Genomic DNA, 115,343 nt, shown 5'->3' on the forward strand with positions numbered 1-115,343 from the left:
CGCCACGCTCAGCGGGTGGGATGTCGTTCATGCGGGTATCACCGATGAATAAATCACCGCTGGTGATCGTTTCCAGACCTGCAATCATGCGTAACAGAGTGGATTTACCGCAGCCTGACGGTCCAACAAAAACCACGAACTCACCTTCTTGAATGTCGAGGTTGATATCTTTCGATACCACCACGTCACCCCAGGCTTTCGTTACGTTCCGTAGCTGTACGCTTGCCATGTACTTCTCCCTTCATTCCGTCACTCTGCTAAACGGCAGGTGATTCAAGATGTGTCGGACTATGACGGATCGATACATTTCGTGAATCCTCCACCCTGCTGTTTTTAATGGGGGAGGAGGCGGGAGGATGAGAAGCGAGTTTCTGCAACCGGTTACAGTGGGCGCGACAGTTTTTCGTGATCTTCGTTTCAATTTTCCGTGGGGTTTTGTGTGCGCCAGAACACATAACTGTCAGTTATGTAATGGCGATCACAGATACCAGGGTGGGGGCGTAGGGCTAAGGAGGATGAGAAGCACTTGCCATCTGCGCAAACTGGCATCCGTAACGCCACTACCTTGACCTTGATGTATCCACGCGCATAGCAAACCACCATTCAAAGGATGGGAATAAATATGAAAATTAAAACTGGCGCCCGCATCCTCGCTCTGTCTGCCCTGACAACGATGATGTTTTCCGCCTCTGCACTGGCTAAAATAGAAGAAGGCAAACTGGTCATCTGGATTAATGGTGACAAAGGCTATAATGGCCTTGCTGAAGTTGGTAAGAAGTTTGAGAAAGATACCGGTATTAAAGTCACCATCGAACACCCGGACAAACTGGAAGAAAAATTCCCACAAGTTGCGGCAACTGGCGATGGCCCGGACATCATCTTCTGGGCACACGACCGTTTCGGTGGTTATGCACAATCTGGCCTGCTGGCCGAAATCACTCCAGACAAAGCTTTCCAGGACAAACTCTATCCGTTTACCTGGGACGCAGTTCGTTACAACGGCAAGATCATCGCTTACCCAGTTGCGGTTGAAGCACTCTCTCTGATTTACAACAAAGACCTGGTACCTAATCCGCCGAAAACCTGGGAAGAGATCCCAGCACTCGATAAGCAGCTGAAAGCGAAAGGTAAGAGTGCGTTGATGTTCAACCTGCAAGAACCGTACTTCACCTGGCCGCTTATCGCTGCTGACGGTGGTTATGCGTTCAAACTCGAAAACGGCAAATACGACGTGAAAGATGTTGGCGTCGATAGCGCAGGCGCGAAAGCTGGCCTGAGCTTCCTGGTCAACATGATTAAAAACAAAGAGATGAACGCGGATACCGACTACTCCATCGCAGAAGCGGCCTTTAACAAAGGCGAAACCGCGATGACCATCAACGGCCCGTGGGCATGGTCCAACATCGATAAGAGCAAAATCAATTACGGCGTAACGCTGCTGCCAACCTTCAAAGGTAAAGCATCTAAACCGTTCGTTGGTGTGCTCAGTGCCGGTATTAACGCCGCCAGCCCTAACAAAGAACTGGCGAAAGAGTTCCTGGAAAACTACCTGCTGACCGACCAGGGTCTGGCTGAAGTCAACAAAGACAAGCCATTGGGTGCAGTTGCACTTAAATCTTACCAGGATCAACTGGCGAAAGACCCACGTATCGCCGCCACCATGGATAACGCCCAGAAAGGCGAAATCATGCCAAACGTTCCGCAGATGTCTGCTTTCTGGTATGCCGTTCGTACCGCAGTCATCAACGCAGTTAGCGGTCGCCAGACTGTTGATGAAGCGTTGAAAGATGCTCAGGGACGTATCACTAAGTAAGTATCTGGTCAATTCCCTCTCTGAAAAGAGAGGGAAAATAATAATATGATTAGATACCCAAAATAATTCGAGTTGCATCGAGGCGGCAAGAGAATGAGTCCCAATGAGCTTAGTAAACTAAGTGATTTGGGCGAGTTCTCACAGCCAACAAAGAGGCAACTTGAAGTATGAAGGGTATAGAGGAAGACCCCATGGATGTAGTTAAAAAGAACCACTGGTGGCAAAGCGATGCACTGAAATGGTCAGTCATCGGCCTGATGGGACTGCTAGTTGGTTATCTTGTCGTATTGATGTACGCCCAGGGGGAGTACCTGTTCGCCATTATGACGCTGATTTTAAGCTCACTTGGCTTATACATTTATGCAAATCGTAAGGCTTACGCCTGGCGCTATGTTTACCCAGGCCTTGCTGGCATGGGGCTGTTTGTTCTGTTCCCACTGGTTTGTACCATCGCCATTGCTTTCACCAACTACAGCAGCACAAACCAACTGACTCAAGAACGCGCACAGCAGGTGCTGATGGACCGCCAGTATCAGGCGGGAAAAACCTTTAACTTTGGCCTTTACCCGGCGGGCGATGAGTGGCAACTCGCGCTGACTGACGGCGAGTCAGGCAAGAATTTTATCTCCGATACCTTTAAGTTTGGTGGTGCTCAACACCTGAAACTGAAAGACGCCGATGCTCTTCCTGCAGGTGAGAAAGCCAATCTGCGCGTGATTACGCAAAACCGTGCATCGCTGACGCAAATCACAGCTGAAATGCCTGATGAAAGCACCCTGACCATGAGCTCCCTGCGTCAGTTTTCCGGCACACGCCCGCTTTACACTGAAGGTGAAAAGGGTGAACTGACCAACAACCAAAGCGGCGTGAAGTACCGCCCGAATAACGGCACTGGTTTCTATCAGTCTGTAAATGCCGACGGTAACTGGGGCAACGAGCAGTTAAGCCCAGGCTACACGGTGACTATCGGCTGGAAGAACTTCCTGCGTGTATTCCACGATGAAGGCATCCAGAAACCGTTTATGGCGATTTTCGTCTGGACGGTGATCTTCTCAATCCTGACGGTGATTCTCACCGTGGCGGTTGGCATGATTCTGGCCTGCGTTGTGCAGTGGGAATCGCTGAAAGGCAAAGCGATTTATCGCGTGATGTTGATACTGCCATATGCAGTGCCATCGTTTATTTCTATCCTGATTTTCAAAGGCTTGTTCAACCAAAGCTTCGGTGAAATCAACATGATGTTGAGCTCACTGTTTGGTATCAAACCGGCCTGGTTTAGCGACCCGACCACCGCGCGTTCAATGATTATTATCGTGAATACGTGGTTGGGTTATCCGTACATGATGATTCTGTGCATGGGCTTGTTAAAAGCAATTCCAGATGACCTGTACGAAGCCTCGGCAATGGATGGCGCAGGCCCGTTCCAGAACTTCTTTAAGATTACGCTGCCGCTGCTGATTAAGCCGCTGACGCCACTGATGATCGCAAGTTTTGCCTTTAACTTTAACAACTTCGTGCTGATTCAACTGTTAACCAATGGTGGCCCGGACCGCCTGGGAACCACAACGCCTGCGGGTTATACGGACTTGCTGGTGAGCTACACCTACCGCATCGCCTTCGAAGGCGGCGGCGGTCAGGACTTTGGTTTAGCTGCGGCTATTGCAACGCTTATCTTCATTCTGGTTGGCGCATTAGCGATTGTTAACCTGAAAGCCACCCGTATGAAGTTTGATTAAGGAGCAACACACATGGCTATGGTTCAACCCAAATCTCAAAAGCTGCGTTTATTTACCACGCACCTTTTATTACTACTGTTTATCGCGGCAATTATGTTCCCGCTGCTGATGGTCATTGCGATTTCGCTGCGTCCGGGTAACTTCGCGACGGGCAGCCTGATCCCGGACCAAATCTCCTGGGAACACTGGAAATTAGCGCTCGGTTTCAGCGTGCAACATGCCGATGGCAGCGTCACGCCACCGCCGTTCCCGGTGCTGTTATGGTTGTGGAACTCGATCAAAATCGCGGTCATTACCGCGCTGGGTATCGTGACGCTTTCCACCACTTGTGCCTACGCTTTTGCCCGTATGCGCTTCCCGGGCAAAGCCACACTGCTGAAAGGGATGCTGATTTTCCAGATGTTCCCGGCGGTACTGTCACTGGTGGCGTTGTACGCCTTGTTTGACCGCCTCGGCCAGTACATTCCGTTTATCGGTTTGAATACACATGGTGGGGTGATCTTCGCCTATCTTGGCGGTATCGCGCTACATGTATGGACGATTAAGGGCTATTTCGAAACGATTGATAACTCACTGGAAGAAGCCGCAGCACTGGATGGCGCGACCCCATGGCAAGCCTTCCGCCTGGTGCTTTTACCGCTTTCCGTACCGATTCTGGCGGTGGTGTTTATTCTGTCGTTTATCGCCGCAATTACCGAAGTGCCAGTGGCCTCATTGTTGCTGCGCGATGTTAACAGCTACACCCTGGCGGTCGGTATGCAGCAATACCTCAACCCACAAAACTACCTGTGGGGCGACTTTGCCGCAGCCGCTGTACTTTCTGCAATCCCGATTACTGTCGTGTTCTTACTGGCGCAGCGCTGGCTGGTGAGCGGTCTGACGGCTGGCGGGGTGAAGGGTTAAGATTTCCTGTTAGTTATTGCTTCACATTACGTAATGCCACTGCAAAACCCTCATTTGACCTTGGATTTACTTATGGCGGCCCTTGGGCCGCCTTTTTTTATTCTCGTTTTAAACGGTTGCTGTTACACAGCCACAGCGTAATCACCAGCACCAGGATTGCACCGGAATAAATCAGCACATCGCGCGGATCTTTATGGTCGATGATGATAAGACGCACAATGGCGGTGATACCGATATAGATAAAGTAGCGCAGCGGGAAGTGATAACCCGACTGAAAGTATTTAACGATCAATGCGATAAATTCGAAGTACAGGAAGTAAACCACTAGCCCTTCTATCAGCTGGTACTTGCTGGCTTGATCGGTGGGTGCAAATAACGATGTGGCTAAATGCAGCGTCTCTTTACCCAGGAAGATGATGAGGATCAGGCCAAGCGCAAGCAACGCCAGATTGAGGACCATTTGCATAACTTTAGCGATGAGCTCAACGCCGGGGGTGGTTGTCATAGGAACGCCTCTTGTTCTGGTATAGAGGTGTTGTTATACGTTAAAAATGTGATGCGGTTCTCAATTATTTACTTATATAACCGTTGGGCTATTACGTATGGGCTGTACGGTGAAGGTTCCGTTCACCCGTAAGTTCTGCGTTCCTTGATAACTCTGCTAACGGTGAACGAAAAAATGCATTCTTACATACACATATAAACCTAATTATTGGAACCCCATCAGGTTCCAATAAACCCTCGTTACCTAAAATTAATATCCCGATCGCTCGTCATCCCATACAACTCAAACTTACGTCCCACCATCTGCCCACCGTCACGCGTCAACGGTGTCCAGCTCACTTGTGCACGGCTGCGGGTTGGTGACGACGAGAAGATATCCAGCGGCACATTCACGTAGAAACCTTTGGTGAAGTCCCCTTCCCCGTACTCTTCTTTCGACACGTTGGTGATGGTCGCATAAGTCCCGACAACCACGCCGCTGTCGAAGCGTTTGGAGATCTCCAGCGTACCGCCCTTATCTTTCGCCAGATACTGGCCGATGCTGAGTTTAATCAACACGTCATCGGCAAACGGTGGTGTCCAGTAGCCGGTGATATGGCCGGTTGGCGCGCTGTAATCGGTGAACTTCATCATGTCCTGCGCACTACGCCAGTCACGCTGTTTGACGTAGTTGGCATTCGCGCCAATGGCCCAATTGCTGTCGACGGGACGATACAAGACCTCGGCACCCACCCCGCCATACATAGTTTCGAGATAGCCACCGTACACCTGCCCATACCAGCTGTTGCCCAAATACTGGAAGTAGTTGGCTTGCAGGTTATTGACGTAAATATCGTTCTCAACGTAGTCACGCACATGGGTACGCACGCGCGGCAGCGTTGAGTCGTTAGGTGGATTGGTGTAGTTAAATTTGTCGTAGTTATTGGCAATATTGGCAAACAGGCTGCCGGTGGTCAGCAAGTGATCCGTCACCCACCAGTCAGCGGTTCCCATTACGCCAACCTGGTACATGTAGAAGCTCTCTGGCCCGCCAACAGACTGGTTCAACACCGGGTTAATCGAGAAGTTCACTTTCGATTTATCGATGAAATATCCCTGCTCGGTTTTCTCCGGAATGACCGGCTCAACACGTTTTTGCACCAGTTGTGTTTCATGCCCAAGCGGCTCGCCTTCCAGATGGTTTTGCAGGCTGGCGACATCCGTTTGGGTCGTCACCTGCGGCATATTCAGGCGGGTTTCCGTCACACGGATGGTGCGAATATTCTCCGGCAGGTCATTCATGATGATGCGGTTTGCGCGCTCAATCCCTTCACGGGAGTCGCGGTATTTCACCTGCTCACCCGTGACATATAGGGTATCGCCTTTCACCTGAATATTCGGGTTTGCCAGGCCAGCATTGTATTTAAGAAGCGTCAGCTGATTTGCGACAACCGTCGGTTGTAAAATTTCATCTTGCGGCTGCGGTTGGTATTGCGGGCGACGATTGTCGTTATATCCTGGTCGCAAATCGTTGAAGTTAGTTCGCAACGTCACCCCAAACATAAAGGTATTGCCACGTTCATAGCTGACGTTAACGTCGGCCCAATCGGTGACGCGATAGATAGCGCCGACGTTAAAGTTGCTGCGTTGCTCGAGTTTGCCAGCGAAATCCTGAGTGTAATTGTTACCTTCGTATTCCGCTTTCAGGCGCAGCGGCTGCCACGGAGTCTGGTATTCAATACCGCCAAACAGTGATGCCGGGCCATGGAACATGCCGCTAAAGTTGAACGAACCAGCCTGGTTATAACTGTTATCCCGATAGCAGAAGCCATCGCTCACTTCGCAAAACGGGTTTTTCACGTTGCCGCTGGTGCCCATGTAACCCCAGCCCATACCGAGCGTGAAATCGAACGGCCCCCAGGCTTTGCTCGCCACAACGTATTCACTGTCGAACAGGCCTGTACCGCCCAAGTCACGTACCCCCACCGCCACCTGCGGCAGGTAATAGCCTTCTTCCCAAAGACGCACTTTCATATCGAAGGCTTTATCTTTGTAAGTCTGGTTTCCCGAGAATGCTTCGACGCTGCTGTACTCTCTGGTGCGGACATCGGTGTAGCGCAATGTGGTTTCCAGCCATGGGAAAAGCTGCACTGAGGCTGAGTAAAAACGGTACTGATCGTTATCGCGATAGTTAAGGCTAAACTCGCCTTCTCGCGCCATGCGTGCAGTCGGTGTTTGCAGCAAACCCACACCGCCGAAATCCGATTGTGACGGCCCTACAGGGTCTGGAAAGGTTTCTGCCTGGCAGGCAGTAGATACGGCCAGCGCGAGCAGGCTGTAGAGATATTTTTTCTTCATCAATCCGGTCTCCGATGAGTCAGAGAGTTAAGGATTTGCTGATTCAAGTCGTTGAAATCAGAATTAAATAGTCGCTCTTTAAAGCCGACAAACAAGATGCTGCCTGGAGTGAGTTCGACATGGCGGTTATTCCAGTAGGCCACTGGCGCTTTTTGCGTTTTGCCGTCCGGATAAATCACCCATGCGAAACTGCGGTCGGCGCCACTGAGTTTGTCGATACCATCGAGATATTCGTCGGCGCTGCGCCCGGCAACGAAAGGTTTCACACCCGGTGAACTCACCAGCCCCATCAGCGTGATAGTGGAAGGCTGCGGCCCGGCCCACAGGCTGTAATCACCTTGCAGTGGAACATTGGCGCGAGGGTGAACACGCACCCAGTCCGGGTCGAGATCGACAAACTGCCGCCCGGTAACGTGAATGGCCTGCATTTGCTGGCGCACGCCATTGATTGCTGCTGCATCGTCACCGTCTTCTTCGGCAGCAAAGCCCGATAAAGCGGCTAACAATTTCTGGTGCTGTTGTTCTGCAACCGCCGTTGCCTGCCGTTCGCTAATTACCGCGCCTGGCCACCAGGCCCGCGCAAGTGAGGGCTGAGAGACTAAATCACCGAGGCGCTCTATGTTGGAGAGTTGCTGATTGCCAGGATAAATAGTCACGTTCCCGGCGGCATACGAATAAGCACTGAGTTGCAGGGTGGCCAGGCAAAGCGCCATCCACCCAGAGTTGGCGTTTATTTTCATTCTTTTGCCGCCTTCAACAGAGTCGTGGTGACAGGCCAATAATCCGGGCCAATATATTGTTTTGACTGGCGGACATGGCCTTCGCTATCGATCAAAAAGCGGTTATGCCAGGTTTTGCCGGAAGCGGTAACTTCTTCGTTCAGCACGCGAACGGGCGTGGTGCTTTCAGCAACTTTTAACGTGTCGGTGCCATCCCAGGTAAAGGTTGAATGCGCTGTTGCCATTCGCACCTGCTGGTGTTCGGTCCAGGCCATTTGCCGCGTCCAACTTGCGCCATCGGTTATCTGATTTGCATGTACCAGCGGGTCGTTTAGCGTATTAGTCACTTGCTGGAGGTTGTCGCCAAGACCGGTGGTTTTTACGATACGGCCTTGTTCGGTGACGATCATTGCCCGGTCTTGCGTTACCCATTTTTGCTGGCCGTTTTCGTCATATGCCAGAACGACAAATATTTGTGGGCCGTTATTAATGCTCATGTACTGGCTGGCGTAGCGCATATTCTGAATGTCGTCATTGGTCAGTTGTACGCCGTCACTACCGACAATGCTGTGCCAGAGCGATGAACCAAGGCCTTGCGTAGTGGCAGAACAAGCCTGAAGTACCAGGCAAGCAAGAATAATTACGAGTCGCTGCACGAGGTTTCCCCGGAGTCGAAATAACCACACCGAAGTGTGGTTAGAGTTAAATCACCCGGGAATTATCGGGTGCTGGTCGTTGTGGTGGTTGTGGTCCCAGTATTGGAACCATCACCGCCACCGGTTGCAGCAAGTGCTACACCCACTGCTGACCCGACAGTGCTGGCACTGGCCGCAGTAGAACTCCCTGCGGACTCATAAGTAGCTTGTGCACCAGCGGCTTCACCGACTGCTACCGGATCAGCACTCGCCGCACCAGCTGCTGCCAGCGTGAATATGGCTAAAACGCCATAAAGAACTTTCTTCATAACAATTTCCCTTCATTGAATGAATGGAGATTTGCCCAAAAGGAATTTCAGGCGTTTTCGAGTATACACAACAAGTAATAGCGTTAGGCCGCGAAGGGAAATATGAGAGGCGCTTTAAGATAAATGGAAATATAACAATAATAAGATTATAAAAATTACAGTTAAATCATTAAAAACAATTAGTTAAAATATATATCACTGTCAATTCAATCTAATTAATCCGAAAATAAACCTCCTGAATTATCAGGGTATAGGTATTTTTAGGATTAACCTCAGCGGAGATATATGGGGGAATTATGCAACAAGGGGAATTATCTTATAATTATGCAATACCCATAAATAAGCCGGCGCATAAGGCCGGCTTATATTTAAATCCAACGGCTAATTATGCCCGCCAGGATTTATAACGGTTAATAAGACCATTTGTCGAGCTATCGTGGCTGCCAACTTCTGAAGCATCACCCAGCTCAGGCAGAATACGGTTAGCCAGTTGCTTACCTAATTCCACGCCCCACTGATCGAAGGTGAAGATGTTCAGGATTGCACCCTGAGTAAAGATCTTGTGCTCATACAGCGCAATCAGTGCACCGAGGCTAAACGGAGTGATTTCACGCAGCAGGATGGAGTTGGTTGGGCGGTTGCCTTCGAACACTTTGAACGGCACAACGTGATCCAGGGTTTTAGGATCCAGACCCTGAGCTGCATATTCCTGCTCAACCACTTCGCGAGCTTTACCAAAGGCCAGTGCTTCTGTCTGAGCAAAGAAGTTAGACAGCAGCTTAGGATGGTGATCAGACAGCGGGTTGTGGCTGGTTGCTGGTGCGATGAAGTCACAAGGAACCATTTTGGTACCCTGGTGAATCAGCTGGTAGAACGCGTGCTGACCGTTAGTACCAGGCTCGCCCCAGATGATTGGGCCAGTCTGGTAATCCACAGCGTTGCCGTTACGGTCAACATACTTACCGTTGGATTCCATGTTGCCCTGCTGGAAGTAAGCAGCAAAGCGGTGCATGTACTGGTCGTATGGCAGAATTGCTTCGGTTTCAGCGCCGAAGAAATTGTTATACCAGATACCGATCAGCGCCAGCAGCACAGGCAGGTTCTGTTCTGCTGGAGTGTTTGCGAAATGCTGGTCCATGGCGTGTGCGCCAGACAGCAGTTCTACGAAGTTTTCGTAACCCACAGACAGGATGATGGACAGGCCAATTGCAGACCACAGGGAATAACGACCGCCAACCCAATCCCAGAACTCAAACATGTTGGCCGTGTCGATACCGAATTCGCCAACCGCTTTCGCGTTGGTAGACAGCGCTGCGAAGTGTTTCGCGACGTGTTTGTTATCGCCAGCAGTTGCCAGGAACCAGTCGCGCGCGCTGTGGGCGTTGGTCATGGTTTCTTGCGTGGTGAAGGTTTTAGACGCGACCAGGAACAGCGTGGTTTCCGGGTCAACATTCTTCAGCACTTCAGCAATGTGAGTCCCGTCAACGTTAGACACAAAGTGCATGTTGAGGTGGTTTTTGTAAGGACGCAGCGCTTCGGTCACCATGAATGGGCCGAGGTCTGAACCGCCGATACCGATGTTCACAATGTCAGTAATCGCTTTACCGGTATAGCCTTTCCAGTTACCGCTGATGATGCTCTCAGAGAAGGTTTTCATCTTCTCAAGCACCGCGTTAACTTCTGGCATCACATCTTTGCCATCAACAATGATTGGGGTGTTGCTGCGATTACGCAGTGCAACGTGCAGCACAGCACGGTCTTCAGTACGGTTAATCTTCTCGCCAGCGAACATGGATTTGATAGCGCCCTGCAAATCCGTCTCTTTTGCCAACGCTTGCAGCTTGGTCAGGGTTTCTTCGGTGATGCGGTTTTTGGAGTAATCCACCAGCATTAAGTCGTCGAAAGTGGCGGAGAATTTACCAAAGCGGTCGGCATCCTGAGCAAACAGCTCAGCGATTGTGACGTCTTTCATTTCGTCAAAATGCGCCTGTAAAGCCTGCCATGCAGCGGTCTGCGTTGGGTTGATATTTTTCATAGCGTTACCCTTTTGATTTGAGAACTGTGACTGCGGTCAATTGTATATCCACAAAACAGGATTTGTGATGATTTTTCTACCATTGCACCGGGAATACCGTTTCAGATTATGTGCCCGCTAAAAAGTTGCCGGGGTGGACTCAGCCCTCGATGACCCCGTCTACACTGAGAAAAACAGTATGGCTTCGTAAACCAGGTAAGGTAAAAATTTTATGGAACTGTCTGTACCCCTTTTGTTGGTGGTCATCACGATCAGTTCGCTGGCGGCGCAATGGCTGGCTTGGGCAATTCGGCTACCGGCCATTCTGCCTTTGCTGTTATTCGGTTTGATTCTTGGCCCGTTTACTCACGTGCTCAACCCTGATCAATTGTTTGGCGAACTGCTTTTTCCTATTGTCTCCTTATCGGTCGCCATTATTTTGTTCGAGGGTGCCCTTACCCTGCGTTTTGATGAGATTCGCGGATTAGGCGGCGTGGTGCGCAATCTGGTGAGCATCGGAATGCTGGCGACCTTTGGGGTGATTAGCGTCGCCTGTTGGTGGCTACTGGGCTTAGACCCTGCGTTGGCCGCACTGGTGGGCGCCGTTACGGTTGTTACCGGCCCGACAGTTATCGCACCGCTAATGCGCGTGGTGCGCCCCAATGCTGCAATTAATCAGGTGCTGCGCTGGGAAGGGATTGTTATCGACCCGGTCGGTGCAATCTTCACATTATTAGTTTTCGAATTTATTACGCTACGCCATGAGGCGGGCTCAAACCTGCACCTGGTGATTATCTTCGCGCAAACAGTGGTTGTAGGGTTAGCCTGCGGCGCGCTGTTTGGCTGGCTACTTGGCACGGCATTAAAGCGGGTGTGGCTCCCAGGTTATCTACAAAACTTTGCGGTACTGGCTGTGGTCTTGCTGACCTTTGGGCTATCAAATACGCTGGCCGATGAGTCAGGTTTACTGGCAGTCACGGTACTGGGAATCTGGCTTGCGAATATGCGTGATGTGGATGTCAGCGACATCGTCGCCTTCAAAGAAGAACTCTCAGCAATTCTTATCTCGGCGCTGTTTATTATTCTTGCCGCCCGCCTCGATATTCATGGCGTGCTGGCGATGGGTTGGCCGCTGGTTGCTTTGCTGCTGGTGATTCAGTTTGTCGCCCGCCCATTATGCATTGCAATTTCTACCCTCGGTTCGTCGTTAACCCTGCGCGAAAAGTTGCTGTTAAGTTGGATTTCTCCACGCGGAATTGTCGCGGCAGCAGTCAGTTCATTATTCGCGCTGACGCTACAAAAAAGCGGTTATGAAGGCGCGGATAAACTCGTGAGCGTGGTGTTCGCCATTATTATTGGCACCGTAGTTTTGCAAAGCCTGACCAGCGGACCGCTTGCCCGGTGGCTCAGCGTACAACAACGCAAACCTCGTGGCGTACTGATTATTGGGGCGAATACTGTCGCGCGAACGCTCGCCCACGCGCTGGTGAAGCAAAATATACCTGTCATTCTCACCGACAATAGTTGGGAATATTACCGTCTGGCTCGCATGGAAGGGTTACCAGCCTATTACGGCAACGCATGGTCAGAACATGCTGAAAACTTTCTCGATTTAAGCAATACCGCCCAGGTGTTGGCACTTTCGCCAAATCGGCATCAAAACGCGCTGGCGGTTTATCATTTCAGCCACCTTTTTGGTAACGATAAGGTATTCGCTATTCGTTCCGGCACGGTTCTAAAAGGTCGAGCCAGCAACGAAAGCGCGCGCTTTCGTCGCCATGAGAAACTTTTTCCTGAAGATGTCACCTGGAGTAGTTTGAGCAGTCTGTTAGCCAAAGGTGCGACCATAAAAGCGACACGTCTGAATGAAAGTTTTGGCTGGCTGGAATATCTGGAGAAAAATCGCGGCGTCGTGCCACTTTTTGCCCGTCTTGAAGAAGGAAAAACTATTGCGATAAATGGAAAAACTACCCCAACGCTTCCCTGCACGCTGATTGCACTAGTGCAGAATGAAAAATCCATATCTTCCAGAAGTTGACATCTGGCGCATAAAATTTTATTTCTATACGGCTACTTGCTCACTTGTGAGTAAGCCAGAAGAGGCGCGCCGCCCAGGTATCGTGTTTGAGGAGCCAATCCGCAGACGACACAGGAGGGGGAGCGGCGCCGAGGTAGTGTGCGTATGGCAGCGTGCATTATCGGCCACGGGGGCTGAATCCCTTGGGCTGTCACCAGGAGCATTTCATAATCGAATGCTCCAATATATTCTCCGAATTTATTGGCGTTGCAGCCGCGTTGTCTGCGGCGTCAAGAAATCGGGGAAACAAGGTGGGGCGCTTCTGGGTGTATCGTAGTTCAGAACTTCTATTCTACGTCTGCCCCGTATCCCGCTCTTCCCTTGTGCCAAGGCTAATTTATTTTTTTGCCATAACAATGGCTCCCTGACACGAGGCTGTAATGTCCTACCCACAAACCGTTATTGCCAAATTTGGCGGCACCAGCGTTGCAGATTACGACGCGATGAACCGCAGCGCCGACGTGGTGCTGGCTGATGAACACGTTCGCGTTGTCGTCCTTTCCGCATCGGCGGGTATCACCAATTTGCTAGTTGCGCTGGCAAACGGTCTGGAAGCTACAGAGCGTTTTGTTAAGCTCGATGCGATCCGCAAAATTCAATATGACATTGTCGAGCGTCTGGCAAATCCGCAAATCATCCGCGAAGAAGTTGAACGTCTGCTTGAAAACATCACCACGCTAGCTGAAGCGGCATCTCTTGCTACTTCTACCGCGTTAACTGACGAACTGGTTAGCCACGGTGAATTGATGTCTACGCTGCTGTTTGTGGAGATCCTGCGCGAGCGCAAAGTTGATGCCCAGTGGTTCGATATCCGCAAAATCATGCGCACCAATGACCGATTTGGCCGTGCTGAACCAGATGTCGCCACATTAGCAGAACTGGCAAATCAACAGCTTCAGCCTCGCCTGGCTCAATCTCTGGTCATCACTCAAGGTTTTATTGGTAGTGAAGCGAAAGGCCGCACCACCACGCTTGGACGTGGCGGTAGCGACTATACAGCGGCGCTGTTGGGTGAAGCACTACATGCCAGTCGCGTTGATATCTGGACTGACGTGCCGGGGATTTACACCACCGACCCACGTGTGGTGCCAGCGGCAAAACGCATCGACAAAATTGCTTTTGAAGAAGCTGCTGAAATGGCAACATTCGGCGCAAAAGTACTGCATCCGGCGACATTAATGCCAGCGGTGCGTAGCGATATTCCAGTGTTTGTCGGCTCCAGCAAAGACCCAAAAGCAGGTGGTACACTGGTTTGTAACAAAACAGAAAATCCACCGCTGTTCCGTGCTCTGGCATTACGTCGTAAACAAACCCTGGTGACGCTCAATAGCCTGAGCATGCTGCACTCCCATGGTTTCCTGGCGGAAGTGTTCAACATTCTGGCGCAGCATAATGTTTCTGTTGATTTGATTACCACGTCAGAAGTTAGCATTGCACTGACGCTCGATACCACGGGTTCAACTTCCAATAGTGATAGCCCGCTGACCACGTCGCTGCTGACCGAGCTTTCCTCACTGTGCCGCGTAGAAGTGGAAGAAAACCTCGCCCTGATTGCCATCATCGGTAACAAACTTTCCCAGGCCTGCGGCGTGGGCAAAGAGGTGTTTGGCGTTCTCGACCCCTTCAACATTCGCATGATTTGCTATGGCGCATCCAGCTACAACCTGTGCTTCCTGGTACCTGGCGACGACGCTGAAAAAGTGGTGCAGAAACTTCATCACAATCTGTTTGAATAAAACGATGTGGTAAACAAATGGCCCGGGAAACCGGGCTTTTGCTTTTAACCTACAGAAACACTGACTGGCTTGCCGATACGGCTGAGCATGTTAACTAATGCATCAATGGTAAATTTACTGGTTTTCTTGTTCACGACATCCGACACGCGAGGACGAGAAATATGCAACACCGCCGCCACTTCTGCCTGCTTGAGTTGATGCGCCTCGATCCACTGAGCTATCTCTTCCATCAGCTGCTCTTTAATGGCTTTGGCATTCGCAATTTCATTTGTTGAGTCAGCATACAGTTGTTCCGCCTCTTCGGAGGAAAAACCAAGGTCGAGAAAAATGTTCGTTCCCGCAGGCGTTATATGGCGAATATGAGTATCGATTTTTGCAGTCATTCAGGACCCCTTCGGTAGTGGCATACCGCTTTATATCGGGCGCTTGTAACTTCTTTATCGGGCCCGGTCATTTTCTGTGTTTTCTTCTTAAAACAATGTAATACGTATATGGCCTCGTCGAATTTTGCAACATACATGACGCGGAAAATACCGGTATCTTCGCGCAATCTTAGTTCGCATACCCCAGCCCCAAGCTCAGAAATTATCTTCCAGTTTTCGGGAGGTAAATCGTTTTGCACTCTGTGGAGCTGATAACCTGCATCTCTCTTTGCCGTAGCTGGAAACGTAAGAAAGTCTGAATAAGATGTTCCAATCCAAACGATCTCTTTTTCCTGAACGCCAGATTGCCTGACCATTTGACATTCCCTTGTATAAAATTTTATACCAAAGTCGAGATTAGGAAAACATAATCCTTACCTGCAGATAAGCTGCCTTTTTTAATTCAGGGAGTAAAAGAAGAAGTGTTTAACTACGAAGGAGGTTCGCAAAATATCCTGGGGCGGCTGCAAATTGCATGCAGAAAGCTGATTTTTACTGAGCCTGGGAGCAGTTTGCTTTACACTGGAGGCCACTTCTTAAGAGGCCGCAATAATGTCCACATCAAGACTGACACAACAAGACATGACCGAAGCCGAGCAGCGCGAATTGAAAACGCGGCTTGACCGCGCACGCATCGCCCATGGTCGCCCCCTGACAAACTCAGAAATCAACCACGTTAAAAAAACTTATATTGACCAACTGATAGCAGCGCGTGAACAGGAGGCCAAAAAAGTCCGCCAGATTAAAAAGCAAAAAGCGGCAAAACCAGATACATCTGCAACTTATTCCTGGTCTGCAAACAGCCATTCACGTGGGAAGCGCTAATTTAGCGCCCCTTCTTCTTGCGCCCTGGCTGAGCAAAACGTTTACGTGAAGCCAGCTCTGCCGGGGTTTTAGCAGCACTCTTTGGCCCACTAACGACAGGTTTTTTCACCGCAACCGCCTTCGGTTTAGCTTTTGCTTTGGCCGCCGGTTTCGCTTCAGAAGACGAATTCTCAATCAGCTTAAACAATTCAACTAACTCATCGTCGGTTAAATCACGCCACTCGCCCAACGGCAGACCTTTCATGCTGACATTCATGATGCGGGTACGCTCAAGCTTCGTCACGTCATAACCAAAGTGTTCGCACATACGGCGAATCTGGCGGTTGAGCCCTTGCACCAGCGTGATACGAAACACAAAGGGAGCTTCTTTCTTCACTTTGCATTTCTTGGTGACAGTTCCTAGCATCGGAACGCCTGCCCCCATACCGCGAATGAACTCATCAGTTACTGGTTTGTTTACCGTAACGACATATTCTTTTTCGTGGTCATTCCCGGCACGCAGGATTTTATTCACCAGATCGCCATGATTGGTGAGGAAAATCAGACCCTGAGAGTCTTTATCTAAGCGCCCAATCGGGAAAACGCGTTTGCTGTGGTTAACGAAATCGACAATGTTGTCTTTCTCACCATCTTCGGTGGTACTTACAATGCCCACTGGCTTATTGAGTGCGATAAGTACCAGATCGTCTTCGTCACGGGGTTCGATTAGCTGACCGTTGACCTTCACCACATCTCCGGCAAATACCTGATCGCCAATCGCGGCGCGTTTGCCGTTAATAAAAACATTTCCCTGTTCGATGTAACGGTCGGCGTCGCGGCGGGAGCAGATACCGCTCTCGCTAATGTATTTGTTCAGACGTATTGATGAGTTGGTCAGCATGGTTCCTCCGTAAAACCTGGAATATACCTTACATGAAGGGCGATGCGAACAGACTCGGGCAACAAACTCGAAGTTCATTGCCCGCAAAGGGGGTTATTTAGCAGGCATAGCCGCAATTACGGCTAACTTCTTCTGAATATCTTTATCCAGATTATTCACCCAATGATTGTACGAGCGGTGTATTTCGCCACCAGATGCCAGCAAATTCACACTGCTGATATAGTTAATCGAGTAGTTTCGTTCACTGTAGTTAATGCGAACAGTCACGCTGTGTTTACGGATATTTTGTGTCGCATTAATCACACCAGGTCCTGCCACCGACATTATCCAGTCACGCCCTTGCCCTGCATTGATGATTGCGTCTTTGACCTGCTCAGTTGTCACATGCTGAGTGATTATGGTCTGTGGTGTCCGAACGGGTTCCGTTCTTTCGAGTGCCTTACACCCTGCCAACGCCGATATACAGAGTGCCGCTATCATCAATTTTTTTATTTTCACTGTCGAATCCCTTTGGTTTTATGAAGTTAAGCGGCAGGATTATAAACGGTGTAAATATTAAGCAGAAGAAAAAACAGGCAACTTAGTAAAAGGCACCTTCATATCTGAAAGTGCCTTTTCAATTAGTACTCGTCCCTTTCGTCATCGTCAGGCTGTTCAAGTACGCTGTATGCGACCGCGCAGAACAGTGAGTTCAGACGCTTCATATCACCAAGCAAACCGAGGTGTAGTGAGCTGGTTTCAATGCTCTGCACGTTTTGCTGATGCAGGCGGTCAACGTGTGCATGTGAGAATCGGCGGTTAAGAATACGGAAGCGATGCTTATTACGGCGCAAACGGCGCGCGCTGTTCACATCGGCGGAGAAAAATACCGACAGGCTGAGCTTCAGGTTGCTGGTTAACTGTTGGAGCAGAATATCCAGTTCTTTCAGGCCATCTGGCGAGAATGCCCGACGAGTGGCCAGCGATTTATCCGCGACTTCACTCCCCATGCGCTCAAGAATATCTGCCGCCTGCTCCAGGTTTAGCGACATTTCAATAATCTCTGCCCAGCGACGGGATTCGACTTCTGCCAGTTCCTCTTTCTGCATTTGCGCCATATACAGTTTGATTGCGGTATAGAGCACATCGACATCATCGGCAAGCTTACGCAGTTCCTTCTCCTGGCGCGGCTCTCCGTGCATCACCTTGCTCCAGGTTTCCAGCATTTGCTCCAGCACATCACCCATACGCAAGGTTTCACGCGCTGCGTTGGATAGGCCTAGTGCTGGGGTATCCAGAGCCGTTACATCAAGATGTTTCGGCTTCATACGCGCATCAACTTCAGGAGTTTCACTAATCACGCTACGGCAAAAACGTGCCATTACGCCGGCAAATGGCACCATTGCCAGGCAGCGAATCAGGTTGTAGAACACGTGGAAGTAGATAACCAGTTCGGATTCCGGCTGCGGCAGCTTGTGCATCGTATCCGCCAGGATATGAACAAACGGCAGCACAATCACGCCGCCCACCAGCTTGAATAGCAAACTGCCGAGCGCTACACGGCGAGCCGCAGCATTGGCAGTGCTGTTGTTGATCATCGCCAACAAGCCAGAACCGAGGTTGGCACCAATCACCAGGCACAGCGCGACATCAAACGAAATAACCCCTGTTGAGGTCAGTGTGGCGGTCAGCAAAACGGCGGCAAGGCTGGAATAACTGATGATGGCAAACATTGCGCCAATCAGGGCATCAAGCATGATGTCGCCGGTCAACGAAGCGAAGATAACCTTCACGCCCGAGCCTTGCATCATCGGCGTGACCGCACTAACGATTAGCTCCAGTGCCAGCAAAATCAGCCCAAGGCCAATACCGACGCGCCCGAGTTGCCCGGCACGAGTCTGTTTACGGCTGAGGAAGAAAATAACGCCAAGGAAGATGAGTAACGGCGAAAGCCAGGACAAATCAAAGGTCAGTATTCGCGCCATCAACGCGGTACCCACATCAGCGCCCAGAACTATCACCAGCGCAGGGGTAAGCGCCACCAGGTCCTGTGCCACAAAAGAGGTGACCAACATTGTGGTGGCGTTGCTACTTTGCACCAGTGCGGTTACGCCAATACCTGCGCAAAAGGCGAATGGTTTTTTTTCAACACTGCGGCTAAGTACGCTACGGAGATTTGCACCGTAAACGCGCATGATGCCGGTACGCACAATGTGCGTGCCCCATACCAGTAGCGCCACCGCAGAAAGTAGATGCAGTAATGTCAGCACTCATTCTCCCAGTCAATTGACGTTAAGAAATTCCTTCTCTTTCCAGTATATAACGCCTGGCGAGATTTAAACGTTTCGGGATGTAAGAAGGGGAAAAGGAAGGAATTCATCGTCGATCGTCGGGGTCGCAGCCAGTTTGAACTCGGACAGCACACAACCCCGGAGCGTACACGTAGTACGTGACGGGGGCGAGCACTGCCCAGATTCAAAATGGCAAGTAAACCAAGTCGAAGCGGATTAGTCCGCGTCGTAACCGAGGTTAGGTGCTAACCAACGCTCCACATCCGTAACCGACATCCCTTTACGACGCGCATAATCTTGCACCTGGTCACGCTGAATCTGCGCCACGGCGTAATATTTGCTGTCAGGATGGCTGAAGTACCAGCCGGAAACTGATGCACCTGGCCACATGGCGTAGGATTCCGTGAGTTTCATCCCCACCACATTTTCGACGTCCAGCAGTTCCCAGATAGTCGCTTTTTCAGTGTGTTCCGGGCAGGCCGGGTAACCCGGTGCCGGGCGAATCCCTTGATAGTTTTCGCGGATAAGCTCTTCGTTGCTGAGGTTCTCTGTTGGCGCGTAGCCCCAGTAAACCTTGCGCACACGCTCATGCAAGTATTCCGCAAAAGCTTCAGCCAGACGGTCAGACAACGCTTTCACCATGATTTTATTATAATCATCATGTTGCGCTTCATAACCTTCCGCTAATGCGTCTTCTTCCATGCCACCCGTGACCGCAAACGCACCGATGTAATCCGCTTTGCCACTATGTTTTGGCGCAACAAAGTCGGCAAGGCAGTAGTTGGCAAAACCGACTTTCTCGGTTTGCTGACGCAAGTGATGAGCCACCGTTTGCACGCGAGTCCTGGACTCATCGCGATAGATTTCGATGTCGTCATCCACACGGTTGGCCGGGAACAGGCCGACCACGCCGCGTGGGGTCAGCAGTTTTTCGTTATGCAGTTTGTCGAGCATGTCGTTAGCATCTTTGAACAAGCGTTTGGCTTCTTCACCCACCACTTCATCTTCCAGGATGCGTGGGTATTTCCCGGCCAGCGACCAGGTCATAAAGAACGGCGTCCAGTCGATGTAGTTACGCAGCGTTTCGATGCTTGCCGTTACTTCCTGCACACCAGGGCGATGCGGAACTGGCGGCGTATAGCTTGCCCAATCAAATGCGAGATCGTTTTCACGCGCAGCAGCAAGGGTAACTGGCGGAGTACGAGGCTTTTTACGCGCGTGTTGGGTACGAACAGTGACATATTCTTTGCGTGTGCGTTCCACAAACTCGTCGTGCTGAGTCGGAGAGAGCAGTGCTGCCACGACACCTACGGTACGTGAGGCATTCTGCACATAAACGGTCGGGCCGCTGTAGTTCTGCTCGATCTTAACCGCTGTGTGCGCTTTAGAGGTGGTAGCACCGCCAATCAGCAGCGGCAACGTAAAGCCCTGGCGCTCCATCTCTTTGGCAACGTTCACCATCTCATCGAGCGACGGCGTAATCAGGCCAGACAGGCCGATAATATCAGCACCCACTTCACGTGCCGTTTTCAAAATCTTCTCGGTTGGCACCATGACGCCAAGGTCGATGATTTCGTAGTTGTTACATTGCAGCACCACACCCACGATGTTTTTGCCGATGTCATGAACGTCGCCTTTCACCGTGGCGAGCACGATTTTGCCGTTGGTCGAGCCTTTCTCTTTGCTGGCTTCAATGTAAGGTTCGAGATACGCCACCGCCTGTTTCATTACGCGAGCGGACTTCACCACCTGCGGCAGGAACATTTTCCCTTCGCCAAACAGGTCGCCAACCACGTTCATGCCATCCATCAGCGGGCCTTCAATGACCTGGATCGGGCGTTCCGACTGCTGGCGGGCTTCTTCTGTATCGAGTTCAATAAACTCAGTGATACCTTTCACCAGTGAGTATTCAAGACGCTTTTTTACGTCCCAGCTACGCCATTCGGCTTGCTGTGCGGCCGCACCATCGTCACTTTTACTACCGCGATATTTCTCGGCCAGATCCAGCAAACGTTCGGTGCTGTCGTCGCGGCGGTTTAGAATTACGTCTTCTACCGCATCGCGTAATTCCTGCGAGAGATCGTCGTAAATCGCCAGTTGCCCGGCGTTAACAATCCCCATATCCATGCCATTACGGATTGCGTAGTAGAGGAATACCGCGTGAATCGCTTCGCGCACCGGGTCGTTACCACGGAAGGAGAACGACACGTTCGATACGCCGCCTGAAATCATCGCATGAGGCAGTTCGCGCTTGATGTCGGCACACGCGCCGATAAAGTCCTGGGCGTAGTTATTGTGCTCTTCAATGCCGGTCGCAACCGCAAAGATGTTCGGGTCAAAAATAATGTCTTCCGGTGGGAAGCCGACTTCTTCGGTCAGAATTTTGTAGGCGCGGCGGCAAATTTCGATTTTGCGCTCGCGGGTATCCGCCTGGCCGACTTCATCAAACGCCATGACCACCATCGCGGCACCGTAACGGCGCACCAGTTTGGCGTGATGGATAAACGGCTCAACGCCCTCTTTCATGGAGATGGAGTTAACGATGCCTTTGCCCTGAATGCACTTCAGGCCTTTTTCGATGACGTCCCATTTCGAGGAGTCAATCATGATGGGCACACGGGCAATATCTGGCTCACCAGCAATCAGGTTGAGGAAACGCACCATCGCAGCTTCGGCGTCGAGCATCCCTTCATCCATGTTGATATCGATGATTTGCGCACCGCTTTCAACCTGCTGAAGCGCAACTTCCAGCGCTTCATTATATTTTTCTTCTTTGATCAGGCGCTTAAACTTGGCAGAGCCCGTGACGTTGGTACGCTCACCCACGTTGACAAACAGGCTATCGGCGCCAATGTTTAGCGGCTCAAGGCCCGCCAGACGGCATGCCACTGGCAGGTCGGGTATTTTACGTGGGGCAACACCTTCCACGGCTTTGCTCATTGCCGCAATGTGTGCAGGCGTGGTACCGCAGCAACCGCCGATAATGTTCAGGAAACCTGCCTGCGCCCATTCGCCAATCTGGCGCGCCATCTCAGCTGCATCGAGATCGTATTCACCGAAGGCATTTGGTAGGCCGGCATTCGGGTGCGCGGTAACGTAGCAATCAGCGATACGTGAAAGCTCAGCGACATACTGGCGCAGTTCGTCAGGCCCCAACGCACAGTTCAGGCCGAAAGTCAGCGCATCAGCATGACGCAACGAGTTATAGAAGGCCTCGGTAGTTTGGCCGGAAAGAGTACGGCCTGAAGCGTCGGTGATGGTGCCGGAAATCATGATTGGTAGATCAACGCCCAGCGCTTCAAATTCGGTTTTAACCGCAAAAATAGCGGCTTTGGCATTCAGAGTATCGAACACCGTCTCAATCATGATGAGGTCAGATCCACCTTCCACCAGCGCACGAGTAGATTCGCGGTAGGCTTCAACCAGCAGATCAAAGGTCACGTTACGGAATGCCGGATCGTTCACGTCAGGTGAAATAGACGCAGTACGGTTAGTTGGGCCTAACACACCTGCCACGTAGCGTGGTTTTTCTGGTGTGCGTGCTGTCCATTCATCGGCACAGGCCCGGGCGAGTTTAGCCGCCTCAAAGTTGATTTCTGCCGACAGGGATTCCATTTGGTAATCCGCCATCGCGATGGTCGTTGAGTTGAAGGTGTTGGTTTCGACAATGTCGGCACCCGCTTCAAAATAGGCGTAGTGAATAGCGGCAATGATTTCCGGCTTGCTCAGCACCAGCAAGTCGTTGTTCCCTTTCAGATCACAAGGCCAGTCCGCAAAGCGCTCTCCGCGGAAATCGCTCTCATCAAGACGGTAGCTCTGGATCATGGTTCCCATACCACCATCCAGTACCAAAATGCGTTGTTGCAACTGCTGATGCAGTTTTTCTAATTTATTGCTCACTCTAACTCCCACCTGTTTACCCAAGCCTGTCAGCCCACAAGGCATACTGTCATAACTTGTAATAGTCGCAAAGCAATGGAACATGAGACATGTTCACCTGACTGATCCGATGAGTGGGTTGCTGGTTGCATTATCGCCAAATAAAACGAAAATGATTTCCACGATACGAAAATTGGAGTCAGTTATGGTTGCTGCCGTTCCCGCCAAACGTGGAAAAAACCACGCGCTACCACAGTCGCTGCACCTCAGCCTACCGGGCAAGTTCAGTCACTGACTCGTGGTTTGAAACTGCTTGAATGGATTGCCGAATCGCACGGCAGTGTTGCTCTGACGGAGCTTGCACAACAGGCTGGCCTACCTAACTCCACCACGCATCGCCTGCTAACCACCATGCAGCAGCTGGGTTTTGTACGCCAGATTGGTGATTTAGGGCACTGGACGATTGGCGCACATGCATTTGTGGTTGGCAGTAGCTTCCTGCAAAGCCGTAATCTGCTGGCAATTGTTCACCCGATGCTGCGCAAGCTGATGGAAGATTCCGGTGAAACGGTGAATCTGGCGGTGCTCGACCATAGTGATCATCAGGCGATTATTATCGACCAGGTACAATGCGCGCAGTTGATGCGTATGTCAGCGCCGATTGGCGGCAAACTGCCCATGCATGCATCAGGCGCAGGGAAAGTGTTTCTCGCCAATCTGAGCGACGACCAGGTGGTCAATTTATTGCATCGCAACGGGCTGCATAGCTATACGCCGGCAACGCTCACTTCCCCGCTACACCTGAAAGAAGATTTGGCACAAACCCGTAAGCGTGGTTATTCATTTGATGATGAAGAGCATGCGCTGGGGCTGCGTTGTGTGGCGGCATGTATTTATGACGAGCACCATGAGCCCTTTGCCGCTATTTCGATTTCCGGACCGATTTCACGCGTGACGGATGACCGCGTAACCGAGCTGGGTGCGCTGGTGATTAAAGCGGCGAAGGAGATTACTCAGGCTTATGGCGGCGGGCGCTAACCCGCCTGCTTTAAATCGCCAAAACGAAGAATAAACCGCTGGCGTTTACGATAAGCAAAAACATCTTCTACGTGGCCATTGCGGATACGTTCCTGCAACGCACGCCAATAATCAGCGCGGAACAAGTCGCTGTGCATCTCATCAAATATCGAGCGAATACGCGGGTCGGCACATAAGTAATGGCGAAACTCTTCCGGGAACACATCCCCCGGCGCCACGCTGTACCAGGGCTCGGCTGAGAGTTCATCTTCGGGATAACGCGGCGGCGGTATAGCGCGGAAATTCACCTCAGTCATATAGCAAATTTCATCGTAATCGTAGAACACCACTCGCCCGTGGCGCGTCACGCCAAAGTTTTTAAACAGCATGTCTCCAGGGAAGATATTGGCGGCGGCAAGCTGGCGGATAGCGTTACCGTATTCTTCTACCGCATCACGTAATTGCAGCCCTTCCACCTGCTCAAGCCACAAATTCAGTGGCACCATTCTGCGTTCAATATAAAGATGGCTAATGGCGATGCGGTCGCCAAGGTCGGTTAATTTTTCAGGAACTTCCTGCTGTAACAGCTCGAGCAGCGGCTGGCTAACCTGGTGTTTGGACAACACAAAGTTTTCAAACTCTTGGGTATCGGCCATGCGCCCGACACGATCGTGTTCTTTGACCAGCTGATAGCATTCGCGCACGCGTTCAGCGGTCACCTCTTTTTGCGGCGCAAACTTGTCTTTAATCACTTTGAATACCCGGTCAAAACCGGGCAACGTAAACACCAACATCACCATGCCACGAATACCTGGCGCTTCAATAAATTGTTCGTCAGTGGCGGAGATGTATGTCAGATATTCGCGGTAACTTTCGGTTTTACCGTGTTTCTGGCAGCCAATTGCCATATACAGCTCGGCAGTAGTTTTACCAGGCAACAGCTCACGCAACCATTCCACCAAAGCCGCGGGCTGTGGTGCATAAACCATGAAATAGGAGCGGGCGAAACCGAAGACAATGCTCGCTTCGGCGGTGCTGGTTAAACAGGTATCAACGACCAGATGACCGTCATCGGTGCGATGAATCGGCAACAAAAAAGGCACTTTTCCGCCCGGCAAGACCAACTTACCCACAAGCCAGGCGGCTTTATTGCGATAAAACAGTTCGTTGGCGACTTCAAGGGAAGCCTGCTGCAAAGCATCAGTTCCGAAGGTTTCCGTCAGATGCGCAATGATGTAGCCCGCATCGCGCGCCAAATCTTGCCACGGCAAACGCAATGGCAAATCTCTTAGCAAAGATCGCAAAAGTGGCTGCCAGGCTACAGCAGGGTTAAAGGTTTTTGACAGCGGACGAGGGATCTCACGAAAGCGCTTTTCTTCCTGAGAACTAAAAATAAAAAGCCGCTCGGGAGATAACGAGCGGTGATCGAAGAGCCGACAATAAACAGAATTGAAAAAGCTTTCGGCGATTTCAAAACGAGGGTAATCGGGCAATAACTGGGTGTACTGCGCTTTGACCCGCAGTAAAAACTCATCATCAGTATTGTGGCTGCCAGTGATGCAACGCAGTTGCTCCACCACCAGACCAACGTGATGATCATAGAGATGGATACGGCTTTTCATCGCCCGCTGAACCGCATGCCAGTCCGCTTGCTCAAACCGCTGCTGCGCACCCGCGGTTATCTCAAGAAAGCGACCATACTGCGCGTCAAAGCCTTGCAGGATGGTATGGGCAATTAACAGTTCCAGCTGACGCGTCATGAGTTACTCCATGGTGGTTTTTTACCCTCACCCTCTCCTACAGGGTGAGGGGACTGGATTGGTTTTCTCCTTCTCCCTCTTAGGAGAGGGTCGGGATGAGGGTGGCTTTAGAATTGCTCTTCTTCCGTCGAACCCGTTAACGCAGTCACCGAAGATGCCCCGCCTTGAATAATCGTCGTCACACGGTCGAAATAACCGGTGCCCACTTCCTGCTGATGGGAAACGAAGGTGTAACCTTCAGGTGCTGCGGCAAATTCCGGCTGCTGCACTTTTTCCACGTAATGACGCATCCCTTCACCCTGTGCGTAAGCATGCGCCAGGTCGAACATGTTGAACCACATGCTGTGGATGCCTGCGAGCGTAATAAACTGGTATTTGTAGCCCATCGCGGAGAGCTCTTCCTGGAACGAGGCAATGGTTTTGTCGTCGAGGTTTTTCTTCCAGTTAAACGATGGCGAGCAGTTATAGGCCAGCAATTTGCCAGGGAAGCGTGCATGGATAGCTTCAGCAAAGCGGCGAGCCTGGTCGAGGTCTGGCTTCGAGGTTTCACACCACACCAGGTCAGCGTATGGCGCATAAGCAAGCCCACGACTGATAGCTTGTTCAATGCCTGCACGCGTGCGGTAGAACCCTTCTTGTGTACGCTCGCCAGTCACAAACTCCCGGTCGTATTCGTCACAATCGGAGGTGATAAGATCCGCCGCATCAGCATCAGTACGCGCAATCACAAGCGTTGGCACGCCCATGACATCTGCCGCCAGACGTGCAGCGACTAATTTCTGAATCGCTTCCTGAGTCGGAACCAGTACTTTGCCGCCCATATGGCCGCATTTCTTCACGGAGGCCAGTTGGTCCTCAAAGTGAACTGCTGCCGCACCGGCCTGAATCATCGACTTCATCAACTCGAATGCATTCAGTACGCCACCAAAACCGGCTTCCGCATCGGCCACGATCGGCAGGTAGTAATCGACATAACGCGGATCGCCCTTTTCAATATTTGATGCCCATTGGATCTGATCAGCGCGACGGAATGTGTTGTTGATCCGATCAACTACCGCAGGAACGGAGTTCGCCGGGTACAAAGATTGATCCGGGTACATGCTGGAAGCCAGGTTCGCATCAGCCGCCACCTGCCAGCCAGAAAGATAGATAGCTTCGATACCCGCTTTCGCCTGTTGCAATGCCTGCCCACCGGTTAACGCACCAAGGCTGTTGATGTAACCCTTTTTCGATTCACCATGCAGCAAACGCCACATTCTCGCCGCGCCATTTTGCGCCAGCGTGCATTCCGGGTTCACCGAACCGCGCAGTTTAACCACCTCTTCTGCGCTGTACGGACGCTTGATGCCTTCCCAGCGTGGCTGCGTCCACTCTTGTTGTAATTGTTGGATTTGTTGGGTGCGAGAGATTTTAGTCATGGCAGATGCTCCATATTATTATTGAGTAAGATTAAGCAAGTAAGCGGTAGCCCGGCAGCGTCAGGAAGTCGATAAGCGTATCGGAGGTGGTGATCTGCTCCATCAGGCGAGCCGCTTCATCAAAACGACCCTGGCTGAAACGTTTGTCACCCAACTCTTCCTGAATAACGAACATCTCCTCGGCCAGCATTTGGCGGAACAGCGCCTTAGTGACCGTTTCGCCGTTACTCAGCGTTTTTTCATGATGGATCCACTGCCAGATGGAGGTACGTGAGATTTCTGCTGTCGCGGCATCTTCCATCAGGCCGTAAATCGGTACGCAACCATTGCCGGAGATCCACGCTTCGATGTACTGCACAGCAACACGGATGTTGGCACGCATGCCCGCTTCAGTACGCTCGCCGGGGCACGGCTCCAGTAGCTGCGCTGCGGTAACAGGTGCATCTTCTTCACGTAAAACATGCAGCTGGTTTTTATCGTCGCCCAATGTTTTGCTAAAGACTTCCATCACCGTGTCGGCCAGACCCGGATGCGCAATCCATGTGCCGTCATGGCCGTTGGTCGCTTCCATCTGCTTATCCGCTTTGACTTTATTGAGCACCCAATCATTACGCTGGCTGTCTTTACTTGGAATAAATGCCGCCATGCCGCCCATAGCAAAAGCTCCACGGCGATGGCAGGTTTTGATAAGCAGACGGGAGTAAGCATTCAGGAAAGGCTTATCCATTGTGACGGACTGGCGATCGGGAAGAACGCGATCCGCATGGTTTTTCAGGGTTTTGATGTAGCTGAAGATGTAATCCCAACGGCCGCAGTTCAGGCCAACGATATGATCGCGCAGGGCATGCAGGATCTCATCCATCTGGAATACTGCTGGCAGTGTTTCAATCAGCAATGTCGCTTTGATGGTGCCACGCGGCAGGGAGAAATGATCTTCGGTGAAGCTGAAGACTTCGCTCCACCAGGCCGCTTCCTGCCAGGATTGGGTTTTCGGCAGGTAGAAATACGGGCCGCTTCCTTTTGCCAGCAGGGCATCTACGTTGTGGAAGAAGTAGAGTGCGAAATCAAACAGGCTGCCCGGAATGTGTTCGTCACGCCAGATGACGTGTTTTTCCGGTAAGTGCAGACCACGAACACGGCACACCAGTACCGCCGGGTCAGGCTTCAACTGGTAAATTTTTCCCGCTTCGTTTGTCCAGCTAATGGTGCCGCTGATGGCATCACGCAAGTTGATCTGACCATCGATAACTTTGCTCCAGCTCGGTGCCAGGGAGTCTTCAAAGTCGGCCATGAATACTTTGACGTTAGCGTTCAAAGCATTAATCACCATTTTGCGTTCAACCGGGCCAGTAATCTCGACACGCCTGTCCAGTAAATCTGCTGGGATCCCACGAACAGACCATTCAGATTCACGAATGGAACTTGTTTCCGAAATAAAGTCCGGAAGTTTACCGGCATCAATTTCCGCCTGCTGTACGGTGCGTGCCGCCAGCAACTTATTACGCTGTGGTGTAAAGCGGGTGACGAGTTCACTGAGAAACTCGACTGCATCAGGCGTCAGTATCTGTCGCTCTGGTTCACCAAACGGCTGGCTAAAGGCCAACTCTGCGCTAACTGTCTGTTGTGTCATTAGATCTCTCCCCTCATCTCATCCCGTCAATAACGTCAATTCTATCTGGTACGTCCAGTGTCTGGTTTTCACTCAACAGGGTTAAGACTACTTCATGATTTTCTAAAATCAAAAACAATTTCCATTTTTGAAATTAAAATCACTTATCATATTGATATTTATGAAATTAAAAATTATTCAGTGCGGGAAGTGATTTTTAGAAAACAAAAAAGGCACCCGAAGGTGCCTTGATCGTAGAGTAGACGGGATGCTGAAACGCTTAATCGAGAGTTGGGTTCATATGGCGTAGATCGAACGGTGTGATCTGGTAGACGTAGTAGTTCAGCCAGTTTGTGAACAGTAAATTCCCGTGGCTACGCCAGGTTGCATGTGGCTTTTTCTGCGGATCATTTCCAGGGAAATAGTTATAAGGCACATCAGGATTCAGACCTGCTTCTACATCGCGGAAATACTCACCTGAGAGCGTGTGCGAATCATATTCCGGATGGCCTGTCACAAACGCGATGCGCTTGTCTTTGCTACCGAAAAGATAAGCATCCCCTTCTTCTGACTCAGCCAGCACTTCAAGATCGGTGTAATCACGAATCAACGATGCAGGGAAGTCGGCATAACGTGAATGGGGAGCCAGGAAGGAGTCATCAAAACCACGAGTCAGCAGAGCATGCGGGTAAGTGAGGTTATGCTCATATACGCCAGACAGTTTCTCTTTGCGCGTTTGCTTAGGAATACCATAGAGAATATTAAGTGCCGCCTGCACGGCCCAACAGACAAACAGCGTTGAGGTGACGTGATCTTTAGCCCAGTGAATCACTTGTTCAATCTGCGGCCAGTAGGCTACATCGTTAAATTCCACCAGGCCTAATGGTGCACCCGTCACGATAAGCCCATCAAAGTTTTCATCCTGAATATCGTCGAAATTACAGTAGAAATTATTGAGGTGCTCAGTTGGTGTGTTGCGGGATTCACGCGAGTCAATGCGCAACAGCTGGACGTCAACCTGTAGAGGAGAGTTAGAAAGCAGACGTAAAAACTGGTTCTCCGTCTCAATCTTTTTTGGCATCAGATTAAGTATGAGCACCTTTAGCGGACGGATCTCCTGATTACTCGCACGCGATGTCGTCATAACAAAGACATTCTCATCACGCAGGAAATTGACAGCTGGTAACTCATCCAGTACCCGAATTGGCATAACCTTTTACCCTCACAACATACGTTTAAACGTTTAGACATCCAGATAGCTGAAGATAACCCGGTGCATGTCAAATGTCGAGTATTCATAAGATAGTTGAAAATGTTTCACTTAAGCACAGAGTTTACAGATAGGGGAATAGACTGGGTAATGGTTGGTTTCGCAGTGGATTATATGGAGGGTGTTGGCTTGCTCAGAGGCGGATATGAAAGGTGATCGCGTAAATTACAGACAGCAAAAAGCCCTGTACGTCAGTACAGGGCTTTTGCTTATTTGGAGCCTGGCAGTTCCCTACTCTCGCATGGGGAGACCCCACACTACCATCGGCGCTACGGCGTTTCACTTCTGAGTTCGGCATGGGGTCAGGTGGGACCACCGCGCTAGTGCCGCCAGGCATATTCTGTTTCATCAACCGTCATGCTTTCACATAACCATCGACTTAAAATCTCGGTTCAAGCTGAAAATCAAATGCTTAGTCTCTCAACCAAAACACCTTCGGTGTTGTAAGGTTAAGCCTCACGGATCATTAGTACTGGTTAGCTCAACGTATCGCTACGCTTACACACCCAGCCTATCAACGTCGTAGTCTTCAACGTTCCTTCAGGGGAATCAAGTTCCCAGGGAGAATTCATCTCGGGGCAAGTTTCGCGCTTAGATGCTTTCAGCGCTTATCTTTTCCGCATTTAGCTACCGGGCAATGCCATTGGCATGACAACCCGAACACCAGTGATGCGTCCACTCCGGTCCTCTCGTACTAGGAGCAGCCCCCTCAATTCTCCAGCGCCCACGGCAGATAGGGACCGAACTGTCTCACGACGTTCTAAACCCAGCTCGCGTACCACTTTAAATGGCGAACAGCCATACCCTTGGGACCTACTTCAGCCCCAGGATGTGATGAGCCGACATCGAGGTGCCAAACACCGCCGTCGATATGAACTCTTGGGCGGTATCAGCCTGTTATCCCCGGAGTACCTTTTATCCGTTGAGCGATGGCCCTTCCATTCAGAACCACCGGATCACTAAGACCTGCTTTCGCACCTGCTCGAGCCGTCACTCTCGCAGTCAAGCTAGCTTATGCCTTTGCACTAACCTCACGATGTCCGACCGTGATTAGCTAACCTTCGTGCTCCTCCGTTACGCTTTAGGAGGAGACCGCCCCAGTCAAACTACCCACCAGACACTGTCCGCAACCCGGATTACGGGTCTACGTTAGAACACCAGCCATTAAAGGGTGGTATTTCAAGGTTGGCTCCACAAGAACTGGCGTCCTCGCTTCAAAGCCTCCCACCTATCCTACACATCAAGGACCAGTGTTCAGTGTCAAGCTATAGTAAAGGTTCACGGGGTCTTTCCGTCTTGCCGCGGGTACACTGCATCTTCACAGCGATTTCAATTTCACTGAGTCTCGGGTGGAGACAGCCTGGCCATCATTACGCCATTCGTGCAGGTCGGAACTTACCCGACAAGGAATTTCGCTACCTTAGGACCGTTATAGTTACGGCCGCCGTTTACCGGGGCTTCGATCAAGAGCTTCAGCTTGCGCTTAACCCCATCAATTAACCTTCCGGCACCGGGCAGGCGTCACACCGTATACGTCCACTTTCGTGTTTGCACAGTGCTGTGTTTTTAATAAACAGTTGCAGCCAGCTGGTATCTTCGACTGCCTTCAGCTCCATCCGCGAGGGACTTCACCTACCGACAGCGTGCCTTCTCCCGAAGTTACGGCACCATTTTGCCTAGTTCCTTCACCCGAGTTCTCTCAAGCGCCTTGGTATTCTCTACCTGACCACCTGTGTCGGTTTGGGGTACGATTTGATGTGACCTGATGCTTAGAGGCTTTTCCTGGAAGTGCGGCATTTGTTACTTCAGTACCGTAGTACCTCGTCATCACACCTCAGCGTTAGATAAGAGTCCGGATTTACCTAAACTCTCCGCCTACATGCTTAAACCGGGACAACCGTCGCCCGGCTAACATAGCCCTCTCCGTCCCCCCTTCGCAGTCACACCGAGTACAGGAATATTAACCTGTTTCCCATCGACTACGCCTTTCGGCCTCGCCTTAGGGGTCGACTCACCCTGCCCCGATTAACGTTGGACAGGAACCCTTGGTCTTCCGGCGAGCGGGTTTTTCACCCGCTTTATCGTTACTTATGTCAGCATTCGCACTTCTGATACCTCCACCTACCCTCACAGGTAAGCTTCGACGGCTTACAGAACGCTCCCCTACCCAACAACGCATAAGCGTCGCTGCCGCAGCTTCGGTGCATGGTTTAGCCCCGTTACATCTTCCGCGCAGGCCGACTCGACCAGTGAGCTATTACGCTTTCTTTAAATGATGGCTGCTTCTAAGCCAACATCCTGGCTGTCTGTGCCTTCCCACATCGTTTCCCACTTAACCATGACTTTGGGACCTTAGCTGGCGGTCTGGGTTGTTTCCCTCTTCACGACGGACGTTAGCACCCGCCGTGTGTCTCCCGTGATAACATTCTTCGGTATTCGTAGTTTGCATCGGGTTGGTAAGCCGGGATGGCCCCCTAGCCGAAACAGTGCTCTACCCCCGAAGATGAGTTCACGAGGCGCTACCTAAATAGCTTTCGGGGAGAACCAGCTATCTCCCGGTTTGATTGGCCTTTCACCCCCAGCCACAAGTCATCCGCTAATTTTTCAACATTAGTCGGTTCGGTCCTCCAGTTAGTGTTACCCAACCTTCAACCTGCCCATGGCTAGATCACCGGGTTTCGGGTCTATACCCTGCAACTTAACGCCCAGTTAAGACTCGGTTTCCCTGCGGCTCCCCTATACGGTTAACCTTGCTACAGAATATAAGTCGCTGACCCATTATACAAAAGGTACGCAGTCACCCCATAAAAGAGGCTCCCACTGCTTGTACGTACACGGTTTCAGGTTCTGTTTCACTCCCCTCGCCGGGGTTCTTTTCGCCTTTCCCTCACGGTACTTGTTCGCTATCGGTCAGTCAGGAGTATTTAGCCTTGGAGGATGGTCCCCCCATATTCAGACAGGATACCACGTGTCCCGCCCTACTCTTCGAGTTCACAGCAAGTGCATTTTTGTGTACGGGAGTATCACCCTGTACCCTGCGACTTTCCAGACGCTTCCACTAATGCACAAACTGATTCAGACTCTGGGCTGTTCCCCGTTCGCTCGCCGCTACTGGGGGAATCTCGGTTGATTTCTTTTCCTCGAGGTACTTAGATGTTTCAGTTCCCTCGGTTCGCTTCGTTAAGCTATGTATTCACTTAACGATAGTGCAACGAATTGCACTGGGTTTCCCCATTCGGAAATCGTCGGTTATAACGGTTCATATCACCTTACCGACGCTTATCGCAGATTAGCACGTCCTTCATCGCCTCTGACTGCCAGGGCATCCACCGTGTACGCTTAGTCGCTTAACCTCACAACCCGAAGATGTCTCGTAAGACACACTCGTATGTTGTGAAAATTTGAGAGACTCGAACATATCGTATTCCCATTCCTTATTACGGAGGAATGAGACGACATGTCGTTTCAATTTTCAGCTTGTTCCGGATTTTTAAAGAGCAATATCTCAAACGTGACTCGAAAGTCAGTTTTGAGATATTCGGTGATAATGTCTTTCACACATTATCGGAGATGGCGTCCCCAAGGGGATTCGAACCCCTGTTACAGCCGTGAAAGGGCAGTGTCCTAGGCCTCTAGACGATGGGGACACGAATAATCCTGATAACAGGATATCGCTTGCTCATTTACTTCTATCAGACAATCTGTGTGAGCACTACGCAAGTTCGTATCTTTTAGGTAAGGAGGTGATCCAACCGCAGGTTCCCCTACGGTTACCTTGTTACGACTTCACCCCAGTCATGAATCACAAAGTGGTAAGCGCCCTCCCGAAGGTTAAGCTACCTACTTCTTTTGCAACCCACTCCCATGGTGTGACGGGCGGTGTGTACAAGGCCCGGGAACGTATTCACCGTAGCATTCTGATCTACGATTACTAGCGATTCCGACTTCACGGAGTCGAGTTGCAGACTCCGATCCGGACTACGACGCACTTTATGAGGTCCGCTTGCTCTCGCGAGGTCGCTTCTCTTTGTATGCGCCATTGTAGCACGTGTGTAGCCCTACTCGTAAGGGCCATGATGACTTGACGTCATCCCCACCTTCCTCCAGTTTATCACTGGCAGTCTCCTTTGAGTTCCCGGCCGAACCGCTGGCAACAAAGGATAAGGGTTGCGCTCGTTGCGGGACTTAACCCAACATTTCACAACACGAGCTGACGACAGCCATGCAGCACCTGTCTCACAGTTCCCGAAGGCACTAAGGCATCTCTGCCGAATTCTGTGGATGTCAAGAGTAGGTAAGGTTCTTCGCGTTGCATCGAATTAAACCACATGCTCCACCGCTTGTGCGGGCCCCCGTCAATTCATTTGAGTTTTAACCTTGCGGCCGTACTCCCCAGGCGGTCGACTTAACGCGTTAGCTCCGGAAGCCACTCCTCAAGGGAACAACCTCCAAGTCGACATCGTTTACGGCGTGGACTACCAGGGTATCTAATCCTGTTTGCTCCCCACGCTTTCGCACCTGAGCGTCAGTCTTTGTCCAGGGGGCCGCCTTCGCCACCGGTATTCCTCCAGATCTCTACGCATTTCACCGCTACACCTGGAATTCTACCCCCTCTACAAGACTCTAGCTTGCCAGTTTCGAATGCAGTTCCCAGGTTGAGCCCGGGGATTTCACATCCGACTTGACAAACCGCCTGCGTGCGCTTTACGCCCAGTAATTCCGATTAACGCTTGCACCCTCCGTATTACCGCGGCTGCTGGCACGGAGTTAGCCGGTGCTTCTTCTGCGAGTAACGTCAATCACTGCGGTTATTAACCACAATGCCTTCCTCCTCGCTGAAAGTACTTTACAACCCGAAGGCCTTCTTCATACACGCGGCATGGCTGCATCAGGCTTGCGCCCATTGTGCAATATTCCCCACTGCTGCCTCCCGTAGGAGTCTGGACCGTGTCTCAGTTCCAGTGTGGCTGGTCATCCTCTCAGACCAGCTAGGGATCGTCGCCTAGGTGAGCCATTACCTCACCTACTAGCTAATCCCATCTGGGCACATCTGATGGCAAGAGGCCCGAAGGTCCCCCTCTTTGGTCCGAAGACGTTATGCGGTATTAGCTACCGTTTCCAGTAGTTATCCCCCTCCATCAGGCAGTTTCCCAGACATTACTCACCCGTCCGCCGCTCGTCACCCAGGAGCAAGCTCCCTGTGCTACCGCTCGACTTGCATGTGTTAGGCCTGCCGCCAGCGTTCAATCTGAGCCATGATCAAACTCTTCAATTAAAAGCTTGATTTGCTTCAACTCGTGAAGCGGTGCTCAAAAATTAACTTTCGTAATAATTCAACTAAATGAATTACTGCTTGGTCACTCTTCAAGACTTGATATTTTTTTGTACCCGAAGGTACTTGAGATATCAATCCTGCGAGTGCCCACACAGATTGTCTGATAAATTGTTAAAGAGCAGTGAGTTAGGCGCTTTCGCTTGCTAACTCGAGGTGGCGTATATTACGCTTTCCTCTTTCAGAGTCAACCCTTAATTTCAGGATATTTGACTCTCATCGCCGCCGTTACTCTGTGATGTTGTTCACATGTTCCGTGTCGATGGAGGCGCATTATAGGGAGTTATCCGGAGGCTGCAAGCCTAAATATGCGTTAATTTGACTGACTGCTGCAATCCCCAGCAAAACCCCGCCTTATACGCAGTTACACACAAAGTTATCCACATTCGTGATGAAGTCCTAAATTTTGCGAGCGTGACGCAAACGTTTTCGCTACAATGCACCCGCAATAAATGGACGCCCCGTTTTGGGGCGTTAGCTGAGTTTTAGGGAAAATTGCTAAAATTCAGCTAACGCTCTTCTATATGCGAACCAAAGCTAAGGGATCAAACCATGCAACAACGTCGCCCTGTACGCCGCGCTCTGCTCAGTGTTTCTGACAAAGCCGGTATCGTCGAATTCGCCCAGGCGCTCTCCCAACGTGGCGTGGAGCTGCTGTCCACTGGCGGAACCGCTCATCTGCTGGCTAAAGCTGGCCTGCCGGTAACCGAAGTCTCTGACTACACCGGTTTCCCGGAGATGATGGATGGACGCGTCAAAACTCTGCATCCAAAAGTACACGGTGGCATTCTGGGTCGTCGCGGCCAGGATGATGCGATCATGGAACAACACGCTATCTCCCCAATTGATATGGTTGTCGTCAACCTCTACCCGTTCGCACAGACTGTTGCCCGCGAAGGCTGCTCTCTGGAAGATGCGGTAGAGAATATTGATATCGGCGGCCCAACCATGGTGCGCTCCGCTGCGAAGAACCACAAAGATGTGGCAATCGTAGTAAAGAGCAGTGACTACGAAGCGATTATTAGCGAGCTGGATGCTAATGAAGGATCTCTGACGCTCGAGACACGTTTCGATTTGGCGATCAAAGCATTCGAACACACCGCCGCTTACGACAGCATGATCGCCAACTACTTTGGTAGCATGGTTCCTGCCTATCATGGCGAAAGCAAAGATCCTTCAGGTCGCTTCCCTCGTACGTTGAACCTGAACTTCATTAAGAAGCAGGATATGCGTTACGGTGAAAACAGCCACCAGCAAGCAGCCTTCTATATAGAAGAAGAAATTAAAGAAGCTTCTGTCGCTACGGCAACTCAGGTTCAGGGCAAAGCGCTCTCTTATAACAACATCGCTGATACCGATGCCGCACTGGAATGTGTGAAAGAGTTCAACGAACCTGCCTGCGTTATCGTGAAGCATGCCAACCCTTGTGGTGTGGCAGTCAGCGATTCCTTATTAGATGCATACGACCGCGCCTATAAAACAGACCCGACTTCCGCATTCGGCGGCATCATCGCTTTCAACCGTGAACTGGATGCCGAAACTGCGCAGGCGATTATCTCCCGCCAGTTCGTCGAGGTGATTATTGCCCCTTCAGCCAGCGAAGAAGCTCTGAAGATCACAGCGGCTAAGCAAAACGTTCGCGTTCTGACTTGCGGCCAGTGGCAGCAGCGTATTCCGGGCCTGGATTTCAAACGAGTTAACGGTGGTGTGTTAGTACAGGATCGTGATCTGGGCATGGTGACAGCCGCAGACCTGCGTGTTGTCAGCAAACGCCAGCCGACCGAGCAAGAACTGCGTGATGCATTGTTCTGCTGGAAGGTAGCGAAGTTTGTTAAGTCCAACGCCATTGTCTATGCCCGCGAGAATATGACTATCGGCATAGGCGCCGGTCAGATGAGCCGTGTTTATTCCGCCAAAATCGCCGGTATCAAGGCAAGCGATGAAGGCCTGGAAGTGAAAGGCTCGGCAATGGCATCAGATGCCTTCTTCCCATTCCGTGACGGTATTGATGCCGCAGCGGCAGTTGGCGTGAGCTGTGTTATCCAGCCTGGTGGTTCAATCCGCGATGAAGAAGTGATCGCCGCTGCTGACGAACATGGGATCGCCATGATCTTCACCGATATGCGCCACTTCCGCCATTAATCCCGGAGCGTCTATAAATGAAAGTATTAGTAATAGGTAATGGCGGGCGTGAACACGCGCTGGCCTGGAAAGCGTCACAGTCACCATTAGTTCGTACGGTATTTGTTGCTCCCGGCAATGCCGGTACGGCTCTGGAACCTGCTTTGCAGAACGTGGCGATTAGCCCAACTGACATTGCTGCCCTGTTGAGCTTTGCACAGAATGAAAAAATTGACCTGACGATTGTCGGCCCGGAAGCGCCGCTGGTGATGGGCGTGGTCGATACCTTCCGTGCTGCTGGCCTGAAGATCTTTGGCCCAACTCAGGGGGCTGCGCAGTTAGAAGGTTCAAAAGCTTTCAGCAAGGATTTCCTGGCTCGCCATAAAATCCCGACCGCTGAATACCAAAACTTCACCGAAGTCGAACCCGCTTTGGCTTATGTCCGTGAAAAAGGCGCGCCGATTGTCATTAAGGCCGATGGCCTGGCCGCGGGCAAAGGCGTAATCGTAGCGATGACGCTGATCGATGCCGAAGCGGCGGTAAACGATATGCTGGCAGGTAACGCCTTTGGCGACGCCGGGCACCGCATCGTGGTAGAAGAGTTTTTGGATGGCGAAGAGGCCAGCTTCATCGTGATGGTGGATGGCGAAAACGTTCTGCCGATGGCCACCAGCCAGGATCATAAGCGTGTTGGTGATGCAGATACCGGCCCGAACACTGGCGGTATGGGTGCGTACTCTCCTGCCCCAGTTGTGACTGATGAAGTCCACCAGCGTGCAATGGACCTGGTTATCTGGCCAACCGTGCGCGGCATGGCTGCTGAAGGGAATACCTACACCGGTTTCCTGTATGCCGGCCTGATGATCGATAAACAAGGTAACCCGAAGGTTATCGAGTTTAACTGCCGCTTTGGTGACCCTGAAACCCAGCCAATCATGCTGCGCCTGCAATCAGATCTGGTTGAGCTGTGCCTCGCCGCATGTGATGGCAAGCTGGATAAGACAACATCTAAGTGGGACGAGCGCCCATCTCTGGGTGTGGTGATGGCCGCTGGCGGCTATCCGGCTGATTACCGTAACGGCGATGTGATTCATGGTTTGCCACTTGAAGAAGTCGCAGACGGCAAAGTGTTCCACGCTGGAACGAAATTGCGTGAAGACGATATGGTTGTGACTAACGGTGGCCGTGTTCTGTGCGTAACCGCATTAGGCGACACTGTCGCACAAGCGCAGCAACGTGCTTATGAGCTTATGAAGGATATCCACTGGGATGGCAGTTTTAGCCGCTCCGATATTGGCTATCGTGCTATTGAGCGTGAAAACGCGAAGTAAGACTCGAAACTCGCAGTGATATTTAAGACCGCCCTCGTGGCGGTTTTTTTATTTAGAACGTAGCAGGTTTAGGCTGCCAGCTACAGAAATCCTGATTCGCTACCAGCAACAGCTGAGAACCTTCCGGCGCTTCAAGCCAGGCTATGCTCACATCGAGTGACGAATGGCGTTGGCGATTCGCAATATGATTGAGCGATACGCTGTCGAGTTTAGGCTCGAATGTCTCACCTTCGCAGGTTGTCACCGTGCCATTGCTATGCCAGCGGCCTTGTCGCAAAACAACACGCCCAATGCGCAATGCTTCGCTGGTCGCTTTAGTCTGAGTCGCCTGATACTGATACAAAGCGATTTGGTCATTGGAAAGCTGCTGTTTTTGACCATTCACTTCGCGCTGCATAAAGCTCAGTTCGCCATGATCGTCAAAACGCACTTTGATATGTTCTGACGGCTCGCTCTGAATCGTCATTTCAATCGATACCAGTTGCTCACCTTGCCAGCGGTAATCACTGGTGGTCGTTGCACCCTTCTGCCTTGGGCTAAACGCCGTAAGCATGTGAATGCTGCCATCATCGCTGTTGTCTTTACGCCAGATGCGCACAACACCTTGATCGGCAATATATCCGCTCGCGGTAAATGGCGGGAGAGGAGAATGACTGCTGCAAGCCATAAGCAGCAATGTGCCTGTCAGCGCGGCCAGAGGACGGCAGACAAACAAAAGGGGCGTAAACGCCCCTCTGCTAAAACTGTTCACTGACACTATTAGCTCTTAACAGCGTCTTTCAGTGCTTTGCCTGAAACAAATGCCGGCACGTTAGCTGCGGCGATTTTGATTTCATTACCAGTCTGTGGGTTGCGGCCAGTGCGCTCAGCACGGTGGTTTACCTTAAAGGTACCGAAACCAACCAGTTGGACAGCATCACCTTCTTTCAGAGACTCAGTAATTGCAGCCAGGGTGGATTCCAGAGCAGCTTTAGCCTGTACTTTAGACAGATCAGCCTTGTCAGCAATTACATCAATCAGTTGAGTCTTGTTCATAAGTTATCCTTACAATGTGTTTATCGCTTGCTAAGCATCGAGTGCGACGGAAATGCCAAAAAAGCACTCTCCTGCATACACGCACCGATAGCCACTTTTTTCGCCCCACAAATGTAGACCAGACGGGGGGCTAATTGGAAGCCTTCAGGGGTGACAATTCGGACTGTAAGTCACGTTTTGCTGTCTTACTGCTGCAAATTTATACCAATATTGCTACTACCTGCTTCACGCAGGTCCGCGCGGAGCCCTTTGATCAGCTCAACGTCGCGCTCTTCGCAGTCAGCCAACAGGCGGAAAATCTCCCATTGGATGTCCCATTCTTCTTCAACAGCAGGGTTTGCTCTGAGCTCTTCGTCGGTCATTTCGCGACCAGCCTGGGTCATTTCTAGCATGGCAACTGTGGTAATTGATGCCTTACTGACTTCGATTGCATGCTCAAGAGTTTCCCCTGAAAGACGTGAGTGAACTAATTCGCTCAATGCAACGCATGCATCAATCGCCGGATAGACACCGTAAATATCATAGTCGTCGGCAGACGGAATGCCTTCTTCGAGTTTCTCGAGTTGGCTGTCAAAGTTTACTTTCGCATCTTTGACCGTCAATGTTTCCCAAATCAAGTCGAGAATACGGCGATACAACTGAGGATCACCAAATTCAGTCTGCTGGCAGAACATGGCGTAATTCGGATACATACGTTCGCATAAAGAAGCCATGAAAGTGACATGTTGCCAGCTTTCCAGTTTCTCCAGGCGCAGATGGATTGGGTTTTGTAACATAGCGATGTCTCAAAGACGGAATATTAGCGGCAGTTTACCTTAATCACCCCTGAATTGCTTGCCACCGCGTGAAAGCCGGGCGACCCGATGCCACAGCATCTGCCCAGCGAGTGGCTTCAGGTAAGCGGTAACCCATCAGACAGCGATTCACCCATAGCAAGGCCGTATCAAGGCTTACACGATGGCCTGTGGAGACAAACAACGGATTGCAGCGCTTTTTACTGCGTAATACCCATGCGAGCGCTTCACCTTTGTCGGTCAGCAACTGGCATGAGCCAGGTTCTTCAGATAACGGTGCAAACTTCCCACACAAACGCTTCTTAGCAACGCCTATCGTCGGCACGTCCACCAGCAGGCCAAAATGGGCGGCAACGCCCAAACGCCGTGGGTGCGAAATACCGTGGCCATCAACAAACAGTAGGTCCGGTTTTTGCGACAGCATTTCCCACGCCGCAAGCAGTGCAGGATATTCGCGAAACGAGAGGAAGCCGGGGATATATGGCATCGAGGTGGCGACACGCGCCACCTGATATTCAACCAGTTCAAGAGAGGGATATTGCAATAACACGATGGCGGCACGCGTAACATCACCGCCCTGTTCAAACCCAACGTCTGCCCCGGCAATTAACCGGGGAGGATCCTGCTCAAAGCGATCCTCGCGGATCACCTGTGAAGCGAGTTCGATCTGCTGTGCGCGTAAGCTTGCAAGATCCATCACTGATCCTTACTCGTGATACGGCTTCGACAAACGGTGCACCGCTTCTACAAATGCACCCGCGTGTTCTGGCGGAACATCCTGGTGAATGCCATGGCCCAGGTTAAAGACGTGGCCTTCACCTTTACCGAACCCGGCAAGAATGGTCGCGACCTCTTCTTCGATACGCGCAGGCTGAGCATACAGCATTGAAGGGTCCATATTGCCCTGCAATGCGACTTTATGGCCGACACGACGACGAGCATCGGCGATATCGGTCGTCCAGTCTAATCCCAGCGCATCACATCCCGTTTCAGCCATCGCTTCCAGCCACTGACCGCCACCCTTAGTGAACATGGTCACAGGCACTCGACGACCTTCGTTTTCACGTAGCAGGCCATCGATGATTTTGTGCATGTAATAGAGCGAGAACTGCTGATAATCACGCCCGGTCAGCACGCCGCCCCAGGTATCGAAAATCATCACCGATTGCGCACCCGCTTTGATTTGCGCATTCAGGTACAGCGTGACGCTTTGCGCCAGCTTGTCGAGCAGAAGGTGCAGCGCTTGCGGGTCGGCATACATCATCTTTTTAATCACGGTAAAGGCTTTGCTGCTGCCGCCTTCGACCATATAAGTCGCCAGCGTCCACGGGCTACCGGTGAAGCCAATCAGCGGTACTTCGCCTTTTAACTCGCGGCGGATAGTACGTACCGCGTTCATCACATAACCCAGTTCACCTTCCGGATCAGGAATCGGCAACTTTTCAACATCAGCACGGCTGGTAATTGGCGAGCGGAAACGCGGGCCTTCACCCGCTTCAAAATAAAGGCCAAGCCCCATCGCATCAGGCACGGTGAGGATGTCGGAGAAGAGGATCGCCGCATCAAGCTTGTAGCGACGCAGCGGCTGCAAAGTCACTTCGCAAGCCAACTCAGCATTTTTGCACAGCGACATAAAATCGCCAGCCTGCGCACGAGTCGCTTTGTATTCTGGCAAGTAACGACCTGCCTGCCTCATCATCCATACTGGCGTGGTATCTACAGGCTGGCGTTGCAGCGCCCGCAGGTAACGATCGTTCTTCAGTTCAGTCATTTTGCATTTCCTTTGGCTGGAACTCTAAATACATTCCGCCAGTTTACCACGTCATTCATACTCTGCCCGACACAGGGCGACAGTGTCTTCAATCAGGCGACGAGCCACCGTACCCGGTGGAGGCAATAACGGAAGTTGGTCATACCGATACCAACCCGCATCAAGTAACTCTTTCGGGTCGATTTCAATTTCGCCGCTGTCATATTCCGCCATAAATGCGGTCATCAGCGATTGCGGGAACGGCCAAGGTTGGGAAGTTACATAGCGTAAATTCTTCACACGAATGCTGCTCTCTTCCATCACCTCACGCGCCACGGCCTGCTCGAGGGTTTCCCCAACTTCGACAAAACCGGCCAGCACGGTATAAATTCCACCGCGATGGCGTGTGTGCTGAGCAAGCAGGATATGGTCTTCACGACGGATAGCCACGATTATGCACGGTGAAATTTGTGGATAGTAGCGTTCACGACAATGGTTACACAGCATCGCCCATTCAGTTTTGCTGACGTGCATTTCATGGCCACAGTAGCCACAGAACTTATGCGAGCGATAGAACTCCGCTAACTGCACGCCACGCCCAGCAAGTTGAAATAACCCTGGGTCCTGGTCAATAACCTGGCGCACTGAGCCCATATCCGCACGGCGATGTTGCCGCACTAACCACACCGGCTCACTTTCCCACTCGCCGATATGCATCCCAACCGCACCATCAAGCTGAAAATCTTGTGCTGCTCCGTGAGGTAGCTCACCTTTCGGCAACCACAATTTTTGTTCATGACTGACGATAAACCAGCCCTGATCTAACTTTTGAATTACACGTTCCATAACCTGGTGCACATCCCCGAGTTCGCTGGTATAAACAAATGGTCGTAACAATTTTGGGTACGTTTGCGTTACATCTTTTACTCACGGAATCACGGAGTCAATCATGCTTAACCAGTTAGAAAATCTGACTGAGCGCGTCGGTGGTAGTAATGAGTTAATCGACCAATGGCTATATGCCCGCAAACATTTATTGGTGGCTTATTACAATATGGTTGGGATCAAGCCTAACAAGGAATCCCATACCGCGCTCAATGAAAAGGCTCTGGATAACTTTTGCCATAATCTGGTGGATTATCTTTCTGCCGGTCATTTCAATATTTATGAACGCATTATCAGCGAAATGGAAGGCAGCAGCCCACTTTTAGCCGCAACTCATCTTTATCCGCAGCTTGAAGCCAACACCCAGCACATCATGGATTTTTACGATTCGCATCTCGAAAGTGCTATCGATGATGATAACTATATTGAGTTCCAGAAAGCGTTATCCGGCATCGGTGAAGCACTGGAATCACGTTTTTCACTGGAAGATAAACTCATTCAGTTAGCTTACGACCACGATATAAATGACAGTGCTAACGATACCGGCAACCTTGCACGCCCGGCTTGAGTTCTGCGCTGTTAACGAGTAGTTTACATAACGACCCGTAGCAATACGGGTTTCTTCTTGTCGGAGTGCCGAGTGTTTAACTGAACACCGGCTGAGACCGTTAATTCGGGATCCGCGGAACCTGATCAGGCTAATACCTGCGAAGGGAACAAGAGTAATTCTGCTTTTGGGTTCACCCGTACGCGGGCGCCCCACATTTATTACTCCTCCGTTGTTCTGGCAAGCCACTCCTTGATATTTACTGGAATGAGCTATGTCTATTACTGAAAAAAAACAAACCGCCGCGAACAACGCGCTGCTGCCCAGCATTTTATCCATACGCTGGAAGGTACTGCTTTCCCTAATTCCCAACGCATTTATCTAACTGGCTCACGCGATGATATCCGCGTACCGATGCGCGAAATTCAACTTAGCCCAACCGCAACGGGCGGTACGAAAGAAAACCCTCTGTTCACCCCTAACGATGCCATTCCGGTGTATGACACTTCAGGTCCGTATGGCGACCCGGCAATCAGCATCGACGTTCTGTGCGGGCTTTCACCACTGCGTGAAAGCTGGATTAGCGAGCGTGATGATTGCGAAACACTGACCGACCGTAGCTCTGCATATACCAAAGAGCGCCTTGCTGATGATGGTCTGGACGAATTGCGTTTTGAAACACAACTCACGCCGAAGCGCGCAAAAGCCGGGAAAATTGTCACGCAGTTGCACTATGCACGCCAGGGCATAGTGACGCCGGAAATGGAGTTTATCGCCATACGTGAAAACATGGGCCGCGAACGCATTCGCGATGAAGTGTTACGCCACCAGCACCCAGGCCAGAGTTTTGGTGCTCTCGTGCCAGAAAACATTACTCCTGAATTTGTACGCGATGAAGTCGCCGCAGGCCGGGCAATCATTCCCGCCAATATTAACCACCCTGAGTCTGAGCCGATGATTATCGGCCGTAATTTCCTTGTCAAAGTGAATGCCAATATCGGCAACTCAGCGGTCACCTCCTCGATTGAAGAAGAAGTGGAAAAACTGGTGTGGTCAACGCGCTGGGGCGCAGACACCGTGATGGATCTTTCCACCGGCCGCTATATCCACGAAACCCGCGAATGGATTTTACGTAACAGCCCAGTCCCTATCGGCACCGTGCCCATTTACCAGTCGCTGGAAAAAGTAAATGGCATCGCTGAAGACCTGACCTGGGAAATGTTCCGCGACACACTCCTGGAACAGGCCGAGCAAGGCGTGGACTATTTCACCATTCACGCCGGAGTGCTGCTGCGTTATGTGCCGATGACGGCCAAACGCCTGACCGGAATTGTGTCGCGCGGCGGTTCGATTATGGCGAAATGGTGCCTGTCACATCATCAGGAAAACTTCCTGTATGAGCACTTCCGCGAAATTTGCGAAATCTGTGCCGCTTACGACGTTTCACTCTCGCTTGGCGACGGCCTGCGCCCTGGCTCCATTCAGGATGCCAACGATGAAGCGCAATTCTCTGAGCTGCATACGCTTGGCGAGTTGACCAAAATTGCCTGGGAATACGATGTGCAGGTGATGATTGAAGGCCCGGGACATGTGCCCATGCAGATGATCCGCCGCAATATGACCGAAGAACTGGAGCACTGCCATGAAGCTCCGTTCTACACGCTCGGCCCGCTGACCACCGATATTGCACCGGGTTACGACCATTTCACCTCAGGTATTGGTGCAGCCATGATTGGCTGGTTCGGCTGTGCGATGCTTTGTTACGTCACACCAAAAGAGCATCTTGGCCTACCGAATAAAGAAGATGTTAAACAGGGGCTGATTACCTACAAAATTGCGGCACATGCCGCAGACCTGGCAAAAGGCCACCCTGGTGCGCAAATCCGCGACAACGCGATGTCGAAAGCCCGTTTTGAATTCCGCTGGGAAGACCAGTTTAATCTCGCGCTTGACCCTTTCACCGCCCGCGCCTATCACGATGAAACCCTGCCGCAGGAATCCGGCAAGGTCGCGCACTTCTGTTCGATGTGCGGACCAAAATTCTGCTCGATGAAAATCTCCCAGGAGGTTCGCGATTTCGCCGCTAAGCAAGCCATAGAAGTTGGCATGGACGATATGTCGCAATCCTTCCGTGCAAAAGGTGGCGAAATTTATCTGCGTCAGGAGGAAGTGTGATGAGCACCCCCGCCTTCCCTTCTGTGCCCAAACGACTCGGGTTGTATCCGGTAGTGGATAGCGTCGAGTGGATTGCCCGCTTACTGGAGGCGGGAGTACGCACCCTTCAATTACGGATTAAAGACAAACGCGACGAAGAAGTTGAAGCCGACATTACTACTGCCATTGCGCTTGGTAAGCGATATGAGGCGAGGTTATTCATCAATGATTACTGGCGACTGGCGATAAAACATCGTGCTTACGGTGTTCATCTGGGCCAGGAAGATCTGGATGTCGCTAATCTGGATGCCATCCGCGATGCGGGCCTGCGCCTCGGGCTTTCGACGCACGACAATATGGAAATGGATCGCGCCCTGGAAGCACGCCCTTCTTACATCGCGTTGGGGCATGTTTTTCCAACTCAAACCAAGCAGATGCCGTCCGCTCCTCAAGGGCTTTCGCAACTCGCAGCCCACATCAAAACGCTGGGCGATTACCCGACTGTCGCCATCGGTGGAATAAGTATTGAGCGCGTTCCTGCTGTACTCGCAACGGGCGTTGGAAGTGTCGCAGTTGTGAGCGCAATTACTCTGGCCCCAGACTGGCGAGCGGCAACAGCGCAGCTACTGGAGCTTGTGGGGGCTGGCTATGAATGATGCCGATTTCATGCGTTACAGCCGCCAGATGTTGCTGGAAGACATCGCCATTGAAGGGCAGCAAAAGCTGCTCGCCAGCAAAATCTTAATCGTCGGGCTTGGCGGGCTGGGTTCGCCAGCCGCGTTATATCTTGCGGCGGCAGGCGTTGGTACTTTGATTCTCGCCGACGATGACAACGTGCATATCAGTAATTTGCAGCGCCAGATTTTGTTTACCTCTCAGGATTTGGAACAGCCAAAATCGCTGGCCGCTCAACGCCATCTCCAGAAGCTTAACCCGGATATTACGCTCCAGGTTATTAGCGAGCGTTTAGCTGGAGAAGCGTTGATGCAGGCGGTAAAGAACGTCGATCTGGTGCTGGATTGCAGCGACAACATGGCGACACGCCAGGCCGTTAACGCCGCCTGTGTCGCACATAACAAACCGCTGATTTCTGCAAGTGCAGTCGGATTTGGCGGGCAACTGATGGTTCTGACGCCACCGTGGGAAAGCGGTTGTTATCGCTGTGTCTGGCCTGACGAACACGAACCGGAGCGCAACTGCCGTACTGCGGGAATCATCGGCCCGGTGGTTGGTGTGATGGGAACATTGCAGGCTTTGGAGGCCATAAAGTTGTTGAGCGGCATGGCTCCAGCAACGGGTACTTTGCGCCTGTTCGACGCCCGTCAACATAGCTGGCGCTCCCTCGCTATGCAAAAAGCGGCTAATTGCCCGGTATGCGGAGGGCGAGATGCACATCCACTTTAACGATGAACCGCTGCAGTGCCCGGATAACCTGACGCTGGAAAAGCTGCTTGACCAACTGCGCCTGTTGAAACCAGGCGTAGCACTCGCCATCAACCAAAGCATTGTGCCACGTGAACAGTGGGAAGCTCATTTGTTGAAAGATGGCGACCAGATCTTGCTTTTTCAGGCCATAGCCGGGGGTTAACATGCTACAGATTGCTGATAAAACTTTCTCATCACGCTTATTCACCGGCACCGGGAAATTTTCCTCGCCGCAGGTGATGGTTGAAGCGATTCGCGCTTCCGGCTCGCAGTTAGTGACGATGGCAATGAAGCGCGTCGATTTGCGTAACCGTAACGATGCGATTCTCGCGCCACTACTTGAGGCGGGCGTACAGTTGCTGCCGAATACCTCTGGCGCTAAAACGGCTGAAGAAGCGATTTTTGCCGCACAGCTTGCCCGAGAAGCGCTCGGTACGCATTGGGTAAAACTGGAAATCCACCCCGACGCCCGCTATTTGCTACCCGACCCCATCGAAACGCTGAAAGCTGCGGAGGCACTCGTCAAACAGGGTTTTGTCGTATTGCCTTATTGCGGCGCCGATCCCGTTTTGTGCAAACGGCTTGAGGAAGTCGGATGTGCAGCGGTCATGCCACTCGGGGCACCAATTGGTTCGAATCAGGGCTTACAAACCCGGGCATTTTTAGAAATTATTATCGACCAGGCTCGCGTACCAGTAGTGGTTGATGCAGGTATCGGTGCGCCAAGCCATGCCGCAGAAGCGCTGGAAATGGGGGCCGCTGCGGTACTGGTGAACACGGCGATTGCCGTGGCGCATGATCCCGTGCAAATGGCTCAGGCATTTCGCCTGGCAGTTGAAGCTGGCGTATTAGCGGCTAAATCCGGTTTAGGCACCCGCCACCAGCAGGCACAAGCCTCCAGCCCGTTAACCCAGTTTCTGCAATTTAGCCAGGAGGGTACGTGATGGCACAAACTTTCACCGACCGTTGGCGTGAGCTGGACTGGGATGACATCCGACTTCGTATTAACAGCAAGACGGCTGCCGACGTGGAGCGAGCATTGAGCGCACGCAAAATCACCCGCGACGATCTGATGGCGCTGCTCTCCCCTACCGCCAGCCACTATCTCGAGCCGCTGGCACAACAGGCCCAGAAATTAACTCGCCAGCGTTTTGGTAACACGGTGAGTTTTTACGTGCCGCTTTATCTGTCAAATCTCTGCGCTAACGATTGTACTTACTGCGGGTTTTCCATGAGTAACAAGCTCAAACGCAAAACCCTGGATCAACAGGAAATTGAGCGGGAATGCGAGGCGATTCGCAAACTAGGCTTCGAACATTTGTTGTTAGTGACCGGTGAACACCAGACCAAAGTCGGAATGGATTATTTTCGTCAGCACCTTCCTGCGATCCGCCGCCAGTTCAGTTCGCTGCAAATGGAAGTACAGCCGCTGGATGAACATGAATATGCCGAACTGAAAACTCTCGGGCTGGATGGGGTGATGGTTTATCAGGAAACCTATCACCAGGCGGTATACGCGCAGCATCATTTACGGGGCAACAAGCAGGATTTCTTCTGGCGCCTGGAAACACCGGACAGGCTTGGCCGTGCGGGGATAGATAAAATAGGCCTCGGGGCGTTGATTGGTTTATCGGACAGCTGGCGCACCGACTGTTTTATGGTCGCGGAGCACTTACTGTGGCTACAGCAACAATACTGGCAAAGTCGTTATTCGATTTCGTTTCCGCGTTTACGACCCTGTACGGGTGGCGTAGAACCGGCGTCGGTCATGACTGAAAGCCAGTTAGTGCAGGTGATATGCGCATTTCGCCTGCTTGCGCCCGATGTCGAGCTTTCGCTTTCTACGCGTGAATCACCGTGGTTCCGGGATCATATGATCCCACTCGCCATCAATAATGTGAGTGCGTTTTCCAAAACTCAGCCCGGAGGGTACGCCGATAATCACCCTGAGCTTGAGCAGTTTGCGCCGCACGACGGGCGCACTCCGGTGGAAGTGGCTGAGGCATTAACACGCTCAGGCTTACAACCTGTGTGGAAAGATTGGGATAGTTTTCTGGGAAGAAACTCGCCGTAGCTTTGCACGTTTAAATAGCGGCAACTTTTCCTTTTCGTTGCCGCCCCGTCTTTCAATTAATAAACGGTCACTTTCGCGACTTTTGCAACTTTACCGTCTCGGGAAGGCATATCTGGAGTCACGCCCAACGCAATGGCACTGTAAAGCCCGGTCAATTGCGCAAAGGCAACATAGAGTAATGTCGTCCAGGATTCGTGGTAATCCGCCAGCTCTGGTGCGGCAAAATGAAAATAACGATCTCCCGGTTTAACGCCTGCCGGTAACGCATCATGGCCGATGGCAATAATTTGCGCTGTGGCGCTTCGCTCACGGGTCAGTTCCGCCATCATGTCACTGTCATAGCGGTTGATTTCGGCGCGTGCGGCAAGATAACCGATAAGCGTGGCATCACGATTGATAATGAGCTTTGGCCCATGGCGGAATTCCAGCATTGAATGCCAGGCCGTCATCACCTTTCCGTTACCCATTTCCAGCAGTTTGAGGCTGGTTTCACAGGCTACGGCTTTTAGCGACAGAGAACCGACGACTACCACATTGTTGCGAGACTCTGCCGCCCACTTTTCGATATCAGCAGCATAGTGGTTGAGAAAATGGTTCATGCCGCGCTGCAAAACTGGCAGCACTTTTTCGGCTTCAGACCAGCCAGCAGGAGCCACCAGCAACATCAAATACCAAAGGGGAATGGTGAACTCGGAGGTCGCCGCAAAACTGCCGTTAGAAGTACCTTCTGGTACCGGGATAAACAGCCCTTCGCAATGCTGCTGTGCAAGTTGAGCAAGGCGGCTGCTGGCGTTGTTAGTGACACTGAGATGCCGCAATTTCGGGTTAGCGGCGAGTGCTCGCTCCACAACTTTCACTGTTTCCGGCGTGTTACCCGAGCTACTCACCGACACTAATACGGTATTGTTGTGCAGGCTTTCAGGCATCAGCACCAGATCGGTTGCCGGTACCACTTCAATTTGATTTGGTACGATACTACGCAACCAGTTCACACTCGCCTGTGCCGCCAACAGCGAGGAACCCGCCCCTGTAATCAGGATTCGCGTGTCGGTATCACTTTTGCGCCAGAATGCCTGAATCTCAGCTTCATGTGCTTTGACACGTTCAAGTCCTTCTTGCCACAAACGGGGCTGAGCCACGATGGCTTCTACGGTCAAACTGGCTCCCTTTTGCTGCCAGTAAGCTTCATTATGATTTAACATGTTTATTTTCCACCTGTTATGAAACTTGCGCCACGCCGAAGAAGTGCTTTAGCATGCCGACTTCCGCGCTATTCCAATTCATTAACAACCCTATCGGGGGAACCATGAAACCGGTATACATCCTTATTCGCGATACCCTTAAACGCGATATTCAGAACCAAAAATACCCGGTTGGCTCCCTGATCCCTTCTGAACGCGAGCTGGCGGAAACTTACCAGGTCACGCGTGCGACGGTGCAAAAAGCCATTGCCCATATGGAACAAGAAGGCCTGGTTAAAAAAGTGGTCGGCAAAGGTACCTACGTAAATCGCGCCTTTGCACCACCGGTGTATTTGCTCAACCCGAATGGAGAAAGCAGTGCGCTGGGCGTAACGAAAGAACTCAGTGGCAAAGTCGCCATCACCAGCCGCCTGATTTACCATGTGCAGCAACCTGCCGGTGAATACCTTGCCAACCAGTTTGGCGTGCCTGAAAACGAACCTGTTCATGCTATCCGCCGCGTTCGCCTGTTCGACGGCACTCCAGTTTTGGTCGAGGACAGCTACATTCCGTTAGCGATTGTCGATGCCATTGACGACGACGTGCTGCAAAACCACTCGCTGTACGCCTTTATCGAACAGAAGTGCCAACAAAAAATCGGTGGCACAGACTCCATGGTAGGAGCGAGCCTGTTTGACGATGTGATGGCAGCCCTGCTCGATATCCCCGTTAATTCACCCATGTTGCACATCAAAGAGAGCACCTGGCTTGAGGACGGCACGGTGTTTAACTACTCCTGGAGTTACAACCGCGGCGACCTCTTTAGAATGCGCAGCCGTAAAAACCTTATCCCTTAAAGAATTGCGGCAGATATTCGCGGTGTGCTTCGAGTAATTCATCAAGCACCACTTTTGCAACTTTGCCCGAAGGAACCAGTGGATTAAGGGTTAGCGCTTGCAAAGCTGCGCCGTAGTCACCCGTTACCGCTGCTTCCACCGCCATTTCTTCCCAGGCTTTCATCAGAGAAACTAAACCTGAAACTGTGGCAGGCAACGGATCGTTATTAAGCGGAATCGCACCGTAACGCCCAATAACACAAGTCGTTTCAATGGCGACGTTATCCGGCAGTGAACGAATCGCGCCGTTGTTACGCACGTTGACCGTCATCAGTAGATTTTTGTCGTTATAGATTGCGCTGATTAGCTCGCAGGCCGCTTCGGAGTAATACGCCCCACCGCGCTGCTCGAGCTGTTTTGGTTTTTCATGCAACTGCGGGTTTCTGTAAAGCTCAAATAACTCATGCTCGACCGCTTGCACCACTTCGCCACGCGTTCCATGTTCTTCAAATTCCTGAAGCTGCTTTTCCAGCACATCACTGGTGGCGTAGTAATACTGGTGATAAGGGCATGGGATCACGCCAAGATGTTGGATTTGTTCCTGAAGCCATGGAATATCCGGGATATTTTTCGGTTTGTGTTCGCTGTCATATTTGAGATTTTTCAGCACGTCTGGCATGACATCTTTACCATCCATATAGACGTGGGTGCCATACAGGAAATGGTTCAAGCCAACGAGTTGCAGCAAGAAGCGAGATTTATCCACACCGAGAATTTCTGCCACCATACGCTGCATTGACTGGGATAAATTACATAGCCCGACGCATTTAATTTTGCTGTGTTTGATAACTGCTTCGGTGACGATACCACTCGGATTGGTGAAGTTAATCAGCCACGCATCCGGACACTGCTCTTCCATGTCGCGGCAGATATCCAGAATCACAGGAATGGTACGTAGTGCTTTAGCCAACCCGCCCGCACCGTTTGTCTCCTGGCCAATTAGCCCGTGTGACAAGGGAATACGTTCGTCTTTAATACGCGCGTCTAATTGCCCCACCCGCAGTTGGGTTGTGACGAAGTCGGCATCTTTCAGCGCTTCGCGTCTGTCGAGCGTGAGATGAACCTGGCAGTCAATGCCAGCCGCCTCGACCATACGTTTTGCCAGATTTCCGACGATCTCCAGTTTTTCACGACCGGCTTCGACATCCACCAGCCAGATTTCACTAATTGGCATTTCGGCATAGCGTTGGATAAAACCTTCGATAATCTCTGGCGTATAAGAGCTACCGCCACCGATAGTCACTATCTTTAATTTTTTATTCATTACGCAATCCTTCTTTATACTCCAGGACTATTTCATCCTGATTGACGATACTTTCTTCCTGTTCGTTTTCTTCTCGCAGATATTGCTTATCCAGCGTCATAACGAATGGGTAATAAATTGTCATTGCGACTACGAGGTTAATTACCTGAAAGAGCATGCCTTTCCAGCCGCAAATTAAAAAACCGCTAATAAAAATAGGCGTAGTCCAGGGTATTTCCAGACCGGATGTCAGTGGCAACCAGCCAAAAGCCATCGCGCTATAGGTTATTACGCATAGCACAACCGGAACGATGATAAAGGGGATAAATAGCAGCGGGTTTAGGGCAATAGGCACACCGAATATTATCGGCTCGTTGATATTAAAAATGGCGGCCGGCGAAGCGAGTTTCGCTATTTCACGCATGCGCTTGCTTTTAGCCCGAAACAACATCACCAGTAACATTGCGAGGGTAAATCCTGTACCACCACAAATTAAAAACACATCGCGGAACTGTTGAGTAATGATGTTGACTGGTGGCAAGCCTTGCTTCATGGCTTGCATATTTTCAAGCGTTAATGAGCGCCAGATTGGGCCCATAATAGCGGTCACAATAGAATCACCATGCAAACCAAAGAACCAGAAGAAACTGACAAAAAACTCCGCCACCATTTGTGATGGCAAGGTATTGCCCAACTGCATCATCGGCGCTTGCAGCACCTTAAAAATCATCTCTTGCGCTGTGCCAAACGGAGTCACTTCGAATAATAAGCGAATCAGCCAAAATGCCACGACGATAAGAAATGATGGAATTAATGAGCTAAAACTATTTGCCACCGCAGGAGGAACACTCGATGGCATAGAAATTGTCAAACGCGGGTGGTTGAGGAAACGATACAAGCGCACTGCTGTTACCGTCACAATCAGTGAAAGGAATAAACCCTGAGCACCCAGCGCGAAGGTTGGAATGACATCGCTGATTACCCCACCATTTTCTTGCGGAAGTTTATAAGGTGTGACAATCAAAAAACTGACGAGAGAAATAAGCGCACAGGATATTTCATTAAGTTGCCAACGTTTTGCCAGGCTAATGCTGGTACTCAAGACCACAAGTAATGCCATTACAGAATAGGTTGCATCCAGGACATAATTTAACTGCCCAATAAATTTCTCACCAAAAATACGAGTAATAAATTCGTTATAGCCAGGGATTGGCAAATTGGCTATCAGTAAAAAGAAAGAGCCAATAATGAGAAATGGCATAATCCGAATGAAGCCATCTTTAATAGCCGAGAGATAATCATTCCCTTCAATCTTCATTGCCAGGGGCAATATTTTTCTTTCCATAAAAGCAGTGAAATTTTGCATGTTGTGGCTCACTGTGCTGGTTCTGATGTTGGTGGTATATACCACTTAATTAAAGACTATGTAGTTCAGGGTTTTCTGTCAATGAAGCACAATGAGGTTTGCCAGGATTAAGCGGGATTTGTGAGCAGCTCCACAATCGCAAGCGATCAGGGAAACGCAAAATGTAACCGGTTTCAGTCCATCTAAGTTTCTTTTGTGACACCTCACACACAATCACTGCAAAGCGGTTGTTGTACCGGGGCGTCACGGATAATTATCTGTGTATCCAACGGACACTGAGAGCAGATCTATGAAGAATATCGTTTTGTGTTGTGCAGCGGGTATGTCGACTAGCATTTTGGTCCAACGTATGAAGGACGCCGCTCAGAAGAAAGGTATTGAAGTCTCAATCAAGGCAGTGCCGGTTGCAGAATTTAAAGACAATATCGACACCGCCGATATCGTGCTGCTGGGTCCACAGGTTAAATACGAACACGCTAAGCTACAGGCGATTGCAGAGCCGATGGGTAAAACGGTTGCTGTTATCGACATGATGGATTACGGCATGATGAAAGGCGATGTTGTGCTCGAGAAAGCTTTGAAAATGATGGAGTCATAAGACGTGGAAGATTTAGAAACGATTATCATGGAATTGTTGGTTAATGCCGGTAGCGCGCGCAGCCAGGCACTGACAGCTCTGCAAATGGCCCGTAAAGGTGATTTCGTAGCAGCTCAACAAGCGATGGAAGAGTCTCGTGAGTTTGTGAAACATGCGCATAAAATTCAGACCCAACTTATCGGGTTAGATGAAGGCACTGGCAAACTGCCGGTTAACTTGATTACCGTACACTCCCAGGACCACCTGATGAACGCGATGGTGATTCAGGATTTAGCAGAAGACATGATTGAACTGTATCGCCGCCTGCCGCTAGCTAACTGATTTTTATTTCTTTCAGTTTTAACGCTTCAGATTTCAGGCATAAAAAAACCGCTCTTTCGAGCGGTTTTTGTTTTTGGCGTCTCTAACGATTAATCGTTATCGTTACCGCCCAGATTACCTGCGTTCAGCAATTCTGCCAGGCTGGCAGTTGCATCCGCTGCGGTGACCTGAGGTACAACTGGCGCTTCGCCCGCTGCACGACGGCGCATACGATCCTGGTGGTACGCATAACCGGTACCAGCTGGGATCAAACGACCGACGATAACGTTCTCTTTCAGGCCGCGCAGTTCGTCACGTTTACCCGCAACAGCTGCTTCGGTAAGCACACGAGTTGTCTCCTGGAACGATGCCGCGGAGATGAAGGACTCGGTTGCCAGAGAGGCTTTGGTGATACCCAGCAGATCACGTGAGAAGGACACGTTAATCTTGCCGTTCGCTTCCAGTTCGCGGTTAGCGATCTTGACGCGAGAGTATTCAGCCTGCTCACCTTCCAGGAAGTCAGAGCTACCAGCGTTAACGATGGTTGCTTTACGCAACATCTGACGCACGATGACTTCGATGTGTTTATCGTTAATCTTAACGCCTTGCAGACGGTAAACGTCCTGCACTTCGTTGGTGATGTAACGAGTCACAGCATACACGCCACGCAGACGCAGAATGTCGTGCGGAGATTCTGGACCATCGGAAACAACGTCACCGCGTTCTACAACTTCGCCTTCGAACACGTTCAGCTGACGCCACTTAGGAATCATCTCTTCGTAAGCATCGCTGCCGTCGAGTGGAGAGATAACCAGACGGCGTTTGCCTTTGGTTTCTTTACCGAACGAGATGATCCCGCTGATTTCAGCAAGGATAGCTGGCTCTTTCGGACGACGCGCTTCGAACAGGTCAGCAACGCGTGGCAGACCACCGGTGATGTCCTTGGTACCACTTGATTCCTGAGGAATACGCGCCAGCGCGTCACCAGAGTGAATCTGAGTACCATCTTCCAGCTGAACAATCGCTTTACCTGGCAGGAAGTACTGAGCTGGCATATCTGTACCAGGGATCAGAACGTCGTTACCTTGAGCATCAACAATTTTCAGTGCTGGACGCAGATCTTTACCACCCGCGGTACGTTCTGCAGAATCCAGAACAACCAGAGATGACAGACCTGTCAGTTCGTCAGTTTGACGAGTAATGGTCTGGCCGTCGACCATGTCAGTAAAGCGGATGAAACCACTTACTTCAGAGACGACTGGCATGGTGTGCGGATCCCAGTTTGCTACGGTTTCGCCCGCTGCAATCTGCTCGCCATCACCTTTACCCATTACCGCACCGTAAGGAACTTTATAGCTCTCTTTAGTACGACCGAATTCATCAATCAGTTTCAGCTCGGTGTTACGAGAAGTGACGACCAGTTTCCCGGCGGAGTTCACAACCGACTTAGCGTTGCTGAGCTTGATGCTACCTTTGTTCTTAACCTGAATGCTGGATTCAGCAGCCGAACGAGATGCCGCACCACCGATGTGGAACGTACGCATCGTCAGCTGAGTACCTGGTTCACCGATGGACTGTGCCGCGATAACCCCGATAGCTTCACCTTTGTTGATGATGTGACCACGAGCCAGGTCGCGACCATAGCAGTGTGCACACACGCCGAAGTCGGTTTCACAACCAACAACAGAACGTACTTTCACGCTATCAACAGAGTTAAGTTCTAACACGTCACACCACTGCTCATCGATCAGCGTGTTACGAGTTACCAGGATGTCTGCAGTACCCGGCTTGATCACATCTTCAGCCGTTACACGGCCCAGAACGCGGTCGCGCAGTGGTTCTTTAACATCGCCGCCTTCGATAACCGGAGTCATCGTGATACCTTCGAGGGTGCCACAATCGTCTTCGGTAACAACCAAGTCCTGTGCAACGTCAACCAGACGACGCGTCAGATAACCGGAGTTCGCAGTTTTCAGTGCGGTATCCGCCAAGCCTTTACGAGCACCGTGCGTGGAGATGAAGTACTGGAGTACGTTCAGACCTTCACGGAAGTTCGCGGTGATTGGCGTTTCGATGATGGAGCCATCTGGCTTAGCCATCAGACCACGCATACCTGCCAACTGACGAATCTGTGCTGCAGAACCACGAGCACCGGAGTCGGCCATCATGTAAATGCTGTTGAAGGAAACTTGCTGCTCTTCGACGCCGTCACGGTTAATAACGGATTCAGTTTGCAGGTTGTCCATCATCGCTTTAGATACACGATCGTTCGCCGCAGCCCAGATATCGATGACTTTGTTATAGCGTTCGCCGGCTGTTACCAGACCAGACTGGAACTGTTCCTGAATTTCAGCAACTTCAGCTTCCGCTTCAGAGATGATTTCAGTTTTCTTCGCAGGGATGACCATGTCATCGATACCAACGGATACACCTGAACGCGCTGCATAAGCAAAGCCGGTGTACATCGTTTGGTCAGCAAAGATTACCGTAGGCTTCAGACCCAGAATACGATAACAAGTGTTCAGCATTTTGGAGATTGCCTTCTTGCCCAGCGCCTGGTTGACGATGGAGTAAGGCAGACCTTTCGGTACGATCATCCACAAAATCGCACGACCTACGGTGGTGTCGATAATGCTGGTTTTGGCAACGAACTCTTCGTTCTCGCCTTTTTCATATTCAGTGATACGCACTTTTACACGCGCATGCAGAGAGGCCAGACCTGCGCGATAGATACGCTCAGCTTCTTTAGGGCCAGTCAGCACCATGCCTTCGCCTTTGGCGTTAACACAGTCACGGGTCATGTAGTACAGACCCAATACAACGTCCTGAGAAGGAACGATGATTGGCTCGCCGTTCGCTGGTGACAGGATGTTGTTGGTAGACATCATCAGCGCACGCGCTTCCAACTGAGCTTCAAGCGTCAGTGGAACGTGTACTGCCATCTGGTCACCATCGAAGTCGGCGTTATATGCCGCACAAACCAGCGGGTGCAGCTGGATAGCTTTACCTTCGATCAGTACAGGTTCAAATGCCTGGATACCCAAACGGTGCAGAGTTGGTGCACGGTTCAGCAGTACCGGGTGTTCGCGGATAACTTCGTCCAGGATATCCCAAACGACAGCTTCTTCGCGCTCAACCATTTTCTTCGCAGCTTTAATGGTGGTAGCAAGACCACGCAGTTCCAGCTTGCCGTAGATGAACGGTTTGAACAGCTCCAGTGCCATTTTCTTCGGCAGACCGCACTGATGCAGACGCAGGTATGGACCTACGGTGATTACAGAACGACCGGAGTAGTCAACACGTTTACCCAACAAGTTCTGACGGAAACGACCCTGCTTACCTTTGATCATATCAGCCAAAGATTTCAGAGGACGCTTGTTAGAACCGGTGATGGCACGACCGCGACGGCCGTTATCCAGCAGGGCATCAACCGCTTCCTGCAGCATACGTTTTTCGTTACGTACGATGATGTCAGGAGCAGCCAGATCCAGCAGACGTTTCAGACGGTTGTTACGGTTGATAACGCGACGATACAGATCGTTCAGATCTGAAGTTGCGAAACGACCACCATCCAGCGGTACCAGTGGACGCAGATCTGGCGGCAGAACCGGCAGAACTGTCAGGATCATCCACTCTGGTTTGTTACCAGATTGAACGAACGCTTCCAGCAGTTTGATACGCTTGGTCAGCTTTTTGCGTTTGGTTTCAGAGTTGGTTTCATTCAGCTCTTCACGCAGAGTTTCACACTCTTGCTCCAGATCCATGTTTTTCAACAAGGCCTGAATAGCTTCCGCACCCATCTTCGCATCGAATTCGTCACCGAACTCTTCCAGCGCATCCAGATACTGCTCTTCAGTCAGGATCTGACGACGCTCGAGGTTGGTCATACCGCCTTCGATAACCACATATGATTCGAAGTAAAGTACACGTTCGATATCACGCAGTGGCATATCCAGCAGCAAGCCGATACGAGACGGCAGTGACTTCAGGAACCAAATGTGCGCAGTTGGGGAAGCCAGTTCGATGTGACCCATGCGCTCACGGCGCACTTTAGTTTGGGTTACTTCAACGCCGCACTTCTCACAAATAACGCCACGGTGCTTCAAGCGCTTGTACTTACCGCACAGGCACTCATAGTCTTTTACTGGCCCAAAAATACGAGCACAGAACAGACCGTCACGTTCTGGTTTGAACGTACGGTAGTTAATGGTTTCCGGCTTTTTAACTTCGCCGAACGACCAAGAACGGATCATGTCTGGCGAAGCCAGAGCAATTTTGATCGCATCAAACTCTTCGGTCTTAGTTTGCGCTTTCAGAAACTTAAGTAAGTCTTTCACGGATTAGCTCCCGTCGGAGTGAGACTTCTCAGAGACGTCCGGTGTGACCCGGACATCCTGTAACCAGTACAGCAGATACGAGTTATTACTCGCCTTCCAGCTCGATGTTGATACCCAGCGAACGGATTTCTTTCAACAGTACGTTGAAGGATTCCGGCATGCCTGGTTCCATCTGATGATTACCATCCACGATGTTTTTATACATCTTGGTACGGCCATTAACGTCATCAGACTTAACAGTCAGCATTTCCTGCAGAGTATAAGCAGCACCGTATGCTTCCAGTGCCCACACTTCCATCTCACCGAAGCGTTGACCACCGAACTGAGCCTTACCACCCAGCGGCTGCTGAGTAACCAGGCTGTAAGAACCGGTAGAACGCGCGTGCATTTTGTCATCAACCAAGTGGTTCAGTTTCAGCATGTACATGTAACCTACGGTTACTGGACGCTCAAACTGCTCACCGCTACGGCCATCAAACAGTGTGATCTGACCGGAAGTCGGCAGGCCACCCAGTTGCAACAGCTCTTTGATTTCCGACTCTTTCGCACCGTCGAATACCGGAGTAGCAATCGGCATACCTTTTTTCAGGTTCTCAGCCAGACGCAGAACTTCATCGTCGGTGAAGGTGTTCAAGTCAACTTTCTGACGAACATCTGAACCAAGGTCGTATGCTTTCTGGATAAATTCGCGCAGCTTGGAAACTTCTTCGTGCTTCTTCAGCATGGCGTTGATTTTCTCGCCGATGCCTTTAGCAGCCATACCCAAGTGGGTTTCCAGAATCTGACCGATGTTCATACGAGATGGTACGCCCAACGGGTTCAGTACGATGTCTACAGGCGTGCCGTTTTCATCGTAAGGCATATCTTCGATCGGGTTGATCTTGGAGATAACACCTTTGTTCCCGTGACGACCTGCCATCTTGTCACCAGGCTGGATCTGACGTTTAACGGCCAGATACACTTTAACGATTTTCAGCACGCCAGGTGCCAGGTCATCGCCCTGAGTGATTTTGCGGCGCTTAGCTTCAAGTTTCTTCTCAAACTCGTGCTTCAGCTCGTCGTACTGCTCTGCCAGCTGTTCCAGCTGGTTTTGCTTCTCTTCGTCAGTCAGACCCAGTTCCAACCAGCGATCGCGTGGCAATTTGTCGAGCTTCTCAGCTTCAACACCGCCAGCAACCAGCACAGCATGGATACGAGCAAACAGACCAGCTTCAAAGATTTGCAGTTCTTCAGTCAGGTCTTTCTTCGCCTGCTTCAGTTGCATCTCTTCGATTTCCAGCGCGCGCTTGTCTTTTTCCACGCCATCGCGGGTAAAGACTTGCACATCGATGATGGTGCCGGAAACGCCGTTTGGTACGCGCAGAGAAGAGTCTTTAACGTCAGACGCTTTCTCACCGAAGATTGCACGCAGCAGTTTCTCTTCTGGAGTCAGCTGGGTTTCACCTTTAGGCGTTACCTTACCAACCAGAATGTCACCACCGGTCACTTCAGCACCGATATAAACGATACCGGATTCATCCAGTTTGGAGAGAGCTGCTTCACCCACGTTAGGGATGTCAGCGGTGATCTCTTCTGGCCCAAGCTTAGTGTCACGAGACACGCACGCCAGTTCCTGGATGTGAATAGTTGTGAAACGATCTTCCTGAACAACACGCTCGGATACGAGGATGGAGTCTTCGAAGTTGTAACCGTTCCACGGCATGAACGCTACGCGCATGTTCTGGCCAAGAGCCAGTTCACCGAGGTCAGTAGACGGACCGTCTGCCAACACATCGCCACGTTCAACAGGTTCGCCCAGAGAAACACATGGCATCTGGTTGATGCAGGTGTTCTGGTTCGAACGGGTGTATTTGGTCAGGTTGTAGATGTCGATACCAGCTTCACCAGCCAGCATTTCGTCTTCGTTAACTTTGATAACGATACGAGACGCATCAACGTACTGAACAGTACCGCCACGTTTAGCAACCGCAGTAACACCAGAGTCAACGGCAACAGCACGTTCCATACCAGTACCAACCAGCGGCTTATCAGCACGCAAAGTTGGGACGGCCTGACGTTGCATGTTCGCACCCATCAATGCACGGTTGGCGTCATCGTGTTCCAGGAACGGGATCAGGGACGCACCGACGGAAACTACCTGTTGGGTAGAAACGTCCATGTAGTCAACCTGGTCGTTACTGAACAAGCTGGATTCACCTTTACTACGGCAAGTTACCAGGTCGTCTACGAAACGGCCTTCTTCGTCCAGATTGGTGTTAGCCTGAGCGATGACATAGTTACCTTCTTCAATTGCAGAAAGGTAATGGATTTCGTCAGTGACAACACCTTCAACAACGCGACGATACGGAGTTTCTAAGAAACCGTATTCGTTAGTCTGTGCATAAACAGACAGGGAGTTGATCAGACCGATGTTCGGACCTTCAGGGGTTTCGATTGGACATACACGACCGTAGTGGGTTGGGTGTACGTCACGTACTTCGAAGCCTGCACGCTCACGGGTCAAACCACCCGGGCCGAGTGCGGAGATACGACGTTTGTGCGTAATCTCAGACAACGGGTTGTTCTGGTCCATGAACTGAGACAGCTGGCTGGAACCGAAGAACTCTTTAACCGCAGCAGAGATAGGCTTGGCGTTGATCATATCCTGAGGCATCAGGGTATCGAGGTCGCCCAAAGACAGACGCTCTTTAACCGCACGCTCTACACGTACCAGGCCAACGCGGAATTGGTTTTCCGCCATTTCGCCAACGGAACGGATACGACGGTTGCCGAGGTGGTCGATATCATCCACTTCGCCCTGACCGTTACGAATACCGATCAGCTTACGCATAACCTGGATGATGTCGTCTTTGCTCAGGATGCCTGAACCTTCGATTTCATCACGCAGCAGAGAACGGTTGAACTTCATACGACCAACCGCAGACAAGTCATAGCGGTCTTCAGAGAAGAACAGGTTCTCGAACAGGTTTTCAGCTGCTTCGCGAGTTGGTGGCTCGCCAGGACGCATCATGCGATAGATTTCAACCAGCGCGCTCAGGCGATCGCTAGTTGGGTCGACACGGATGGTCTCAGAAATGTATGCACCGTGATCCAGGTCGTTGGTAAACAGCGTTTCGATACGCTTATGACCACACTGGCTCAGTTTAGCTAACAAGTCCAAAGACAGTTCCATGTTCGCTGCGCAAATCAGTTCGCCAGTCGATGCATCAACGTAGTCTTTAGCCGCGACTTTACCAGCAATGTATTCAACCGGAACTTCGATAAGCTTAATATCGTCTTTTTCCAGCTGGCGAATATGGCGCGCTGTGATACGGCGGCTTTTTTCGACATAGATTTTGCCGTTAGCTTCGATGTCAAAGGATGCAGTCTCACCACGAAGGCGTTCTGGCACCAATTCCATCTGCAGCTTGTTGTCACGGATTTCGAAATAAACTTTCTCAAAGAACAGATCAAGAATCTGCTCAGTGGTGAACTGCAATGCACGCAGAATGATAGTCGCAGGCAGTTTGCGGCGACGGTCGATACGTACAAACAGGTTGTCTTTCGGGTCGAACTCGAAATCCAGCCAGGAACCACGGTAAGGGATGATACGTGCGTTATACAGCACCTTCCCGGAAGAGTGGGTTTTACCTTTGTCACTATCAAAGAACACACCTGGGCTACGGTGCAACTGAGAAACGATAACGCGCTCAGTACCGTTAATAACGAAGGTGCCGTTATCTGTCATGAGTGGAATTTCACCCATGTAAACTTCTTGTTCTTTAATATCTTTAACGGTGCCTTCCGGCGCTTCACGTTCGTAGATCACCAGGCGCAGTTTTACGCGCAGCGGAGCGGAATACGTCACGCCGCGGATCTGACATTCTTTAACGTCAAATACCGGCTCACCCAGACGATAGCTCACATATTGCAGCTCAGAGTTACCGCTGTAGCTTGCAATAGGGAACACGGAACGGAAAGCCGCTTCCAGACCGTACTGGCCTTCAGGATCTTGCTCGATGAACTTCTGGAACGAGTCAAGCTGGATAGAAAGGAGATAAGGAATGTCCAAAACTTGTGGACGCTTTCCAAAATCCTTACGAATACGTTTTTTCTCGGTATAGGAGTAAACCATTAGGGTTCCTCAGCTCGCTGACAAGTCGACCCATCTGCCCGACAAGGGGACAGTTTGTGCAACACTATTTTGTGGACCGGAAAGTGGAACACTTTCCGCAATACCTGTTTCTATCACTCTTAAACCATTTCGCCACGCTTTACCCCGGAACTCCCGGCATAGAAAGTCGTAGTATATTAAGGCGTAGATAGAGACAAACATTGAAAGGAAACCAGCAGTCAAACAGTGTGAAACGCTACTGGTACCCTACAGCGCAAAAAGGCTGGTGACTAAAAAGTCACCAGCCATCAGCCTAATTTCTCAGGCTGCAACCGGAAAGATTGGCTTATTTAACTTCAACTTCAGCGCCAGCTTCTTCCAGAGTTTTCTTCAGAGATTCTGCGTCATCTTTGCTCACGCCTTCTTTCAGCGCAGCTGGAGCGGATTCAACCAGGTCTTTAGCTTCTTTCAAGCCCAGGCCAGTTGCGCTACGAACTGCTTTGATAACGGCAACTTTGTTAGCGCCAGCAGCTTTCAGAATAACGTCGAACTCAGTTTTCTCTTCTACAGCTTCAGCAGCAGCAGCAGGGCCTGCAACAGCAGCAGCAGCGGAAACACCGAATTTTTCTTCCATTGCAGAAATCAGTTCAACAATGTCCATTACAGACATAGCGGATACTGCTTCAATGATTTGATCTTTAGTGATAGACATAACAATTGTTCCTGAAAATCAGAATAAGTTTATACGTAAGCAAGTGCGTTAGAAAGGAAAGCGCTATTAAGCAGCTTCTTTCTGATCGCGTACAGCAGCCAGAGTGCGAACCAATTTGCCTGCAGAGGCTTCTTTCATGGTTGCCATCAGGCGTGCGATTGCTTCTTCGTAAGTTGGCAGAGTTGCCAGGCGATCGATCTGGGCCGCCGGGATCAGCTCACCTTCAAAGGCTGCAGCTTTAACCTCGAATTTTGCATTCGCTTTAGCGAATTCTTTGAACAGACGAGCAGCTGCGCCCGGGTGTTCCATAGAATATGCAATCAAGGTTGGACCAACAAACGTGTCTTTCAGGCACTCAAACTGAGTACCTTCAACAACGCGGCGCAGCAAGGTGTTACGAACAACACGCATGTAAACGCCAGCTTCACGACCTGCTTTACGCAGTTCAGTCATTTTACCTACGGTCACGCCACGGGAATCCGCAACAACCGCAGACAGCGCACCTTTGGCTACTTCGCTGACTTCAGCAACAATCGCTTGTTTGTCTTGAAGATTTAAAGCCATTAGCTTTGCTCCTGGATATTAGCCGGGGTTTCCCCGGAACTCACTTCATTCATTACCAAAACGATAATGAACGTCGACATACGGTGAGCAGAAACAAGCCAAAGACTATCAAAAATATTCTTCAGGTTCTGTCACCGTCTACGCAGGGAATTAAGTCTCTCGCGAAACTCCTGCGGTCTTGGACGGAGGCCTGGATAAGGCCAGGCTCCAACCGAAAATTCTTTGTGCCTTACATTGTAAGGCAACGGGCGTAGGATTTTAGACCAATCTAACGCCCGCGTAAAGCAGTGAATCTTAGTTCACTACTGCGCTCAGACCAGATTGGTCGACCGCAACACCTGCACCCATAGTGGTAGACAGGCTAACTTTCTTAATGAAAACGCCTTTAGCTTGAGATGGTTTAGCTTTTTTCAGCGCAACCAGCAGAGCTTCCAGGTTTTCTTTCAGTTTGTCAGTGTCAAAATCCACTTTACCGATGGTGGTGTGAATGATGCCGTTTTTGTCGTTACGGTAACGAACCTGACCAGCTTTAGCGTTCTTAACCGCTTCAGCAACGTTAGGAGTTACAGTACCAACTTTCGGGTTAGGCATCAGGCCACGTGGACCCAGAACCTGGCCCAGTTGGCCAACAACGCGCATTGCATCTGGAGATGCGATAACAACGTCAAAGTTCATTTCGCCTTTTTTGATCTGGTCAGCCAGATCTTCCATACCTACCAGCTCAGCGCCAGCAGCTTTAGCTGCTTCAGCGTTAGGGCCTTGGGCAAATACGGCTACGCGAACTGAACGGCCAGTACCGTGCGGCAGTACAGTTGCACCACGTACGTTCTGGTCAGATTTACGAGCGTCGATGCCGAGGTTTACAGCAACGTCAACGCTTTCTACGAATTTCGCAGTGGCCAGCTCTTTGAGCAAAGCAACGGCTTCGTTGATGTCATACTGTTTAGTTGCATCAACTTTGTCACGGATCACGCGCATGCGCTTGGTCAGTTTAGCCATTTCTTAATCCTCCACTACCAGGCCCATGGAACGAGCAGTACCTTCGATGGAGCGAGTCATCGCTTCAACGTCAGAACCAGTCATGTCCGCAGCTTTGGTTTCTGCGATTTCACGCACCTGAGCACGGGTCACTTTACCCACTTTGTCTTTGTTCGGCTTGCCAGAACCAGACTTGATACCTGCAGCTTTCTTCAACAGAACAGCAGCCGGTGGAGTTTTAGTAACGAAAGTGAAAGAACGGTCAGCATAAACGGTAATAACAACCGGAATTGGCAGACCTTTCTCCAGGGATTCAGTTTTGGCGTTAAACGCTTTACAGAATTCCATGATGTTCACACCTTGTTGGCCCAGAGCTGGACCAACTGGTGGACTTGGGTTCGCCATACCAGCTGCAACTTGCAGCTTGACGTAGGCTTGTACTTTCTTAGCCATCTTAATTTCCTCTAGTGGGTTATAGCGCCTTAAACAATGAAGGCTCCCCGTGAATAATTCGTTCTACGCGCGCAAGACGCATAAAAACAAAAGGCGCGAAATTGTATTCCAATCTCGCGCCCTGTGCAACGATTAATCGCTGCTTTTATACCCTTCATACTTCAAGTTGCATGTGCGTTGGCTTTTTTCGCTCGCCTCAGTCACTTACTAAAGTAAGCTCCAGGAGATTCACTGCGTCGCCGCCTTCCTGCAACTCGAATTATTTTGGTTATAACCTAGTTACTAGGCTTTCTCTACCTGAGCAAAATCAAGCTCAACCGGCGTAGCACGACCGAAGATAGATACAGAAACCTTCAAGCGGCTCTTTTCGTAATCTACTTCTTCAACTACACCGTTAAAGTCAGCAAATGGACCATCGCTGACGCGTACCATTTCGCCTGGTTCAAACAGCGTTTTAGGACGCGGCTTATCACCAGCCTGTTGCAGGCGGTTCATAATCGCATCAACTTCTTTATCGCTGATTGGCGCAGGACGGTCAGAAGTACCGCCGATGAAACCCATCACGCGCGGAACACTGCGCACTAAGTGCCAGCTCGCGTCGTTCATAACCATCTGGACCAGAACATAGCCCGGGAAGAATTTGCGCTCGCTTTTGCGACGCTGGCCACCACGGATTTCGACCACTTCTTCGGTCGGAACCATGACTTCACCAAACAACTCTTCCATGTTGTGCAATTTGATGTGCTCACGCAGCGATGTTGCTACGCGGCCTTCAAAACCGGAAAACGCCTGAACGACGTACCAGCGCATTTTAGGGGCTTCAGACATCTCAGAACCTCAGGCCAGTAATAAAAGAAACCAGGCGGACAAGAATACCGTCCAGCCCCCACAAAATCAGTGACATTACAGCAGTAACTGCCGCCACGATTAAGGTGGTGTGTAAAGTCTCCTGGCGAGTTGGCCAAATAACTTTACGAACTTCAGTTCTTGCTTCGCGGGCGAAAGCAACAGTCGCTTTGCCTTTCGTCGTTAACAGCGCGACACCACCCGCTGCAGCAATCAGAACAACCACTGCCAGGGCACGCAGAGGCAGAGATACATCACGATAAATGTAGTTGCCCACGATCGCCACAATCAGCAGAGCAGCAACTGCCAGCCACTTCATCGCTTCCAGGCCGCGCCCGCTTCCTTGAGCTTCGGTATTCGCACTCATAAACCAACCCGTCACAATAATTCAGACAAACATTTTTGCCCCGCATACGCGAGGCAAAACCAGACCGAATGGCTCTTTTCAGGCACTATTCGGTATAACGCCATCTTCAGAGCCTGTCTCAGCAATGATTATGAGTAAAAAATCACTGATGAGCCAGGTTCTGGACAGAGAGCGTGCAAAAAGGGCATCAAATGATGCCCTTTTCTTGCGCGTTGCGTCAAATGTTATCCGCGATTAAGCGATAACTTTAGCAACAACGCCCGCGCCTACAGTACGGCCGCCTTCACGGATTGCGAAACGCAGACCGTCGTCCATCGCGATTGGGTGGATCAGGGTAACAACCATTTTGATGTTGTCGCCCGGCATTACCATCTCAACGCCTTCTGGCAGTTCGATGGTGCCAGTCACGTCAGTTGTACGGAAGTAGAACTGTGGACGGTAGCCTTTGAAGAACGGAGTATGACGGCCGCCTTCATCTTTGGACAGGATATAAACTTCTGACTCGAACTGAGTGTGCGGCTTGATAGAGCCTGGCTTAGCCAGTACCTGACCACGTTCGATATCTTCACGTTTAATACCACGCAGCAGAACACCAACGTTCTCACCAGCACGGCCTTCGTCCAGCAGTTTGCGGAACATTTCAACGCCAGTACAGGTTGATTTCACGGTATCTTTGATACCAACGATTTCAACTTCTTCACCAACTTTAACGATACCGCGCTCTACACGACCGGTAACAACAGTACCACGGCCGGAGATGGAGAATACGTCTTCGATTGGCAGCAGGAACGGCTTGTCGATAGCACGTTCTGGTTCCGGGATATAGGTATCCAGGTAGCCAGCCAGTTCGATGATTTTAGCTTCGTAATCCGCGTCGCCTTCCAGTGCTTTCAGCGCTGAACCACGTACGATTGGAGTATCGTCGCCTGGGAAGTCGTACATAGACAGAAGTTCACGAACTTCCATTTCTACCAGTTCCAGCAGCTCTTCATCATCAACCATGTCGCATTTGTTCAGGAACACGATGATGTAAGGAACGCCAACCTGACGACCCAGCAGGATGTGCTCACGAGTCTGTGGCATTGGGCCATCAGTCGCAGCAACAACCAGGATAGCGCCGTCCATCTGAGCAGCACCGGTGATCATGTTTTTAACGTAGTCGGCGTGCCCTGGGCAGTCAACGTGCGCATAGTGACGAGTCGGGGTGTCATATTCAACGTGGGAAGTGTTGATGGTGATACCACGAGCTTTTTCTTCTGGTGCGTTATCGATCTGGTCGAAAGCACGAGCAGAACCACCGTAGGTTTTAGCCAGAACGGTAGTGATTGCTGCAGTCAGAGTGGTTTTACCATGGTCAACGTGGCCGATAGTACCGACGTTGACGTGCGGTTTTGTACGTTCAAATTTTTCTTTAGACATCGATTGTCCCTCTAAGACACGGATAAATCGGTGATATCACCACATCAACCAGGCGAAAGCCTGAATTTGTTGAATTCACTAACAGAAGAGAAACAGGGAGGATAAAGGAGGTGGTGCTGATAGGCAGATTCGAACTGCCGACCTCACCCTTACCAAGGGTGCGCTCTACCAACTGAGCTATATCAGCACATCTGGAGCGGGCAGTGGGAATCGAACCCACATCATCAGCTTGGAAGGCTGAGGTAATAGCCATTATACGATGCCCGCATCTCTGGAACTCGGCTACCTGCTTGAATTCTGTATAGAGCCTGAGGAGAGGCTCCTCAGTATTCGAGTCGACTTGTTGGATCTCGTCGCCTCGGGCTACGCATAGCGTGGCCTGAAAATGGTGGTGGGGGAAGGATTCGAACCTTCGAAGTCGATGACGGCAGATTTACAGTCTGCTCCCTTTGGCCGCTCGGGAACCCCACCAAGCACTTGATGGTGCCGACTACCGGAATCGAACTGGTGACCTACTGATTACAAGTCAGTTGCTCTACCTACTGAGCTAAGTCGGCATCAAGTAGCGCGCATTCTAGGAAGAGCAGCGCTTTGATGCAACAAAAAAATTAAAGAAAATGCACTACCGCTTATATTTTGCGCAATGGCTCGTAAAAATGATGAATTAAACGGCATTTCGGACTGATTTTGTACATCAAAGACTGTGATGATTTATAAAAAATAGCGTTCTTGTGCTCTTCTACTACATGCATTCCTTACAAAGCAGCTTCTTTTAGTGCTATGCCACTGTTCTAATCTCTCTTCATTTACTTTAGAAGGATGGATTCACTCACTACTACTGCTTTTAGACACCTTCATTACTTGGTTGCAATGTCAGCCCAGCATCATCAGCCGTAAACTTAAGCATTTATACGGTGCATAACGAATTAACGCCGCGCTACAACGTGATACCTTCCTCTGAAAGCATCACCACTTTCTTTTTTCTTATTATTATCCCTCATCTGGTGTTACCCTCCTGCCCATTGTGAAAAGTAATATACGTTGCACGCCTTTGATTACCTGAGATGGGTCCCCTTTTCTCAGTCTGCGTACTACGTTCATTTTTGTCCTGAATTACAGGCAGAAGCATGCTTATGAGTAATAAAGAGCAAATGTTGACGACTCCTTATATGCAGTTCAACCGCAACCAGTGGGCAGCCTTGCGCGACTCAGTACCGATGACACTGACCGAAGGTGAAATCGCTCGGTTGAAAGGTATCAATGAGGATCTCTCGTTAGAAGAAGTGGCTGAAATTTACCTGCCACTCTCACGCCTATTGAATTTTTATATCAGTTCAAACCTGCGTCGGCAGGCTGTATTAGAGCAATTTTTAGGCACTAATGGACAGCGTATTCCGTACGTCATTAGTATTGCCGGTAGTGTCGCTGTAGGTAAAAGTACAACTGCTCGCGTGTTACAAGCCTTACTTAGCCGCTGGCCTGAACACCGCAGCGTAGAGTTGATTACTACTGATGGGTTTCTACATCCGAATAACGTGTTGAAAGAACGCAATCTGATGAAGAAAAAAGGATTCCCACAATCCTATGATATGCATCGTTTGGTGAAATTCGTTTCCGATATTAAATCTGGGGTGCCAAATGTGACGGCTCCGGTTTACTCTCACCTTATTTATGATGTCATACCTGATGGCGATAAAACGGTTGCTCAGCCTGATATTCTAATTCTTGAAGGATTAAATGTTTTGCAGAGTGGTATGGATTATCCCCACGATCCGCATCATGTATTTGTATCGGATTTTGTTGATTTCTCTATATATGTCGATGCCCCCGAAGATCTACTGCAAGATTGGTATATCACGCGGTTCCTGAAGTTCCGTGAGGGTGCATTTACCGATCCAGACTCTTATTTTCATAGTTACGCGAAGCTTCCAGAAGATGAAGCTGTGAATGTTGCACTGCAACTTTGGAAAGAGATCAACTGGCTGAATTTAAAAGAAAATATCCTACCTACCCGCGAGCGTGCCAGCTTAATCATGACGAAAAGTGCAAATCATGAAGTGGACTGTGTAAGACTCAGAAAATAGATAATGGGGGATTTAATCCCCCATTATCATTAATTTGCCCCACGCAGTGATATTTCTCCACCAACCCATGGTTTAATAACGCCATCTTGTTCTAACAGCAAGCCGCCTTGTTCATTAATTCCTCGTGAAATACCATGAATTTCTTTGTCGCCAATAATTAACTTCACTTGGCGATTAATAAAGTTATCGAGCAATTCCCAACGTGGAAGGAATGGTATTAAACCTTCATCTTCGAATAAATATAATGCCTTACGTAGTTCTTTTATTATTCTAATGGCCAGTGCATTGCGGTCTATATTAATTCCAGCTTCCTGGAGATTAATCCAGCTTTGATTAATCACGTCAGTTGCCACATTGCGCATCGCAAGATTGATACCTGCACCGATAACAATTTGTGCCGCATCACCTGTTTTCCCAGTTAACTCAACAAGAATGCCGGCAAGCTTGCGATCATTGAGATAGAGATCATTTGGCCACTTAACTCGGACATCTTCAGCACCTAATTCACGCAGCACTTCTGCCATCACAATTCCGATGACAAGGCTTAGGCCGACCGCAGCTGCGGGACCTTGTTCGAGTCGCCAGAACATAGAAAGATAAAGATTAGCCCCAAAAGGTGAAAACCATTGCCGACCACGACGCCCGCGACCGGCTTGTTGATATTCAGCAATACACGCATCACCGGACTGAAGTGATTCAATACGATCGAGTAAATATTGGTTAGTCGAATCAATGACAGGTAATACCGCAACTGAGCCTGTTTCAATTTGCGATTTTATCAGTTCTTCATTCAGTAACTGGATAGGGTCCGGAAGGCTATAGCCTTTCCCTGGGACGGTAAAAACATCAACTCCCCAGTCTCTCAGAGTTTGAATGTGCTTATTTATGGCCGCACGACTCATGCCGAGCTGCTCGCCTAATTGCTCACCAGAATGAAACTCGCCATCGGCCAGGATACTAATTAGCGTGAGTGGGACTGTATTATCTTTCATGCAATTGTCTCCACTGCACTAACTTCACCACATGTTCCGATGAAACGGACTTCTGGCTCCAGCCACACATTAAATTTCTCCCCAACACGCTGACGAACAAGGTGCGCTAAACCCACAACATCCAGACTTGAAGCACCACTCTCATTTATCAATACCAAAGCTTGTTGTTGATGCACTGTCGCCCCACCTACCTTGTAGCCTTTCAACTGGCACTGATCGATTAACCAACCTGCCGCCAGTTTTATTGATCCGTCTGGCTGAGGATAATGTGGAATGTTAGTGAAAGCCGCAAGTAGTACAGAAGCCTGTTCGGCATCAACGACTGGATTCTTGAAAAAGCTCCCCGCATTGCCATTAACACGTGGATCAGGAAGTTTTGTCATGCGCATATGGCAAACTGCATCAAATACTTCCTGAGGGGTGACATTTTCAGCATCAAGACGGGCTAAGTCACCATAACTTAATACCGGCTGCCATTGTTTTGGCAAACGTAATCCCACGGCAATGATTGCATAGTGGCTCTGATATTCATGCTTAAAAATACTGTCACGATAGCCAAACTGGCACTGTGAATTATCCAGGCGATGAATCTCACCGCTGATTAAATCAATACAATCAACGTAATGGCAGACGTTTTTAAGCTCAACACCATACGCGCCAATATTTTGAATCGGTGAAGATCCGGCGCATCCCGGAATTAAAGCCAGGTTTTCAAGCCCCGGCATTCCTTGCTGTAAGGTATTTTCAACCAGATGATGCCAGTTTTCACCTGCACCAACATGCAGATGCCATGCATCATTTTCTTCCGTCACTTCTATACCTGAAATACGGTTGATAATTACAGTTCCGGAATAATCCTCAAGAAAGAGAACGTTACTCCCCTCGCCCAGAATCAACACTGGCATATTTGCTGCCACTGCTTCACTCCAGGCATCCTTTAATTGTTCCACGGTTTCAGCAATGACAATACGCGAAGCATTAGCCTGAATACCGAATGTATTGAAAGGTTTAAGAGAAGTGCTCATGTTGGGTATCTTTCCTGAGTTTAAACCCGGTTAGTTTACCTTATATGGCGGGGGTTGGCTTGCTCAGAGGCGGATATGAAAGGTGATCGCGTAAATTACAGACAGCAAAAAGCCCTGTACGTCAGTACAGGGCTTTCCACTTATTTGGAGCCTGGCAGTTCCCTACTCTCGCATGGGGAGACCCCACACTACCATCGGCGCTACGGCGTTTCACTTCTGAGTTCGGCATGGGGTCAGGTGGGACCACCGCGCTAGTGCCGCCAGGCATATTCTGTTTCATCAACCGTCATGCTTTCACACAACCATCGACTTAAAATCTCGGTTCAAGCTGAAAATCAAATGCTTAGTCTCTCAACCAAAACACCTTCGGTGTTGTAAGGTTAAGCCTCACGGATCATTAGTACTGGTTAGCTCAACGTATCGCTACGCTTACACACCCAGCCTATCAACGTCGTAGTCTTCAACGTTCCTTCAGGGGAATCAAGTTCCCAGGGAGAATTCATCTCGGGGCAAGTTTCGCGCTTAGATGCTTTCAGCGCTTATCTTTTCCGCATTTAGCTACCGGGCAATGCCATTGGCATGACAACCCGAACACCAGTGATGCGTCCACTCCGGTCCTCTCGTACTAGGAGCAGCCCCCCTCAATTCTCCAGCGCCCACGGCAGATAGGGACCGAACTGTCTCACGACGTTCTAAACCCAGCTCGCGTACCACTTTAAATGGCGAACAGCCATACCCTTGGGACCTACTTCAGCCCCAGGATGTGATGAGCCGACATCGAGGTGCCAAACACCGCCGTCGATATGAACTCTTGGGCGGTATCAGCCTGTTATCCCCGGAGTACCTTTTATCCGTTGAGCGATGGCCCTTCCATTCAGAACCACCGGATCACTAAGACCTGCTTTCGCACCTGCTCGAGCCGTCACTCTCGCAGTCAAGCTAGCTTATGCCTTTGCACTAACCTCACGATGTCCGACCGTGATTAGCTAACCTTCGTGCTCCTCCGTTACGCTTTAGGAGGAGACCGCCCCAGTCAAACTACCCACCAGACACTGTCCGCAACCCCGATTAGGGGTCTACGTTAGAACACCAGCCATTAAAGGGTGGTATTTCAAGGTTGGCTCCACAAGAACTGGCGTCCTCGCTTCAAAGCCTCCCACCTATCCTACACATCAAGGACCAGTGTTCAGTGTCAAGCTATAGTAAAGGTTCACGGGGTCTTTCCGTCTTGCCGCGGGTACACTGCATCTTCACAGCGATTTCAATTTCACTGAGTCTCGGGTGGAGACAGCCTGGCCATCATTACGCCATTCGTGCAGGTCGGAACTTACCCGACAAGGAATTTCGCTACCTTAGGACCGTTATAGTTACGGCCGCCGTTTACCGGGGCTTCGATCAAGAGCTTCAGCTTGCGCTTAACCCCATCAATTAACCTTCCGGCACCGGGCAGGCGTCACACCGTATACGTCCACTTTCGTGTTTGCACAGTGCTGTGTTTTTAATAAACAGTTGCAGCCAGCTGGTATCTTCGACTGCCTTCAGCTCCATCCGCGAGGGACTTCACCTACCGACAGCGTGCCTTCTCCCGAAGTTACGGCACCATTTTGCCTAGTTCCTTCACCCGAGTTCTCTCAAGCGCCTTGGTATTCTCTACCTGACCACCTGTGTCGGTTTGGGGTACGATTTGATGTGACCTGATGCTTAGAGGCTTTTCCTGGAAGTGCGGCATTTGTTACTTCAGTACCGTAGTACCTCGTCATCACACCTCAGCGTTAGATAAGAGTCCGGATTTACCTAAACTCTCCGCCTACATGCTTAAACCGGGACAACCGTCGCCCGGCTAACATAGCCCTCTCCGTCCCCCCTTCGCAGTCACACCGAGTACAGGAATATTAACCTGTTTCCCATCGACTACGCCTTTCGGCCTCGCCTTAGGGGTCGACTCACCCTGCCCCGATTAACGTTGGACAGGAACCCTTGGTCTTCCGGCGAGCGGGTTTTTCACCCGCTTTATCGTTACTTATGTCAGCATTCGCACTTCTGATACCTCCACCTACCCTCACAGGTAAGCTTCGACGGCTTACAGAACGCTCCCCTACCCAACAACGCATAAGCGTCGCTGCCGCAGCTTCGGTGCATGGTTTAGCCCCGTTACATCTTCCGCGCAGGCCGACTCGACCAGTGAGCTATTACGCTTTCTTTAAATGATGGCTGCTTCTAAGCCAACATCCTGGCTGTCTGTGCCTTCCCACATCGTTTCCCACTTAACCATGACTTTGGGACCTTAGCTGGCGGTCTGGGTTGTTTCCCTCTTCACGACGGACGTTAGCACCCGCCGTGTGTCTCCCGTGATAACATTCTTCGGTATTCGTAGTTTGCATCGGGTTGGTAAGCCGGGATGGCCCCCTAGCCGAAACAGTGCTCTACCCCCGAAGATGAGTTCACGAGGCGCTACCTAAATAGCTTTCGGGGAGAACCAGCTATCTCCCGGTTTGATTGGCCTTTCACCCCCAGCCACAAGTCATCCGCTAATTTTTCAACATTAGTCGGTTCGGTCCTCCAGTTAGTGTTACCCAACCTTCAACCTGCCCATGGCTAGATCACCGGGTTTCGGGTCTATACCCTGCAACTTAACGCCCAGTTAAGACTCGGTTTCCCTGCGGCTCCCCTATACGGTTAACCTTGCTACAGAATATAAGTCGCTGACCCATTATACAAAAGGTACGCAGTCACCCCATAAAAGAGGCTCCCACTGCTTGTACGTACACGGTTTCAGGTTCTGTTTCACTCCCCTCACCGGGGTTCTTTTCGCCTTTCCCTCACGGTACTTGTTCGCTATCGGTCAGTCAGGAGTATTTAGCCTTGGAGGATGGTCCCCCCATATTCAGACAGGATACCACGTGTCCCGCCCTACTCTTCGAGTTCACAGCAAGTGCATTTTTGTGTACGGGAGTATCACCCTGTACCCTGCGACTTTCCAGACGCTTCCACTAATGCACAAACTGATTCAGACTCTGGGCTGTTCCCCGTTCGCTCGCCGCTACTGGGGGAATCTCGGTTGATTTCTTTTCCTCGAGGTACTTAGATGTTTCAGTTCCCTCGGTTCGCTTCGTTAAGCTATGTATTCACTTAACGATAGTGCAACGAATTGCACTGGGTTTCCCCATTCGGAAATCGTCGGTTATAACGGTTCATATCACCTTACCGACGCTTATCGCAGATTAGCACGTCCTTCATCGCCTCTGACTGCCAGGGCATCCACCGTGTACGCTTAGTCGCTTAACCTCACAACCCGAAGATGTCTCGTAAGACACAATCGATGATGTGAAAATTTGAGAGACTCGAACACACTTCTATTCCTTTCTTATTACGGAAAAAGGAAACAGTGTGTCGTTTCAATTTTCAGCTTGTTCCGGATTTTTAAAGAGCAATATCTCAAACGTGACTCGAAAGTCAGTTTTGAGATATTCGGTGATAATGTCTTTCACACATTATCGGAGATGGCGTCCCCAAGGGGATTCGAACCCCTGTTACAGCCGTGAAAGGGCAGTGTCCTAGGCCTCTAGACGATGGGGACACGAATAATCCTGATAACAGGATATCGCTTGCTCATTTACTTCTATCAGACAATCTGTGTGAGCACTACGCCGGTTTGTATCTATTAGGTAAGGAGGTGATCCAACCGCAGGTTCCCCTACGGTTACCTTGTTACGACTTCACCCCAGTCATGAATCACAAAGTGGTAAGCGCCCTCCCGAAGGTTAAGCTACCTACTTCTTTTGCAACCCACTCCCATGGTGTGACGGGCGGTGTGTACAAGGCCCGGGAACGTATTCACCGTAGCATTCTGATCTACGATTACTAGCGATTCCGACTTCACGGAGTCGAGTTGCAGACTCCGATCCGGACTACGACGCACTTTATGAGGTCCGCTTGCTCTCGCGAGGTCGCTTCTCTTTGTATGCGCCATTGTAGCACGTGTGTAGCCCTACTCGTAAGGGCCATGATGACTTGACGTCATCCCCACCTTCCTCCAGTTTATCACTGGCAGTCTCCTTTGAGTTCCCGGCCGAACCGCTGGCAACAAAGGATAAGGGTTGCGCTCGTTGCGGGACTTAACCCAACATTTCACAACACGAGCTGACGACAGCCATGCAGCACCTGTCTCACAGTTCCCGAAGGCACTAAGGCATCTCTGCCGAATTCTGTGGATGTCAAGAGTAGGTAAGGTTCTTCGCGTTGCATCGAATTAAACCACATGCTCCACCGCTTGTGCGGGCCCCCGTCAATTCATTTGAGTTTTAACCTTGCGGCCGTACTCCCCAGGCGGTCGACTTAACGCGTTAGCTCCGGAAGCCACTCCTCAAGGGAACAACCTCCAAGTCGACATCGTTTACGGCGTGGACTACCAGGGTATCTAATCCTGTTTGCTCCCCACGCTTTCGCACCTGAGCGTCAGTCTTTGTCCAGGGGGCCGCCTTCGCCACCGGTATTCCTCCAGATCTCTACGCATTTCACCGCTACACCTGGAATTCTACCCCCTCTACAAGACTCTAGCTTGCCAGTTTCGAATGCAGTTCCCAGGTTGAGCCCGGGGATTTCACATCCGACTTGACAAACCGCCTGCGTGCGCTTTACGCCCAGTAATTCCGATTAACGCTTGCACCCTCCGTATTACCGCGGCTGCTGGCACGGAGTTAGCCGGTGCTTCTTCTGCGAGTAACGTCAATCACTGTGGTTATTAACCACAATGCCTTCCTCCTCGCTGAAAGTACTTTACAACCCGAAGGCCTTCTTCATACACGCGGCATGGCTGCATCAGGCTTGCGCCCATTGTGCAATATTCCCCACTGCTGCCTCCCGTAGGAGTCTGGACCGTGTCTCAGTTCCAGTGTGGCTGGTCATCCTCTCAGACCAGCTAGGGATCGTCGCCTAGGTGAGCCATTACCTCACCTACTAGCTAATCCCATCTGGGCACATCTGATGGCAAGAGGCCCGAAGGTCCCCCTCTTTGGTCCGAAGACGTTATGCGGTATTAGCTACCGTTTCCAGTAGTTATCCCCCTCCATCAGGCAGTTTCCCAGACATTACTCACCCGTCCGCCGCTCGTCACCCAGGAGCAAGCTCCCTGTGCTACCGCTCGACTTGCATGTGTTAGGCCTGCCGCCAGCGTTCAATCTGAGCCATGATCAAACTCTTCAATTAAAAGCTTGATTTGCTTCAACTCGTGAAGCGGTGCTCAAAAATTAACTTTCGTAATAATTCAACTAAATGAATTACTGCTTGGTCACTCTTCAAGACTTGATATTTTTTTTGATACCCGGAGGTATCTGAGATATCAATCCTGCGAGTGCCCACACAGATTGTCTGATAAATTGTTAAAGAGCAGTGAGTTAGGCGCTTTCGCTTGCTAACTCGAGGTGGCGTATATTACGCTTTCCTCTTTCAGAGTCAAGCGTTTATTTTCGCTTTTCATCTGGCTGACGGGCCGGTTTGTAAGCCGTTGTGCCGTGTCAGTGGAGGCGCAGTATAGGGATTTTCTGGAAGCTGACAAGTGTTTATTGCAAATTAATGACTGAGCGCATCTTTTTTCATCAAACCGGGTATTTTGGACACTATTTGATGTTTAAGCGAGCAATCTCGCGGGCGAAACGCGTCACCTGAGGCCAATCTGTATAAACAACTTCTTTGCTAATATCCGTTTCACCGCCTGTCATCTTCATAATCAAACGAATCATCATGCGATCGTACCAGCTATAACGCGGGTAACGCAGCGCACCAGCAAACACTGCACAGTGTTTTGGCTGCCACGGCGAGGTAAGTAAGAACTTACGCGTATAAGAGTTGGTTTGTGGAGAACGCTTCTCTGGTTTGCGTGCAACCAGGTTTACGGAAAAGAAAGCGCTTGGGATGTTGTTCAGCACTTGCTGATGCTTCTTCACAAACGCCGCAACTGATGAATGAAAGTGTCCGTACCGAATAGACGCGCCAATAACGACGCGCTCATAGTTATCCCAGGCAATATCTTTGGTGCGATGCAGATTAACCACATCGCTCTCTACGCCCAGCTCTTTCAGTTCAGATGCTATATAAGAAGCAATCTCGCGAGTTTGACCATCACGGGTCGAAAACAGAATCAAAGTTCTCACTGCAGGCTCCGGTTACTCTCGCCAGAAAGTTGGCGTGAACAGTACGAGTAAGGTAAACACTTCAAGACGACCAAACAGCATGTTGGCAATCAGTATCCATTTTGCCACTGGGTTCATGCTGGCAAAGTTGTCTGCCACAACACCCAACCCTGGGCCAAGGTTATTTAATGTTGCTGCGACGGAAGCAAAGGCCGAGAAGTCATCCACACCAGTCGCGATGATGGCGAGCATGCTGACGATAAAGACCAGTGCATAAGCAGAGAAGAATCCCCATACCGCTTCAAGGATACGTTCCGGTAACGCACGGTTCCCAAGCTTAATGCTATACACCGCATTTGGGTGCACCAGGCGTTTAAGCTCGCGGTTACCCTGCTTGAATAACAGCAGGATACGAATGACCTTGAGGCCACCCCCGTTGAACCAGCACAACCCCCTATAAAAGCAGAGCATAGCAACAGCACAGGCAAGAACAGAGGCCAGCGTGCAATACTGTCTGTAGTAAATCCCGCAGTTGTCGCCATTGAGACAACCTGGAAGAATGCCTGATTCAGCGTTAAGAGTGCCGTCTGGTAAGTATTATGGAACCACAATACCAGGGTGCAAATAGCTACCAGCGTCAGTTGCACGCCAATGAACATGCGGAACTCAGGGTCGCGCCAATAGACTTTTAAATTACGCCCGCTTAATAAAGAGAAGTGCAGGCCATAGTTACAACCGGAGATCAGTAAGAAGATGGCAATAATAGTGTTAATCGTTGGGCTATCGAAATAGCCGATACTGGCGTCATGAGTGGAAAAACCACCAATAGCTATAGTCGCAAAGCTGTGGCCTATTGCATCAAACGCAGGCATGCCCGCAAACCAAAGCGCCAGGGCGCATGCAATGGTTAACAAGACATAGATGAGCCACAGCGTTTTTGCGGTATCGGCGATACGCGGGCGCATTTTGTTATCTTTAAGCGGCCCCGGCATTTCAGCGCGATATAACTGCATCCCGCCGACGCCCAGAATAGGCAAAATAGCGACGGCGAGCACAATGATCCCCATGCCGCCAAACCATTGCAGCATTTGCCGATAAAACAAGATGGCATGAGGCAGCGTATCCAGGCCGACGAGCGTTGTCGCACCGGTCGTGGTTAAGCCTGAGAACGATTCAAAGAACGCATCGGTTACCGTTAGATTAGGCTGTTCCGCAAAAATAAAGGGCAACGCCCCCACACTCCCCAGCACCGTCCAGAACAATACGACGATCAGGAACCCTTCTCGAGGTTTGAGCTCGCTTTTCTGTCGCCTGTTAGGCCACCACAAAAAAGAACCAATGAGTAACGCTGCGAAGAAAGTCTGGGTGAAAGCACGGCCAGCACCATCGCGATAAATTAAAGCTACCAACCCTGGGATAATCATGGTCACGGAAAAAAGAATAACTAACAGACCAACGATTCGGGTTATGGCGCGAAAATGCATTTCAGCCGCTTCCTTAACTATCAAAAAATAACGAGAGGGAATTATTATTCAGCCGGCAATAAATGCAATGCACCGCGGCTAAAATCAGAAAGTCTGACTGAAAAGTCAGCGAATTTTGCTTGTGGCAATGCCACACGTAATAATACAGATGCTTGAAAATCACTTTGCATCACAATGCCGTCGTACTGCTTGAGCAGAGTTTCAATTCCCGCAAGCTGCGCGTAGTCACATTGCAAAGTATATTCTGTTAACGGAACTTTGAGCACCGTAGGCAACTGGTTTAATGCCGCCTGCACACCGCCGCCATAGGCTTTCACCAAACCGCCTGTTCCGAGTTTGATTCCGCCAGAGTAGCGCACCACTACAGCGGTAATTTCACCAACACCGCTTCCCATCAGTTGGGCAAGCATTGGCTTACCGGCAGTTCCTGCTGGCTCGCCATCATCAGAAAACCCCAGTTGCTGCGAGTCATCCGGCGCACCAGCCACCCAGGCCCAGCAATGATGCCGGGCATCCGGGTGTTCTGAGCGTATTTTTTCAAGAAACGCTTTTGCTTCTATTACACCAGCCGTATGAGCGACCAGTGTAATAAAGCGGCTTTTCTTGATTTCCTCACTGACCGTAACGGGTCCAGCTGGGATCAGCCAACTATCCATTACGCCAGTTTCAGATCGCGTGTCATATTTTCAATACTGTTTTCATGAACAATCACATTGTCTTCAATGCGAACGCCGCCGAAAGGTTTCATGGCTTCTATACGCTGCCAATCAAAGTGCTTGCTGTACTGCCCTTCGCGCCATGGTGCGAGCAAAGACTCAATAAAGTAAATACCCGGCTCAATAGTCAGAACCATACGCGGCTCGAGTACACGAGTGCAGCGCAGGTAGGGATATTGAGACGGCGCGGCAAGGTGAGTCCCCGCATCATCTTGCATAAAGCCAGCCACATCATGGACCTGCAAGCCCAGCGGGTGACCAAGGCCATGCGGCATAAATGGCCCGGTAATTCCAGTTTCAACCATTGCTTCTTCGCTAATGCCCGTTACTAGCTTATGGCGGTTCAGCAGCTTCGCAATACGTTGATGGAACTGAATATGGTAATCGGTGTAACGCACGCCCGCTTTCAGGGTGTCAATTAACGCGAGTTGCTCGGCGTTAACATCTTTCACCAGTTGAGCATAATCGTTATCACTTTTTGCCGACCAGGTACGCGTCAAATCAGCAGCGTAGCCGTTGTATTCCGCACCCGCATCTAACAGGAAGCTGCGCATTTCTGCAGGTGCGCGGTTATCAAGTTTTGTGTAATGCAGCACCGCCGCGTGCTCGTTGAGCGCCACAATGTTGCCGTATGGCACATCGGTATCGCGATGCCCGGTTGCGGTCAGATAAGCCTGGTTGATATCAAACTCACTCATTCCAGACAAGAATGCTTCGTGAGCCGCCTGATGGCCAACCACCGCCGTTTTCTGTGCTTCACGCATACATGCCATTTCATAATCAGTTTTATAAGCACGATGGTAATGCAGATAATCAATCACCCCTTTCGGGTTGATGTTAGCGCCCTGAATTTCAAGCTGAACTGCACGTTCTGGCACCGGGCCAATATAGCCAATATTCCCACGCGCGGCAGGCAACTGGCTGCCAATTCCGTCAGCTTTAGGCAGTGCAATGACATCAATTTCGTCAGTCCAGAAGGATTCTGGCAACGGTTCAACGTTGTGCCAGTAATCAACCGGCAGGTAGAACCAGAGTTTTGGTTTGTTGACACCATCCACCAGCAGCCAACAGTTTGGCACTTGTGTCACCGGAACCCAGGCTTTGAATTGTGGGTTAACTTTGAACGGATATGGATGATCATCGAGGAAGACGTTGACTAGCTCGCCCGAGTGAATCAACAGCGCGTCGAGATTAAAACGCGCCAGAACATTGCGGGTACGTTCCTGCAAAGTTGCCACATGATCTTTATAAAGTGAGGCCAGTGAATCCATGATTTACCCTTCTGTTTTTTTCATAAACTGAACGCCACGCATCTTAGCACACCGTAAAGTTTGCGAACTTATTTCCAGTGGCTGTGATCATCTTTGCAAATATTTAAAGAGTTATTTGCATTTCATTAACATCAATTCCACACTCCTCCTCATCTGGTACGACCAGATCCCATTGCTGGATTCAGGAGACTGACATGCTCTACCAAGGTGAAACCTTACATCTCGACTGGCTGGAAGATGGCATCGCAGAATTGGTATTTGATGCACCCGGCTCAGTGAACAAACTCGACACCGCGACCGTAGCCAGCCTTGGCCACGCGCTGGATGTGCTGGAAAAGCAGCCGCAGTTAAAAGGCTTGCTGCTCAGTTCGAATAAAGCCGCGTTTATCGTGGGGGCCGACATTACCGAATTCCTGTCGCTGTTCCTGGTTCCTGCGGAACAACTGACCCACTGGCTGCAATTTGCCAACAGCGTATTCAACCGCCTGGAAGATCTCCCGGTCCCAACCATTTCTGCCGTAAATGGTTACGCACTTGGCGGCGGTTGTGAGTGCGTACTGGCAACAGATTACCGACTGGCAACGCCAGATACCCGCATCGGCCTGCCAGAAACCAAACTAGGCATCATGCCTGGCTTCGGTGGTTCTGTGCGTCTGCCACGTTTACTGGGTGCCGATAGCGCGCTGGAAATTATCACCGCAGGCAAAGATGTTGGCGCGGCTGAAGCGCAGAAACTGGGTTTAGTTGATGGCGTTGTCAAAACTGAAAAACTGCGCGATGGCGCACTGGCGATACTGCGTCAGGCTATCAATGGCGATCTGGACTGGAAAGCCAAACGCGCGCCTAAACTGCAGCCGCTGAAACTGAGCAAAATCGAAGCCACCATGAGCTTCACCATTGCCAAAAGCATGGTGATGCAGATTGCCGGTAAGCATTACCCGGCCCCGATGACCGCTGTAAAAACCATTGAAGCTGCGGCCAGAATGGGCCGTGACGAAGCATTAAAACTGGAGACTCAAAGTTTCGTGCCGTTGGCGCGTTCCAATGAGGCCCGTGCGCTGGTCGGGATTTTCCTTAACGACCAATACATAAAAGGTCAGGCGAAGAAGCTGACCAAAAATACCGAAACCCCGAAACAGGCAGCCGTTCTTGGTGCCGGAATCATGGGTGGCGGCATTGCTTACCAGTCAGCCTGGAAAGGCGTACCGGTATTAATGAAGGATATTAACGAGAAGTCGCTGGAACTGGGCATCAACGAAGCCAGCAAACTGCTCAACAAACAGCTGGAACGCGGCAAGATCGACGGCATGAAACTGGCCGGTGTCATTGCCACTATTCACCCAACGCTGGATTACGCTGGTTTTGAGCGTGTCGATGTGGTGGTTGAAGCGGTTGTTGAAAACCCGAAAGTGAAGAAAGCGGTTCTTGCCGAAGTGGAAGACAAAGTTCGTGCGGATACCGTTCTGGCGTCGAACACCTCCACCATTCCGATTGGCGAACTGGCAAAAAGCCTGAAGCGCCCGGAAAACTTCTGCGGCATGCACTTCTTTAACCCTGTGCACCGCATGCCGTTAGTGGAAGTGATTCGCGGCGAGAAAACCTCTGAGCAGACCATTGCAAAAGTGGTGGCCTGGGCGAGCAAAATGGGCAAAACGCCAATCGTGGTGAACGACTGCCCTGGCTTCTTCGTCAACCGTGTGCTGTTCCCGTACTTCGCAGGCTTTAGCCAGCTGATGCGCGACGGTGCCGATTTCCGCCAGATCGACAAAGTGATGGAAAAGCAGTTCGGCTGGCCAATGGGCCCGGCATACCTGCTGGATGTAGTCGGTATTGATACCGCGCACCACGCGCAGGCTGTTATGGCTGCCGGTTTCCCACAGCGTATGCAGAAAGATTATCGCGATGCCGTTGATGCGATGTTTGACGCAGGCCGTTATGGCCAGAAAACCCAGCAGGGTTTCTATCGCTACAAACAAGATAGCAAAGGCAAACCGCGCAAAGAGCAGGATGAAGCAACCGAAGCGCTGCTGGCTGATGTCAGCAAACCACGCCACGACTTCAGCGACGAAGAAATCATTGCCCGCATGATGATCCCGATGGTCAATGAAGTGGTGCGCTGCCTGGAAGAAGGCATTATCGCAAGCCCGGCAGAAGCCGACATGGCGCTGGTTTATGGCCTCGGATTCCCTCCATTCCACGGCGGTGCATTCCGTTGGTTAGATACCGTCGGCAGTGCGAAATATCTCGATATGGCGCAACAGTACCAACATCTTGGCCCGCTCTACCAGGTGCCAGATGGTCTGCGTGCAAAAGCGTCCCGTAACGAGCCGTACTATCCACCGGTTGAGGCCGCGCGCCCCGCCAGTGACCTGAAAAGTGCCTGAGGAGTGATCATGGAAAAGGTTGTAATTGTTGATGCCATCCGCACCCCGATGGGCCGTTCAAAAGGCGGTGCGTTTCGCAATTTGCGTGCAGAAGATTTATCAGCCCATTTGATGCGTGGGATCCTCTCACGCAACCCGGCATTAGAAGCTGCCGCGCTGGATGACATTTACTGGGGCTGCGTGCAGCAGACGCTGGAGCAAGGTTTCAATATTGCGCGTAACGCGTCATTGCTGGCAGAAATCCCACATTCGGTCCCGGCAGTTACCGTGAACCGCCTGTGTGGTTCTTCGATGCAAGCGCTGCATGATGCAGCTCGTATGATTCAAACCGGTGATGCGCATGCTTGTCTGATTGGCGGCGTGGAACATATGGGACATGTGCCGATGAGCCACGGTGTGGATTTCCATCCAGGTTTGAGTCGTAAAGTGGCTAAAGCGGCAGGCATGATGGGTTTAACCGCCGAGATGTTGTCACGTATGCACGGCATCAGTCGTGAGATGCAGGACCAGTTTGCTGCCCGCTCGCACCAGCGTGCATGGGCTGCGACAGAAGCGGGCCATTTCAAAAATGAAATCCTGCCGACCAGCGGCCACGACGCAGACGGCGTGCTCAAACGTTTTGATTACGATGAAGTGATTCGCCCGGAAACCACAGTTGAAGGTCTGGCAGCCCTGAAACCCGCATTTGACCCGGTCAACGGAACCGTCACGGCGGGCAGCTCTTCTGCTCTTTCCGATGGCGCATCAGCCATGTTGCTGATGAGCGAATCACGCGCCAAAGAGCTTGGCCTGAAGATCCGCGCTTATGTTCGCTCTATGGCGGTCGTTGGCTGCGACCCATCCATTATGGGTTACGGCCCGGTTCCAGCATCACAACTGGCGTTAAAAAAAGCGGGCCTGACTGCCGCCGATATCGACCTGTTTGAGATGAACGAAGCGTTTGCTGCACAGATCCTGCCATGTATTAAAGATCTGGGTCTGATGGATAAGATCGACGAGAAGATTAACCTGAACGGCGGGGCGATTGCATTGGGCCACCCGCTGGGTTGCTCCGGTACACGCATTAGCACCACGCTGTTAAACCTGATGGAACGTCGCGATGCGCAGTTTGGCCTCGCCACCATGTGCATCGGATTAGGTCAGGGTATTGCCACTGTTATTGAACGAGTTTAGTTGCTTTAATTGTTGTTATTCCCGCCTGTCAGGGGCGGGTTTTTTATTTCTGTCGCCCACAAACAAAAGCCACCGACTATGCGGTGGCCTGTCTGTCAGTAGACTGATTCTCAGATAAACGAGAACGCATCACCAAACATGCGATCAACCTGCGCACTACGTTCATTGCAGAACAAGTCGCGGGCAATTTTCGCCATCTCAAAACGCCCGGCGATATAGATATCGTGCCCGGCAAGCGTTCCGTAATCCTGCATCACCGCAGTCAGCACAGTGCCAGTACGCCCACGCCAACCTGCTTCAGGTTGTTCAACCACCGCTTCAACACGCAGATTTGGGTGAACCACGGACAGCGCTTCCAGCTCAGACAGATCATAAAGATGTTTATCCTCACGGCCGCCCCAGTAAATCGCGATTTCACGTTGTGGATTACGCGCCAGCGCGGTCAGCAAAATTGAACGCACATATGAGAAGCCAGTACCGCCTGCAATCAGAATCAGCGGACGATCTTCATCATCGCGCAACCAGGCATCGCCATGAGGAATATCAACAACGATCTCTTTTTCTTTCAGAATGCGGTCCATCACGGCCATGGCGTAAAGATTAATCTCTGATGCACCAATGTGCAGCTCGATAAATTCATGCTCGCTCGGTGTGGATGCCATGGAGAACGGGCGTTTGTCGCGCTCATCCATCACCACCATCAAATACTGCCCGGCCTGAAAGGAGAACTTCGCTTCCGGCAGTAATCGAACGCGATATACCGTGTCGGTTATCGCTTCTACCGAGGTCACTTTACAGCTTAAGGTTGTCATGCTTCCCCTCTGTCGGGTCAATAATGCAAAACCGTAAAATCCGCCACTCAGGCGTTTTTACTGTCGTCGAAAATAGCCAGCTCATCCCAGATTGCATCGATACGCGCACATACTTCTGCATCTTTCTTAATAGGACGACCCCATTCACGTTGGGTTTCCCCAGGCCATTTATTGGTGGCATCCAGTCCCATTTTTGAACCAAGACCGGAAACCGGCGAGGCAAAATCCAGGTAATCAATTGGCGTGTTTTCTACCAGTACGGTATCACGCGCCGGGTCCATACGCGTGGTGATGGCCCAAATTACATCGTTCCAGTCACGCGCGTTGACATCATCATCACAAACGATGACAAACTTGGTGTACATAAACTGTCGCAGGAAAGACCAGACTCCCATCATCACGCGCTTCGCGTGGCCAGCGTATTGCTTCTTGATGGTGACAACCGCAAGGCGATAAGAGCAGCCTTCCGGCGGCAGATAAAAATCGACAATTTCCGGGAATTGTTTCTGCAAAATCGGCACAAACACTTCGTTAAGTGCCACACCCAGAACCGCAGGTTCATCCGGTGGACGTCCGGTATAAGTTGAGTGATAAATCGCATTCTGCCGCTGGGTAATATGAGTAACGGTAAATACCGGGAAGTCATCGACTTCATTATAGTAACCCGTGTGGTCACCATATGGCCCTTCCGGTGCCATTTCGCCTGGCTCGATATACCCTTCCAGCACAATTTCCGCAGTGGCAGGTACTTCGAGATCGTTTGAAATACATTTCACGACTTCGGTTTTTGTGCCGCGCAGCAAACCAGCAAACGCATACTCGGAAAGCGTATCAGGCACCGGCGTTACCGCGCCAAGAATAGTGGCAGGGTCAGCGCCTAAAGCAACTGAAACCGGGAAACGTTCGCCCGGATGTTCTGCACACCACTCCTGGAAATCCAGTGCGCCGCCACGGTGCGACAGCCAACGCATGATCAGTTTGTTTTTACCAATCAGCTGCTGGCGATAAATACCCAGATTCTGGCGCTCTTTATGCGGCCCACGCGTTACCGTCAAACCCCAGGTAATCAGCGGTGCAGCATCTTCCGGCCAGCATTGCATGATAGGGATGCGGGATAAATCGACTTCATTCCCTTCAAAGATTTGCTCCTGACAAGGGGCATTACGCAGTCGCTTAGTTGGCATATTCAGGACTTGTTTAAACTGTGGCAGCTTATCGAACAAGTCGCGGAAACCTTTCGGTGGCTCCGGCTCTTTCAGGAAGGCCAATAACTTACCCACTTCGCGCAGCGCCGACACATCTTCCTGCCCCATCCCCATCGCGACACGTTTTGGCGTGCCAAACAGGTTGCACAGCACTGGCATGTCGTACCCTTTAGGGTTCTCAAATAGCAGCGCAGGGCCATTGGCGCGCAAAGTACGATCGGCAATTTCAGTCATTTCCAGGTACGGATCGACTGGCATTGCGATACGCTTTAGCTCACCGCGTTGTTCGAGTAGTTCCAGAAAGTCGCGTAGGTCGTGGTATTTCATGCAATTAATCGTAGTCAGGATTTGGCGGTCATTATACGGGCTTCATGCACAGCATGCTGTATTTTTGTTAATAACGCGTAAATGCTTATCTGATGACCAATCAGTGATTGGTTATACCTGAGCCGTCTATCCCTGATAACGGCCTTTTGCTATTCTTCCTCAGTTAATGAGGAAAAGAGACACTATGGAATCCTGGTATTTGTTGTACTGCAAACGAGGTCAATTACTACGGGCGCAAGAACATCTCGAGCGTCAGGAAGTGAATTGCCTTACCCCGATGATCAAAATTGAAAAGATCGTTCGAGGCAAACGCACTGCGGTCGATGAACCATTGTTCCCAAACTATATGTTTGTCCGGTTTGACCCTGAAAATATTCATACCACAACCATAAACTCCACGCGCGGCGTCAGCCATTTCGTGCGTTTCGGCAGCCTGCCGGCTACTGTACCGAGTGATGTGATTGAGCAGCTCATCAGTCACACTCCAGAGAACGTACTTGACCCGGATACGCCGTACGAAGGCGATCGCGTGGTGATAACCGAAGGGGCATTCGAAGGTCTGGAGGCGATTTTTAGCGAACCGGACGGAGAAGCCCGCTCTATGCTGCTGCTCAACTTGTTGAATAAACAAGTGATGCAGAGTGTGAGAAACACCGATTTCAAAAAGACATAAAAAAGGCCAGCGATTGCTGGCCTTTCATTTTGATGTTGCCTCTAGCGCTGCATTTGTTCGTCATGCAGCCACTGCGCAACACGCTTCGAGAAGTACGTCAGCACACCATCAGCACCCGCGCGTTTAAAGCACAGTAACGACTCCATGACGGCAGGTTTTTCTGCCAGCCATCCATTCTGGATAGCCGCCATATGCATCGCATATTCACCAGAAACCTGGTAGGCAAAAGTCGGCACGCCAAAGGTATCTTTCACACGGCGAACCACATCCAGATATGGCATACCTGGTTTCACCATCACCATATCAGCACCTTCTTGCAGATCCTGAGCGACTTCCTGCAATGCTTCGTCGCTATTGGCCGGGTCCATCTGATAGGTCTTTTTATTGCCGCCCTTCAGGTTGCCGGATGAACCAATTGCGTCACGGAACGGCCCGTAATAGCAAGAGGCGTATTTCGCGGCATAAGACATAATCTGGGTGTTCACGAAACCATCAAGCTCAAGCTGGTCGCGAATCGCCCCGATACGGCCATCCATCATGTCGCTTGGCGCGATGATTTCAGCCCCGGCTTCTGCATGAGACAGCGCCTGACGCACCAGAATTTCACGCGTAATGTCGTTGATAACGTAACCGTCTGCATCAATCACGCCGTCCTGACCGTGAGTGGTGTATGGATCAAGCGCCACGTCGGTCAGCAGACCCAGTTCCGGCACGGCATCTTTCAGTGCACGAACCGCACGCTGAACCAGGCCATTCGGATTATAAGCTTCTTCAGCATGCAGTGATTTTCCTGCGCTCTCGATAACCGGGAACAGGGACAACACCGGCACACCCAGCTTTGCAACAGCTTCCGCTTCTTTGAGCAGCAAATCGACAGTCATGCGGTAAACACCCGGCATCGACGACACTTCTTCCTGACGGTTCTGACCTTCCATCACAAACACAGGATAGATAAGGTCGTTAACCGTTAGTTGATTCTCCGCCACAAGACGGCGGCTGAAATCGTGACGACGGACGCGGCGCATACGGCGGCCAGGAAACGTACCGGGAAATGCATAGCTCATTTACTTTCTCCTGATTTAAGCCAACCGGAAAAGACGGCGGGCATTTTCATCTGTTACTTGCGCAAGCCAGGCGGGATCTTCTCCACGCCATTCAGCCACCTTGTTCAGGATATGCGGCAAGTAGCAGGGTTCGTTCCGGCGGGAAGCAGGTTTTGGTTTTAAATCCCGCGGTAACAAATAAGGGGCATCGGTTTCCAACAGCAGTTGATGCACGGGGATCACCGGTAGCAATTCACGTAATTCAAGGCCACGCCGCTCATCGCATACCCAACCGGTTACGCCAATAAAAATCCCACGAGCCAGACACTCACGCGCTTCATTTTCTGTACCGGTAAAGCAGTGCAGCACCACACCTGGCAACTTATCGAGCCAAGGGTCGAGCAGAGCAATAAAGCGTTCGTGAGCCTCACGGCAGTGTAAAAATACCGGCATCATCAGGTCAGCCGCAAGGGCCAGTTGTGCGGTAAAAGCACGCTCTTGTTCAGCTGGTGTTGAGAAATTACGGTTGAAGTCCAGGCCGCACTCGCCGATTGCGACCACTTCAGAAGCACCAGCAAGTTTGCGAATAGCCTCTGCTGTTTCGTCTTGCCACTGGCTAGCATCATGAGGGTGAACGCCAGCCGTAGACCAGCACCCTTGATACTGTTGCGCCAGTAACAAAGCTTGCTCGCTTTCATGCAGATTCGTGCCTGTCAGCAACATGCCGCTGACTCCCGCTGAATGCGCGCGAGCGACAACTTCTGCATGGTCTTTCGCAAACTGTGAGCTGGTAAGATTTACACCAATATCAAACATAGCGCCTTCCAAACGACGACCGCCCTGATGGGCGGCCTGAAATTATGACTCTTTATTAGAGTGTTGGTCTTCTGCTTCTGGAGCATCTTCCGGGTCTTCCTCGCCTCTTCTACGCCCTTTACCGACATAGAAACGGGAGAAGAACACGCCGACTTCAAACAGGCAGTACATCGGTATCGCCAGCAGTGTTTGCGAGAATACATCCGGCGGAGTCAACAACATGCCGACAACAAATGCACCAACCAGAATATATGGGCGCTTTTTCTTTAGCGCTTCAGGGGTAGTTACGCCCATCCAGCACAGAAGAATAATGGCTACGGGGACTTCAAAGGCCACGCCAAATGCCATAAACAAGGCCATGACAAAATCGAGGTATTTCGTTATGTCTGTAGACATCACGACCCCTATTGGCGCGGTTTTCGTCAGGAAACCAAACGCTAAAGGGAACACCACGAAATAGGCAAAAGCGATGCCGATATAAAAAAGCATTGTGCTGGAGAACAGCAGCGGCATAACCAGTTTGCGCTCATGTTTATAAAGCGCAGGCGCAATAAACGCCCAGATTTGATAAAGAATGACCGGCGCTGACAGGAACACTGAGACATAAATCGTCAGCTTAATTGGCGCAAAAAATGGTGATGCGACATCGGTAGCAATCATCGTTGAGCCTACCGGCATCTTACTGATTAGCGGTGCGGAGACGATTTGGTAAATGTCGTTGGCAAAGTAAACCAGTGCCAGGAAAATCACCAGCACAGCGATAATGCTATTTAACAGTCGCTTGCGCAGCTCTATCAGATGGCTGATAAGCGGTTGGGTATCTTCTACGGCCATGTTTACTGTTTATCACTCGAAGGTTGAGAAGACGCTGGTATTTTGACTGGTTCTGCCACGGGTTTAATCTGAGGCTGGATTAACTCGTCAGAAACTGCCGCAGGTGCAGGAACTGTCTCAGGCTCAACGGCTGGAGCCTGATCGGGCGCACTGGCTTGGTGTGCAGCAGTGGCTGGAGTCACGCCGTCGTGGCTATCTTCGGCATCTTTTATCAATGGGTTATGGATGGTATGAGCCTCATCACTCCCTTTTTCAGGTTCCTGAGTGTACGAGCGTTTCATTGACTCTGCAGCCTGACGCAGCTCATCCATTGATGCCTTAAGCTCTGGAGTGAGATTATCCATGCTCGCTTTTTCAACCTTCTTGAGGCTGTCCTGCAGCTCCTGGATTTTCAGTTCCTGAACCAGTTCATTTTGCACAGTTGCCGCGAGCGAGCGCAAAGCACGAACCCAACCGACAACCGTTTTAACTGCCACAGGCAAACGTTGTGGCCCGAGAACAATCAGGCCAATCACGAATACCAGTAGCAACTCACTGAAACCAATATCGAACACGGTTTACACCTGCTCTTTATCGTTGCTCTTAGCTTCTTCTTTCTTCACTTCGCCAGGTTGCTTATCAGCGAGTGTTTTCGCCGTGAAATCAGCATCCTGAACGGATTTATCTTTCTCTTTATCTTCATCGTCACCCATCGCTTTTTTAAAGCCTTTGATGGATGCGCCCAAATCAGAACCGATAGAACCCAGTTTCTTGGTACCAAACAGCAGAACGACGATAACGGCAATGATCAACAATTGCCAAATACTGATACCACCCATAATGTTGCCTCAAATCACAGTGATGAATATACCCAACCTCTTTCAAGTTGCAGATGTTCATGCATCCTGAAATCTATTGGGTACAGATAACGGTCTGTATTGTACCGCACGTTGTCCGCTAAAAACGATTAAAAACAACTCAGGCTGAGCGCCGCCAGCCAATCAACCAGGTCACAACCCCCCGGCCATCAACCAGGCGGGCATAAATTCCCATTCTGGTTTGTTAATCAACAATAAAGTCCCACTTAGCATCAGCGTAGCGCCAATACCAAACAGATAGCGCGATTGCGCCTGGCGCACCTGGTTGCGTTGCAAATCACGCGTTATTTTATCAACGCTGTGTTGCAATTGTTTACCCTGGCGCAAACTGTCGTACATCAGTTCCGGCAGTTCTGGCATTTTTTCAATCCAGAACGGCGCTTTTTCTTTGAAAGAACGAATAAGCGCAGGAATACCCACCTGATCTTTGATCCAATCTTCCAGGAAAGGTTTGGCGGTTTTCCACAAATCAAGTTGCGGATAAAGCTGCCTACCAAGCCCTTCAACGTAAAGTAGCGTCTTTTGCAATAAAACAAGCTGCGGCTGCACTTCCATATTAAAGCGACGTGCCGTATTGAACAGGTTCAGCAACACATGGCCAAAGGAAATTTCCGCTAATGGCTTTTCAAAGATTGGCTCGCAAACGGTACGAATGGCAAACTCGAAGTCTTCAACATTCGTGTCTGGTGGTACCCAGCCTGAATCCACATGCAATTCAGCAACTTTGCGGTAATCTCGGTTAAAGAAGGCGATAAAGTTCTCAGCAAGATAGCGTTTATCTTCTTTATTGAGTGAACCCACAATACCGCAGTCGATACCAATGTATTGCGGGTCTTCAGGGTGTTCATAGCTGACGAAAATATTGCCTGGGTGCATATCGGCATGGAAGAAGCTGTCGCGGAAAACCTGAGTGAAGAAGACCTGCACGCCACGCTCTGCCAACAGTTTCATGTTGGTGCCCTGTTTATGCAGCATCGCAATATCAGAAACGGGAATACCGTAAATACGCTCCATCACCATCATGTCCTGGCTGCAATAGTCAGAGAACACTTCCGGCACATACAGCATCGAGCTACCTTCAAAATTGCGGCGTAACTGAATGGCGTTTGCCGATTCGCGCAGCAGATTTAGCTCATCAATTAAGGTCTTCTCATATTCGCGCACAACTTCAAGCGGGCGCAAACGGCGACCATCAGGCATCAGACGTGGTACCCATCGCGCGAGACGATAGATGAGTTTCATATCCGCTTTGATGATTGGCAAAATGTCCGGGCGAATGACTTTGATAACCACTTCTCGCCCATTTTCTTTCAGGCGAGCGGTATGTACCTGGGCAATGGAAGCTGACGCAAGCGGCTTGATTTCAAAATCGTCAAACCAGGCTTCTACAGGAAGCCCTCCCATCGCTTGTTCGATTTGTTTTTTTGCCAGCGCCCCGTCAAATGGTGCAACGCGGTCCTGCAACATCGCCAGTTGATCGGCAATTTGCGGCGGGAACAAGTCACGACGTGTAGAAAGCATCTGCCCAAACTTGATCCATACCGGGCCAAGCTCTTGTAAAGCCAGACGCAAACGCTCACCCAGAGGCTTTTCTTTATGGCGGTTTGGCATCCAGAAAAGCGTACGCCGCCAGATACGTAATGGCAGCGTAATGCGGATACGAGGGATCAGTTCATCCAGACCATAACTAAGAAAAGTGCGGACAATGAAATAGAGGCGACGAATTTCTCCAGGCGTCATTTGTTCTCCAGTTTGTTCAGTCGCGCGATGAGTGCGTCAACATTTCGTTCGACTGCTGCCGTTTCCTCAGCAAACCATGCAACCTCAAGCGATCCCGGTGCCATCTTCCACTCTTCCGTAATGGCTTCTGACAGGTATTGCTGGTTACGAGTAAATCCTTTCTTGAATAACTTACCGCCACCACGGATAACTTTACTGATACCTTCGGCGGCAATATCACCGATGTAAGGTGCTAATAATTCAGCAGGATCGAACTCGGCAAGATCCATCAGAGAAACCCAATTCTGGACAACCTGAAGATCGCCTTGAACCTCTAATTCACCGCTGCGAATCAGCGCAGTAAGCTGCTGCCTGTCACGTAGTTTAGGCAAGGTGCCAAGCCCGGTTAGCACCTTGCAATCAGCTTCATCTTCCCACTGACCCAGTACATCAATTTGCTGTTCGCTAAAGACCAGAACAATTGGCGAAGAGAACTCTTTGAGCTCAACGCGTAACACCTTACCCACTAAGCGCTGACGTGCCGCTTTCAGTCCCCGATCGCGCCAGAGAAAAGTATTGAGAATATTTTCAATTCCGGCAGTCATTAGCGGTGTAAAAGGCATCACGAGTTCCCTGTCAGAATTTATAACCACGGTGCAGAGCAACTACGCCAGCGGTCAGGTTGAAATAGGTGGTATTTTCAAAGCCCGCATCTTCCATCATCGCTTTCAATGTTTCTTGATCAGGATGCATGCGAATAGACTCAGCCAGATAACGGTAACTTTCCGCATCCTGCGCAACAATTTCACCGATTCGCGGCAAAATGTGGAAGGAGTACGCATCATAAGCTTTGCTCAGTGGTTCAATAATCGGTTTAGAGAATTCCAGAACCAACAGGCGGCCACCTGGTTTTAATACGCGATACATTGAACGCAGCGCTTTCTCTTTGTCTGTCACATTTCGCAGGCCAAAAGAGATGGTGATGCAGTCAAAGAAATTATCCGGGAATGGCAGGGCTTCAGCGTTAGCCTGAACATAGTTCACGTTGCCAACCACACCGATGTTGCGCAGTTTTTCGCGCCCCATTTTCAGCATTGAGTCATTGATATCAGCCAGAACCACTTCGCCTGTTTCACCTACCAGACGGGAGAACTTAGCGGTTAAATCACCGGTTCCGCCTGCTAAGTCCAGTACGCGCTGACCACGACGAACACCACTGCAATCAATGGTGAAACGCTTCCATATACGATGGATGCCAAATGACATTAAGTCATTCATTACGTCGTATTTTGCGGCCACAGAGTGGAACACATTAGCGACCATATCGGCCTTCTGTTCCTTCGCTACAGTGCGAAAGCCAAAGTGTGTTGTTTCCTGGGATTCTTCAACCATCTCAATGCCTGCTTATCCAAAAAATGTTCGTGAAGTGTAACAGAATGAGCCCTAAAGCCCTATGCTTCAAGCTGCAGGGGTGTTGGCTGCACTCACAAACCCCAGTCACTTACTTTAGTAAGCTCCTGGGGATTTGTTCCTTTGCCGCCTACCTGCAACTCGAGTTATTCTTGCTACAAACTGTTTTCCATATTCTTCTCTTCGTCGTTTTCATGCTCATGGCGCTCGATATTATCGCCTTCTTCAAGTCTGGCCTGTTCGACTAAATCAGGATTAATCTCACGTTTAACCTCAACGCCCAGACCACGAAATGCATCTGCCTGGATGAGAATATTGCCGCGCCCGGAAGAGAGTTTTTTCATCGCCTGGCGGTAATTATCCTGGGCTTTATCGAGGCTTTGACCAATCGCCGACATGTCATCAACAAAGAGGCGCATTTTGTCATAGAGTCGGCTGGCACGTTCGGCAATTTGTTGCGCATTCCGGCTCTGGTGCTCATAACGCCACAAATTGGCAACCGTTCTTAATGCCACCAATAATGTGGTTGGGCTAACGAGCATAATGTTATTTCTGAGCGCTTCGCTGATCAATTCAGGCTGGCGGTCGATCGCCAGTAAAAATGCGGGCTCAACCGGGATAAACATCAGCACATAATCCAGCGACCGCAGCCCAGGCAACTGCTGATAGTCTTTACGGCCCAGCATGCGAATGTGGTTACGCACCGCTGCAATATGCTCGTTGAGGGCAATTTCACGAGTTACGTCGCCGTCACCGTTGTAGTAACGCTCATAGGCCACCAGCGTCATTTTGGCGTCGATAACCACATCTTTGCCTTGTGGGAGGCGCACAATGACATCCGGCTGCATGCGGCTATTATTTTCTAGCTGAATGTTTACCTGAGTTTCGTATTCATACCCTTCGCGTAAGCCAGACGCCTCCAGCACCCGCGTCAACACAACCTCACCCCAGTTACCCTGGGTTTTATTATCCCCTTTCAGGGCTTTGGTGAGATTGAGCGCCTCTTGCGCCATTTGCGCATTCAATTGCTGAAGGTTACGAATTTCGTGGGTTAGCGTGTGGCGTTCGCGAGCTTCCTGCCCAAAGCTTTCCTGAACCTGGCGGCGGAAACCATCCAGTTGTTCGCGCAGTGGTGAAAGCAACCCATTCAAGCTTTGGCGGTTTTGTTCTTCAACTTTACGGCCACTGTGTTCAAAGATGCGGTTAGCGAGGTTTTCAAACTGTTCACTCAGGCGCTGTTCGCTGTTGAGCATCTGGCGATGTTTGTCATCAGCATTAAGACGAGTTTGTTCAAGCAGCGTGGAGAGTTCGCGGATATCCGCTTCTTGGGCACTGTTAATTTCAAGCTGAGTGCGCAACTCGCGGTTGAGTTGCTCGCATTCTTCTTTCCAGTGCTGGTTTTGCTGTAACTCCTGCCGTGCAGCAGTCAGTTCGCCGTAGATTTCTCTTTGTTCTTCATGCAGTGCGGATTGCCGCCCGGCCGCCCGCAAACTTGCCAGCAACCAACCAGTCAGAACCCCAACCAGCGCAATACCGAGCCCGAATAAAATAGAAATATCCACAGTCACTCCAACAAGCCATGCCAGACACCAGCAAAATAAAATTGTGCTGTATAAATGTCCAGATGAAAAGGAGTTTACTGCGAGACGTTACGCAAAGCGTAAAAATTAAGCCGGCTTGCACCGGCTTTGGGGGACTAGATCAGGCGGCGAGCTGCTTCCACGACGATTTTCACCGCATGGCTTTCCGTTTTCTTCATGGTCTCAGCGTTCGGGATCTCTTGCTGAGTACGGTTCACAATCACACCCGCAACCATACCCGCACGCAGGCCCTGGCTTGCACACATGGTCAGAAGTGTTGCTGATTCCATCTCGTAGTTCATCACGCCCATCTGCTGCCACTCTTCCATAGAGCCTTTGTAGCGATTCACTACACGACCTGAGAAGGTGTCGTAACGCTCCTGGCCAGGATAGAAGGTATCTGAAGACGCCGTTACACCAATGTGAGTCGTTGCGCCGATAGATTTCGCGGCTTCAACCAGTGCAGTGGTACATGCAAAATCAGCAACCGCCGGGTATTCCATTGGAGCAAAGTGCAAGCTGGCACCGTCAAGGCGCACAGAAGCAGTTGTCACCAGAACATCACCAACATTGATATGTGGCTGAATTGCACCGGTAGTCCCGATACGCAGGAAAGTACGAATCCCCAGCTGTGCCAGTTCTTCCACCGCGATAGAGGTTGATGGACCACCAATACCGGTGGAACAGACGATAACTGGCTTGCCGTCTAACTCAGCACGCCAGGTAGTAAATTCACGGTGGGCAGCCAATTTGACCGGCTTATCCATCAGCACAGCGATTTTTTCAACTCGCTCAGGATCGCCCGGGACGATGGCAAGTGTTGCCCCTTGCAGATCGCTTTTAGTGAGGCCGAGGTGAAAAACATCAGACTTGGACATAACAGACTCCTGCATTGAATAGGTTGGCTTACATTGCAATGGGGGTACTGTACAGAACCCTCGCAAAGAATTTCGTGACGCATTTCACTTTGAATCAAACAAGTTACATTATTTTCAACTGAAACAGTGATGAAAATCACACTTAAATGGGTGGCGCACATAGTTCTGATATTGAGAAGAAGGCGACTAAACAATCCACCAGCAACTCGAAGAATAACGGGGAAAAGCTATAGTTATCGCACTGCGCTAATTCTGGTAAGGAGAATGCCAATGAAAGAAGAACATATAGGTAAATCACCGGGCGGGCATTTTGCGCCAGCGGCCTCCCCTCTTGCTTCAACCGTATTGCATACCCCAGATGATGCTATTCATGCAGGGGAAACCTCAATTCCTACGCAGGGCGAAAACATGCCGGCGTTCCATGCCAGACCAAAAGGGGCGGAAGGCCCACTGCCGATTGTAATCGTGGTGCAGGAAATTTTCGGTGTGCATGAACACATTCGTGATGTTTGTCGCCGCCTGGCGCTGGAAGGGTATCTGGCAATCGCGCCAGAGCTCTATTTCCGCCAGGGTGATCCCAATGAGTATGCCGATATCCCTACCCTTTTCAGCGAGCTGGTTTCAAAAGTGCCCGATGCACAGGTGCTCGCGGATCTTGATCACGTCGCTAATTGGGCGGCAAGAAACGGTGGTGATGCACATCGTTTGATGATGACAGGGTTTTGTTGGGGTGGCCGAATAACGTGGCTGTATGCCGCACACAATCCGCAGTTGAAAGCGGCTGTGGCCTGGTATGGAAAATTAGTGGGCGAAAAGACATTAAACTCCCCGCATCACCCAGTCGACATAGCAGTCAATTTGAATGCGCCAGTGCTTGGGCTTTATGGCGGGCAGGACACGGGAATTCCACAGGATACTGTGGAAACAATGCGCCATGCGTTGCGTGCCGCTAATGCCAACGCAGAAATCATCGTTTACCCGGAAGCAGGACATGCTTTTAATGCGGACTACCGCCCGAGCTATCATGCAGATTCAGCCAAAGATGGCTGGGTGCGGATGCTGGCGTGGTTTGCACGCTTTAGTGCGAAGAAGTAATGCAGTTAATTAAGGGGGAAAGATTCCCCCACTTCTTACTTTATTAAGCTTTACGCAAATTCTGCGCAGCCTTCACCATATTCGCCAGTGCCTGGCGAGTCTCCGGCCAGCCACGGGTTTTCAGGCCGCAGTCTGGGTTCACCCACAAGCGCTCTGCCGGAACGCTTTCCGCCGCTTTCTTCAGCAATGCTTCAATCCATTCCACGCTCGGTACGTTCGGTGAGTGAATGTCATATACGCCCGGCCCAATTTCATTCGGATATTCGAACTCTTTAAATGACTCCAGCAGGTCCATATCGGAACGCGAGGTTTCGATGGTGATCACGTCTGCATCCAGCGCGGCAATGGAGTCCATGATGTCGTTGAACTCGCAGTAACACATGTGCGTGTGGATTTGTGTGTCATCACGCACCACGGCGGCATTCAGGCGGAAGGCTTCCACGCCCCACTCCAGATACGCCTGCCAGTCGGAACGGCGCAGCGGTAAACCTTCGCGCAGTGCGGGTTCGTCGATCTGAATGATGCCGATGCCTGCCGCTTCGAGATCCGCCACTTCATCACGCAGCGCAAGGGCAATTTGTTTGGCGATGGTTTCACGGCTCACGTCTTCACGCGGGAATGACCAGCACAGAATCGTCACCGGGCCGGTCAGCATGCCTTTTACCGGTTTGTCAGTCAGGGATTGCGCGAACGATGCCCATTCCACAGTAATGGCTTCCGGGCGGCTGATATCACCGATGACAACCGGTGGCTTCACGCAGCGAGAACCGTAACTCTGCACCCAGCCGTTCTGAGTAAACACGAAACCGTCGAGGTGCTCACCGAAGTATTCCACCATGTCGTTACGTTCGGCTTCCCCATGCACCAGTACATCCAGCCCCAGACGTTCCTGTTCAGCAACGGCTTGTTTGATATGTTCGGCGATACCGGTGCGATAGTTATTCGCATCCAGGTTACCTTTTTTGAACTCCAGGCGCAGGCCACGAATTTCCGTCGTTTGCGGGAATGAACCGATAGTCGTCGTCGGCCAGGCCGGGAGATTAAAGCGCTGGCGCTGTGCCACGGCACGATCGGCGTAGTCACTCTGGCGTTGGCTGTCTTGCGCCGTAATGGTCGCCAGACGTTTGCCAACGGCCGCATTATGGACACGCTGTGAATGGCGGCGAGCCTGAATTGGCGCACTCCATTCAACCAGTTTTTCAGTATTGCCGCTGTTCAGGGCTTCGGTCAGCAAAGACAGTTCGGCACATTTTTGCAGCGCGAAGGCAAACCAACTCTTCACTTCAGCATCAAGACGTGTTTCAACGCTCAGGTCGATTGGGCTGTGCAGCAGAGAACAGGAAGAAGCGACCCACAGATCACGTTTACCGACGATCGCCTGCAATTGTTGATATTTTTCGCTCAGATCAGCACGCCAGACGTTACGACCATTAATCACACCGGCCGATAACAGCCAGTTGGCGGGCAGTTGCTGATGCAGCGCGTTGATATCGTCTTTACCATGGACGAAGTCGACGTGCAGACCCTGAACCGGCAGCGCCGTAATGGTGTTCAGGTTTGGCGTCACGCCTTCAAAATAAGTGGTCAGCAACAGTTTAACGTTACCAGCCAGCGCGTCGTAAGCCGGTTTGAACGCATCGAGCCATTCTTGCGGTAACTCCAGCACCAGAGCAGGCTCGTCGATCTGCACCCACTCGATGCCACGCTTTGCCAGTTCCGCCAGCACCTGCTGGTAAACCGGCAGAATATCTTGCAGCAGGCTCAGGCGGTCAAACGGCTCGCCTTTCACTTTGCCAAGCCACAGGTAAGTCACTGGCCCAAGCAGTACAGGTTTCACGTTGTGGCCAAGCGCCAGTGCTTCATCTACTTCATCCAACAGCTGTGTCCAGGTCAGTTTGAACTGCTGGCCTTTAGTGAACTCCGGCACCATGTAGTGGTAGTTAGTGTTGAACCATTTGGTCATTTCAGCGGCAGCAGCAGGCGTACCCGTTGGCGCGCGGCCACGGCCTAAACGGAACAAGGTATCTATATCGACGCTACCGTCCGCGTTCTGATGACGAGCCGGCACATTGCCAAGCAGTAAGCTGGTGGTCAGAACGTGATCGTACCAGGCGAAATCGCCCACTGGCAGCAGTTCCACGCCAGCTTCTTTTTGTTGGTCCCAGTGGCGGGCACGCAGTTCGCGGCCTACCGCCAGTAATTCTTCCTGGGTGGAGCTGCCCGCCCAGTAACTTTCTTGTGCTTTTTTCAGTTCGCGACGCAGGCCGACACGAGGGAAGCCGAGGGTGTGATTTTTTATCGTCATGTTCTTTCCTCAATATTCATTATTCGACGCATTTAGCCGTCCAGATGTTTACACATCTATAATCAACAGGTACTGTATATTCCTCAAGCGCAATTTGCTCATGCCGAATTGAAGGACTTTCATGATCGAGATTAAACATCTGCGGACGCTACAGGCGTTACGAAATTGCGGCTCTTTAGCCGCTGCGGCTGCCGCGTTGCATCAAACCCAATCGGCCCTCTCCCATCAATTCAGCGATCTGGAGCAGCGCCTGGGTTTCCGCCTGTTTGTCCGTAAAAGTCAGCCACTGCGGTTTACGCCTCAGGGCGAGGTGCTGTTGCAACTGGCTGAACAAGTGTTGCCGCAGATTAGCCGTGCGCTGCAGGCTTGCAACGAACCGCACCAGACCCAGCTTCGCATCGCCATCGAATGCCATAGCTGTATTCAGTGGCTGACGCCCGCGCTGGAAAACTTCCACAAAACCTGGCCGCAGGTGGATCTGGATTTCAAATCTGGCGTGACGTTCGACCCGCAGCCTGCACTGCAACAGAGTGAGCTGGATATCGTATTAACGTCCGACATCCTGCCGCGCAGCGGTCTGCATTATTCGCCAATGTTTGATTATGAAGTGCGCCTGGTGCTGGCAACGGATCACCCGCTGGCAAGCAAAACGCGTATTGAACCGGAAGATTTGAGCAGCGAAACGTTGTTGATTTACCCGGTGCAGCGCCAACGACTCGATATCTGGCGCCATTTCCTGCAACCCGCAGGCGTCAGCCCATCGCTGAAAAGTGTCGATAACACGCTGCTGCTGATTCAGATGGTGTCAGCCCGCATGGGGATTGCTGCGCTGCCACATTGGGTAGTGGAAAATGTTGAGCGCCAGGGTCTGGTCGTAACCAAAACCCTGGGCGAAGGACTGTGGAGCCGGTTGTACGCCGCCGTGCGCGATGGCGAGCAGCGCCAACCGGTAACGGAAGCGTTTATTCGCTCGACGCGTTCACACGCTTGCGAGCATCTGCCGTTTGTGAAGAACGCGGAGCGACCCAATGGCGATGTACCCATAGCGAAGCCATTATCACCGACCCACCAATAATAAAACTCGGCCAGTGAGGCTGTTCTTGCCAGATGGCAAGGTTAACCAGCAGCCCCGCCGGAACATGCACGTTGTTCATGATACCAAGCGTGCCCGCATCCACCTGCGTGGCGCCATAGTTCCACATAAAGTAGCCCAGCCCGGAAGCCACCACACCAAGCCACACCAGAATGCCCCATTGCAGATGAGTGGTCGGCAGTTTGTGCGGATTCCCCAACGCAAACCAGGCTGTTACAGCCACGACTGCCGCCCCGAGGTAGAACCACGAAAATGCGCAACGTTGCGGCATCGGACGCGTTTCCATCAACCGTTTGTAGCCCACCATACCGATGGCGAAGCAGATGTTTGCCGCCTGAACCAGCATCAGACCAATCCAGAAGTGATCGCTCACTTTGTCGTAGCGAATAATCGCCGCACCAACCACGGCAAGCCCGGCACTCAATGCGTAGCCCCAACGTAGCTTGTTGCCGCTGATCAAGTCATAAATCAGCGTAACGTAAAGCGGCGTCATTACCGTAAACAGCAGGAATTCTGAAACGGTGAGGTAGAGATACGCCTGGAAGCTAAACAGGTACATCACGCCGAGTTGCAGTGCGCCCACCAGCATATACAGCAGCAATGTTTTCGCGCTGTAGCCTTTAAAGCGCAGGAAAGGCAGGAACACTATCGCCGCCAGCCCGACGCGCATCAGCACTGAAAAGTAGCTGTCGACATGCCCGGCAAGGTATTCGCCAATCAGGCTAAAAGAGAAGGCCCACAGAATAGTGGTGATGATCAGTAACGGCACGATGAAGTCTCTACTACGGGAGATTAATGCTTCATTGTAGCGAAGGGAATGTGCAGAAGTTGAACTATTTGGTTGACGAGTGGTGATTAGTTCACCACTCGTTTATCACGAATCAGTCTTTGCCGAGGAACATTTTGCGCAGGTAATGCGGCACCGCGTTATCACCGTTGGTGCCGATGACTTCAAGCTCTGCCAGTAAGTCTTTCAGGCGCTGGTGAGCGTTGCCCATGATGCAGCCTTTACCCGCCATGCTAAGCATTTCCGCGTCATTCATGCCGTCACCAAAGGAAATGCAGTCTTTCAGGCCGTAGCCCATCGCTTTGGATACCGCTTCAAGCGCGTGACCTTTCGATACGCCGCCCGCCATCACTTCCAGGCAAGTCAGCGTGGAGAAACTCACATTCACGCGGTCGCCCCAGCGAGCGAGCAACGCTTGCTCAAGCGGCAGGAGTTTTTCATGTGAATCACAGGTGAAGAACACTTTGCTGACGCCATCGGCTTCCAGCAAGCCTGGTTCAAACAGGGTGTAATTGAATACCGCTTCTTTGAAATATTTCATCTCTTCCGGGCGGTGACGGTTCATAAACCACTGGTCGCCACGGTAGACGTTGGTCACGATATCTTGATTGGTTTGCACCACACCAAACAGATCCTGAGCGATGTCATGGTCAAGATCGTGGCTGAACACCAGGTTACCGTCAGTATCATGCACACGCGCACCGTTTGAGGTGATCATGTAGGCTTTGATTTCGAGGTTATCGCGGATTTGCCCCACGTCGATATGGTGGCGACCCGTTGCAAAGACGAAATGAACACCTTCAGCGGTGAGCAATTTCAGCGTTTCTTTAGCATACGGGGAGAGAGTGTGATCAGGGGACAGCAACGTGCCATCTAAGTCAGACGCAACGACATGGTACATAGGATTTGGAACCTCTGGTGTTAAATTCAGATTAATTATGCCTGTCAAAAAAGGCGATGACGGCATTCAGCGCTTCGGTCCGCATATCGTCCTTTTCGAACAGGATCTCATGATACGCACCGTTTATGACGTAAGGTGTTTCCCCCTCACAAGGGTGGCCCGCCGCGGCGCGAATCTCACAGAATTGGTCATGCGCTCGGTTATCTACGACGCGCTCCTCTTCTGCCTGCAGGATAAAAATCGGCGTGGTGATAGCAGTGGCTCCTGCTAAAACCTGTTCTCCTGCGAGTATCCCTTCTCTTACCCAGTGATTCGTTGGCCCACCCAACCGCAATGCTGGCTCATCAGCATAAAAACGCAGGTTGCGGCGGTAACGTTCACGACTATGGGTCAGGACATTAACGCTAAATGGTAATGCACGCCAGCGGCCTGTTCCGATTGCATAACCCTCACGAATACGCTGATGGCCTTCCGCCCAATCAAGAATATGGCGCACCATCCAGTCAGGCCAGCGCAAGGCAATACCAAACATCGGCGCACACAGTGCAACTGCATCAAAGCATTGTGAGTTTTTCTCAAGCCACAGCGTAATTATCGCGCCACCCATGGAATGCGCTAACGCGTAGCGTTTTCTCCAGGGACCGTTGGCGACTTCGTGCTGATAAAAGCGGTCAAAGTCGTCGACATAGTCGCTAAATTTCGCCACATGACCGCGATGTGAGTCCGAAAGCATGCGCCCGGAACGCCCTTGCCCACGGTGGTCGATGATTAAAATATCGAACCCACAATGGAAAAGGTCATAAGCCAGTTCGGCATATTTGACGTAACTTTCGATACGCCCTGGGCAAACGACAATGACCCTATCGTGATCCTGCGCGCGAAAGCGTACGTAGCGTACCGGCACTTCGTCGACGCCTGAAAATTCACACTCTTCGCGCTGCCGCCAGAAGTCCATCAGTGGACCGGTGGTGAAAGCCGCAAAGGCGTTTTCCCTGTTTGACCATCCATTTTTATGCTGAGTCATATCGCTTTTTTGTGATTCGTAGCACGCTCATCAACAATAGCGTATTGTGGCATAAAAGTGTTCGATCAGGGAATTTCACATGAGTGTTGAGTGGTGGTTAACCTATCTCGTGACCACAATAATTCTGAGTCTGTCACCCGGTTCCGGGGCAATTAATACTATGACCACCGCCATTAGCCACGGCTATCGGGGAGCTGCCGCGTCGATTGCTGGGCTGCAAACGGGGCTTGCGATTCATATCTTGCTGGTTGGGATTGGCCTGGGTGCGCTGTTCTCACACTCATTGCTGGCTTTTGAAATTTTGAAATGGGCGGGTGCCGCTTATCTTGTCTGGCTTGGTATTCAGCAATGGCGTGCCGCGGGTGCGCTGGACTTGAATACTCTGGCAACCACCCAACCACGCAGCCGTCTGTTTAAACGCGCGATTTTTGTGAACCTGACGAACCCAAAAAGCATCGTCTTTCTTGCTGCACTTTTCCCACAGTTTATCTCACCGCACCAGCCACAGGCGTTGCAGTATTTAGTGCTCGGTGTGACGACTGTAGTGGTCGATATTATTGTGATGATTGGCTATGCGGGGCTTGCAACACGTATTGCAGGCTGGATTAAAGGACCAAAGCAGATGAAAGCGTTGAATCGCGTATTTGGTTCGCTGTTTATGTTGGTTGGCGCACTGCTTGCTACAGCACGCCAGTAATATCCGTCATACTTCAAGTTGCAGGGGTGTTGGCTGCACTCACAAACCCCAGTCACTTACTCAAGTAAGCTCCTGGGGATTTGCTCCCTTGCCGCCTACCTGCAACTCGAATTATTTTGGCTTTATAAGGAAGGATTATCGGGAGATGATCAGGTGGATGCCGAATCCGGCAAACAAAACACCGGCAACACCATCAATCCATTTCGCAAGGCGCTGGTAACCCCGGCGCATTTGCGGCAATGCGAACAAGCTGGCAACCACGGTAAACCAGACGAAGGTTTCCAGAGCAATCATGACGAATAATCCCCAACGCTCGGCGCTGCCAACATCATTACTGACAAACAGTGAAAACACGCTGCCGAAATAAATGATAGCTTTTGGATTCGAGAGATTGGTCAACAGGCCCTTCAGGAAGCTGCGTCCACTGCGAGCCAGCTCAACACTGACCTCTTCAGTCGGCTTAACCGCTTCTTTTTTCAATGCACTGCGCAGCATCTGATAACCCATCCAGCACAGATACAAGCCACCGCCGACCATAATAATGCTGTGTAGCCACGCCATTTTTTCGAGGATCAGGTTAAGGCCGAGCAGCGCCACGCCAGACCAGACCATCACGCCGCCGGTAATACCCAGCACGCCCATCATGGCTTCTTTTCGGGAACGGCTAACGGCTGTCTGCGAGACAAAAAAGAAATCCGGACCAGGCGTAACCAGTGCGACAATATGCAGAACCGCCACGGTCATAAATAGCATCAACATAGGAATTAACTCGCTAGATTATTAGTTGGGGAATAACTATACGAGTTGCAGCAAAGACTGGCTACTACTCATCTTCGCCATCGACATGGCTGCGAATAAGTGCCATAAACTCGCGCCCAAAGCGCTCCAGTTTACGCGTACCCACACCGTTAACGCCTAGCATTTCACTCGGCGTAATCGGCATTTGTTCGGCCATTTCGATAAGCGTCGCGTCGTTAAACACCACATACGGCGGGATATTCTCTTCGTCGGCAATGGCTTTACGCAGCTTGCGCAATTTGGCGAACAGCTTGCGATCGTAGTTTCCGCCAAACACTTTCGGGCTGGATTTCGATTTGATTGCCACAATACGCGGCACGGCGAGCATTAAGGGTTCTTCGCCACGTAAATACGGGCGAGCCGCAGCGGTGAGCTGCAATGCGGAATGCTGGGCGATGTTTTGCGTCACCACACCGAGGTGAATCAACTGGCGGATAACGCTGACCCAATGCTCGTGGGTCTGGTCGCGGCCAATGCCATAAACCGGTAATTTGTCGTGCTGTAATTCGCGGATACGCTGGTTATTGGCACCGCGCAGCACTTCCACGACATAGCCCATACCAAAGCGTTGGTTGACGCGATAAATACAGGACAGCGCTTTTTGCGCATCCACCAGCCCGTCGTAGCGGCGCGGTGGATCGAGACAAACATCGCAATTGCCACAAGATTGCTGGCGACCTTCACCGAAGTAATTCAGCAACACCAGGCGGCGACAGGTCTGCGCTTCGGCAAACGCGCCCATTGCGTTGAGTTTATGGCGCTCAATATCCTGTAATTGCCCGACCGGTTTTTCTTCGAGGCATTTACGCAACCACGCCATATCGGCCGGATCGTAAAATAGCATTGCTTCCGCAGGTAGGCCGTCACGCCCGGCACGGCCAGTTTCCTGGTAATAGGATTCGATATTGCGCGGGATGTCGAAGTGCGCGACAAAACGCACGTTGGGTTTATTGATGCCCATACCGAATGCTACGGTCGCGACAACAATTTGCAGGTCATCACGTTGGAATTTTTCCTGCACTTCCGCACGCACCTGATGTTCAAGCCCGGCGTGATAAGCCCCGGCGCTGATACCTTTGCTTTGCAGACGAGCCGCTGTGTCTTCTACTTTGGCGCGGCTGCCACAGTAAATAATGCCGGATTTCCCACGCTGTTCTTGCACGTAGCGCATCAGCTGATCGAGAGGTTTAAACTTCTCCATCAGCATGTAGCGGATATTCGGGCGGTCAAAACTGCTGATTTGAATCAGCGGGTCGTGCAAACCAAGCAGACGAACAATGTCCGCACGCGTGGTGTCATCAGCCGTAGCCGTCAGAGCAATAAACGGTACCGTCGGCAGACGTTGGCGAAGTTGGCCTAATGCGGCATATTCCGGGCGAAAATCGTGGCCCCACTGTGAAATACAGTGCGCCTCGTCAACCGCGATCATCGACAAATGCCACTGGCTGATTTGGTCGATAAAGTTGTCCATCATCAACCGTTCCGGCGCGATGTATAACAGGCGAATCTGCCCGGTACGGCAGCCCACCATCACTTCTTGTTGCTGTTCGCGATTTTGGGTGGAGTTAAGGCTCGCGGCGGCAACGCCGTTTGCCAGCAACTGATCGACCTGGTCTTTCATCAGGGAAATCAGCGGGGAAACCACGACAGTCAACCCGCCAAACACCAGCGCCGGGATTTGATAGCACAGTGATTTGCCACCGCCTGTCGGCATGACAACCAGGCAATCGCGCCCTTCCAGCACCGTTTCGATGATGGTTTCCTGACCTGGGCGGAACTGTTGATAGCCAAAGGTATCTTGCAAAACCTGTCTGGCCAGCACTGCCTGATTAATTACTTCCGCCTGTGTCACGCTTTCCCCACCACAAAAACCGCCAATTTCTTAGAACAGATCGTTAAGCATAACGCCGACACCGAAGCGTGTCTGGTTAAAGTTGTAATCAATTAATGACTCACCGTAACCGCTGTAAAGCTGGGTATAAAGGCGCACGTGCTTAGTGACCGGATAACTAAAGCCTAATTCGCCGCCGCCATAGCCGGTATTCCAGTTGTACTGCCCTTTCATACTCAGAATCGCATCGCCAAACTGGTAGCCAACACGCAGCTGATAGTAGCCCAGGTATTTGGTGATATCCGGGTTATCGTCGGTGTCACCAATTACATACCACGGCTTCACTTCAACCATCCAGTTACCGTGCTCAGCCATCAGACGCGTGTATAAACGGTTCCAGCTGCGAGACGTTGGGTCTGAACGACCATTGGAATCGTGGTTATAACCCATCTCAACGTCGCGTAATGTCCAGCCAGCAAACGATTCATCGGTAGCAAAGCCCAGAAACACTTGTGGCTCGTAGTTTGTTTCACGGAAAGGTGAAGATTCGCCACTGTTAGACAGCTGCCACCAGGATTTCTGAGTGTATGAAGCACCCAACACTGAGTTTGGCCCCAGAATGCCGCGCCAGATAGGGAACGCGAGGCTAAGCTGGAATTTTACTTCGTCTTTGCGGGCATTATCAGACCAGTTATAACTGCGAATCGCCTCTTTATTCAGATCATCAGTCACCGTATAGATCAGATAGTTAGTTTCATACGGGTAAAGTGTGAACGGATTGTCATGTTCCAGAAGCATATTCGCAATGATGCTGCCACGCACAGCCGGTTTATCATGCACTTGCTTTATGGTCGCTTCAGCTGCGTTAGCCATAGAAGGAAGCAGGCATGCCGCCATCAGCCATCCCAGATACTTGCGCATCAATGGTGTTCTCCTGAAAGAAAAGGTTTCAAATTATTATCAGGGACACATTCTACATAGTTCTTAATCTGGACGCTCGGTCTACAGTTCTTAAAGTAGCAATCAACGATTGCGAAGCATAAAATACACAATTAATTAACATTACACCCAAGCTACTTCAAGATTCAGGTAGGCGGCAATCGAATGAATCCCGATGAGCTTACTCAAGTAAGTGATTCGGGTGAATGAGAGCAGCCAACAACCCTGCATCTTGAAGGGCGAAGGGTATGTGATTTTGTATTGATCGAGGAACGATCCATGTCTACCCCATTTTTGACCCCGGAAGCCGCTTTACAACTGGTCGGTGAAATTTTTGTCTACCACATGCCATTTAACCGTGCGCTTGGGCTGGAGCTCATCCGTTACGAGAAAGATTACGCCGAGCTTTCTTTTAATAACCAGCCGATGATGGTGGGAAACTGGGCGCAGAGTATTTTGCATGGCGGTGTCATCGCCTCATCGCTGGATGTGGCGGCAGGCCTGGTTTGTGTGGGCAGTACACTCACCCGCCACGATAGTATTAGCGAAGAAGAACTGCGCCAACGTCTCTCGAAAATGGGAACTATCGATTTACGCGTCGATTACCTGCGCCCAGGGCGTGGCCAACGTTTCACTGCCAGCAGCACTCTTCTGCGTGCAGGCCGCAAAGTAGCTGTAGCACGCGTGGAATTACACAACGAAGATCAATTGCATATCGCCAGTGCGACCGCCACCTACATGGTGGGGTGAGAAGATAAATCCTGTTACTATTTGCACACTATTCATCAACGAGTTCTTTTCATGGATGCGAAACAAACCCGTCAGGGCGTATTACTAGCACTGGCGGCGTACTTTATGTGGGGCATCGCGCCTGCTTACTTCAAATTAATCCACTATGTTCCGGCTGATGAAATCCTGACGCACCGCGTGATTTGGTCGTTCTTCTTTATGTTGATGTTAATTAGCCTTAGTCGCCAGTGGCCTCAGGTGAAGAAATCCTGTCAAAACCGCAAAAAGGTATTTGCCATGGCGCTCTCCGCAGTGCTCATCGGCGGTAACTGGCTGCTCTTCATTTGGGCAGTGAATAATAATCACATGCTGGAGGCAAGCCTGGGTTATTTCATCAACCCGCTGGTTAACGTGCTTTTGGGGATGATTTTCCTCGGTGAGCGCTTTCGCAGAATGCAGTGGGTAGCCGTGGGCCTCGCCGCTTGTGGTGTTCTGGTTCAGCTTTGGACATTCGGTTCGCTGCCAATCATCGCTCTTGGCCTCGCATTTAGCTTCGCGTTTTACGGACTGGTGCGTAAGAAAATCGCCGTTGATGCACAAACCGGCATGCTGGTTGAAACGCTTTGGCTATTGCCGATTGCGGCTATCTATTTGTTTGGCATCGCAGACAGTTCGACCAGCCATATGGGGCAAAACTTGATGTCGCTGAACTTACTGCTGATTGCGGCGGGCGTGGTAACAACGATTCCATTGCTGTGCTTCACCGCTGCAGCAACGCGCTTACGCCTCTCGACACTGGGTTTCTTCCAGTACATTGGCCCGACGTTGATGTTCCTGCTAGCAGTGACGTTCTACGGTGAAGTGATCGGTAAAGATAAGTTGCTGACGTTTGGCTTTATCTGGGCAGCACTAGCGTTGTTTATTCTTGATGCGGTTTATACGCAGCGGAACTCACGGATTGCGGCGCGCGCGGTCGCGCAGAAGTAAAAAGGGAGCCAATCGGCTCCCTTCTCATTTTCATCTTACAACCAGTTTTTGCGCTTGAAGTAGAGATACGGCGCCAGGCCCGCGAGGATCATGACGATAATCGCTGCCGGGTAACCGAAGCTCAGTTTCAACTCGGGCATAAACTCAAAGTTCATCCCGTAGCTCGATGCCACAAGTGTTGGCGGCAGGAACACCACCGATACCACCGAGAAGATCTTGATGATGCGGTTCTGCTCGATGTTGATAAAGCCCATCGCCGCTTGCATCAGGAAGTTGACCTTCTGGAACAACGATTCGTTGTGCGGCAACAGGGATTCGATATCGCGCAGGATCTCACGCGCCTGCTCAAGCTGACCGCTTGGCAAACGCGCTTTACGCACCAGGAAGTTCAGAGCGCGTTGGGTATCCATCAAACACAAACGGACTTTCCAGCCGATATCTTCCAGCTCAGCGAGTGTTGAAAGTGCGGCGTCATATTCATCGCCCTGATGACCTTCCATAATGACGCGGCTGAGTTTTTCGAGATCGCTATAGATGTTTTCGATTTCATCTGCCAGCTGCTCGATTTTAGTTTCAAACAGGTCGAGCAGTAATTCGTACGCATTACCGTCCACCATATTCTGGCTACGAGCGCGCATACGATAAAGGCGAAATGCAGGTAATTCACGTTCGCGCAGCGTAAACAGGCGGCCTTCACGAATGGTAAATGCCACGGTGCTGTTGCCTGCGTGATCGTCAGCATCTTCGTAAAAGAAGAATGAGTGGATGTGCAAACCGTCTTCGTCTTCAAAGAAACGCGCGGATGCTTCGATGTCTTCCAGTTCCGGGCGGGTTGCCAGGCTTTGACCAAGTTCCGTTTGCACGCGCTGACGCTCGCTCTCTTCAGGCTCGACCAAATCAACCCAAACAGAATTGCTCAGGTTATCGGTCTCATCTAATTCAAGACGGGACAGACGATTGTTTTCCAGTTGAAATGCGCTCAGCATGACCGGTACTCCCAATGCAAAAAATATCAGGGACAGTTCGGTTGGCACACAGACAGAAACTAACTAGGTTTCAGACCATTAAAAAGTCTGACTCATTGCGACGGGATATACGAGATATGAGGTCGCCGACAACCACTAAGGCTATCAGCATTCGAGGATAGCCTTAGAAGTTGTACCTGGATGACAGGTTATTGAGCCAGTATTTACTGGGTGTGTCCAAGGCGAGTGTCCTCTTAGCGTAATCGTGCGCGCATGTTACGCCACCACAAATATGGCGTCAACACGCAACGGGAAACCATGGAGTAATAAACCAGGGTGGTATTTATAAGGTAGCAAAAGCGTGAAAAACGATGAGTTGTTTCGCTAACTTACACCGATTCCAGGCGTGCGTAAGCCGCAACTAGCCACTTAATTCCCTGCCCCGGAAATGCCACCTGAACCCGGCTATGTTCACCACTTCCTTCAAGATTAACGACCGTACCTTCGCCAAATTTTTCATGGCGCACTCGCTGCCCGAGTTTAAAGCCTGAATCATTCTCAGAAATTGGCGTGCCCATGCGTTGGTGGCTGACCGGACGGCTGATGCTGGCACGCAGACGAACCTCTTCCACACAGTTCTCAGGCAGTTCGCCAATGAAGCGCGATGGACGGTGGTAAACCTCTTTGCCATACAGACGGCGGGTTTCAGCGTAAGTTAGCGTCAGTTTTTGCATCGCACGTGTTACGCCAACGTATGCCAGGCGGCGTTCTTCTTCCAGGCGGCCACCTTCATCGAGCGACATCTGGCTTGGGAACATGCCCTCTTCCATGCCGACGATAAACACCTGCGGGAACTCCAGACCTTTCGCCGAGTGCAGCGTCATCAATTGCACCGCATCTTGCCAGGTATCGGCCTGCCCTTCACCGGCTTCAAGTGCTGCATGAGACAAGAATGCCTGCAGCGGCATCAGGTCTTCGTCTTCATCCTGATAGCTGAACTGGCGCGTTGCCGTGACCAGTTCTTCTAAGTTTTCAATACGCGTCTGGCCCTTCTCGCCCTTTTCCTGCTCGTACATCATCATCAGACCTGAATCTTTGATAACCCGGTCAGTTTGTACGTGCAGCGGCATGTCGATGGTTTCATGTGCCAGCGCGTCGATAAGTTCCATAAAGCGTTGCAGCGCAGAAGCGGCACGGCCTGCTAACGCTTTCTCCTGAAGCAACAAGCGGCAGGCTTGCCACATTGTCAGTTGCTGGTCACGCGATGTCTGGCGCACCACATCTAATGTGCGATCGCCGATACCCCGCGTTGGTGTGTTAACCACGCGCTCAAATGCCGCGTCGTCATTACGGTTGGCAATCAGACGCAGATAGGAGAGCGCATCTTTGATTTCCTGGCGTTCGAAGAAGCGCATGCCGCCGTAAATGCGGTATGGCATACCAACCTGCAATAAGGCCTCTTCCAGCACGCGTGATTGGGCGTTGCTGCGATAGAGAATCGCGCATTGCTCAAGCGCACCGCCATTTTCCTGCCAGGTTTTGATGCGGTTTACCACGAAACGCGCTTCGTCTAATTCGTTAAAGGCGCAATACAGTGAAATAGGTTCACCATCGCTGCCGTCGGTCCATAACTCTTTACCCAAACGGCCGGAGTTGTTGGCAATCAGGGCGTTGGCGGCATTCAGAATGTTGTTGGTCGAACGATAGTTTTGTTCAAGACGAATGGTTTGTGCGCCTGGGAAATCGGTCAGGAAGCGTTGGATGTTCTCAACTTGCGCACCGCGCCAGCCGTAGATTGACTGGTCATCATCACCAACAATCATCACTTTACCGGTATCGCCCGCCAGCATACGAATCCACGCGTACTGGATGCTGTTGGTATCCTGGAATTCGTCCACCAGAATGTTGGTAAAGCGTTCACGATAGTGATTAAGGATGTGCGGTTTGTTCAGCCACAACTCATGGGCTCGCAGCAGCAATTCGGCAAAATCCAGCAGTCCGGCGCGATCGCAGGCTTCCTGATACGCCTGATACACTTTCTGCCAGGTTTGCTCGACCGGGTTGCCATAGCTTTCAATGTGATGCGGGCGTAAACCTTCATCTTTCTTGCCGTTGATAAACCACATTGCCTGGCGAGCAGGCCACTGTTTATCGTCGAGATTCATGGCTTTAATCAGACGTTTTAACAAGCGCAGCTGATCTTCGCTGTCCAGTATCTGGAAATCCTGTGGCAGGTTGGCGTCCATGTGATGTGCACGCAGCAAGCGGTGCGCGAGACCATGGAAAGTACCTACCCACATCCCACCCTGGCTGGTTCCCATCAACTGACTGATACGGTGGCGCATTTCAGCCGCTGCTTTGTTGGTAAACGTCACTGCCATAATGGAGTACGGCGAGCAGTTTTCTACGCTAATCAACCACGCAATACGATGCACCAATACACGCGTCTTACCACTGCCAGCCCCTGCCAGCACCAGCATATTGCTGCGCGTGGCCGCGACGGCTTCGCGCTGTTTATCGTTGAGGCTGTCGAGCAGGTAAGAAACGTCCATTGGCACCGCCGTTGAGGAGATAAATATACTGGAATTTTATACAGAGTTCTGACGATTATATCAGCGCGGTGAGGGATGCCAACTGCGAAATTTCCAGATGGGGTAATAAACGGCTGTCATCAATTTGCATCAGGTCGCCATCACGCAGGTTTATCCAGCACGCCTGCATTCCGCTGCGAATAGCTCCGGCAACGTCAGTGGTCAGATCATCGCCTACATGCAGAATCTGGCTAAGTGGCACATCCAGCTTTTCGGCAGCCAGCAGATACATGTCG

At 50.9% G+C, this 115,343-nt stretch carries 89 protein-coding genes, 6 tRNA genes, 6 rRNA genes, 3 pseudogenes and 2 riboswitches (2 of these 106 cut by a window edge); of the genes and pseudogenes, 28 read left to right on the plus strand and 76 right to left on the minus strand.

Annotated elements, in window-relative coordinates:
• Positions 1-229, minus strand: partial view of a maltose/maltodextrin ABC transporter ATP-binding protein MalK gene (malK, locus tag AC0IXI_RS22080; protein WP_064515357.1) — the beginning only. Its footprint begins 881 nt before the window's first position; 229 of the gene's 1,110 nt are visible here — the first part of the coding sequence; the start codon lies at positions 227-229; its stop codon lies beyond the left edge, outside the window.
• A gap of 393 nt (positions 230-622) precedes the next feature.
• On the opposite strand from malK, the gene malE reads away from it, so the two are divergent.
• The 3 genes from malE to malG all read left to right on the plus strand — a co-directional run bounded on the left by malE (position 623) and on the right by malG (position 4,452).
• Positions 623-1,813: a maltose/maltodextrin ABC transporter substrate-binding protein MalE gene (malE, locus tag AC0IXI_RS22085; protein WP_471683120.1), complete on the plus strand. Its 1,191-nt coding sequence runs from the start codon at positions 623-625 to the stop codon at positions 1,811-1,813.
• Between the two features lie 191 nt (positions 1,814-2,004).
• The gene (gene malF, locus AC0IXI_RS22090) at positions 2,005-3,549 is read left to right on the plus strand and encodes a maltose ABC transporter permease MalF (RefSeq protein WP_064515353.1); all 1,545 of its coding nucleotides are present in this window, start codon (positions 2,005-2,007) and stop codon (positions 3,547-3,549) included.
• A 12-nt stretch (positions 3,550-3,561) separates the two neighbouring features.
• The gene (gene malG, locus AC0IXI_RS22095; protein ID WP_413499735.1) at positions 3,562-4,452 is read left to right on the plus strand and encodes a maltose ABC transporter permease MalG; all 891 of its coding nucleotides are present in this window, start codon (positions 3,562-3,564) and stop codon (positions 4,450-4,452) included.
• Between the two features lie 97 nt (positions 4,453-4,549).
• On the opposite strand, the gene psiE is transcribed toward malG, so the two are convergent.
• The 6 genes from psiE to pgi all read right to left on the minus strand — a co-directional run bounded on the left by psiE (position 4,550) and on the right by pgi (position 11,011).
• Positions 4,550-4,957: a phosphate-starvation-inducible protein PsiE gene (gene psiE, locus AC0IXI_RS22100; protein WP_134186069.1), complete on the minus strand. Its 408-nt coding sequence runs from the start codon at positions 4,955-4,957 to the stop codon at positions 4,550-4,552.
• A 239-nt stretch (positions 4,958-5,196) separates the two neighbouring features.
• The gene (locus AC0IXI_RS22105; protein ID WP_134186419.1) at positions 5,197-7,293 is read right to left on the minus strand and encodes a YjbH domain-containing protein; all 2,097 of its coding nucleotides are present in this window, start codon (positions 7,291-7,293) and stop codon (positions 5,197-5,199) included.
• Positions 7,293-8,033 (minus strand): capsule biosynthesis GfcC D2 domain-containing protein, encoded by a 741-nt coding sequence (locus tag AC0IXI_RS22110; protein ID WP_471683121.1) that lies wholly within the window; start codon positions 8,031-8,033, stop codon positions 7,293-7,295. Before AC0IXI_RS22110 ends, AC0IXI_RS22105 begins: the two co-directional genes overlap by 1 nt.
• A complete protein-coding gene (locus tag AC0IXI_RS22115; protein ID WP_134186065.1) occupies positions 8,030-8,668 on the minus strand; it encodes a YjbF family lipoprotein in 639 nt (212 codons plus the stop codon). The genes AC0IXI_RS22110 and AC0IXI_RS22115 overlap by 4 nt, the downstream gene beginning before the upstream one ends.
• A gap of 62 nt (positions 8,669-8,730) precedes the next feature.
• Positions 8,731-8,976: an exopolysaccharide production protein YjbE gene (gene yjbE, locus AC0IXI_RS22120; RefSeq protein WP_134186063.1), complete on the minus strand. Its 246-nt coding sequence runs from the start codon at positions 8,974-8,976 to the stop codon at positions 8,731-8,733.
• 385 nt (positions 8,977-9,361) lie between these two features.
• Entirely contained in the window at positions 9,362-11,011 is a 1,650-nt protein-coding gene (gene pgi / locus AC0IXI_RS22125; protein ID WP_064515339.1) for a glucose-6-phosphate isomerase, read from the minus strand.
• A 211-nt stretch (positions 11,012-11,222) separates the two neighbouring features.
• Between pgi and AC0IXI_RS22130 the strand changes: the two genes are divergently transcribed.
• On the plus strand, positions 11,223-13,028 hold the full coding sequence (locus AC0IXI_RS22130; RefSeq protein ID WP_134186061.1) for a cation:proton antiporter: 1,806 nt from the start codon (positions 11,223-11,225) through the stop codon (positions 13,026-13,028).
• Between the two features lie 51 nt (positions 13,029-13,079).
• Positions 13,080-13,256, plus strand: a riboswitch (Lysine riboswitch).
• A gap of 191 nt (positions 13,257-13,447) precedes the next feature.
• The gene (lysC, locus tag AC0IXI_RS22135) at positions 13,448-14,803 is read left to right on the plus strand and encodes a lysine-sensitive aspartokinase 3 (RefSeq protein WP_134186059.1); all 1,356 of its coding nucleotides are present in this window, start codon (positions 13,448-13,450) and stop codon (positions 14,801-14,803) included.
• 44 nt (positions 14,804-14,847) lie between these two features.
• Here lysC and AC0IXI_RS22140 read toward each other — a convergent pair whose 3' ends face one another.
• On the minus strand, positions 14,848-15,186 hold the full coding sequence (locus AC0IXI_RS22140) for a helix-turn-helix domain-containing protein (RefSeq protein ID WP_471683122.1): 339 nt from the start codon (positions 15,184-15,186) through the stop codon (positions 14,848-14,850).
• A complete protein-coding gene (locus AC0IXI_RS22145; protein WP_232865333.1) occupies positions 15,183-15,542 on the minus strand; it encodes a type II toxin-antitoxin system RelE/ParE family toxin in 360 nt (119 codons plus the stop codon). The genes AC0IXI_RS22140 and AC0IXI_RS22145 overlap by 4 nt, the downstream gene beginning before the upstream one ends.
• Before the next feature lie 235 nt (positions 15,543-15,777).
• Here AC0IXI_RS22145 and AC0IXI_RS22150 point away from each other — a divergent pair, with 235 nt between their 5' ends.
• A complete protein-coding gene (locus tag AC0IXI_RS22150) occupies positions 15,778-16,050 on the plus strand; it encodes a YjbD family protein (RefSeq protein ID WP_064515331.1) in 273 nt (90 codons plus the stop codon).
• 1 nt (position 16,051) lies between these two features.
• Here the strand turns inward: AC0IXI_RS22150 and rluF are convergent, their stop codons facing one another.
• The 4 genes from rluF to metH form a co-directional block, all read right to left on the minus strand.
• Positions 16,052-16,930, minus strand: a complete 879-nt coding sequence (rluF, locus tag AC0IXI_RS22155) for a 23S rRNA pseudouridine(2604) synthase RluF (protein WP_064515328.1) — start codon at positions 16,928-16,930, stop codon at positions 16,052-16,054.
• Positions 16,931-17,023: 93 nt separating this feature from the next.
• Positions 17,024-17,410: a hypothetical protein gene (locus tag AC0IXI_RS22160; RefSeq protein ID WP_134186416.1), complete on the minus strand. Its 387-nt coding sequence runs from the start codon at positions 17,408-17,410 to the stop codon at positions 17,024-17,026.
• Between the two features lie 140 nt (positions 17,411-17,550).
• Entirely contained in the window at positions 17,551-19,179 is a 1,629-nt protein-coding gene (locus AC0IXI_RS22165) for a Na/Pi cotransporter family protein (RefSeq protein WP_064515325.1), read from the minus strand.
• 237 nt (positions 19,180-19,416) lie between these two features.
• Positions 19,417-23,100, minus strand: a complete 3,684-nt coding sequence (metH, locus tag AC0IXI_RS22170; protein WP_471683123.1) for a methionine synthase — start codon at positions 23,098-23,100, stop codon at positions 19,417-19,419.
• A gap of 184 nt (positions 23,101-23,284) precedes the next feature.
• Here metH and iclR point away from each other — a divergent pair.
• Positions 23,285-24,117 (plus strand): annotated as a pseudogene (iclR, locus tag AC0IXI_RS22175) (glyoxylate bypass operon transcriptional repressor IclR).
• On the opposite strand, the gene aceK reads toward iclR, so the two are convergent.
• The 8 genes from aceK to AC0IXI_RS22215 all read right to left on the minus strand — a co-directional run bounded on the left by aceK (position 24,114) and on the right by AC0IXI_RS22215 (position 35,428).
• Positions 24,114-25,856 carry a bifunctional isocitrate dehydrogenase kinase/phosphatase gene (aceK, locus tag AC0IXI_RS22180; protein WP_471683124.1) on the minus strand — a complete coding sequence of 581 codons (1,743 nt, stop codon included), beginning with the start codon at positions 25,854-25,856 and terminating at the stop codon, positions 24,114-24,116. The pseudogene iclR and the gene aceK overlap by 4 nt on opposite strands.
• Positions 25,857-25,963: 107 nt before the next feature.
• Positions 25,964-27,274: an isocitrate lyase gene (aceA, locus tag AC0IXI_RS22185; RefSeq protein ID WP_422569363.1), complete on the minus strand. Its 1,311-nt coding sequence runs from the start codon at positions 27,272-27,274 to the stop codon at positions 25,964-25,966.
• A 31-nt stretch (positions 27,275-27,305) separates the two neighbouring features.
• Complete coding sequence (gene aceB, locus AC0IXI_RS22190; RefSeq protein WP_471683125.1) at positions 27,306-28,904, minus strand: malate synthase A; 1,599 nt, start codon at positions 28,902-28,904, stop codon at positions 27,306-27,308.
• Positions 28,905-29,163: 259 nt separating this feature from the next.
• On the minus strand, positions 29,164-30,093 hold the full coding sequence (metA, locus tag AC0IXI_RS22195) for a homoserine O-acetyltransferase MetA (RefSeq protein WP_064515315.1): 930 nt from the start codon (positions 30,091-30,093) through the stop codon (positions 29,164-29,166).
• 278 nt (positions 30,094-30,371) lie between these two features.
• Positions 30,372-30,487 (minus strand): 5S ribosomal RNA (gene rrf / locus AC0IXI_RS22200).
• 111 nt (positions 30,488-30,598) lie between these two features.
• Positions 30,599-33,506 (minus strand): 23S ribosomal RNA (locus AC0IXI_RS22205).
• A 218-nt stretch (positions 33,507-33,724) separates the two neighbouring features.
• Positions 33,725-33,800: transfer RNA gene (locus AC0IXI_RS22210), tRNA-Glu, on the minus strand.
• Positions 33,801-33,889: 89 nt separating this feature from the next.
• Positions 33,890-35,428: ribosomal RNA gene (locus tag AC0IXI_RS22215) — 16S ribosomal RNA — on the minus strand.
• Together the 16S, 23S and 5S rRNA genes with 1 tRNA gene alongside form the textbook arrangement of a ribosomal RNA operon.
• A gap of 609 nt (positions 35,429-36,037) precedes the next feature.
• Between AC0IXI_RS22215 and purH the strand changes: the two genes are divergently transcribed.
• Both purH and purD read left to right on the plus strand, forming a co-directional pair.
• Positions 36,038-37,627 carry a bifunctional phosphoribosylaminoimidazolecarboxamide formyltransferase/IMP cyclohydrolase gene (purH, locus tag AC0IXI_RS22220; protein WP_064515309.1) on the plus strand — a complete coding sequence of 530 codons (1,590 nt, stop codon included), beginning with the start codon at positions 36,038-36,040 and terminating at the stop codon, positions 37,625-37,627.
• 17 nt (positions 37,628-37,644) lie between these two features.
• Complete coding sequence (gene purD, locus AC0IXI_RS22225) at positions 37,645-38,937, plus strand: phosphoribosylamine--glycine ligase (protein ID WP_471683126.1); 1,293 nt, start codon at positions 37,645-37,647, stop codon at positions 38,935-38,937.
• 52 nt (positions 38,938-38,989) lie between these two features.
• Here the strand turns inward: purD and AC0IXI_RS22230 are convergent, their stop codons facing one another.
• From AC0IXI_RS22230 to nudC, 6 genes are all read right to left on the minus strand, one after another.
• Positions 38,990-39,688 (minus strand): DUF1481 domain-containing protein, encoded by a 699-nt coding sequence (locus AC0IXI_RS22230; RefSeq protein ID WP_134187827.1) that lies wholly within the window; start codon positions 39,686-39,688, stop codon positions 38,990-38,992.
• 8 nt (positions 39,689-39,696) lie between these two features.
• Positions 39,697-39,972, minus strand: a complete 276-nt coding sequence (gene hupA / locus AC0IXI_RS22235; protein ID WP_034492331.1) for a nucleoid-associated protein HU-alpha — start codon at positions 39,970-39,972, stop codon at positions 39,697-39,699.
• A 185-nt stretch (positions 39,973-40,157) separates the two neighbouring features.
• Positions 40,158-40,748 (minus strand): YjaG family protein, encoded by a 591-nt coding sequence (locus tag AC0IXI_RS22240; RefSeq protein WP_064515305.1) that lies wholly within the window; start codon positions 40,746-40,748, stop codon positions 40,158-40,160.
• A 43-nt stretch (positions 40,749-40,791) separates the two neighbouring features.
• Entirely contained in the window at positions 40,792-41,463 is a 672-nt protein-coding gene (gene nfi / locus AC0IXI_RS22245; protein WP_064515303.1) for a deoxyribonuclease V, read from the minus strand.
• Positions 41,464-41,472: 9 nt separating this feature from the next.
• Entirely contained in the window at positions 41,473-42,537 is a 1,065-nt protein-coding gene (hemE, locus tag AC0IXI_RS22250) for a uroporphyrinogen decarboxylase (protein WP_064561676.1), read from the minus strand.
• Positions 42,538-42,588: 51 nt separating this feature from the next.
• On the minus strand, positions 42,589-43,362 hold the full coding sequence (nudC, locus tag AC0IXI_RS22255; protein WP_064515299.1) for an NAD(+) diphosphatase: 774 nt from the start codon (positions 43,360-43,362) through the stop codon (positions 42,589-42,591).
• Between the two features lie 103 nt (positions 43,363-43,465).
• Here nudC and AC0IXI_RS22260 point away from each other — a divergent pair, with 103 nt between their 5' ends.
• From AC0IXI_RS22260 to thiH, 7 genes are all read left to right on the plus strand, one after another.
• Positions 43,466-43,969 (plus strand): Rsd/AlgQ family anti-sigma factor, encoded by a 504-nt coding sequence (locus tag AC0IXI_RS22260; protein WP_064515297.1) that lies wholly within the window; start codon positions 43,466-43,468, stop codon positions 43,967-43,969.
• A gap of 51 nt (positions 43,970-44,020) precedes the next feature.
• A riboswitch (TPP riboswitch) is annotated at positions 44,021-44,134 on the plus strand.
• A gap of 147 nt (positions 44,135-44,281) precedes the next feature.
• Positions 44,282-46,123, plus strand: a complete 1,842-nt coding sequence (gene thiC, locus AC0IXI_RS22265) for a phosphomethylpyrimidine synthase ThiC (protein WP_471683264.1) — start codon at positions 44,282-44,284, stop codon at positions 46,121-46,123.
• Entirely contained in the window at positions 46,123-46,758 is a 636-nt protein-coding gene (gene thiE / locus AC0IXI_RS22270; RefSeq protein ID WP_413499859.1) for a thiamine phosphate synthase, read from the plus strand. The genes thiC and thiE overlap by 1 nt, the downstream gene beginning before the upstream one ends.
• Entirely contained in the window at positions 46,751-47,506 is a 756-nt protein-coding gene (thiF, locus tag AC0IXI_RS22275) for a thiazole biosynthesis adenylyltransferase ThiF (RefSeq protein ID WP_471683127.1), read from the plus strand. Before thiE ends, thiF begins: the two co-directional genes overlap by 8 nt.
• Positions 47,490-47,690 (plus strand): sulfur carrier protein ThiS, encoded by a 201-nt coding sequence (gene thiS / locus AC0IXI_RS22280; protein ID WP_064515289.1) that lies wholly within the window; start codon positions 47,490-47,492, stop codon positions 47,688-47,690. The genes thiF and thiS overlap by 17 nt, the downstream gene beginning before the upstream one ends.
• Position 47,691: 1 nt before the next feature.
• Entirely contained in the window at positions 47,692-48,471 is a 780-nt protein-coding gene (gene thiG, locus AC0IXI_RS22285; RefSeq protein WP_471683128.1) for a thiazole synthase, read from the plus strand.
• Positions 48,471-49,601 (plus strand): 2-iminoacetate synthase ThiH, encoded by a 1,131-nt coding sequence (gene thiH, locus AC0IXI_RS22290; protein ID WP_471683129.1) that lies wholly within the window; start codon positions 48,471-48,473, stop codon positions 49,599-49,601. Before thiG ends, thiH begins: the two co-directional genes overlap by 1 nt.
• A gap of 56 nt (positions 49,602-49,657) precedes the next feature.
• Here thiH and AC0IXI_RS22295 read toward each other — a convergent pair whose 3' ends face one another.
• Positions 49,658-50,803, minus strand: a complete 1,146-nt coding sequence (locus AC0IXI_RS22295; protein WP_471683130.1) for an SIS domain-containing protein — start codon at positions 50,801-50,803, stop codon at positions 49,658-49,660.
• A 104-nt stretch (positions 50,804-50,907) separates the two neighbouring features.
• Here AC0IXI_RS22295 and AC0IXI_RS22300 point away from each other — a divergent pair, with 104 nt between their 5' ends.
• Positions 50,908-51,639, plus strand: a complete 732-nt coding sequence (locus tag AC0IXI_RS22300; protein WP_064515311.1) for a GntR family transcriptional regulator — start codon at positions 50,908-50,910, stop codon at positions 51,637-51,639.
• Here the strand turns inward: AC0IXI_RS22300 and AC0IXI_RS22305 are convergent.
• Together AC0IXI_RS22305 and AC0IXI_RS22310 are read right to left on the minus strand one after the other, a co-directional pair.
• Complete coding sequence (locus tag AC0IXI_RS22305) at positions 51,629-52,942, minus strand: 6-phospho-beta-glucosidase (protein ID WP_422569489.1); 1,314 nt, start codon at positions 52,940-52,942, stop codon at positions 51,629-51,631. The genes AC0IXI_RS22300 and AC0IXI_RS22305 overlap by 11 nt on opposite strands.
• Positions 52,935-54,287, minus strand: a complete 1,353-nt coding sequence (locus AC0IXI_RS22310; RefSeq protein WP_471683131.1) for a PTS sugar transporter subunit IIC — start codon at positions 54,285-54,287, stop codon at positions 52,935-52,937. The genes AC0IXI_RS22305 and AC0IXI_RS22310 overlap by 8 nt, the downstream gene beginning before the upstream one ends.
• A gap of 289 nt (positions 54,288-54,576) precedes the next feature.
• Between AC0IXI_RS22310 and AC0IXI_RS22315 the strand changes: the two genes are divergently transcribed.
• Entirely contained in the window at positions 54,577-54,885 is a 309-nt protein-coding gene (locus AC0IXI_RS22315) for a PTS sugar transporter subunit IIB (RefSeq protein WP_034461506.1), read from the plus strand.
• 3 nt (positions 54,886-54,888) lie between these two features.
• Positions 54,889-55,206: a PTS lactose/cellobiose transporter subunit IIA gene (locus tag AC0IXI_RS22320; protein WP_034461505.1), complete on the plus strand. Its 318-nt coding sequence runs from the start codon at positions 54,889-54,891 to the stop codon at positions 55,204-55,206.
• A gap of 89 nt (positions 55,207-55,295) precedes the next feature.
• On the opposite strand, the gene rpoC is transcribed toward AC0IXI_RS22320, so the two are convergent.
• The 13 genes from rpoC to AC0IXI_RS22385 form a co-directional block, all read right to left on the minus strand.
• On the minus strand, positions 55,296-59,522 hold the full coding sequence (gene rpoC, locus AC0IXI_RS22325; RefSeq protein WP_064515278.1) for a DNA-directed RNA polymerase subunit beta': 4,227 nt from the start codon (positions 59,520-59,522) through the stop codon (positions 55,296-55,298).
• Between the two features lie 85 nt (positions 59,523-59,607).
• Positions 59,608-63,636 (minus strand): DNA-directed RNA polymerase subunit beta, encoded by a 4,029-nt coding sequence (gene rpoB, locus AC0IXI_RS22330; RefSeq protein ID WP_064515275.1) that lies wholly within the window; start codon positions 63,634-63,636, stop codon positions 59,608-59,610.
• A 325-nt stretch (positions 63,637-63,961) separates the two neighbouring features.
• Positions 63,962-64,327 carry a 50S ribosomal protein L7/L12 gene (gene rplL, locus AC0IXI_RS22335; RefSeq protein ID WP_064515273.1) on the minus strand — a complete coding sequence of 122 codons (366 nt, stop codon included), beginning with the start codon at positions 64,325-64,327 and terminating at the stop codon, positions 63,962-63,964.
• Positions 64,328-64,393: 66 nt separating this feature from the next.
• Positions 64,394-64,891: a 50S ribosomal protein L10 gene (gene rplJ / locus AC0IXI_RS22340; protein ID WP_034461803.1), complete on the minus strand. Its 498-nt coding sequence runs from the start codon at positions 64,889-64,891 to the stop codon at positions 64,394-64,396.
• Between the two features lie 294 nt (positions 64,892-65,185).
• Positions 65,186-65,890 carry a 50S ribosomal protein L1 gene (gene rplA, locus AC0IXI_RS22345; RefSeq protein ID WP_034461804.1) on the minus strand — a complete coding sequence of 235 codons (705 nt, stop codon included), beginning with the start codon at positions 65,888-65,890 and terminating at the stop codon, positions 65,186-65,188.
• A 3-nt stretch (positions 65,891-65,893) separates the two neighbouring features.
• Positions 65,894-66,322: a 50S ribosomal protein L11 gene (rplK, locus tag AC0IXI_RS22350; protein ID WP_034492296.1), complete on the minus strand. Its 429-nt coding sequence runs from the start codon at positions 66,320-66,322 to the stop codon at positions 65,894-65,896.
• Positions 66,323-66,604: 282 nt separating this feature from the next.
• A complete protein-coding gene (nusG, locus tag AC0IXI_RS22355) occupies positions 66,605-67,150 on the minus strand; it encodes a transcription termination/antitermination protein NusG (RefSeq protein WP_064515271.1) in 546 nt (181 codons plus the stop codon).
• A gap of 1 nt (position 67,151) precedes the next feature.
• Positions 67,152-67,535 carry a preprotein translocase subunit SecE gene (secE, locus tag AC0IXI_RS22360; RefSeq protein ID WP_034461807.1) on the minus strand — a complete coding sequence of 128 codons (384 nt, stop codon included), beginning with the start codon at positions 67,533-67,535 and terminating at the stop codon, positions 67,152-67,154.
• 234 nt (positions 67,536-67,769) lie between these two features.
• On the minus strand, positions 67,770-68,954 hold the full coding sequence (tuf, locus tag AC0IXI_RS22365; RefSeq protein ID WP_232863769.1) for an elongation factor Tu: 1,185 nt from the start codon (positions 68,952-68,954) through the stop codon (positions 67,770-67,772).
• 111 nt (positions 68,955-69,065) lie between these two features.
• Positions 69,066-69,141: transfer RNA gene (locus tag AC0IXI_RS22370), tRNA-Thr, on the minus strand.
• A gap of 5 nt (positions 69,142-69,146) precedes the next feature.
• Positions 69,147-69,221 (minus strand) — tRNA-Gly (locus tag AC0IXI_RS22375).
• A gap of 119 nt (positions 69,222-69,340) precedes the next feature.
• A tRNA-Tyr gene (locus AC0IXI_RS22380) sits at positions 69,341-69,425 on the minus strand.
• 10 nt (positions 69,426-69,435) lie between these two features.
• A tRNA-Thr gene (locus AC0IXI_RS22385) sits at positions 69,436-69,511 on the minus strand.
• A gap of 576 nt (positions 69,512-70,087) precedes the next feature.
• Between AC0IXI_RS22385 and coaA the strand changes: the two genes are divergently transcribed.
• Positions 70,088-71,038, plus strand: a complete 951-nt coding sequence (gene coaA / locus AC0IXI_RS22390) for a type I pantothenate kinase (RefSeq protein WP_064515269.1) — start codon at positions 70,088-70,090, stop codon at positions 71,036-71,038.
• A gap of 29 nt (positions 71,039-71,067) precedes the next feature.
• Here coaA and birA read toward each other — a convergent pair whose 3' ends face one another.
• From birA to pepQ, 10 genes and pseudogenes are all read right to left on the minus strand, one after another.
• Positions 71,068-72,030, minus strand: a complete 963-nt coding sequence (gene birA / locus AC0IXI_RS22395; RefSeq protein ID WP_064515267.1) for a bifunctional biotin--[acetyl-CoA-carboxylase] ligase/biotin operon repressor BirA — start codon at positions 72,028-72,030, stop codon at positions 71,068-71,070.
• The gene (gene murB / locus AC0IXI_RS22400; RefSeq protein WP_422569541.1) at positions 72,027-73,055 is read right to left on the minus strand and encodes a UDP-N-acetylmuramate dehydrogenase; all 1,029 of its coding nucleotides are present in this window, start codon (positions 73,053-73,055) and stop codon (positions 72,027-72,029) included. The genes birA and murB overlap by 4 nt, the downstream gene beginning before the upstream one ends.
• A 149-nt stretch (positions 73,056-73,204) precedes the next feature.
• Positions 73,205-73,320, minus strand: a 5S ribosomal RNA gene (gene rrf, locus AC0IXI_RS22405).
• Between the two features lie 111 nt (positions 73,321-73,431).
• Positions 73,432-76,340 (minus strand): 23S ribosomal RNA (locus AC0IXI_RS22410).
• 216 nt (positions 76,341-76,556) lie between these two features.
• A tRNA-Glu gene (locus AC0IXI_RS22415) sits at positions 76,557-76,632 on the minus strand.
• Positions 76,633-76,721: 89 nt separating this feature from the next.
• Positions 76,722-78,260, minus strand: a 16S ribosomal RNA gene (locus AC0IXI_RS22420).
• 410 nt (positions 78,261-78,670) lie between these two features.
• Positions 78,671-79,204, minus strand: a complete 534-nt coding sequence (gene hemG / locus AC0IXI_RS22425) for a menaquinone-dependent protoporphyrinogen IX dehydrogenase (RefSeq protein WP_232866842.1) — start codon at positions 79,202-79,204, stop codon at positions 78,671-78,673.
• Between the two features lie 12 nt (positions 79,205-79,216).
• A pseudogene (gene trkH / locus AC0IXI_RS22430) lies at positions 79,217-80,667 on the minus strand (Trk system potassium transporter TrkH).
• Positions 80,668-80,711: 44 nt separating this feature from the next.
• A complete protein-coding gene (locus tag AC0IXI_RS22435) occupies positions 80,712-81,323 on the minus strand; it encodes an IMPACT family protein (protein WP_471683132.1) in 612 nt (203 codons plus the stop codon).
• Positions 81,323-82,654, minus strand: coding sequence for a Xaa-Pro dipeptidase (gene pepQ, locus AC0IXI_RS22440; protein WP_471683133.1), 1,332 nt, complete (start codon positions 82,652-82,654; stop codon positions 81,323-81,325). Before pepQ ends, AC0IXI_RS22435 begins: the two co-directional genes overlap by 1 nt.
• A gap of 194 nt (positions 82,655-82,848) precedes the next feature.
• Here pepQ and fadB point away from each other — a divergent pair, with 194 nt between their 5' ends.
• Both fadB and fadA read left to right on the plus strand, forming a co-directional pair.
• Positions 82,849-85,038: a fatty acid oxidation complex subunit alpha FadB gene (fadB, locus tag AC0IXI_RS22445; protein ID WP_471683134.1), complete on the plus strand. Its 2,190-nt coding sequence runs from the start codon at positions 82,849-82,851 to the stop codon at positions 85,036-85,038.
• 9 nt (positions 85,039-85,047) lie between these two features.
• Positions 85,048-86,211 (plus strand): acetyl-CoA C-acyltransferase FadA, encoded by a 1,164-nt coding sequence (fadA, locus tag AC0IXI_RS22450; protein WP_471683135.1) that lies wholly within the window; start codon positions 85,048-85,050, stop codon positions 86,209-86,211.
• Between the two features lie 110 nt (positions 86,212-86,321).
• Here the strand turns inward: fadA and fre are convergent, their stop codons facing one another.
• Both fre and ubiD read right to left on the minus strand, forming a co-directional pair.
• On the minus strand, positions 86,322-87,023 hold the full coding sequence (fre, locus tag AC0IXI_RS22455) for an NAD(P)H-flavin reductase (protein WP_064515247.1): 702 nt from the start codon (positions 87,021-87,023) through the stop codon (positions 86,322-86,324).
• A 47-nt stretch (positions 87,024-87,070) separates the two neighbouring features.
• A complete protein-coding gene (ubiD, locus tag AC0IXI_RS22460) occupies positions 87,071-88,564 on the minus strand; it encodes a 4-hydroxy-3-polyprenylbenzoate decarboxylase (RefSeq protein WP_422569796.1) in 1,494 nt (497 codons plus the stop codon).
• A 175-nt stretch (positions 88,565-88,739) separates the two neighbouring features.
• Between ubiD and rfaH the strand changes: the two genes are divergently transcribed.
• Positions 88,740-89,228, plus strand: a complete 489-nt coding sequence (gene rfaH / locus AC0IXI_RS22465; RefSeq protein WP_064515243.1) for a transcription/translation regulatory transformer protein RfaH — start codon at positions 88,740-88,742, stop codon at positions 89,226-89,228.
• Between the two features lie 41 nt (positions 89,229-89,269).
• Here the strand turns inward: rfaH and hemB are convergent, their stop codons facing one another.
• From hemB to udp, 10 genes and pseudogenes are all read right to left on the minus strand, one after another.
• The gene (gene hemB, locus AC0IXI_RS22470; RefSeq protein ID WP_422569791.1) at positions 89,270-90,292 is read right to left on the minus strand and encodes a porphobilinogen synthase; all 1,023 of its coding nucleotides are present in this window, start codon (positions 90,290-90,292) and stop codon (positions 89,270-89,272) included.
• Between the two features lie 15 nt (positions 90,293-90,307).
• The gene (gene tatD, locus AC0IXI_RS22475) at positions 90,308-91,087 is read right to left on the minus strand and encodes a 3'-5' ssDNA/RNA exonuclease TatD (protein ID WP_471683136.1); all 780 of its coding nucleotides are present in this window, start codon (positions 91,085-91,087) and stop codon (positions 90,308-90,310) included.
• A gap of 42 nt (positions 91,088-91,129) precedes the next feature.
• On the minus strand, positions 91,130-91,921 hold the full coding sequence (tatC, locus tag AC0IXI_RS22480) for a Sec-independent protein translocase subunit TatC (protein WP_064515238.1): 792 nt from the start codon (positions 91,919-91,921) through the stop codon (positions 91,130-91,132).
• Between the two features lie 2 nt (positions 91,922-91,923).
• The gene (tatB, locus tag AC0IXI_RS22485; RefSeq protein WP_134187742.1) at positions 91,924-92,475 is read right to left on the minus strand and encodes a Sec-independent protein translocase protein TatB; all 552 of its coding nucleotides are present in this window, start codon (positions 92,473-92,475) and stop codon (positions 91,924-91,926) included.
• A 3-nt stretch (positions 92,476-92,478) separates the two neighbouring features.
• A complete protein-coding gene (gene tatA, locus AC0IXI_RS22490; protein WP_134187744.1) occupies positions 92,479-92,739 on the minus strand; it encodes a Sec-independent protein translocase subunit TatA in 261 nt (86 codons plus the stop codon).
• Positions 92,740-92,878: 139 nt separating this feature from the next.
• Positions 92,879-94,518 (minus strand): annotated as a pseudogene (gene ubiB / locus AC0IXI_RS22495) (ubiquinone biosynthesis regulatory protein kinase UbiB).
• Positions 94,515-95,120 carry a ubiquinone biosynthesis protein UbiJ gene (gene ubiJ / locus AC0IXI_RS22500; RefSeq protein ID WP_413499704.1) on the minus strand — a complete coding sequence of 202 codons (606 nt, stop codon included), beginning with the start codon at positions 95,118-95,120 and terminating at the stop codon, positions 94,515-94,517. The pseudogene ubiB and the gene ubiJ overlap by 4 nt, the downstream one beginning before the upstream one ends.
• 13 nt (positions 95,121-95,133) lie before the next feature.
• Positions 95,134-95,889: a bifunctional demethylmenaquinone methyltransferase/2-methoxy-6-polyprenyl-1,4-benzoquinol methylase UbiE gene (ubiE, locus tag AC0IXI_RS22505; protein WP_034492146.1), complete on the minus strand. Its 756-nt coding sequence runs from the start codon at positions 95,887-95,889 to the stop codon at positions 95,134-95,136.
• Positions 95,890-96,062: 173 nt separating this feature from the next.
• On the minus strand, positions 96,063-97,469 hold the full coding sequence (rmuC, locus tag AC0IXI_RS22510; protein ID WP_471683137.1) for a DNA recombination protein RmuC: 1,407 nt from the start codon (positions 97,467-97,469) through the stop codon (positions 96,063-96,065).
• 134 nt (positions 97,470-97,603) lie between these two features.
• Positions 97,604-98,365, minus strand: coding sequence for a uridine phosphorylase (udp, locus tag AC0IXI_RS22515; protein ID WP_034461657.1), 762 nt, complete (start codon positions 98,363-98,365; stop codon positions 97,604-97,606).
• Positions 98,366-98,635: 270 nt separating this feature from the next.
• Here udp and AC0IXI_RS22520 point away from each other — a divergent pair, with 270 nt between their 5' ends.
• Positions 98,636-99,460, plus strand: a complete 825-nt coding sequence (locus tag AC0IXI_RS22520; protein WP_424222481.1) for a dienelactone hydrolase family protein — start codon at positions 98,636-98,638, stop codon at positions 99,458-99,460.
• A gap of 43 nt (positions 99,461-99,503) precedes the next feature.
• Here the strand turns inward: AC0IXI_RS22520 and metE are convergent, their stop codons facing one another.
• Positions 99,504-101,765, minus strand: a complete 2,262-nt coding sequence (gene metE, locus AC0IXI_RS22525; protein ID WP_424222483.1) for a 5-methyltetrahydropteroyltriglutamate--homocysteine S-methyltransferase — start codon at positions 101,763-101,765, stop codon at positions 99,504-99,506.
• 121 nt (positions 101,766-101,886) lie between these two features.
• Here metE and metR point away from each other — a divergent pair, with 121 nt between their 5' ends.
• A complete protein-coding gene (gene metR, locus AC0IXI_RS22530; protein ID WP_064515221.1) occupies positions 101,887-102,840 on the plus strand; it encodes an HTH-type transcriptional regulator MetR in 954 nt (317 codons plus the stop codon).
• Here metR and AC0IXI_RS22535 read toward each other — a convergent pair.
• The 3 genes from AC0IXI_RS22535 to pldB all read right to left on the minus strand — a co-directional run bounded on the left by AC0IXI_RS22535 (position 102,728) and on the right by pldB (position 105,570).
• Entirely contained in the window at positions 102,728-103,627 is a 900-nt protein-coding gene (locus tag AC0IXI_RS22535) for a carboxylate/amino acid/amine transporter (protein WP_064515219.1), read from the minus strand. The two genes, metR and AC0IXI_RS22535, sit on opposite strands and share 113 nt — an antisense overlap.
• A 112-nt stretch (positions 103,628-103,739) precedes the next feature.
• Positions 103,740-104,546, minus strand: a complete 807-nt coding sequence (gene yigL, locus AC0IXI_RS22540; protein WP_471683138.1) for a sugar/pyridoxal phosphate phosphatase YigL — start codon at positions 104,544-104,546, stop codon at positions 103,740-103,742.
• 31 nt (positions 104,547-104,577) lie between these two features.
• Positions 104,578-105,570: a lysophospholipase L2 gene (pldB, locus tag AC0IXI_RS22545; RefSeq protein WP_064561634.1), complete on the minus strand. Its 993-nt coding sequence runs from the start codon at positions 105,568-105,570 to the stop codon at positions 104,578-104,580.
• 79 nt (positions 105,571-105,649) lie between these two features.
• Here pldB and rhtB point away from each other — a divergent pair, with 79 nt between their 5' ends.
• Complete coding sequence (gene rhtB, locus AC0IXI_RS22550; RefSeq protein ID WP_471683139.1) at positions 105,650-106,267, plus strand: homoserine/homoserine lactone efflux protein; 618 nt, start codon at positions 105,650-105,652, stop codon at positions 106,265-106,267.
• Positions 106,268-106,402: 135 nt separating this feature from the next.
• Here rhtB and rhtC read toward each other — a convergent pair whose 3' ends face one another.
• The 3 genes from rhtC to pldA all read right to left on the minus strand — a co-directional run bounded on the left by rhtC (position 106,403) and on the right by pldA (position 109,817).
• Complete coding sequence (gene rhtC / locus AC0IXI_RS22555) at positions 106,403-107,026, minus strand: threonine export protein RhtC (RefSeq protein WP_471683140.1); 624 nt, start codon at positions 107,024-107,026, stop codon at positions 106,403-106,405.
• Between the two features lie 64 nt (positions 107,027-107,090).
• Complete coding sequence (recQ, locus tag AC0IXI_RS22560; protein ID WP_422569776.1) at positions 107,091-108,917, minus strand: ATP-dependent DNA helicase RecQ; 1,827 nt, start codon at positions 108,915-108,917, stop codon at positions 107,091-107,093.
• Between the two features lie 30 nt (positions 108,918-108,947).
• Positions 108,948-109,817 (minus strand): phospholipase A, encoded by an 870-nt coding sequence (pldA, locus tag AC0IXI_RS22565; protein WP_134187762.1) that lies wholly within the window; start codon positions 109,815-109,817, stop codon positions 108,948-108,950.
• A gap of 297 nt (positions 109,818-110,114) precedes the next feature.
• Between pldA and AC0IXI_RS22570 the strand changes: the two genes are divergently transcribed.
• Both AC0IXI_RS22570 and rarD read left to right on the plus strand, forming a co-directional pair.
• A complete protein-coding gene (locus AC0IXI_RS22570) occupies positions 110,115-110,585 on the plus strand; it encodes a thioesterase family protein (RefSeq protein WP_424221737.1) in 471 nt (156 codons plus the stop codon).
• A 51-nt stretch (positions 110,586-110,636) separates the two neighbouring features.
• Positions 110,637-111,551, plus strand: a complete 915-nt coding sequence (rarD, locus tag AC0IXI_RS22575; RefSeq protein ID WP_424221736.1) for an EamA family transporter RarD — start codon at positions 110,637-110,639, stop codon at positions 111,549-111,551.
• Positions 111,552-111,586: 35 nt separating this feature from the next.
• Here the strand turns inward: rarD and corA are convergent, their stop codons facing one another.
• The 4 genes from corA to yigB all read right to left on the minus strand — a co-directional run.
• Positions 111,587-112,537 carry a magnesium/cobalt transporter CorA gene (gene corA / locus AC0IXI_RS22580; protein ID WP_034461684.1) on the minus strand — a complete coding sequence of 317 codons (951 nt, stop codon included), beginning with the start codon at positions 112,535-112,537 and terminating at the stop codon, positions 111,587-111,589.
• Positions 112,538-112,700: 163 nt separating this feature from the next.
• Positions 112,701-112,757, minus strand: coding sequence for a YsgD/CorL family protein (gene ysgD / locus AC0IXI_RS22585; protein ID WP_367597360.1), 57 nt, complete (start codon positions 112,755-112,757; stop codon positions 112,701-112,703).
• 148 nt (positions 112,758-112,905) lie between these two features.
• Entirely contained in the window at positions 112,906-115,068 is a 2,163-nt protein-coding gene (gene uvrD / locus AC0IXI_RS22590; protein WP_064515200.1) for a DNA helicase II, read from the minus strand.
• Between the two features lie 55 nt (positions 115,069-115,123).
• Positions 115,124-115,343, minus strand: the end of a protein-coding gene (yigB, locus tag AC0IXI_RS22595; protein ID WP_471683141.1) for a 5-amino-6-(5-phospho-D-ribitylamino)uracil phosphatase YigB. The gene runs 497 nt beyond the window's last position; 220 of the gene's 717 nt are visible here — the last part of the coding sequence; its start codon lies off the right edge, out of view; the stop codon is at positions 115,124-115,126.

This window comes from Buttiauxella sp. AC038 (assembly GCF_979253565.1).

What these genes read in the sequence shown, in the direction of transcription:
- pldA (WP_134187762.1), bottom strand. Translation starts at nt 109,817, where the DNA reads ATGCGCAAGTATCTGGGATGGCTGATGGCGGCATGCCTGCTTCCTTCT.
- rluF (WP_064515328.1), bottom strand. Translation starts at nt 16,930, where the DNA reads ATGCTGACCAACTCATCAATACGTCTGAACAAATACATTAGCGAGAGC.
- rplL (WP_064515273.1), bottom strand. Translation starts at nt 64,327, where the DNA reads ATGTCTATCACTAAAGATCAAATCATTGAAGCAGTATCCGCTATGTCT.
- AC0IXI_RS22305 (WP_422569489.1), bottom strand. Translation starts at nt 52,942, where the DNA reads ATGAATAAAAAATTAAAGATAGTGACTATCGGTGGCGGTAGCTCTTAT.
- malF (WP_064515353.1), top strand. Translation starts at nt 2,005, where the DNA reads ATGGATGTAGTTAAAAAGAACCACTGGTGGCAAAGCGATGCACTGAAA.
- hemB (WP_422569791.1), bottom strand. Translation starts at nt 90,292, where the DNA reads ATGAGCTATGCATTTCCCGGTACGTTTCCTGGCCGCCGTATGCGCCGC.
- udp (WP_034461657.1), bottom strand. Translation starts at nt 98,365, where the DNA reads ATGTCCAAGTCTGATGTTTTTCACCTCGGCCTCACTAAAAGCGATCTG.
- coaA (WP_064515269.1), top strand. Translation starts at nt 70,088, where the DNA reads ATGAGTAATAAAGAGCAAATGTTGACGACTCCTTATATGCAGTTCAAC.
- AC0IXI_RS22310 (WP_471683131.1), bottom strand. Translation starts at nt 54,287, where the DNA reads ATGCAAAATTTCACTGCTTTTATGGAAAGAAAAATATTGCCCCTGGCA.
- AC0IXI_RS22140 (WP_471683122.1), bottom strand. Translation starts at nt 15,186, where the DNA reads ATGACTGCAAAAATCGATACTCATATTCGCCATATAACGCCTGCGGGA.
- thiE (WP_413499859.1), top strand. Translation starts at nt 46,123, where the DNA reads ATGAGCACCCCCGCCTTCCCTTCTGTGCCCAAACGACTCGGGTTGTAT.
- fadB (WP_471683134.1), top strand. Translation starts at nt 82,849, where the DNA reads ATGCTCTACCAAGGTGAAACCTTACATCTCGACTGGCTGGAAGATGGC.
- thiF (WP_471683127.1), top strand. Translation starts at nt 46,751, where the DNA reads ATGAATGATGCCGATTTCATGCGTTACAGCCGCCAGATGTTGCTGGAA.
- uvrD (WP_064515200.1), bottom strand. Translation starts at nt 115,068, where the DNA reads ATGGACGTTTCTTACCTGCTCGACAGCCTCAACGATAAACAGCGCGAA.
- psiE (WP_134186069.1), bottom strand. Translation starts at nt 4,957, where the DNA reads ATGACAACCACCCCCGGCGTTGAGCTCATCGCTAAAGTTATGCAAATG.
- tatD (WP_471683136.1), bottom strand. Translation starts at nt 91,087, where the DNA reads ATGTTTGATATTGGTGTAAATCTTACCAGCTCACAGTTTGCGAAAGAC.
- rplK (WP_034492296.1), bottom strand. Translation starts at nt 66,322, where the DNA reads ATGGCTAAGAAAGTACAAGCCTACGTCAAGCTGCAAGTTGCAGCTGGT.
- AC0IXI_RS22150 (WP_064515331.1), top strand. Translation starts at nt 15,778, where the DNA reads ATGTCCACATCAAGACTGACACAACAAGACATGACCGAAGCCGAGCAG.
- pepQ (WP_471683133.1), bottom strand. Translation starts at nt 82,654, where the DNA reads ATGGATTCACTGGCCTCACTTTATAAAGATCATGTGGCAACTTTGCAG.
- hupA (WP_034492331.1), bottom strand. Translation starts at nt 39,972, where the DNA reads ATGAACAAGACTCAACTGATTGATGTAATTGCTGACAAGGCTGATCTG.
- pgi (WP_064515339.1), bottom strand. Translation starts at nt 11,011, where the DNA reads ATGAAAAATATCAACCCAACGCAGACCGCTGCATGGCAGGCTTTACAG.
- aceK (WP_471683124.1), bottom strand. Translation starts at nt 25,856, where the DNA reads ATGACGCGTCAGCTGGAACTGTTAATTGCCCATACCATCCTGCAAGGC.
- AC0IXI_RS22260 (WP_064515297.1), top strand. Translation starts at nt 43,466, where the DNA reads ATGCTTAACCAGTTAGAAAATCTGACTGAGCGCGTCGGTGGTAGTAAT.
- AC0IXI_RS22570 (WP_424221737.1), top strand. Translation starts at nt 110,115, where the DNA reads ATGTCTACCCCATTTTTGACCCCGGAAGCCGCTTTACAACTGGTCGGT.
- lysC (WP_134186059.1), top strand. Translation starts at nt 13,448, where the DNA reads ATGTCCTACCCACAAACCGTTATTGCCAAATTTGGCGGCACCAGCGTT.
- fre (WP_064515247.1), bottom strand. Translation starts at nt 87,023, where the DNA reads ATGACAACCTTAAGCTGTAAAGTGACCTCGGTAGAAGCGATAACCGAC.
- nusG (WP_064515271.1), bottom strand. Translation starts at nt 67,150, where the DNA reads ATGTCTGAAGCCCCTAAAATGCGCTGGTACGTCGTTCAGGCGTTTTCC.
- rhtC (WP_471683140.1), bottom strand. Translation starts at nt 107,026, where the DNA reads ATGTTGATGCTATTTATGACCGTGGCGGTTCTGCATATTGTCGCACTG.
- fadA (WP_471683135.1), top strand. Translation starts at nt 85,048, where the DNA reads ATGGAAAAGGTTGTAATTGTTGATGCCATCCGCACCCCGATGGGCCGT.
- thiS (WP_064515289.1), top strand. Translation starts at nt 47,490, where the DNA reads ATGCACATCCACTTTAACGATGAACCGCTGCAGTGCCCGGATAACCTG.
- AC0IXI_RS22160 (WP_134186416.1), bottom strand. Translation starts at nt 17,410, where the DNA reads ATGATAGCGGCACTCTGTATATCGGCGTTGGCAGGGTGTAAGGCACTC.
- nudC (WP_064515299.1), bottom strand. Translation starts at nt 43,362, where the DNA reads ATGGAACGTGTAATTCAAAAGTTAGATCAGGGCTGGTTTATCGTCAGT.
- rpoB (WP_064515275.1), bottom strand. Translation starts at nt 63,636, where the DNA reads ATGGTTTACTCCTATACCGAGAAAAAACGTATTCGTAAGGATTTTGGA.
- yjbE (WP_134186063.1), bottom strand. Translation starts at nt 8,976, where the DNA reads ATGAAGAAAGTTCTTTATGGCGTTTTAGCCATATTCACGCTGGCAGCA.
- rfaH (WP_064515243.1), top strand. Translation starts at nt 88,740, where the DNA reads ATGGAATCCTGGTATTTGTTGTACTGCAAACGAGGTCAATTACTACGG.
- corA (WP_034461684.1), bottom strand. Translation starts at nt 112,537, where the DNA reads ATGCTGAGCGCATTTCAACTGGAAAACAATCGTCTGTCCCGTCTTGAA.
- rarD (WP_424221736.1), top strand. Translation starts at nt 110,637, where the DNA reads ATGGATGCGAAACAAACCCGTCAGGGCGTATTACTAGCACTGGCGGCG.
- metA (WP_064515315.1), bottom strand. Translation starts at nt 30,093, where the DNA reads ATGCCAATTCGGGTACTGGATGAGTTACCAGCTGTCAATTTCCTGCGT.
- secE (WP_034461807.1), bottom strand. Translation starts at nt 67,535, where the DNA reads ATGAGTGCGAATACCGAAGCTCAAGGAAGCGGGCGCGGCCTGGAAGCG.
- malE (WP_471683120.1), top strand. Translation starts at nt 623, where the DNA reads ATGAAAATTAAAACTGGCGCCCGCATCCTCGCTCTGTCTGCCCTGACA.
- AC0IXI_RS22145 (WP_232865333.1), bottom strand. Translation starts at nt 15,542, where the DNA reads ATGGTCAGGCAATCTGGCGTTCAGGAAAAAGAGATCGTTTGGATTGGA.
- rplA (WP_034461804.1), bottom strand. Translation starts at nt 65,890, where the DNA reads ATGGCTAAACTGACCAAGCGCATGCGCGTGATCCGTGACAAAGTTGAT.
- pldB (WP_064561634.1), bottom strand. Translation starts at nt 105,570, where the DNA reads ATGACTCAGCATAAAAATGGATGGTCAAACAGGGAAAACGCCTTTGCG.
- AC0IXI_RS22240 (WP_064515305.1), bottom strand. Translation starts at nt 40,748, where the DNA reads ATGTTACAAAACCCAATCCATCTGCGCCTGGAGAAACTGGAAAGCTGG.
- tuf (WP_232863769.1), bottom strand. Translation starts at nt 68,954, where the DNA reads ATGTCTAAAGAAAAATTTGAACGTACAAAACCGCACGTCAACGTCGGT.
- metR (WP_064515221.1), top strand. Translation starts at nt 101,887, where the DNA reads ATGATCGAGATTAAACATCTGCGGACGCTACAGGCGTTACGAAATTGC.
- yigL (WP_471683138.1), bottom strand. Translation starts at nt 104,546, where the DNA reads ATGTACCATGTCGTTGCGTCTGACTTAGATGGCACGTTGCTGTCCCCT.
- AC0IXI_RS22435 (WP_471683132.1), bottom strand. Translation starts at nt 81,323, where the DNA reads ATGGATAGTTGGCTGATCCCAGCTGGACCCGTTACGGTCAGTGAGGAA.
- thiG (WP_471683128.1), top strand. Translation starts at nt 47,692, where the DNA reads ATGCTACAGATTGCTGATAAAACTTTCTCATCACGCTTATTCACCGGC.
- AC0IXI_RS22315 (WP_034461506.1), top strand. Translation starts at nt 54,577, where the DNA reads ATGAAGAATATCGTTTTGTGTTGTGCAGCGGGTATGTCGACTAGCATT.
- ubiJ (WP_413499704.1), bottom strand. Translation starts at nt 95,120, where the DNA reads ATGCCTTTTACACCGCTAATGACTGCCGGAATTGAAAATATTCTCAAT.
- thiH (WP_471683129.1), top strand. Translation starts at nt 48,471, where the DNA reads ATGGCACAAACTTTCACCGACCGTTGGCGTGAGCTGGACTGGGATGAC.
- murB (WP_422569541.1), bottom strand. Translation starts at nt 73,055, where the DNA reads ATGAGCACTTCTCTTAAACCTTTCAATACATTCGGTATTCAGGCTAAT.
- purD (WP_471683126.1), top strand. Translation starts at nt 37,645, where the DNA reads ATGAAAGTATTAGTAATAGGTAATGGCGGGCGTGAACACGCGCTGGCC.
- rhtB (WP_471683139.1), top strand. Translation starts at nt 105,650, where the DNA reads ATGAGTGTTGAGTGGTGGTTAACCTATCTCGTGACCACAATAATTCTG.
- AC0IXI_RS22520 (WP_424222481.1), top strand. Translation starts at nt 98,636, where the DNA reads ATGAAAGAAGAACATATAGGTAAATCACCGGGCGGGCATTTTGCGCCA.
- AC0IXI_RS22295 (WP_471683130.1), bottom strand. Translation starts at nt 50,803, where the DNA reads ATGTTAAATCATAATGAAGCTTACTGGCAGCAAAAGGGAGCCAGTTTG.
- AC0IXI_RS22130 (WP_134186061.1), top strand. Translation starts at nt 11,223, where the DNA reads ATGGAACTGTCTGTACCCCTTTTGTTGGTGGTCATCACGATCAGTTCG.
- tatC (WP_064515238.1), bottom strand. Translation starts at nt 91,921, where the DNA reads ATGGCCGTAGAAGATACCCAACCGCTTATCAGCCATCTGATAGAGCTG.
- tatA (WP_134187744.1), bottom strand. Translation starts at nt 92,739, where the DNA reads ATGGGTGGTATCAGTATTTGGCAATTGTTGATCATTGCCGTTATCGTC.
- birA (WP_064515267.1), bottom strand. Translation starts at nt 72,030, where the DNA reads ATGAAAGATAATACAGTCCCACTCACGCTAATTAGTATCCTGGCCGAT.
- rplJ (WP_034461803.1), bottom strand. Translation starts at nt 64,891, where the DNA reads ATGGCTTTAAATCTTCAAGACAAACAAGCGATTGTTGCTGAAGTCAGC.
- nfi (WP_064515303.1), bottom strand. Translation starts at nt 41,463, where the DNA reads ATGGATCTTGCAAGCTTACGCGCACAGCAGATCGAACTCGCTTCACAG.
- ubiE (WP_034492146.1), bottom strand. Translation starts at nt 95,889, where the DNA reads ATGGTTGAAGAATCCCAGGAAACAACACACTTTGGCTTTCGCACTGTA.
- AC0IXI_RS22110 (WP_471683121.1), bottom strand. Translation starts at nt 8,033, where the DNA reads ATGAAAATAAACGCCAACTCTGGGTGGATGGCGCTTTGCCTGGCCACC.
- AC0IXI_RS22300 (WP_064515311.1), top strand. Translation starts at nt 50,908, where the DNA reads ATGAAACCGGTATACATCCTTATTCGCGATACCCTTAAACGCGATATT.
- AC0IXI_RS22105 (WP_134186419.1), bottom strand. Translation starts at nt 7,293, where the DNA reads ATGAAGAAAAAATATCTCTACAGCCTGCTCGCGCTGGCCGTATCTACT.
- hemE (WP_064561676.1), bottom strand. Translation starts at nt 42,537, where the DNA reads ATGACTGAACTGAAGAACGATCGTTACCTGCGGGCGCTGCAACGCCAG.
- aceB (WP_471683125.1), bottom strand. Translation starts at nt 28,904, where the DNA reads ATGACACAACAGACAGTTAGCGCAGAGTTGGCCTTTAGCCAGCCGTTT.
- malG (WP_413499735.1), top strand. Translation starts at nt 3,562, where the DNA reads ATGGCTATGGTTCAACCCAAATCTCAAAAGCTGCGTTTATTTACCACG.
- aceA (WP_422569363.1), bottom strand. Translation starts at nt 27,274, where the DNA reads ATGACTAAAATCTCTCGCACCCAACAAATCCAACAATTACAACAAGAG.
- metE (WP_424222483.1), bottom strand. Translation starts at nt 101,765, where the DNA reads ATGACGATAAAAAATCACACCCTCGGCTTCCCTCGTGTCGGCCTGCGT.
- purH (WP_064515309.1), top strand. Translation starts at nt 36,038, where the DNA reads ATGCAACAACGTCGCCCTGTACGCCGCGCTCTGCTCAGTGTTTCTGAC.